The organism is Natronorubrum halalkaliphilum (genome assembly GCF_009834785.1).
Lineage (GTDB): Archaea > Halobacteriota > Halobacteria > Halobacteriales > Natrialbaceae > Natronorubrum > Natronorubrum halalkaliphilum.
Genome location: NZ_WUYX01000004.1, coordinates 1 through 112,751 on the forward strand (window position 1 = coordinate 1; position 112,751 = coordinate 112,751).

At 63.5% G+C, this 112,751-nt stretch carries 111 protein-coding genes and 3 pseudogenes (1 of these 114 running past the window's edge); 48 read left to right on the forward strand and 66 right to left on the reverse strand.

Annotated elements, in window-relative coordinates; genetic code table 11:
- Positions 1-154: 154 nt before the first annotated feature.
- Positions 155-439, reverse strand: a complete 285-nt coding sequence (locus GS429_RS00715) for a DUF357 domain-containing protein (protein WP_160061740.1) — start codon at positions 437-439, stop codon at positions 155-157.
- 159 nt (positions 440-598) lie between these two features.
- On the opposite strand from GS429_RS00715, the gene GS429_RS00720 reads away from it, so the two are divergent.
- Positions 599-1,924 (forward strand): FAD-dependent oxidoreductase, encoded by a 1,326-nt coding sequence (locus GS429_RS00720; protein ID WP_160061742.1) that lies wholly within the window; start codon positions 599-601, stop codon positions 1,922-1,924.
- Between the two features lie 266 nt (positions 1,925-2,190).
- Here GS429_RS00720 and GS429_RS22750 read toward each other — a convergent pair.
- The 7 genes and pseudogenes from GS429_RS22750 to GS429_RS00750 all read right to left on the reverse strand — a co-directional run bounded on the left by GS429_RS22750 (position 2,191) and on the right by GS429_RS00750 (position 13,882).
- A pseudogene (locus GS429_RS22750) lies at positions 2,191-2,909 on the reverse strand (PIN domain-containing protein).
- Complete coding sequence (locus tag GS429_RS00725; RefSeq protein ID WP_160061744.1) at positions 2,857-3,423, reverse strand: DUF7437 domain-containing protein; 567 nt, start codon at positions 3,421-3,423, stop codon at positions 2,857-2,859. The pseudogene GS429_RS22750 and the gene GS429_RS00725 overlap by 53 nt, the downstream one beginning before the upstream one ends.
- A 534-nt stretch (positions 3,424-3,957) precedes the next feature.
- Complete coding sequence (locus GS429_RS00730; protein WP_201293923.1) at positions 3,958-6,255, reverse strand: COG1470 family protein; 2,298 nt, start codon at positions 6,253-6,255, stop codon at positions 3,958-3,960.
- Between the two features lie 786 nt (positions 6,256-7,041).
- A complete protein-coding gene (locus tag GS429_RS00735; RefSeq protein ID WP_160061748.1) occupies positions 7,042-7,833 on the reverse strand; it encodes a VOC family protein in 792 nt (263 codons plus the stop codon).
- A 48-nt stretch (positions 7,834-7,881) separates the two neighbouring features.
- Entirely contained in the window at positions 7,882-9,555 is a 1,674-nt protein-coding gene (locus GS429_RS00740) for a Na+/H+ antiporter NhaC family protein (RefSeq protein WP_160061750.1), read from the reverse strand.
- Between the two features lie 172 nt (positions 9,556-9,727).
- The gene (locus tag GS429_RS00745) at positions 9,728-10,837 is read right to left on the reverse strand and encodes an OBG GTPase family GTP-binding protein (RefSeq protein ID WP_160061752.1); all 1,110 of its coding nucleotides are present in this window, start codon (positions 10,835-10,837) and stop codon (positions 9,728-9,730) included.
- Between the two features lie 162 nt (positions 10,838-10,999).
- Complete coding sequence (locus GS429_RS00750) at positions 11,000-13,882, reverse strand: M14 family zinc carboxypeptidase (protein ID WP_160061754.1); 2,883 nt, start codon at positions 13,880-13,882, stop codon at positions 11,000-11,002.
- Between the two features lie 389 nt (positions 13,883-14,271).
- On the opposite strand from GS429_RS00750, the gene GS429_RS00755 reads away from it, so the two are divergent.
- Positions 14,272-14,475 carry a VNG_1110C family protein gene (locus tag GS429_RS00755; RefSeq protein WP_160061756.1) on the forward strand — a complete coding sequence of 68 codons (204 nt, stop codon included), beginning with the start codon at positions 14,272-14,274 and terminating at the stop codon, positions 14,473-14,475.
- Between the two features lie 67 nt (positions 14,476-14,542).
- Here GS429_RS00755 and GS429_RS00760 read toward each other — a convergent pair whose 3' ends face one another.
- Complete coding sequence (locus GS429_RS00760; RefSeq protein WP_160061758.1) at positions 14,543-15,856, reverse strand: tRNA(Ile)(2)-agmatinylcytidine synthase; 1,314 nt, start codon at positions 15,854-15,856, stop codon at positions 14,543-14,545.
- A gap of 220 nt (positions 15,857-16,076) precedes the next feature.
- Between GS429_RS00760 and GS429_RS00765 the strand changes: the two genes are divergently transcribed.
- Positions 16,077-17,048, forward strand: a complete 972-nt coding sequence (locus tag GS429_RS00765) for a transcriptional regulator (protein WP_160061760.1) — start codon at positions 16,077-16,079, stop codon at positions 17,046-17,048.
- 151 nt (positions 17,049-17,199) lie between these two features.
- On the opposite strand, the gene GS429_RS00770 is transcribed toward GS429_RS00765, so the two are convergent.
- Positions 17,200-17,445, reverse strand: coding sequence for a glutaredoxin family protein (locus GS429_RS00770; RefSeq protein ID WP_160061762.1), 246 nt, complete (start codon positions 17,443-17,445; stop codon positions 17,200-17,202).
- Between the two features lie 108 nt (positions 17,446-17,553).
- Positions 17,554-18,990, reverse strand: coding sequence for an NCS2 family permease (locus tag GS429_RS00775; RefSeq protein WP_160061764.1), 1,437 nt, complete (start codon positions 18,988-18,990; stop codon positions 17,554-17,556).
- Between the two features lie 287 nt (positions 18,991-19,277).
- On the opposite strand from GS429_RS00775, the gene GS429_RS00780 reads away from it, so the two are divergent.
- A complete protein-coding gene (locus tag GS429_RS00780; RefSeq protein WP_328821173.1) occupies positions 19,278-20,597 on the forward strand; it encodes a glycerate kinase type-2 family protein in 1,320 nt (439 codons plus the stop codon).
- A gap of 191 nt (positions 20,598-20,788) precedes the next feature.
- Positions 20,789-21,451 (forward strand): potassium channel family protein, encoded by a 663-nt coding sequence (locus GS429_RS00785; RefSeq protein WP_160061768.1) that lies wholly within the window; start codon positions 20,789-20,791, stop codon positions 21,449-21,451.
- Between the two features lie 270 nt (positions 21,452-21,721).
- On the opposite strand, the gene GS429_RS00790 is transcribed toward GS429_RS00785, so the two are convergent.
- Complete coding sequence (locus tag GS429_RS00790) at positions 21,722-22,792, reverse strand: DNA methyltransferase (protein ID WP_160061770.1); 1,071 nt, start codon at positions 22,790-22,792, stop codon at positions 21,722-21,724.
- A gap of 210 nt (positions 22,793-23,002) precedes the next feature.
- Here GS429_RS00790 and GS429_RS00795 point away from each other — a divergent pair.
- A pseudogene (locus GS429_RS00795) lies at positions 23,003-24,090 on the forward strand (calcium/sodium antiporter).
- A gap of 195 nt (positions 24,091-24,285) precedes the next feature.
- A complete protein-coding gene (locus tag GS429_RS00800) occupies positions 24,286-25,356 on the forward strand; it encodes a glutathione S-transferase family protein (RefSeq protein ID WP_160061772.1) in 1,071 nt (356 codons plus the stop codon).
- A 19-nt stretch (positions 25,357-25,375) separates the two neighbouring features.
- On the opposite strand, the gene GS429_RS00805 is transcribed toward GS429_RS00800, so the two are convergent.
- The 4 genes from GS429_RS00805 to GS429_RS00820 form a co-directional block, all read right to left on the reverse strand.
- A complete protein-coding gene (locus tag GS429_RS00805; RefSeq protein ID WP_160061774.1) occupies positions 25,376-25,597 on the reverse strand; it encodes a DUF7535 family protein in 222 nt (73 codons plus the stop codon).
- A 91-nt stretch (positions 25,598-25,688) separates the two neighbouring features.
- Positions 25,689-26,462: an NAD-dependent epimerase/dehydratase family protein gene (locus tag GS429_RS00810; protein ID WP_160061793.1), complete on the reverse strand. Its 774-nt coding sequence runs from the start codon at positions 26,460-26,462 to the stop codon at positions 25,689-25,691.
- A gap of 366 nt (positions 26,463-26,828) precedes the next feature.
- Complete coding sequence (locus GS429_RS00815; RefSeq protein ID WP_160061795.1) at positions 26,829-27,560, reverse strand: hypothetical protein; 732 nt, start codon at positions 27,558-27,560, stop codon at positions 26,829-26,831.
- A 413-nt stretch (positions 27,561-27,973) separates the two neighbouring features.
- On the reverse strand, positions 27,974-29,206 hold the full coding sequence (locus GS429_RS00820) for an HD domain-containing protein (protein ID WP_160061797.1): 1,233 nt from the start codon (positions 29,204-29,206) through the stop codon (positions 27,974-27,976).
- A 171-nt stretch (positions 29,207-29,377) separates the two neighbouring features.
- On the opposite strand from GS429_RS00820, the gene GS429_RS00825 reads away from it, so the two are divergent.
- Positions 29,378-29,632 carry a hypothetical protein gene (locus GS429_RS00825; protein ID WP_160061799.1) on the forward strand — a complete coding sequence of 85 codons (255 nt, stop codon included), beginning with the start codon at positions 29,378-29,380 and terminating at the stop codon, positions 29,630-29,632.
- Between the two features lie 19 nt (positions 29,633-29,651).
- On the opposite strand, the gene GS429_RS00830 is transcribed toward GS429_RS00825, so the two are convergent.
- Both GS429_RS00830 and GS429_RS00835 read right to left on the reverse strand, forming a co-directional pair.
- Entirely contained in the window at positions 29,652-30,107 is a 456-nt protein-coding gene (locus GS429_RS00830; protein WP_160061801.1) for an SHOCT domain-containing protein, read from the reverse strand.
- A gap of 102 nt (positions 30,108-30,209) precedes the next feature.
- The gene (locus GS429_RS00835; RefSeq protein ID WP_160061803.1) at positions 30,210-31,382 is read right to left on the reverse strand and encodes a Gfo/Idh/MocA family protein; all 1,173 of its coding nucleotides are present in this window, start codon (positions 31,380-31,382) and stop codon (positions 30,210-30,212) included.
- Positions 31,383-31,717: 335 nt separating this feature from the next.
- Here GS429_RS00835 and GS429_RS00840 point away from each other — a divergent pair, with 335 nt between their 5' ends.
- Entirely contained in the window at positions 31,718-32,392 is a 675-nt protein-coding gene (locus tag GS429_RS00840) for a hypothetical protein (RefSeq protein WP_235920697.1), read from the forward strand.
- Here the strand turns inward: GS429_RS00840 and GS429_RS00845 are convergent.
- The 10 genes from GS429_RS00845 to GS429_RS00890 all read right to left on the reverse strand — a co-directional run bounded on the left by GS429_RS00845 (position 32,343) and on the right by GS429_RS00890 (position 40,975).
- The gene (locus GS429_RS00845; protein ID WP_160061805.1) at positions 32,343-33,371 is read right to left on the reverse strand and encodes a DUF7972 family membrane protein; all 1,029 of its coding nucleotides are present in this window, start codon (positions 33,369-33,371) and stop codon (positions 32,343-32,345) included. The two genes, GS429_RS00840 and GS429_RS00845, sit on opposite strands and share 50 nt — an antisense overlap.
- 166 nt (positions 33,372-33,537) lie before the next feature.
- Positions 33,538-34,323: a class I SAM-dependent methyltransferase gene (locus tag GS429_RS00850; RefSeq protein ID WP_160061807.1), complete on the reverse strand. Its 786-nt coding sequence runs from the start codon at positions 34,321-34,323 to the stop codon at positions 33,538-33,540.
- Positions 34,324-34,557: 234 nt separating this feature from the next.
- The gene (locus GS429_RS00855) at positions 34,558-35,634 is read right to left on the reverse strand and encodes a methionine synthase (protein ID WP_160061809.1); all 1,077 of its coding nucleotides are present in this window, start codon (positions 35,632-35,634) and stop codon (positions 34,558-34,560) included.
- Positions 35,631-36,635: a 5-methyltetrahydropteroyltriglutamate--homocysteine methyltransferase gene (locus GS429_RS00860; protein WP_160061811.1), complete on the reverse strand. Its 1,005-nt coding sequence runs from the start codon at positions 36,633-36,635 to the stop codon at positions 35,631-35,633. The genes GS429_RS00855 and GS429_RS00860 overlap by 4 nt, the downstream gene beginning before the upstream one ends.
- A 202-nt stretch (positions 36,636-36,837) precedes the next feature.
- On the reverse strand, positions 36,838-37,416 hold the full coding sequence (locus GS429_RS00865) for a HemK2/MTQ2 family protein methyltransferase (protein ID WP_160061813.1): 579 nt from the start codon (positions 37,414-37,416) through the stop codon (positions 36,838-36,840).
- A gap of 7 nt (positions 37,417-37,423) precedes the next feature.
- Positions 37,424-38,605, reverse strand: a complete 1,182-nt coding sequence (locus GS429_RS00870; RefSeq protein WP_160061815.1) for a mechanosensitive ion channel family protein — start codon at positions 38,603-38,605, stop codon at positions 37,424-37,426.
- Positions 38,606-38,742: 137 nt separating this feature from the next.
- Positions 38,743-39,585 (reverse strand): 16S ribosomal RNA methyltransferase A, encoded by an 843-nt coding sequence (locus GS429_RS00875; RefSeq protein WP_160061817.1) that lies wholly within the window; start codon positions 39,583-39,585, stop codon positions 38,743-38,745.
- An 81-nt stretch (positions 39,586-39,666) separates the two neighbouring features.
- A complete protein-coding gene (locus GS429_RS00880; protein ID WP_160061819.1) occupies positions 39,667-40,257 on the reverse strand; it encodes a DUF655 domain-containing protein in 591 nt (196 codons plus the stop codon).
- Between the two features lie 46 nt (positions 40,258-40,303).
- Entirely contained in the window at positions 40,304-40,660 is a 357-nt protein-coding gene (locus GS429_RS00885; RefSeq protein ID WP_160061821.1) for an RNA polymerase Rpb4 family protein, read from the reverse strand.
- A 6-nt stretch (positions 40,661-40,666) separates the two neighbouring features.
- Positions 40,667-40,975, reverse strand: coding sequence for a 50S ribosomal protein L21e (locus tag GS429_RS00890; RefSeq protein ID WP_160061823.1), 309 nt, complete (start codon positions 40,973-40,975; stop codon positions 40,667-40,669).
- Between the two features lie 262 nt (positions 40,976-41,237).
- Between GS429_RS00890 and GS429_RS00895 the strand changes: the two genes are divergently transcribed.
- The 3 genes from GS429_RS00895 to GS429_RS00905 all read left to right on the forward strand — a co-directional run bounded on the left by GS429_RS00895 (position 41,238) and on the right by GS429_RS00905 (position 43,960).
- Positions 41,238-41,927 (forward strand): helix-turn-helix domain-containing protein, encoded by a 690-nt coding sequence (locus GS429_RS00895; protein WP_160061825.1) that lies wholly within the window; start codon positions 41,238-41,240, stop codon positions 41,925-41,927.
- A gap of 72 nt (positions 41,928-41,999) precedes the next feature.
- Positions 42,000-43,181, forward strand: a complete 1,182-nt coding sequence (locus GS429_RS00900) for a cystathionine gamma-synthase (RefSeq protein ID WP_160061827.1) — start codon at positions 42,000-42,002, stop codon at positions 43,179-43,181.
- Between the two features lie 83 nt (positions 43,182-43,264).
- Positions 43,265-43,960, forward strand: a complete 696-nt coding sequence (locus GS429_RS00905; protein WP_160061829.1) for an MBL fold metallo-hydrolase — start codon at positions 43,265-43,267, stop codon at positions 43,958-43,960.
- Positions 43,961-44,037: 77 nt separating this feature from the next.
- On the opposite strand, the gene GS429_RS00910 is transcribed toward GS429_RS00905, so the two are convergent.
- Positions 44,038-45,213 carry a PQQ-dependent sugar dehydrogenase gene (locus tag GS429_RS00910; RefSeq protein WP_425438169.1) on the reverse strand — a complete coding sequence of 392 codons (1,176 nt, stop codon included), beginning with the start codon at positions 45,211-45,213 and terminating at the stop codon, positions 44,038-44,040.
- 179 nt (positions 45,214-45,392) lie between these two features.
- Positions 45,393-46,520, reverse strand: coding sequence for an RNA ligase (locus GS429_RS00915; RefSeq protein ID WP_160061831.1), 1,128 nt, complete (start codon positions 46,518-46,520; stop codon positions 45,393-45,395).
- 274 nt (positions 46,521-46,794) lie between these two features.
- Here GS429_RS00915 and GS429_RS22445 point away from each other — a divergent pair.
- From GS429_RS22445 to GS429_RS00930, 3 genes and pseudogenes are all read left to right on the forward strand, one after another.
- Positions 46,795-46,890: pseudogene (locus tag GS429_RS22445) on the forward strand (HalOD1 output domain-containing protein); the annotation flags it as partial.
- Positions 46,891-47,164: 274 nt separating this feature from the next.
- Positions 47,165-47,599, forward strand: a complete 435-nt coding sequence (locus tag GS429_RS00925; RefSeq protein ID WP_160061833.1) for a hypothetical protein — start codon at positions 47,165-47,167, stop codon at positions 47,597-47,599.
- Between the two features lie 167 nt (positions 47,600-47,766).
- Complete coding sequence (locus GS429_RS00930; RefSeq protein ID WP_160061835.1) at positions 47,767-48,441, forward strand: RNA ligase partner protein; 675 nt, start codon at positions 47,767-47,769, stop codon at positions 48,439-48,441.
- 15 nt (positions 48,442-48,456) lie between these two features.
- Here GS429_RS00930 and GS429_RS00935 read toward each other — a convergent pair whose 3' ends face one another.
- The 4 genes from GS429_RS00935 to GS429_RS00950 form a co-directional block, all read right to left on the reverse strand.
- Positions 48,457-49,767, reverse strand: a complete 1,311-nt coding sequence (locus GS429_RS00935; RefSeq protein ID WP_328821175.1) for an MFS transporter — start codon at positions 49,765-49,767, stop codon at positions 48,457-48,459.
- A gap of 149 nt (positions 49,768-49,916) precedes the next feature.
- Entirely contained in the window at positions 49,917-50,183 is a 267-nt protein-coding gene (locus GS429_RS00940; RefSeq protein WP_160061837.1) for an elongation factor 1-beta, read from the reverse strand.
- A gap of 12 nt (positions 50,184-50,195) precedes the next feature.
- Positions 50,196-50,375, reverse strand: coding sequence for an HVO_2753 family zinc finger protein (locus GS429_RS00945; protein WP_160061839.1), 180 nt, complete (start codon positions 50,373-50,375; stop codon positions 50,196-50,198).
- Positions 50,376-50,785: 410 nt separating this feature from the next.
- Positions 50,786-52,657, reverse strand: a complete 1,872-nt coding sequence (locus GS429_RS00950) for a cation:proton antiporter (protein WP_160061841.1) — start codon at positions 52,655-52,657, stop codon at positions 50,786-50,788.
- Positions 52,658-52,854: 197 nt separating this feature from the next.
- Between GS429_RS00950 and nreA the strand changes: the two genes are divergently transcribed.
- The 4 genes from nreA (at position 52,855) to GS429_RS00970 (ending at position 55,157) form a co-directional block, all read left to right on the forward strand.
- Positions 52,855-54,156, forward strand: a complete 1,302-nt coding sequence (gene nreA / locus GS429_RS00955; RefSeq protein WP_160061843.1) for a DNA repair protein NreA — start codon at positions 52,855-52,857, stop codon at positions 54,154-54,156.
- 71 nt (positions 54,157-54,227) lie between these two features.
- A complete protein-coding gene (locus GS429_RS00960; RefSeq protein ID WP_160061845.1) occupies positions 54,228-54,548 on the forward strand; it encodes a hypothetical protein in 321 nt (106 codons plus the stop codon).
- 138 nt (positions 54,549-54,686) lie between these two features.
- Positions 54,687-54,887, forward strand: coding sequence for a hypothetical protein (locus GS429_RS00965; protein WP_160061847.1), 201 nt, complete (start codon positions 54,687-54,689; stop codon positions 54,885-54,887).
- 120 nt (positions 54,888-55,007) lie between these two features.
- Complete coding sequence (locus GS429_RS00970) at positions 55,008-55,157, forward strand: hypothetical protein (RefSeq protein WP_201293924.1); 150 nt, start codon at positions 55,008-55,010, stop codon at positions 55,155-55,157.
- A gap of 154 nt (positions 55,158-55,311) precedes the next feature.
- Here the strand turns inward: GS429_RS00970 and GS429_RS00975 are convergent, their stop codons facing one another.
- On the reverse strand, positions 55,312-56,388 hold the full coding sequence (locus GS429_RS00975; RefSeq protein ID WP_160061849.1) for an AI-2E family transporter: 1,077 nt from the start codon (positions 56,386-56,388) through the stop codon (positions 55,312-55,314).
- A gap of 223 nt (positions 56,389-56,611) precedes the next feature.
- Positions 56,612-57,076 carry a DUF302 domain-containing protein gene (locus GS429_RS00980; protein WP_160061851.1) on the reverse strand — a complete coding sequence of 155 codons (465 nt, stop codon included), beginning with the start codon at positions 57,074-57,076 and terminating at the stop codon, positions 56,612-56,614.
- Between the two features lie 196 nt (positions 57,077-57,272).
- Between GS429_RS00980 and GS429_RS00985 the strand changes: the two genes are divergently transcribed.
- From GS429_RS00985 to GS429_RS01000, 4 genes are all read left to right on the forward strand, one after another.
- Positions 57,273-57,545 carry a hypothetical protein gene (locus tag GS429_RS00985; RefSeq protein WP_160061853.1) on the forward strand — a complete coding sequence of 91 codons (273 nt, stop codon included), beginning with the start codon at positions 57,273-57,275 and terminating at the stop codon, positions 57,543-57,545.
- 177 nt (positions 57,546-57,722) lie between these two features.
- Positions 57,723-58,826: a DUF7345 domain-containing protein gene (locus GS429_RS00990; protein ID WP_160061855.1), complete on the forward strand. Its 1,104-nt coding sequence runs from the start codon at positions 57,723-57,725 to the stop codon at positions 58,824-58,826.
- A 164-nt stretch (positions 58,827-58,990) separates the two neighbouring features.
- Positions 58,991-59,803 carry a putative sodium/potassium/calcium exchanger gene (locus GS429_RS00995; RefSeq protein ID WP_160061857.1) on the forward strand — a complete coding sequence of 271 codons (813 nt, stop codon included), beginning with the start codon at positions 58,991-58,993 and terminating at the stop codon, positions 59,801-59,803.
- A 2-nt stretch (positions 59,804-59,805) separates the two neighbouring features.
- A complete protein-coding gene (locus GS429_RS01000; RefSeq protein ID WP_160061859.1) occupies positions 59,806-60,525 on the forward strand; it encodes a DUF4897 domain-containing protein in 720 nt (239 codons plus the stop codon).
- A 71-nt stretch (positions 60,526-60,596) separates the two neighbouring features.
- On the opposite strand, the gene GS429_RS01005 is transcribed toward GS429_RS01000, so the two are convergent.
- From GS429_RS01005 to GS429_RS01025, 5 genes are all read right to left on the reverse strand, one after another.
- Entirely contained in the window at positions 60,597-61,295 is a 699-nt protein-coding gene (locus GS429_RS01005) for a CPBP family glutamic-type intramembrane protease (protein WP_328821176.1), read from the reverse strand.
- A 6-nt stretch (positions 61,296-61,301) separates the two neighbouring features.
- Positions 61,302-61,586: a DUF5789 family protein gene (locus GS429_RS01010; RefSeq protein WP_160061861.1), complete on the reverse strand. Its 285-nt coding sequence runs from the start codon at positions 61,584-61,586 to the stop codon at positions 61,302-61,304.
- Positions 61,587-61,708: 122 nt separating this feature from the next.
- Entirely contained in the window at positions 61,709-62,887 is a 1,179-nt protein-coding gene (locus GS429_RS01015; protein WP_160061863.1) for a pyridoxal phosphate-dependent aminotransferase, read from the reverse strand.
- 73 nt (positions 62,888-62,960) lie between these two features.
- The gene (locus tag GS429_RS01020) at positions 62,961-63,971 is read right to left on the reverse strand and encodes an agmatinase family protein (RefSeq protein WP_160061865.1); all 1,011 of its coding nucleotides are present in this window, start codon (positions 63,969-63,971) and stop codon (positions 62,961-62,963) included.
- Positions 63,964-65,286, reverse strand: a complete 1,323-nt coding sequence (locus GS429_RS01025; protein WP_160061867.1) for an aspartate aminotransferase family protein — start codon at positions 65,284-65,286, stop codon at positions 63,964-63,966. Before GS429_RS01025 ends, GS429_RS01020 begins: the two co-directional genes overlap by 8 nt.
- Before the next feature lie 219 nt (positions 65,287-65,505).
- On the opposite strand from GS429_RS01025, the gene GS429_RS01030 reads away from it, so the two are divergent.
- Complete coding sequence (locus tag GS429_RS01030; protein ID WP_160061869.1) at positions 65,506-66,537, forward strand: DUF128 domain-containing protein; 1,032 nt, start codon at positions 65,506-65,508, stop codon at positions 66,535-66,537.
- Here GS429_RS01030 and GS429_RS01035 read toward each other — a convergent pair.
- The 6 genes from GS429_RS01035 to GS429_RS01060 all read right to left on the reverse strand — a co-directional run bounded on the left by GS429_RS01035 (position 66,534) and on the right by GS429_RS01060 (position 74,051).
- Positions 66,534-67,382: a nitrilase family protein gene (locus GS429_RS01035; protein ID WP_160061871.1), complete on the reverse strand. Its 849-nt coding sequence runs from the start codon at positions 67,380-67,382 to the stop codon at positions 66,534-66,536. The genes GS429_RS01030 and GS429_RS01035 overlap by 4 nt on opposite strands.
- A complete protein-coding gene (locus GS429_RS01040) occupies positions 67,379-69,265 on the reverse strand; it encodes an ABC transporter permease subunit (protein WP_160061873.1) in 1,887 nt (628 codons plus the stop codon). Before GS429_RS01040 ends, GS429_RS01035 begins: the two co-directional genes overlap by 4 nt.
- A complete protein-coding gene (locus GS429_RS01045) occupies positions 69,266-70,360 on the reverse strand; it encodes an ABC transporter ATP-binding protein (protein ID WP_160061875.1) in 1,095 nt (364 codons plus the stop codon).
- Between the two features lie 6 nt (positions 70,361-70,366).
- Entirely contained in the window at positions 70,367-71,482 is a 1,116-nt protein-coding gene (locus tag GS429_RS01050; RefSeq protein ID WP_160061877.1) for an ABC transporter substrate-binding protein, read from the reverse strand.
- Between the two features lie 141 nt (positions 71,483-71,623).
- Positions 71,624-72,640, reverse strand: coding sequence for a DUF128 domain-containing protein (locus tag GS429_RS01055; RefSeq protein ID WP_160061879.1), 1,017 nt, complete (start codon positions 72,638-72,640; stop codon positions 71,624-71,626).
- A gap of 7 nt (positions 72,641-72,647) precedes the next feature.
- Positions 72,648-74,051, reverse strand: coding sequence for an aspartate aminotransferase family protein (locus GS429_RS01060; protein WP_160061881.1), 1,404 nt, complete (start codon positions 74,049-74,051; stop codon positions 72,648-72,650).
- A gap of 369 nt (positions 74,052-74,420) precedes the next feature.
- Between GS429_RS01060 and GS429_RS01065 the strand changes: the two genes are divergently transcribed.
- The 3 genes from GS429_RS01065 (at position 74,421) to GS429_RS01075 (ending at position 78,435) form a co-directional block, all read left to right on the forward strand.
- Positions 74,421-75,533 carry an arginase family protein gene (locus tag GS429_RS01065; RefSeq protein WP_160061883.1) on the forward strand — a complete coding sequence of 371 codons (1,113 nt, stop codon included), beginning with the start codon at positions 74,421-74,423 and terminating at the stop codon, positions 75,531-75,533.
- 87 nt (positions 75,534-75,620) lie between these two features.
- Positions 75,621-77,288: a thiamine pyrophosphate-binding protein gene (locus GS429_RS01070; protein ID WP_160061885.1), complete on the forward strand. Its 1,668-nt coding sequence runs from the start codon at positions 75,621-75,623 to the stop codon at positions 77,286-77,288.
- A gap of 115 nt (positions 77,289-77,403) precedes the next feature.
- Positions 77,404-78,435: a cell division protein CdpA domain-containing protein gene (locus tag GS429_RS01075; RefSeq protein ID WP_160061887.1), complete on the forward strand. Its 1,032-nt coding sequence runs from the start codon at positions 77,404-77,406 to the stop codon at positions 78,433-78,435.
- 90 nt (positions 78,436-78,525) lie between these two features.
- On the opposite strand, the gene GS429_RS01080 is transcribed toward GS429_RS01075, so the two are convergent.
- Entirely contained in the window at positions 78,526-79,011 is a 486-nt protein-coding gene (locus GS429_RS01080) for a metal-dependent hydrolase (protein WP_160061889.1), read from the reverse strand.
- A gap of 147 nt (positions 79,012-79,158) precedes the next feature.
- The gene (locus GS429_RS01085) at positions 79,159-79,677 is read right to left on the reverse strand and encodes a CinA family protein (protein ID WP_160061898.1); all 519 of its coding nucleotides are present in this window, start codon (positions 79,675-79,677) and stop codon (positions 79,159-79,161) included.
- A gap of 152 nt (positions 79,678-79,829) precedes the next feature.
- On the opposite strand from GS429_RS01085, the gene GS429_RS01090 reads away from it, so the two are divergent.
- The 5 genes from GS429_RS01090 to GS429_RS01110 all read left to right on the forward strand — a co-directional run bounded on the left by GS429_RS01090 (position 79,830) and on the right by GS429_RS01110 (position 84,446).
- Positions 79,830-80,930, forward strand: a complete 1,101-nt coding sequence (locus tag GS429_RS01090) for a pyridoxal phosphate-dependent aminotransferase (RefSeq protein ID WP_160061900.1) — start codon at positions 79,830-79,832, stop codon at positions 80,928-80,930.
- Between the two features lie 171 nt (positions 80,931-81,101).
- On the forward strand, positions 81,102-81,692 hold the full coding sequence (locus GS429_RS01095; RefSeq protein WP_160061902.1) for an HD domain-containing protein: 591 nt from the start codon (positions 81,102-81,104) through the stop codon (positions 81,690-81,692).
- Positions 81,693-81,866: 174 nt separating this feature from the next.
- A complete protein-coding gene (locus GS429_RS01100; RefSeq protein ID WP_160061904.1) occupies positions 81,867-83,102 on the forward strand; it encodes an ArsA family ATPase in 1,236 nt (411 codons plus the stop codon).
- Positions 83,103-83,174: 72 nt separating this feature from the next.
- Positions 83,175-83,951, forward strand: coding sequence for a glycerophosphoryl diester phosphodiesterase membrane domain-containing protein (locus GS429_RS01105; protein ID WP_160061906.1), 777 nt, complete (start codon positions 83,175-83,177; stop codon positions 83,949-83,951).
- A 204-nt stretch (positions 83,952-84,155) separates the two neighbouring features.
- Entirely contained in the window at positions 84,156-84,446 is a 291-nt protein-coding gene (locus tag GS429_RS01110; protein ID WP_160061908.1) for a DeoR/GlpR family DNA-binding transcription regulator, read from the forward strand.
- 65 nt (positions 84,447-84,511) lie between these two features.
- Here the strand turns inward: GS429_RS01110 and GS429_RS01115 are convergent, their stop codons facing one another.
- Together GS429_RS01115 and GS429_RS01120 are read right to left on the reverse strand one after the other, a co-directional pair.
- On the reverse strand, positions 84,512-85,072 hold the full coding sequence (locus GS429_RS01115) for a DUF8108 domain-containing protein (protein WP_201293925.1): 561 nt from the start codon (positions 85,070-85,072) through the stop codon (positions 84,512-84,514).
- A gap of 67 nt (positions 85,073-85,139) precedes the next feature.
- A complete protein-coding gene (locus tag GS429_RS01120) occupies positions 85,140-86,120 on the reverse strand; it encodes an SDR family oxidoreductase (protein ID WP_160061910.1) in 981 nt (326 codons plus the stop codon).
- Positions 86,121-86,419: 299 nt separating this feature from the next.
- Between GS429_RS01120 and GS429_RS01125 the strand changes: the two genes are divergently transcribed.
- Positions 86,420-87,322, forward strand: a complete 903-nt coding sequence (locus GS429_RS01125; RefSeq protein ID WP_160061912.1) for a universal stress protein — start codon at positions 86,420-86,422, stop codon at positions 87,320-87,322.
- Positions 87,323-87,433: 111 nt separating this feature from the next.
- Here the strand turns inward: GS429_RS01125 and GS429_RS01130 are convergent, their stop codons facing one another.
- Both GS429_RS01130 and GS429_RS01135 read right to left on the reverse strand, forming a co-directional pair.
- A complete protein-coding gene (locus GS429_RS01130; protein ID WP_160061914.1) occupies positions 87,434-88,231 on the reverse strand; it encodes an endonuclease V in 798 nt (265 codons plus the stop codon).
- 135 nt (positions 88,232-88,366) lie between these two features.
- A complete protein-coding gene (locus GS429_RS01135; protein ID WP_160061916.1) occupies positions 88,367-89,335 on the reverse strand; it encodes a rhomboid family intramembrane serine protease in 969 nt (322 codons plus the stop codon).
- Positions 89,336-89,634: 299 nt separating this feature from the next.
- Between GS429_RS01135 and GS429_RS01140 the strand changes: the two genes are divergently transcribed.
- Genes GS429_RS01140 through GS429_RS01150 form a run of 3 tightly spaced genes read left to right on the forward strand, consistent with a single transcriptional unit; the run spans position 89,635 to position 92,369 of the window.
- Positions 89,635-90,075 carry a DUF5788 family protein gene (locus tag GS429_RS01140; RefSeq protein WP_328821177.1) on the forward strand — a complete coding sequence of 147 codons (441 nt, stop codon included), beginning with the start codon at positions 89,635-89,637 and terminating at the stop codon, positions 90,073-90,075.
- Positions 90,075-91,826 (forward strand): DNA polymerase/3'-5' exonuclease PolX, encoded by a 1,752-nt coding sequence (polX, locus tag GS429_RS01145; RefSeq protein WP_160061920.1) that lies wholly within the window; start codon positions 90,075-90,077, stop codon positions 91,824-91,826. Before GS429_RS01140 ends, polX begins: the two co-directional genes overlap by 1 nt.
- 33 nt (positions 91,827-91,859) lie before the next feature.
- Positions 91,860-92,369: a Mut7-C RNAse domain-containing protein gene (locus GS429_RS01150; RefSeq protein ID WP_160061922.1), complete on the forward strand. Its 510-nt coding sequence runs from the start codon at positions 91,860-91,862 to the stop codon at positions 92,367-92,369.
- A 45-nt stretch (positions 92,370-92,414) separates the two neighbouring features.
- Here GS429_RS01150 and GS429_RS01155 read toward each other — a convergent pair whose 3' ends face one another.
- Positions 92,415-92,621, reverse strand: coding sequence for a dodecin family protein (locus GS429_RS01155; protein WP_160061924.1), 207 nt, complete (start codon positions 92,619-92,621; stop codon positions 92,415-92,417).
- Between the two features lie 140 nt (positions 92,622-92,761).
- Here GS429_RS01155 and GS429_RS21665 point away from each other — a divergent pair, with 140 nt between their 5' ends.
- Entirely contained in the window at positions 92,762-92,917 is a 156-nt protein-coding gene (locus GS429_RS21665; protein ID WP_201293926.1) for a hypothetical protein, read from the forward strand.
- Positions 92,918-92,953: 36 nt separating this feature from the next.
- Here GS429_RS21665 and GS429_RS01160 read toward each other — a convergent pair whose 3' ends face one another.
- The gene (locus GS429_RS01160; protein ID WP_328821178.1) at positions 92,954-93,724 is read right to left on the reverse strand and encodes a PHP domain-containing protein; all 771 of its coding nucleotides are present in this window, start codon (positions 93,722-93,724) and stop codon (positions 92,954-92,956) included.
- A 342-nt stretch (positions 93,725-94,066) separates the two neighbouring features.
- Between GS429_RS01160 and GS429_RS01165 the strand changes: the two genes are divergently transcribed.
- Positions 94,067-94,354: a DUF7565 family protein gene (locus tag GS429_RS01165; RefSeq protein ID WP_160061926.1), complete on the forward strand. Its 288-nt coding sequence runs from the start codon at positions 94,067-94,069 to the stop codon at positions 94,352-94,354.
- Positions 94,355-94,481: 127 nt separating this feature from the next.
- On the opposite strand, the gene GS429_RS01170 is transcribed toward GS429_RS01165, so the two are convergent.
- Positions 94,482-94,952 (reverse strand): NYN domain-containing protein, encoded by a 471-nt coding sequence (locus GS429_RS01170; RefSeq protein WP_160061928.1) that lies wholly within the window; start codon positions 94,950-94,952, stop codon positions 94,482-94,484.
- A gap of 410 nt (positions 94,953-95,362) precedes the next feature.
- Between GS429_RS01170 and GS429_RS01175 the strand changes: the two genes are divergently transcribed.
- The 3 genes from GS429_RS01175 (at position 95,363) to gcvH (ending at position 98,625) form a co-directional block, all read left to right on the forward strand.
- Positions 95,363-97,036, forward strand: a complete 1,674-nt coding sequence (locus tag GS429_RS01175) for a S8 family serine peptidase (RefSeq protein ID WP_160061930.1) — start codon at positions 95,363-95,365, stop codon at positions 97,034-97,036.
- 108 nt (positions 97,037-97,144) lie between these two features.
- Positions 97,145-98,242, forward strand: a complete 1,098-nt coding sequence (gcvT, locus tag GS429_RS01180) for a glycine cleavage system aminomethyltransferase GcvT (protein ID WP_160061932.1) — start codon at positions 97,145-97,147, stop codon at positions 98,240-98,242.
- On the forward strand, positions 98,242-98,625 hold the full coding sequence (gcvH, locus tag GS429_RS01185) for a glycine cleavage system protein GcvH (RefSeq protein ID WP_160061934.1): 384 nt from the start codon (positions 98,242-98,244) through the stop codon (positions 98,623-98,625). Before gcvT ends, gcvH begins: the two co-directional genes overlap by 1 nt.
- A gap of 323 nt (positions 98,626-98,948) precedes the next feature.
- Here gcvH and GS429_RS01190 read toward each other — a convergent pair whose 3' ends face one another.
- From GS429_RS01190 to GS429_RS01200, 3 genes are all read right to left on the reverse strand, one after another.
- A complete protein-coding gene (locus GS429_RS01190) occupies positions 98,949-99,131 on the reverse strand; it encodes a hypothetical protein (protein WP_201293930.1) in 183 nt (60 codons plus the stop codon).
- A 17-nt stretch (positions 99,132-99,148) separates the two neighbouring features.
- Positions 99,149-99,859: a helix-turn-helix domain-containing protein gene (locus GS429_RS01195; protein ID WP_160061936.1), complete on the reverse strand. Its 711-nt coding sequence runs from the start codon at positions 99,857-99,859 to the stop codon at positions 99,149-99,151.
- 208 nt (positions 99,860-100,067) lie between these two features.
- Entirely contained in the window at positions 100,068-100,268 is a 201-nt protein-coding gene (locus GS429_RS01200) for a DUF7835 family putative zinc beta-ribbon protein (protein WP_160061938.1), read from the reverse strand.
- Positions 100,269-100,642: 374 nt separating this feature from the next.
- Between GS429_RS01200 and GS429_RS01205 the strand changes: the two genes are divergently transcribed.
- Positions 100,643-100,993: a winged helix-turn-helix domain-containing protein gene (locus GS429_RS01205; protein WP_160061940.1), complete on the forward strand. Its 351-nt coding sequence runs from the start codon at positions 100,643-100,645 to the stop codon at positions 100,991-100,993.
- A 76-nt stretch (positions 100,994-101,069) separates the two neighbouring features.
- Entirely contained in the window at positions 101,070-101,342 is a 273-nt protein-coding gene (locus GS429_RS01210; protein WP_160061942.1) for a DUF7521 family protein, read from the forward strand.
- A gap of 6 nt (positions 101,343-101,348) precedes the next feature.
- Here GS429_RS01210 and GS429_RS01215 read toward each other — a convergent pair whose 3' ends face one another.
- On the reverse strand, positions 101,349-102,095 hold the full coding sequence (locus tag GS429_RS01215; protein WP_160061944.1) for a competence/damage-inducible protein A: 747 nt from the start codon (positions 102,093-102,095) through the stop codon (positions 101,349-101,351).
- Between the two features lie 168 nt (positions 102,096-102,263).
- A complete protein-coding gene (locus GS429_RS01220) occupies positions 102,264-103,316 on the reverse strand; it encodes a hypothetical protein (protein ID WP_160061946.1) in 1,053 nt (350 codons plus the stop codon).
- Positions 103,317-103,914: 598 nt separating this feature from the next.
- On the opposite strand from GS429_RS01220, the gene GS429_RS01225 reads away from it, so the two are divergent.
- From GS429_RS01225 to GS429_RS01240, 4 genes are all read left to right on the forward strand, one after another.
- Positions 103,915-104,145, forward strand: coding sequence for an AbrB/MazE/SpoVT family DNA-binding domain-containing protein (locus GS429_RS01225; protein ID WP_160061948.1), 231 nt, complete (start codon positions 103,915-103,917; stop codon positions 104,143-104,145).
- Positions 104,146-104,520, forward strand: a complete 375-nt coding sequence (locus GS429_RS01230) for a type II toxin-antitoxin system VapC family toxin (RefSeq protein WP_160061950.1) — start codon at positions 104,146-104,148, stop codon at positions 104,518-104,520.
- A 43-nt stretch (positions 104,521-104,563) separates the two neighbouring features.
- Entirely contained in the window at positions 104,564-106,075 is a 1,512-nt protein-coding gene (locus tag GS429_RS01235) for a replication factor C large subunit (protein ID WP_160061952.1), read from the forward strand.
- 161 nt (positions 106,076-106,236) lie between these two features.
- Entirely contained in the window at positions 106,237-106,440 is a 204-nt protein-coding gene (locus GS429_RS01240; RefSeq protein ID WP_160061954.1) for a hypothetical protein, read from the forward strand.
- A gap of 30 nt (positions 106,441-106,470) precedes the next feature.
- Here the strand turns inward: GS429_RS01240 and bioD are convergent, their stop codons facing one another.
- From bioD to GS429_RS01265, 5 genes are all read right to left on the reverse strand, one after another.
- The gene (bioD, locus tag GS429_RS01245) at positions 106,471-107,154 is read right to left on the reverse strand and encodes a dethiobiotin synthase (protein WP_160061956.1); all 684 of its coding nucleotides are present in this window, start codon (positions 107,152-107,154) and stop codon (positions 106,471-106,473) included.
- Positions 107,155-107,165: 11 nt separating this feature from the next.
- Positions 107,166-108,374 carry an aminotransferase class I/II-fold pyridoxal phosphate-dependent enzyme gene (locus tag GS429_RS01250; protein ID WP_160061958.1) on the reverse strand — a complete coding sequence of 403 codons (1,209 nt, stop codon included), beginning with the start codon at positions 108,372-108,374 and terminating at the stop codon, positions 107,166-107,168.
- Between the two features lie 95 nt (positions 108,375-108,469).
- A complete protein-coding gene (gene bioU, locus GS429_RS01255) occupies positions 108,470-109,528 on the reverse strand; it encodes a (S)-8-amino-7-oxononanoate synthase BioU (RefSeq protein WP_160061960.1) in 1,059 nt (352 codons plus the stop codon).
- A gap of 51 nt (positions 109,529-109,579) precedes the next feature.
- Positions 109,580-110,683: a biotin synthase BioB gene (gene bioB, locus GS429_RS01260; protein WP_328821179.1), complete on the reverse strand. Its 1,104-nt coding sequence runs from the start codon at positions 110,681-110,683 to the stop codon at positions 109,580-109,582.
- A 77-nt stretch (positions 110,684-110,760) separates the two neighbouring features.
- Entirely contained in the window at positions 110,761-111,738 is a 978-nt protein-coding gene (locus GS429_RS01265) for a hypothetical protein (RefSeq protein WP_160061962.1), read from the reverse strand.
- Positions 111,739-112,157: 419 nt separating this feature from the next.
- On the opposite strand from GS429_RS01265, the gene GS429_RS01270 reads away from it, so the two are divergent.
- On the forward strand, positions 112,158-112,751 hold the 5' portion of the coding sequence (locus GS429_RS01270; RefSeq protein ID WP_160061964.1) for a prolipoprotein diacylglyceryl transferase. It continues 366 nt past the right edge of the window; 594 of the gene's 960 nt are visible here — the first part of the coding sequence; it begins with the start codon at positions 112,158-112,160; the stop codon falls past the right edge of the window.

Here is a 112,751-nt window from a genome sequence, read left to right on the forward strand (position 1 = left end):
CTTCGCCGAGTCGTCAGCAGCAATGAGATGATCTCACGGGCTCACGCTGTGCCGGCTGTCGAGACCTCGGGGTAAACACATACCTGTAACGATATACCGGTGGGGCCGCGAGTCGTCCTGCGATCCCACCCGAAACGAATTACAGCAGACAGTATCAGACCGTAAAAAGGTGGCCGTCAGTAGGCACGTCGAACAGGCCGACACGCGCCCCTGCATCGAGCCACGCGTGGCCGTAGGAAAACGATGCCAGCGCATTGACGAGGTCGCCTTCCTCCCGAAAGTGGGTTCCGTCCTCGAGATACGAGGACGCCATCTCGTAACACTCATCGGCCGCCTCGGCCATTGGCGTTCCCTCCGGCGGTGCGACCGACGCTTCCTCCAGTGCCTCCGCGAGCAACTCCCCGTACCGATCCGTCTTCTCCTCGAGATCCGCAGCCATACTCGATTCTCGAGCGTCCCCACCGTAAGTGCGTCGTCGTCGAGTTCGTCGACGCAGCGCGATCCACTGACGGGTAACAGTGCCACCGAACGTCACAGGAACGGTCAGTTCGTTGCTGAGAACGCAAGCGGTTTAGGCACTCTGTCCCAATTCGGTGCCATGAGCGAACAGCCTCGAGTCGAGATTTATACCAAAGAGGACTGCCCCTACTGTGAAAAAGCCAAGGACCTCTTCGATGCGAAAGGCATCGAGTACGAGACGTACAACGTCACTGGTGACGACGAGCTATTCGAGGAGATGGTCGAACGCGCAAACGGACGCAAAACCGCTCCCGAAGTGTTCATCGACGACGAACTGATCGGCGGCTGGGACGACACCAGCGCGCTCGACGAGACCGGCGAACTGGACGAGAAACTCGGCATCGAGCGCGAGGGCGAGGACGGCGAAGTGCTCGAACACCGCAAACTCATCATCGCCGGCACCGGCATCGCCGGGCTGACGGCAGCGATCTACGCCGGCCGCGGGGACAACGAACCGCTGGTCATCGAGGGCGACGAGCCCGGCGGCCAGCTCACTCTGACGACCGACGTCGCAAACTACCCCGGCTTCCCCGAGGGAATCGGCGGCCCCGAACTCGTGAACAACATGAAAGAGCAGGCCCGACAGTTCGGCGCCGAGCTGAAAAACGGCATCATCGAGACCGTCGAGGCCTCGAGTCGGCCGTTCCGCGTCGAGATGACCAACGGCGACGTTTACACCGCAGATGCCGTCATCGCGGCCTCGGGCGCGAGCGCGCGAACACTCGGTATCCCCGGCGAGGACGAACTCATGGGCTACGGCCTCTCGACGTGTGCCACCTGTGACGGCGCGTTCTTCCGCGGCGAGGACATGCTCGTCGTCGGCGGCGGCGACGCCGCCATGGAGGAGGCCACCTTCCTCACCAAGTTCGCTGACACCGTCTACATCGCCCACCGCCGCGAGGAGTTCCGCGCCGAACAGTACTGGGTCAACCGCGTCCACGAAAAGGTCGAGGAGGGCGAGATCGAGATCATGAAAAACACCGAGGTAACCGAACTCCACGGCTCCCAGGAGGAGGGCGTCGACTACGTCACCCTCGTCGAGAACGATAAGGGCCATCCGACGGATCGGCTGGACGACCCCGAAACCAACGAGTTCGAGTTCGACGTCGGGGCCGTCTTCTTCGCCATCGGCCACACCCCGAACACCGAGTACCTCGAGGGCACCGGCGTCGAGATGGACGACGAGGGCTACCTCCGAACGCAGGGTGGCGACGGCGGTGGCCAGACCGAAACCGACGTCCCCGGCATCTTCGGCGCCGGCGACGTCGTCGACTACCACTACCAGCAGGCCGTCACCGCCGCCGGGATGGGGAGCAAGGCCGCACTGGACGCCGACGAGTATCTCGAGGACCTCGAGCGCACCGAGTCGACGAGCGACGGCGAGGTCGTGGCTGCGGACGACTGAGGGCTGCGGCGGTTGCGACGCGGGCGTTGATTTTGCTGGAGTTCGTGTTTCGGTGGTTGCGATAGTAAATTCGAGTTTGTTCGAAACACCGAGTGAACCGCCTCGAGGTCCCGTGGTTCGAGAAACGCCGTCTTTACGCAAACGCGAAGCGTTCGCGGATAGCGGGATCCGATGATTTGCTCATACGGACCGTTGTCGTTCGTTACCGGTGATCGCTGCTCCCGTCGAAACGATCACCGGTAAAACGCTACAACAATCCGTATCAGTCACGCCAATCGAAAACCTCCATACGATCCCGAGACACCCGGTCTGCTCCGCCTGTAAACTGTCTCAACGCCTCGTGTGAGACCGGCTGCAATACCCCAAAGGGAGCCTGACATCGGTCGTTCGTGTGTCTTAGCGATCGAGCCGTCAATCAGATCTTGCAAAAATACCCGACCTTCGATCACCAACGTCTGGTCCTCGACACCGACTACGGAGAGCACATCGCTAATAGCTCGTTTGGCGACCGTATCGCTTACGAAGACGGTGATATGTTGGTTGCGGCTTTCGACATACTGGTAGGCTAACCCGGCAAGAACGGTATCAGTTTTCTCGATTTCGTCCTCAGTAACGTCATCTGCAGAAAGGTGAAGCATCCGAGTCCGAGTTTTGTCAACGACTTTCGAGACGCGAGGGACGGAAAAGTCGATCCGTCCTGGTTCGATCCATCCAGCATCCTTGCCGCCTGCAGACGATCGCGTTGATATCCGTATGCTTCCGGACTCTCTCCGAGTTCTTCAGCTACGTGCTGGGGTACTGTAACCATGATGTTTCGTCGACGGACGAAGCGCTCAAAGGCCCGGTACTTTTCGTTCGACGGTCCTCCCATTGCGAATAGCACGCTACTGTCGATGATCGCGGCGCTATCCCTCGGATTCGTTCCGCAGACATTACTTCGGTCGCTCCACATACGGATCGTACGCCGTCGCTTCCGCAACGACATCCTGCAAGGTAGTGATAACTGTCATCCCCTCGATCCGGTGTACATCGAGTTTGTTCGCCGCAGTTCGCTGAGTCAGTTCGCCGTTCATCACTCGGAGTGTGTAGTGAAGGGCAGCGGCCAGTTTTGCAACTCCCTGTCGTTCGACGAAGACGCGGATATCTTCGTTGTCGAGTTGCCGTCCAATCGCATCGACAAGCGTCGGCGTCGCGGTCACTTCACCATGATCCGTCTCGATTTCGAGGTGAATCGGGGCAACGGTCACTGTCGCAGCCTTGCCATCGTCGTGCCGAGTCAACACGTCCATCTCCTCGAGTTGGCCAACGTACTTGTACGTCGTCGAGTGGGCCATCTCGAGATCGCGTTTGATTGCCTCCATTCCGATTGGACCGTTTTGGAGGATGTAGCTGTAGAGACGGGCAAGCCGGGGCGTATTTAGCAACTCAGCGTAAGTGAGCAGCTCAGTAAACGTCGCTTCGGGGTCGGGAGGGGAAACAATGTAGTCGTCCGTCGACATCACAGTACATGTTCTATGGATAGTGTATTAAGTCTTTTTCGAGAAAAGTGGCTCACTCGAGCCGGCCGTTCACTCCCGCTCGAGTAACCCGGCGTGAACCCGACAGCCACAGGGGTTGGCCTGGTGGTCGGTCGGGCCCGCGACCGTGACGGTCACGATCCGGGTGTTACCTGGGGGGCAGGCTGGGAGTGAGTTGGTCGGGCTCTCGTAGCTGTCGTGGCTGTGGACGACCGCTCGGATACGAGTGCGCCGACCACTAACGCGGACTCTACGAGCGGAGACGACAGCCACGACCTCGAGCCAACGCCCATCTCGAGTGCGTGGCTTCGCTGCTGCTATCGTCGTTGGGTCTCTGAGAAGTAGGCTGCTGTCACTGCGTCTCGAGTTCGTTCCGTTATCGGTGTCCGTGATTCGAGTCGCTACAACGACCACTATCGACTGATCACGACGGCTGTCGCTGTCGGGTGTAGCGTGCGAAAGAAAGGAAAGTTCGTCAAGGGCCGGACGAAGTCCGGTGGTTAGTGGGTAGCTGCGTTAGTTCTGACGTCGCAGGGCCAGCATGGCGGCTGCGAGCAGAGCGACGACAGCGACAGCGACGCCAAAGCCAGGCGTACCGTCATCGTCGGAGTCGTCGTCAGAGTCGTCAGAGTCGTCAGCGTCGTCAGAGTCGTCCGAGTCGTCGTGGTCATCGGAGTCGTCGGTCTTCTCGCCAACGGTCAGCGTACCTTCGTAGGTGTCTTCGGCGTCGTCGGACTCAGCGGTGACGCTGAAGTCGTAGTCGTCGCCTTCGGCGAGATCGGCGCCGGTCGTGAACGTGTGTTCACCAGCGGAGTCGCCGTCGATCTCGAGTTCCTCGGTCCACTCCTCACCGTCGAGCTCGAGGGTGAGGTCAGCGGTGATCGAGGAGTCCTTGTTGTTGGTCACGGTGACATCGAAGTCAGCGTCTGCACCAACGTCGATCTGGGATGGGTAGTCGACGCTAACGTCGAGGTCCTTTTCGCCAACATCTTCGCCAGCCTCGTCGAGGGTGACATCCGTCAGGACAGCGTCATCTGCAGCGCCGTCACCACTGTAAGTTTCCTCAGCGGTGATGTCGAAGAGCGAACCAACCTGTTCGCCCTCGAGGTCGAATTCAGCAGCGAACGTGTAGTCGTCTGCAACGACCGTGTCGGTGTAGTCGACGAAGCCACCTTCACTGCTTGGCGAGTCTGCGTTAGCTTCGAGTTCCGTACCGGGTGCGACGTTCGTCGTACCGGTTGCGGTTGCGTCGGAGTCAGCTGGGAGCGAGTCGATTGCGTCCCAGTCGATGTTACGTTCCTCGAATTCGAGGTCGAGTTCCGCCTCGTATTCCTCGTCCTCAGCAACGTAGTCGTTCTCATCAGTCACCGTGAAGGTAACTGCGTGCGTTGCATCGTCGTAGTTGAACTCGTCAGCACCTTCGTCGATGCTAACTGCAAAGACGAGGTCACCGTCGTACTCGTCAACGTCGTCGCTGACAAGATCAACGGTAAGGTTGTAGTCGCCGCCTTCGTCCGTGCTGTTATAAGTAACGACATCATCATCGATCAGACCAGCCTTCTCCTGGGTAATCTCGACAACGAAGTCATCTTCGTCAAGGTGGTCGATTGCGCCGTCAGCACCGAAGTCCTCGAGGGTCATGAGGAGCTTGTCGCCCTGTGCGATGGTGTCCGCTTCGGTAGCGTACTCATCGAAGTCCTCGAGATCGTCGACGTCTTCGTCAGCTGGTGCAACGGAGGAGACCGTGTCACCGAAGCCATCGTGAGCGTCGACAACAAGTCGGTCTCGGTCGAAGTCGTTGAAGTCGGTCACGTTGACCGAGTTGTCGGTAGTATCCAGACCAGCGTTATCGGATGGGCCGATGTTCAGATCCCAGTTGTGGTTGGGAAGTGGCTGGTCGATGTCCTCATCAGCGCTAAAGGCATCGGTTACCTCAGCATCGTAGTCATCGTGGACACTCCATGCCTCAGCGTCACTGGGTGCGTGCGTGTTGTAGAGAAGAACGACTTCGTCATCCTCGATGTCGCTCACCTGAACAGCGGAGGCGAAGTCGAGGCTCTCTTCGTGAATAACGACAGCGGCACTGTCAACCTGGTCGACACCGATGGTGATCTCTGCGAAGTCACCCTGGTCGACATCTTCGACGTTAACGAACTCGTAGTCCGCGTCGTCGTCAGTCACAGTGACCGACGCGTTGTCGGAAGCCGTCGTGTCAGTCACGTCGAACGTGAATTCGTAGTCGCCAACGTCGCTTTCGGCGAAGTCAGCTTCGATCTGGTCGGAGTCGTTGAGACCCTCAATCAGAACAGCATCATCATCATCGTGGTCGACGCTGTCACTGAAGATCTGGTCGAGGTCACTGTCGCTGAGTGAGTCACCTTCGAGTTCACCAGTCACCAGGACATCAGCGTAATCCTCAGCGTCGTCGCGTGGGATGTCGCTAACGTCTTCGTAGCTGATGGTAGCTGGGGCATCCTGGGAAGCGACACTGGAGTCGAATTCAGTCTCGACTTCGTGTTCGTTCACCCAGAAGGAGCCGGTATCGGTTCCGTTGTTGTCGATGTAGTACCGGCCGTCGTCGAGTTCACTCGTGTCAACAGTAGCGTTTCCGCTGTCGTCGACACGGAGGTTATCGACCGTGTCCCCGCCCTGCATCAGGTCAGAGGGGTCCTCAAGGTTCGTGAATTTAACCGTCTGTCCGATCCATACGTCATCGCCTGACAGACTGTCCGCGTCAAGCGTCTTATCAGCATCACTGTCGGCCGCCGCCGCACCCGCAAACGCTGCGGACATGGCGACAACAGACAGTACCATAAGCGCGGCCAGGGCCACTGCGCGACCCTTTTCGCGGAATGAAGTTTCGTTTGTCATTTATGTTGTCTTGTGTTTCGTGTTTCGTTGGTTTGCGTGCGATTCGGTCGGAGTGCGAGCGAGCGACCAGCGTGTATCGACACGCTGCCTCGCACCGGGTAGGGGTAATACAACGTATAAAGCATCCCGTAATAAGTTTTCTGGATATCCTATTGCTCCATTGACTCGAGTAATCACCCACAAAACCACCAGACGAGAGCCCGATAGCCGGCTCCAGACGCCGATTCTCACGGATTCCTGAATGTCGCTACTAAATGAATATTACTGCCGAATGCCCCCAGTATCGACGATCGTAATCCGGCTTTCCGCGAGGAAAGACGCGACTGGTCGACACCCATCCCGTCTGCCACAAGCCGTCTCCCGGTCGTAATACGACCTTACCGGCCTCGAGACGGCCGATCGATCCGAAGCCGACCGGCTAAGCGCGGGCTCGCTGCGGGCGAGAATCCCACCTCCAATGCGAAGTCCGAAATACTGCCAATACTCTCGAGTCGCCAACTCCTGGGCGGTGTCGCCCTACAGAAACGATACCGAGCCGATCATCAACACGAACTGAACGTAAGGCTGCGATCGAGTTCCCCACCCGATCACAACCCGAAAATGAGCCCGCAGATCACTCACACCAAAACCGCGACGTCCGACCGACTCGTACGGTTTGCGGTGACGGTTTACCGGTGCAACCGCAAGTCGTCCTGCGGTTGCGCCGGAAATGACTTACAGCAGACCGTCTCAGAACGGGAACAGCGAGTCGGCCTCGAGGTCGCGCTCGAGCAGTTCGATCTCGTGGCCGTCCTGATCTTTCGTAAAGGCGTACATGTTGTCGTTGCTCTCGGGGTCGCGATAGTCGGGTGCCTCGCGCTCGAGGAGCTGGTCCCAGTCCTCGGCGAGGTCGTCGACGCGGATACAGAGGTGGCCCCAGGCGTCGCCCATGTCGTAGGATCGGCCGTCGTAGTTGTAGGTGAGTTCGAGCGACATCGCTTCGTCGGCGGCGTCCTCGGGCTCGACGAAGTAGTTCGCGAAGGTGTCGGACTCCCAGCGACCGACCTCTTGGTACTCGAACTTGCGGGTCCAGTAGCCGAGCGCTTCGTCGGCGTCCTCGACGCGGATCATGGTGTGGTCGAGCGACCACGTCGCCCCCTGATCGCGCTGGACGATCTCGATCTCGTGGCCGTCCGGGTCCTTGACGAACGCGTAGCGCCCGCCGCAGGACTCGGGATCGCGGTAGTCCTCGACGCCTTCGTCCATCAGCTGCTGGTAGTGCTCCTCGAGTTCGCCGTCGGGGACGCGAACCGCGACGTGGCCCCAGGCGTCGCCGACCTCGAGGTCGTCGGTCCCTTCGTTGTGGGTGAGCTCGAGCAGGGCACCCTCCTCGTGTACGTCCTCGGGCCCGAGGTAGACGATGGTGAAGTCGTCGCCCTCGAAGCGGTCTTTCTCCTCGTACGCCAGATGCGTCTGGTACCAGTCGAGGGATTCCTCCAGATCGGTGACGCGGATCATCGTGTGGTCGAGCGTTCCGTCCATACACGAATCGTCTGCTGCGGGCGGCAAAAACGTGGCGAAGGCGGCGGTCTACTCGTCTCGCCGGTCGCTCTCGCCGGTCTCCTCGAGCGTCTGGGACGCAATCGGGTGGAGCCCCTTTCGGCCGGCGTCGAGTTCTGACAGCCCGCGGACGAGAACGACGAGCAAGACGACGCCCAGCGGGAGGAACAAGACGGGCGAAACGCCGAGATAGCCGTAGAGCAGGTAACAGACCACGACGACGGCCATGACGGTCGTGGCATAGTAAAACTGCGTGCGCACGTGATCGATCAGATCCGCGCCGGTAAACGTCGACGAGAGCACCGAGGTGTCCGAAATCGGCGAGGTGTGATCGCCGAAGATCGCCCCCGAGAAGACGGCACCGACGACGACGGGCATGAGTTCGAACGATCCCGTCAGCCCGTATGCGATTTCGATGGCCAGCGGCGTCACGATCCCCATCGTCGCCCACGACGACCCCATCGTGAACGCGATGAAGGCCGCGACGAACAGGATGATGACGGGGAAGATTTCGACCGGGACGGTGTCGCCGACAGCACCAGCGACGTAGTCGCCCGTCTCGAGGGCCGACGCGACGTCGCTGATCCCCCACGCGAGGATGAGGATCGTCACGGCCGTCACCATGAGCTTGAACCCGTCGAGGACGGTATCGACGCCGTCACCGGTGTCGAAGAGGTCGTAGACGACGCCGATCGCGATCGCGGCCGCGACCATGGCGAAGGATCCCCAGACCAGCGCGCCGGCAAAGTCGCCCGCGCCGACGATATCGACGAGCACCTGCACCAGCCCCGCATCGTCCGCGGCGGCTCCGATGGTCGTCGCTTCGCCCGCTTCGGCCTGCTCGCCGACCCACGCGTCGTAGCCGGTCCAGAACGCACCCGCCAGCGTGACCGCGATGAGGACGACGACGGGCGCGAAGAACGTTCGCAGCATCGGGCGGTCCTCGATCGGCTCGCCGAGGTCTTTCTCGACTTCCTGGAGTGGCTGGGCGTCCTCGCGGCTGACCTTGCCGGTCGTCCACGCGCGGTGTTCCGCGTCCAACATCTCGCCGTAATCCCGTCGCGTGTAGACGATAATACCGACCATCGCAATCGCCAGCAGCGAGTAGGTGTTGTAGGGAATCGACCAGACGAACGTCTCGAACGCCGAGGGAGACTCGTCTTCGACGCCGAGGTCTTCGTACCCGGCGGCGATCAGCGACAGCTGAAACGCGACCCAACTCGAGAGGCCGATCGTCGCGACGGGGGCAGCCGTCGAGTCGACGATGTAGGACAGCTTCTCGCGGGAGATCCGCAGCTGATCGGAGATTTCGCGCATCGTGCTTCCGACGATGGCCGTGTTGGCGTAGTCGTCGAAGAACATCAGCAGTCCCAGGAGCCACGTTGTCAGTCCGACCTTCCGCTGGGTCTCGAGTCGTCCCATCGCCCAGTTGCGAACGGCGATCGCGCCGCCGAGTCGCCAGATGAGCGCGACGCCCGATCCCAACAGGAGCGTAAACAGGAGGATCTGGACGTGAAAGCCGTCGTCGGCGATGATCGCGCCGACGATCCAGTCGAACGTCTGTGCGATACCGAGACTCTCGGTGTAGATGATCGCACCCGACCAGATGCCGAGAAACAGCGACAGCATCGGTCGCCGAGTGACGATCGCGAGGAGGATCGCGAGCAGCGGCGGAACCAACGACAGTGCACCGAATTCGGACATAGTAGACGAGCCATCGAGCTAGCGAATAACGCTAGTCGATCGGAACGGTACACTCTTCCTGATACGTAATTCTGCGGCGGCTGAACGAACAGGGGGGGGGACAGTCGGTCGAGTCGACTCCGCGTCCGGGCGACGGCAATCGAGGCCGCCGATCCGCGTGGAACGACGGGAGCTACCGACGCAAAATCAGTTTCAGCACGTCCTCGTCCTCGAGAACGTGATCCTTGCCGACCTGCTGTTGGTCGTGGGTCGCGCTGGAGCCCGTGACGCGGGCGAAGCGGAACCGCTCTTCCATCTCGCCGCCGAGTTTCTCGATGGCTTCACCGACGGTGGTTCCCTCCTCGATGACCAGCGGCTCCTCCCAGTCGATGCCGCGACCGGGTTTTTCCATGTAGACGCGGATGAGCCCGAGATTCTCCCAGATGCGATCTTTGAGGACGTCGAGGCCCTTCTCCTGTTCGGCGCTGATGAAGGTGACCTCCTCGGGGTCGAGATTTCGCTCGCGAAGTTGTTCGTCAACCTGCTCCTTGTAGTCGGGTTCGATCAGATCGACCTTGTTCACGCACGTGATCGACGGGATGTACTCGCGGTTTTCCATCAGGCCGTCGATCAGCCGGTCGATGGTGACCGTCTCCTGTAAGTTCAGATCGGCGTTGACGTAGCCCTGATCGCGAAGCACGTCCGAAATCGTCTCCTCGTCTAACTCCTGTTCCGCACTCGAGGTGATCTTGATGCCGTCTTTGATCTTCGGACGGACCGTGACCCGCGGCGGTTCCTGATCGACGCGGATATTGATGTCGTACAGCTCCTCTTGGAGGCGCTCGTACTGGTCGATCTCGAATACCGACAGCATGAAGATGATCAGGTCGGCGTTGCGGACCACCGCGAGCACCTGCTGCCCGTCGCCTTTCCCCGACGCCGCGCCCTCGATGAGCCCGGGGACGTCCAGCAGCTGGATGTTCGCTCCGCGATGGTTGAGCATGCCTGGGTTGACGTCCAGCGTCGTGAACTCGTAGGAGCCGGTCTCGCTCTCGGCGTTGGTCAACGAATTCAGCAGCGACGACTTGCCGACGCTGGGAAACCCGACCAGCGCAACCGTCGCGTCCCCGTGTTTCTCGACGGAGTAGCCGGTGCCGCCGCCCGACGAACTCTGGTTCTCGAGTTTCTCTTTTTTCTCCGCAAGCTTCGACTTCAGCCGGCCAATGTGGGCCTCCGTCGACTTGTTGTAGGGCGTATTCGCAATTTCGTCTTCGATCTCTTCGATCTCCTCCTCGAGCCCCATTTGTCTGTACCCAACCGCCCACGCCGAAAAACACTTTCGAGACGCACGGCAAGTGGGATCCTTCGTCGTGGTTCGCATCGGCTCGCGAGCGGCGGCTCCGAACGGTTGAGGCGAGCGCAGATGAAAAATGGCTTCGGAAGAGAGTGTAAAACGAGGGCGGTACTATCGTATCTCCCCGTAACTTCTGACCAACTCTCCCGCAACGTACCGTCGCTGTTCGAATCCGAGGGCGTTGCAGATCAGGGTGTGGCCCATGAACGACACCGCGTAGTCGCCCATGCCGAACGGATGAAGCTCGGTCTGTTGGGCCGGCGGCAGGACGGAGCCGAGGACGTTGATCTCGCTGTCGCCAGCGGCGAGCCGCCCGGCGCCGACGCCCTCGCCACCGATCGTTCCGGCGACTTCACCGTCAGCCGTCTCGAAGGCGTCCTCGTCGACGACCGTCGCCGGCTGGTCGACGCCGGTCGTGTAGCCGAGCTGTGACCCCTTCCACATCTCCTGTTGCCGGGGACGGATCCCCGCGAGGAAGTCGTGGTCGAAGTCGCGGTCCTCGAGGTTGGCGAACTGAACCTCGATGTCGTCGACGTCCTCGGTGTCGATGTCGGCGGCGTCGCCGACGTCGAGAACCCCGAGGAGGTTGACGCCCCCGTCGGTCAACACCAGGTCGCCGCCGGCCTCGACGAACTCTTCGATGGCCGAGATGTATCGAGAATCGTCGATGCCGTCGTCGTGAGAGACGACCAGCTTATCGTAGTGGCGCTGCCCGGAATTACCTCGGAGCAGTCGCCCGCGGCTGACGTGGTGGACGCTCATTTCGTCCATCGCGCCGTCTTCGACGTACGGCTCGAGGTCGGCGAAGAACTGCATCGGGTTGACCTCGTACTCGGTCTGTTCGTACCCCAGGGTCTCTTCGGGGTCGGGGATCCCTTCGGACTCGAGGAGGGTCAACTGGACGTCGACGTCGGCGTCGGCGTCGGAATCGACCTCGACGCTCCAGTCGCCAGCTTCGGGACGTTGGACGAACCAGTCCTCGAAGTCGGTGCTGCGGACGTCCCGCTCCGCGAGGTCGACCTCGCGGACGACGTTCCCGCCGGGATTGACGAGTCGGGCCGTCCCCTGGCTGGCGCTTTCGAGTCCCTGGAAGTGGACGAACAACGAGTGTCCGGACTCGCTGGCGTGCGCGTGGACGTGCCCCCGACCGGGCTGGACGGTCTCGTGGTGCCGACTGACTTGCGTTCCACCCGCTCCGGGACCGCCCGCGTGGGCCGGCGGGCCGCCCGCGTGGCCCTTACGGGGACCGCGTTCCGGCTCCGGTGTGTGTGGAAGGTCCCCGGACGAGCGCGTCAGCGTCTCGGTGGAGACGTAGGCGGTGTCCTGGCCCTCGGTCGCCACGGTCGCCTCGGTCTCCGCGGCGGTCATTCGGGCGTACTCGCGCATCGACAGGCGGTAGGCCGTCTCGTAGTGACGCGACCAGTAGGGCTTCCACTGTTTGATGGCTGACCCGAAGTGATTCGAGATAATGACCTCGGGAGCGACGGTGACCGCGCCGAGCCCGCCGAACTCTTCGGGCTGGCCGGCCCAACCCAGGAACGCGCCGGTCACCTGGTAGGAGAGCGAATCGTAGATCGTCCCCCAGTCGAGCAGGCCCTCGTAGCTGTCGCCTTCGGGCAGGAACGGGGCTCCGTACTCGGTTTCACCAGCCGCCATGATGTCGGATGCCAGCGGTTCGTTCTCGATCGAACCCCACTCGTCGGCCATCGCCTCGCCGATCTGGATGCTCACCTCGTCCAAGTCGTGGGTCTTGTCGTGGGTGAACGGGGCGTTCGTCTCGAGGTTGAACACCATGTGGTCGGCGGTGTACATCCCGTGGTAGTCACAGAGGAATTCCACGTTGTCGTAGTCGCGGAAGTGCTCGACGATGGCCAGCGAGTCAGGGACCATCTCGTGGTACCCCCGACCCTCGGGATCGCCGGGACGCACGTCAGGCGTATCCTCGGGTTCGGCGGGCCAGAATGACGGGTCCGTCCAGCCCATGGTCGGGTACTGTCGATTCGTGTCGAGACCCGACGCGTTCCCTCGCTGGAAGTTCCAGTCGTGACCCCCGACCCACGGGATCTCGGTCTCGGGCTTCCGTGAGACCCATCCGTCCGGGTTCGTGAACAGGAAGAGGAGGACGACGTCGTCGAGTAGTTCCTCGAAGTCGGAGGCCTCGCCGTAGGCGATGTCCTCGATGATCCGACAGCCGGCCTCAGTGCCGGCTCGCTCGTCGCCGTGGATGTTGAGCGAGTAGACGACCTTCTCCTTCTCGGCGAACGACGCCTCGTCGTCGACGTCGTTCGTGACCTCGGCGACGTAGACGTCGCTCGGGTCGGGGTTCACTTCGGTAAACTGGTTATTCCAGCCGGGAGACTCCCCGATCGAGTAGAAGTCGATCCGGTCGGGTGCGACCGCTTCTTCCAGGTACCTGATGCCCTGGACGGACTCCTCGAACGAGAGCCAGTCGCGAGACTCCTCGACGGGCGGGAAGACGCCGTCGGCGTAGGGGTCCTCCAGGTGCCACCACGGATTGGCCCCCATGGAGTAAGCGGCCTCCTCGATGTCGTCCCCGAACTCCTCGAGGACCGACTCGAGTTCCTCGGCGTCGAGACGGGCGTGGGCCGCCGGCGTCGGCTCGCTTCGAGTCACGGCCGTCGGCGGGGCGGTCTGGTCGTCGACGTCCCAATCGGGTTCAGTGTACTCCGCTTCGAAGTCCGTCGGAACGCCGTCCTCAAATTTGATGACGAGTGGTGTCTCGTACTCATCCGGAGTTGCGTTGACGACGAAGGCGGCCCTCTCCGTCAGCACATCGTGCTCGGCAGTAGCCGATACCGTACTCGGCAGCGCGAGTGCCGCACCGGTTGCCGCCGCAACGCTCAAGAAGGTGCGCCGTCCGACGCTACCGCCGTCGAATGCGCTTTCGTCGAGTTCCGCGGCTTCTTCGTGGGTGTAGCGTTCCTGATCGTCGTCCCGTATCGCTCGGTCGGAATTGTCTTGTTCAGTGCTCATGTTTCACTTGGTAACTCTCCGCACAGTCGGCTATCACAGAGTATTATAATATCATGACTATCTCTTTCAGATTAACGTGTCTGACGCAATACTTATTGGAAATAAATAACTACATCAAAGAATGGAGCCATCGAATATGATGATGTTACAACAAGTTATCCAAAGAGAATGATAATGAATATATCATTTAATAGGTTTCAGTATTGAGTAATTAGCCTGTTGCCGATACTCATCCAACCGTATCACTGGTGAGATATTCACTAAACCTACTTTTTCGGAAAAACGCTCGCTCGAGAACCGTCCCCCGAGCGATGGTACCGCTTGTTACGATTACCATTCGCAACGGTTTTCGACACGCATAAACGACACGCACGTCATCAATCGAAACGATGCCAGACGCGACGCGGCTGCGCGATAGCACGCAGCTCGTGCTTCCGCGAGAGACCCTCGAGGAACTCGAGCCGCCGCTGGACGAGGAGTTTACCCTGACCGTCGTCCCCGAAGGCGAGAAGTACTACCGGATCATCGGTAGCCCCGTCGAGATCAAAGCGGCAAGCGAGTTTCTTGCTCGCCGCGGGATCAGTATCCAGTGAGTTAAACGGCGATGGACACCGGGTTTCGCGACGACTGTGCACTCGGTGTCTCCCATTCGCCCGAGAGCTACCGCTCGGGATGTACTGACGCGTCGAACCCGCCGCGAACCAGCGGCTTTGCGATGTGTCTTCGCGCACACGGGGGCACCTCGTACCAGCCCGCTTCCAGATCGCGCTCGAGATCGCGCGCTACTTTTCCGTCCGCGCTCGTCCCACAGTCCCGACAGCGATACCCCTGATTCCGACCGGCGCTCTCCATCGTTCGCTCGCAGTCGGGACAGGTCGGCGTCACGTATTCGCTCGTGACGAGGTCGCGGACCGCGAACTTCTCGAGTTTGAGCGTTCCGCGAGAGACCTCGCCGCAGGCGGTAATTCGATCTCCGACTCGGAGCGCTCGAACGCGGTCGCGAAAGCGTTTGGTCGGTTCGAAGGCGGCACACTCGAGGCGCGATTCGGGCCGCATTCCGGCTTCGCGGTTGTTCTCGCCCCCGTCGTCACGCTCCGCCTCGAGTTCGACGAATACGTGCCCGCCTCGCCGCGTCTCGGGGTCGCTCGCCACCCGTCCCGAAACGCGATAGGCGTAGCCGTCCGCGATCGACTCGAGGGTACCATCCTGCAGATGGATATCCGTCCCCTGGTTGGTCACGAACAGCCGGCTCGAGGCGACGGGTTCGCTCTCGATCCGCTCCGCCACGCGTCGAACGGCGTCGGGATTGTCGCCGCGGATCCCGTACAGGATCGGGCCGGGGGTGTGGGGCACGCAGACGGTCTCGTCCTCGCCGCGGTCGACCGTATCCCACACGTCCGGATACCCCCAGTCGGCCGCAGCGAAGACGCTCTCGCGGTCGACGTCGCGCGGGGTCCCCCACCGGCTCGAGTCGCGATAGGAGATGTATTCGTAGGTCCACTCGGGGAGTGCACGCCAGCTGCCGACGGCGGCCAGCGCTCCGATCCGCCCGCGGCCGTTACCGGTGTGCCAGGAGCGGTAGCCGTGGCGCTCGAGCAGAGCCGCGGCGTCGTCGATCGCGAGGTGTTCGCGGATCGCTCGCGTGGCGAACGTACGCACGTCGTCGGGCGTTTCGTCGAGGTCGGTCTCGGTCACGACGAGCCCCGGGTGGGTCCGCTCGTCGGCGGTTTCCGCGAGCGACTCGAGGCGGTCGCGGGCGACGGCGAACGCCGTCTCCGGCTCGGCGTCGGTGTGGATCGCGAGCGCGGCGTTCCCCCGGGTCTTGTACTCGACGGCCGGGTTGAGTCGGACGAGGAGCAGTCGTGTGACCGAACTCCCCTCTCGGCGCAGTCGCTCGGCGATCCGCGCGGCGACGTAGGTCGTACACATTCCGCGTTCGCGGGAGTCCGTATCGTCGATCCCGACGACAGTCATCGGCCGCCTTTGGGCCGGCACCGAGTAACCCCTTTCGGACGGTAACCGATCCGTACCACCGGCACGGATCGAAACGGAGAATCACTCGACACGAGCCATATTTCCTACCGGACGGGAAAACCAGTATAAAAGTATACCCCCGGTACAGTAGCGAACCGCGTCACGGCACCCGGATATCCCGGGGAAAACGTCTTATACGAGGAATAGCTTACATCCCCCTATGTCCCGCTCCGCACTGGTCGGCAACGTGACCGCGATGTTAGAGGACGCGGGCTTCGTGGTAAGCGACCGGTGTGCGATCCGGCCGAAGAGTTTCGACATCGCAGCCCGCCGCGGTGAAGACCTGATTCTGGTGAAGATTCTCGGCAACATCGACGCGTTCAACGAGGCAACGGGCCACGAGATGCGTCGTCTGGGGACCTACCTCAACGCGACGCCGCTCGTCATCGGCCTGCGTAGTCGCGACGAGGACCTCAAGCCCGACGTCGTCTACTTCCGACACGGCGTCCCCGTGTTCAGTCCCGATACGGCGTACAACCTGTTCATCGAAGACGTCCCGCCGCTGATTTACGCCGCACCCGGCGGCCTCTACGTCAACATCGACGGCGACCTGCTCGCCGACGAACGCGAGGACAGAGACTGGAGTCTCGGCCAACTGGCCAGCGAACTCGGCGTCTCCCGACGGACCGTCTCGAAGTACGAAGACGGGATGAACGCCTCCGTCGAAATCGCGATGGCGCTTCAGGAACTGTTCGACGCGCCGCTGACGAGCCCAGTCGACGTCCTCGAGGGAGCCGACGAAGTCCACGAGACCGACGCGACGCCCGACGATCCCGAGGCAGATCCGGACGACGAACAGGTCGTCGCCGTCCTCACTCGAGCCGGCTACAACGTCCACCCGACGCTTCGGTCGCCGTTCAAGGCCGTCAGCCGCGACGATGAGGACGACGACGAAGACGTCGTGCTCACCGGCCACTCCGAGTTCACGAAGGCCGCCGAGAAACGCGCCCGAATCATGAGTTCGATCGGCCACGTCACCCACACGCAGTCGGTCTACGTCGTCGACCGCGCGAAACAGGAGTCCGTCGACGGCACGGCACTGGTCGAACGCGACGAACTCGCGGAACTCGGCGACGCCGCAGAACTCCGGAAGGTTATCCGGGAGCGCGCCGAACGCGAAGAAGCGGCCTGAACGAGACGACACCTCGGATTCGAACTCGTCAGTAGCCGCGGTGGACTCGTCGCGCCCAGCCTGCAGTTCTCGATAGTCAACAGCGACTCGAGAGCATCGACTCGAGACGGTCAGAAAGAGGCTCGAACGGGACGACAAAACAAATGCCGATTCAGGCGTACGTTTCCTCGAGATACTCGACGATATCGTCGCTTTCGGACATCCCTTCCACGCCCTGGGACTCGTCGGTGATGACGGGGACGCCGGTCTGTCCGCTTACGTTCTCCACTTCCGTCCGCTCGTCGTGTGACCGGGGAACTTCGATGATGTCGTACTCGAGGTCCAGGTCGTCGAGTTTCGTGCGGACTTTCGCGCAGTACGGACAGCCGGGGAGTTCGTACATCGTGATGTCAGCCATGGGCGAGGATAGTCGACTGAGGCCTAAGAGGCCACCGGTCGGCCCCTCGATTGCCGGAATCGAGAACGCAGCCGGAACCGGCCTCGGAGCGCCGAGGGAGCGGACCGATCAGAACGTGATCTGCCCCGCTTCGACGGCGAAATAGACGACGAAGTAGCCGATAAAGGAAAGCGCGAGTACCCACTGGCCGGGCGTCACGTCGCGGGTTTCGCCGATAGCGGCCTTGATGACCGGATAGCTGATGATCCCTGCAGCCAGCCCGTTCGCGATCGAGGCGGTCAGCGGCATGATCGTGATCGTCAGGCCGGCGGAGATGGCCCAGACGGGGTCCTGCCAGTCGATGTCGGCGACGCCCCGGAGCATGATAATCCCGACGACGACGAGCGCGATGTACGTCGCGTACTGGGGAATCGCTCGCATGAGCGGGACGAAGAACAAGGCGAGCAGGAAAAAGACGCCGACGATGAGGGCGGCAAAGCCGGTTCGGCCGCCCTCCTCGATCCCCGTCGACGACTCGATGTACGTCGTCACCGTCGACGTCCCGATCATCGCACCGAAGGTCGTCCCGACCGCGTCAGCCATCAGCGGGCGCTCGATCTCGGGGAGGTCACCCTCCTCGTCGAGGAAGCCGCCGATCTGCGAGACGCCGATGAGCGTCCCTGCGGTATCGAAGAAGTCCACGAAGAAGAACGTGAAGACGACGAGCGCGAAGACGAGCGGATCGTCGGTCATCATCCCGAGGCCGTCGATGAAGCCCGAAATCAGCGGGGTGATATCGTACTCGACGGAGAGCAGCATGCTGACAAGACCGTCGTTCGTGACCTGTTCGTAGGCCGGTGCCGGCGCTAACGTGCCGGGCGAGACGACGTCGAGAACCGTCAGAAGCCAGCCCGCGATTGCCGTCGTCAGAATGCCGATGATGATCGAGCCACGGATGCCGCGAGCGTAGAGGAAAAAGGTCAATCCGAGTCCCGCGAGCGAGAGCGCCGCGACGGGGCTCTCGAGGACGTTTCCGAGCGTCAGCAGCGTCGCCTCGTAGCCGACGACGACCTGCATCTCCTGGAGTCCCAGAAAGAGGAGGAAGACGCCGATACCGGCCCCGACGGCGAACTTGACGGGTTCGGGAAAGAGTTCGATGACGTACTTGCGGGCCCCGACGGCGGTCAGTGCGATGAAGATGATCCCCTCGACGAAGACGGCGGCGAGCGCGAGTTCCCACGGCACGCCGAGAATGATCACGACGGTAAAGGCGAAGAAAGCGTTGAGTCCCATCCCCGGAGCCAGGCCGAACGGTCGGTTCGCCCAGAACGCCATCACGCCGATCGCCAGGACGGAAGCGAGAATCGTCGCGATCGCGAGCACGTCCCGCGTCTGGGCGTCGGTGTAGCCGTCGATAGTGATGGCTTCGGCCAGAATCGCGGGGTTGACCACGATGATGTAGGCCATCGCCAGGAACGTCGTCACCCCGGCGAGCGTTTCTGTTCGATAGTCGGTCTCGTGTTCGTCGAATCCGAAGTAGTCCGCTATTGTGTCGGAAGCCCCCATATTGGACGTTCGAGCATAACCAGAGTGCTTAGTTAAATGTTCCCGTCCGAGTCCGTCCAGAGGTTAGGCACGTTCGTGTATAACAGTACAGCCCATCGTTTCTATCGACGACGACTACAGTCAATCAAACCGTACCGGACGATGAATCGGCCCCTCGAGTTTTACCCGTATCGCGGAAAACACTCGAGTATGGGATTTGAGCCGGCTGTTCGGGACGACGCTGGACCGTCGAAGCCGACAGCGGACGGGACGTACCGACTCGCGAAGGTAGTTTCGGGTGGTTGTGCGTGATTGCGAACCGAGAACGGGTAGCGACGACCGGCGCACGCGACGTCGCACTCGCTTGCATCGAGGCGGGAATCGAGGCCGGCCAGCCGCGGCGCGTGGTCCGCGAGGCGGTCTCCCTCGACGGGGACACCCTTCACGTCGCCGAAACGACAATCGACCTCTCGAAATACGACGAAGTCGCGGTCCTCGGCGGCGGAAACGCCGCCGCCCACGTCGCCGCGGCGCTCGAGTCCGTCCTCGGCGACCGGATCGACCGCGGCGTCGTCGTCACTGACGATCCCGTCGAAACCGAATGTGTCTCCGTACTCGAGGGCGATCACCCGGTTCCGAGCGAGCGCGGCGTCGAGAGCACCCGAGAACTGCTCGCGGCCGCCGATGCGGCGACCGACCGAACGCTCGTGCTGGCGGCGATTACGGGCGGCGGCAGCGCGCTCATGCCCGCACCCGCGGGCGACGTCTCGCTCGAGGCGCTCCAGCGAACCACGACCGCACTGCTCGAGAGCGGGGCCGACATCCACGAGATCAACGCCGTCCGAAAGCACTGTTCGGCCCTGAAAGGCGGCCGGCTGGCCCGTCGTGCGACCCCGGCGACGGTCGTCTCGCTGGTCCTGAGCGACGTCGTCGGCAACGACCTGAGCGCCATCGCGAGCGGTCCCCTCGCAGCCGACGAGTCGACGTTCGCGGACGCGCTCGCGGTTCTCGAGCGCTACGCGGTCGCCGTTCCCGACGCCGTCCGGACCCACCTCGAGCGCGGTGCAGTCGGCGACCGTCCCGAAACGCCGGGGCCCGACGATCCCGTCTTCGAGAACATCTCGAATCACGTTATCGCGGACGGCACGACGGTGCTCGAGGCGGCTCGGGATGCAGCCGCGAAACGCGGGTACGATCCGCTCGTGCTCTCATCCCGCGTTCGTGGGGAGGCCCGCGAGGCGGCGATGACCCACGTCGCCATCGCGGAAGAGGTGCTGGCCACGGGAACGCCGGTCTCGCCGCCGGCCGTCCTCCTCTCGGGTGGCGAGACGACCGTGACGGTCACCGGCGACGGCACCGGCGGGCCGAACCAGGAGTTCGCGACGAGCGCGGCCCTCGAGTTGGAACGCGGAATCACCGTCGCCGCCGTGGACACGGACGGAATCGACGGCGCGACCGACGCGGCGGGTGCGATCGTCGATGAGGCGGCCGTCGAGGACGAGGCGACGGCCCGCGCGGCGCTCGAGGCGAACGACGTGTACCCGTTCCTCGAGGACCGCGATTCGCTCGTGGTGACCGGTCCGTCGGGAACGAACCTGAACGATCTGCGGATTCTCGTCGTGGAATGAGCGCCAGGTGCGGATCATCGGACGGAGTCACCGTTCGGCGATTGTGTGCTCTTCGACCAACTCGACGGCCGTTCCCGACGTGAGCAGCTCCGAGTTCGGCGAATAGGCCTTCGGTTCGGGCCTCTTCGAAACAACCAGTTGACCGAGACATCGAGCCAACGTATTTCACCTCGGGCGTGCACAGTAGTACCATGAGATTCGTCATCGTGGGTTACGGACGCGTCGGCTCGCGGACAGCGCGTATTCTGACCGAAGAGGGACACGACGCTATCGTCGTCGATACCGACCTCGATCGGATCGAACGGGCCGAGGGCGACGGTTTCGAGACGTTCCAGGGTGACGGGGCCGACGAGGACGTCCTGATGGACGCCGGGATCGACGACGCCGACGCCATCGGCGCGTTCACGCCCGACCTCAACGTCAACTTCGCGGCCTGCATGGTCGGCGATCACCACGGCTGCCGCACGGTCTTGCGAATCGACGAGGACTACCGCGAGGACATCTACGAGAAGTACGCTGCGGACGTCGACGAGATCGTCTACCCCGAACGGCTCGGTGCCGCGGGGGCCAAGACCGCCATGCTCGGCGGCGACTTCAACGTCGTCGCAGATCTCGCCACGAACTTGCAGCTGACCGTCCTCGAGATCAGGGACGGCTCGCCGGCCGTCGGCAAGCGAATGAGCGAACTCGAGTTGCCCGAGGGGGCGCGGATCTACGCGCACGGACGCGAGCGCGAGTCACTGACGATTCCGCTCCCGGGGACGGAACTCGCCGTCGGCGACGAGGTCGCGGTGATTACCGAGACCGATCGGGCGGAAGAGGTCCGGTCGACGCTACTGCCGGCGAGCGCCTGATCGGTCGTCGGAATGGTGTACTGTTTTCGAAATTGCGAGTGCGGCGAGCGGCGAGCGCGGACGGACGCCTCGTGTGGCACACGGATCGTCCGAAAGCGCGAGCGAAGTGAAACGCAAAAACGGAAGGGAGCGGGAGTGAGAGGTGTGCTGGCGCGCGGGTGGGGTGGAGTGGGATGGGGAATGCCTCTGACAGTGCGCGCCGATTGAATCAAAGGTCGTTCGGACAAATAAAACCGCGTCAGACATTCGGCTGACGCGAACACAATCGGGTTACTCGTCGGCCTCGGGGCGAAAGACCAGTACGTTCTGGTGGACCATCGACGGCACGAACGAGAACGGATAGCCGTAGACGTGCAGGTCCTTCGTGGGATCGTACCAGATCAGGTTCGCCGCGAGCGTCACCGGCGCGGTCGATTCGATCGCTCGAGCGAGATCGGCCGAGAGGAACTCGTAGGACTGCTCGCGGTACATATCGCCGATGAAGACGACGAGATGGCCGTCGGGCGCGACCGCGTCGGTGAATCGGCCGAACTTTGCGGCCATGTCGGCCAGCCACTCGGCTTTGGTCTGCGTTTCTGCGTCGGCGTCGTCGCCACCGTCGCTTGCGGACGCCGTATCGCCGGCCGATTCGTCGGCGTCGTCCCCCTCGAACGATCCGAGTTTGCTCTCCCGCGTCGCACGTTCGTTTCGGGTCTGCTCGAGTTCGTCCATGTTCCAGTAGGGAACGTCCGTCAGCAGGAGGTCGACCGAGCCCTCGGGGACGTCCGCGATCAACTCGGCGCAGTCGCCGTGGCGGATGTCCTGTTCGGCAAGCGGTGGATCGCCGCGGGCGCGACGGGCGTCGTTCTCGCGCTCGAGAACGGTCTCGTAGATTTCGATCCAGCGTCGGGTCTGCTCGAACCCGATCGCCTCGCGCAGTCCCGTCCCTTCGTGCTCGCAGAAACTCGCCCCGAGCAGCGTCCCGCCGACGCCGGCGAACGGATCGAGGACGGTGTCGCCGGCCTTGCTGAACCGGCCGATCAGCTCGGCACAGAGCCGCGGCGGCTTCTGTCCGCCGTGTTCGCTGCGCAGGTCGTGTTGAACGTCGGGCGGATAACGCTCCGCGATCACCGATTTCGTGGCGTACTTCCACTCCTTGCCCGTGAGGTCGTTGACCCGGTTTCGCTCGTCGTAGACGCCCCGACCCTCGAGATAGCGCTGGTGGTCGGCCAATTCGTCCGTGTCGATCACCTCGCCGTCCTCGACCGGGAGCGACTCGTCGCGAGCGCGCTCGGCGTCGAATTCACCGTCATCGTCCGTGAACAGCCGACTCTGACGATGCCGGTCCCCGTCGTCTGGCATATACCTCGAGTGGTTCTTGCGGGTTCTTAAAGCCGTGTTTCTCGGCGACGGGTCTCGACAGCGGATAGTGTCCAAACGAACGCGTACGAGGAACGAACGACAAAGCAGGAGAACCGAGCACCGAGAAACGAACAACGAGCGACGGCAACCGCTCCGTCGCCGCTCGAGCCGCCCGGACCCTTTTGTCGATTCCCGGAGACGCACGAACGGATGGCAGTTGTCGGCAACGTCGTACTGATCGGTGGCAGCGTTATCGCCCTCTGGGTCGGGGCTCGGTGGCTCGTAGGCGGTGCCTCGAGACTCGCAGGTGCGGCCGGCGTCTCCCCGCTCGTCGTCGGACTCACCGTCGTCGCCTTCGGGACGTCCGCTCCGGAACTCGCCGTCTCGACGACCGCCGCACTCGGGGGGAGGGAGACGTTTCGGTCGGCAACGTCGTCGGCTCGAACGTCTTCAATCTCGGCGTGATCCTCGGCATCGTCGCCGTTCTGGCACCGTTTCGCGTGACGACGACGCTACTGCATCGTGATGCCCTCGCGATGGCCGGCGCGACGGCGATCGCGGCGGTCGTCCTCGCGAATCAGGTCGTATCGCGGCTCGAGGGTGCGCTGCTCGTCGGACTGTTGCTCGGCTATTTCGCCGCGATCGGGTTGGCGGTCCGCCGCTCGTTGGCCGGCGACGGATCGGGTGATGACGACGGCACTGGCACCGGTTCCGACTCCGTCTCCGATTCAGCCGCCGAAACGAGCCCTGGCCCGACTGTCGAGACCGGTGAGTCGGCATCCGACCTCGATGATGACGCGACACGGACGGTCGATGCACCGGTTGCTGTCGATCCACGCGTCAATTTCGCTCGCGAGAGCGTCCGCCTCCTCGCAGGCCTCGCCCTCGTCGTCGTCGGTGGACGGCTGCTCGTCGACGCGGCGACGGCAGTCGCCCTTTCGCTCGGCGTCTCGCCGTGGCTCGTCGGTGTAACGATCGTCGCCGCCGGGACCTCACTGCCGGAACTCGTCACCGCGGTCGTCGCGGCCCGACGAGGTGACGTCACTATCGCAGCCGGCAACGTCGTCGGCTCGAACGTCTTCAATCTCCTCGGCGTACTCGGACTCGCCGCGGTCGTGTCTCCGCTGGCCGTCGACCCCGCCGTTCTCCCCGGTATCGGCTGGCTGCTCGCACTGACCGTCATCGCGACGGCGCTCATCGCAACCGGGAGACGCGTAACCCGACTCGAGGGGGCCGTCCTCGTCGCGATCGGCGCGGGGTACTGGCTCGCGAGTGCAGTCGGGTATAGTAGCTACTGAAGGTCAATGCACACCTGATCCCACGACGGGAGCGCGGTTCGAAGCCCGAAGGGTGAAAACTGCGGACAGTGCGATCAGTGTGTAACTAGTTTCAGTTGTTGCTATCGGAACCACCACCGTGTGCCGACGCGTCGCTGCCCCGGTAACACGCGTGTCAGCGAGGTCCTTTGTACCCTCCAGCCCGTATATCCGCGTATGAATATGCTTATCGACGGCGAGTGGCACACGGACGCCGGTGAGTACACCGACGACGACGGTTCCTTCGAACGCCAGGAAACGTCGTTTCGGGACCGTGTTCGGGACGACCCCGACGCGGAGTTCCAGCCCGAAGCGGGACGCTACCACCTCTACGTCTCCTACGCCTGTCCGTGGGCGCACCGAACGCTCGTAATTCGCGCGCTCAAGGGTCTCGAAGACGCCATTTCGGTCTCGGTAGTCGACCCCTATCGCGACGAAGACGGCTGGCAGTTTACGCCCGAAAAGGAGGGGTGTACCCGCGACCCGGTCCTCGACGCCGACTATCTCCGGGAGCTGTATGTCGAGGCCGATCCGAACACGACGGGCCGCGTGACGGTGCCGGTCCTCTGGGACACCGAGACCGGGACGATCGTCAACAACGAGTCGAAGGAAATCATGCGGATGCTCGACACCGAGTTCGACGACATCGCCGCCAACGACGTGGACTGCTACCCGGAGGGGTATCAGGACGAGGTCGACCGGATCCTAGACGATATCTACGATCCGATCAACAACGGCGTCTACCGGGCCGGGTTCGCCACGAAGCAAGGTCCCTACGACGAAGCCGTCGAAGACCTCTTCGCGGCGCTCGAACACTGGGACGAGGTGCTGGAAGAGCAGCGCTATCTCGCCGGCGACCGGCTCACGGAAGCCGACATCGCGATGTTCACGACGCTGGTTCGGTTCGACAACGTCTATCATACCCACTTCATGTGCAACGTGCAGTACATCCGCGAGTTCGACAATCTCTGGCCGTATCTACGCGATCTGTACCAGACTGGCACCGCCGACCGACGGGAGGGGACGCCGAACGACCGAGCGGAGAGTGAAACCAGCCGTGACTCCGGCGTCGCCGGAACGGTCAACATGGACCACATCAAGGAGCACTACTATACGACCCATCCCGACGTGAATCCGCATCGGATCATCGCCCAGGGCCCCGACCTCGCGTTCGACGCCCCTCACGACCGCGACGAGTTACCGGGCGGCCCGCCGTCGGCACTGACTGCGACGAGTGCGGACGACTGACGATCGAAAAACGAGTCGCTCAGGATCCGTTTCGCGGTTTCCCCGACTGTTTGCGCCACGATTCGAAGCTGTGCTCGACCTTCTCGCCCGCGAAAAACGCCCGCCAGATGATGTATGCGGGAACGAGTACCGGCAACAACGGGAGGGCCAGAACCACGAGGATGGCCGCCATGATATACCCGAACGCGGACATCTGGAAGTTTGGCCCGTAGCCCGTCGATTCGGCTACCTTTGTGGACATATGTCTCGATACGTACCTGTCGCTATTCGGTCTTACGGTCCCGTGATCGACTGCCCGTGGACGGGGCCGGACGCTTGCGACGCCTGTCCACTCATGAGCCTAACACGTCTTCCGAGTCGTCCTGTGGCCGGTACCCCAATTCGAGCATCGTTTCCGACAACGAGAGGAATCGTTCGGAGTTGTCCGAGATACCGTGGGCCGTCATCGGTGCTGACTCGAGACTCGCCGTCGCTGCGGCCTCGATCACCCGTCGGCAGTCCCCGGGGCTGAGCCACATCGCACGGGCGTAACGCTCGCCCGAAGCGTCGCGATTCGCGACTTCCTGCTCGAGTTCGTCTTCCGAAAGTAACCAGCCGATCCGCAGGTTCACCACGTCCATTCCGTGGCGCTTCGCGTAGTAGTGGCCCATTGCCTCGCCGAAGACCTTGGTGACGCCGTAGTAGGTATCCGGATCCATCCCGTCGTCCGGTCGGACGATATCCGGTTTCCCAATCGTCGACTCCGGTCGGATCGGCGAGACCGCGTTCGACATGTTGACCGCGTGGTTCGAACTCGAGAAGACGACTCGCTCGAGGTTGTTCTCGGCGGCCGCCGCGTAGGCGTTGTAGAGGCCGTCGACGTTCGGTCCCGACACGGCGTCCCACTCGGCCCGCGGATCGGGGTTCGCCGCGAGGTGTATCAGTACGTCCTGTCCCTCCAGAACGTCGACGAACTCGTCTCGGTCGGCGATATCGATCGGCTGCGTGTCCAGGTCTTCGGTCTCGCTGTGGGAAAAGAGCGTGAGATCCGCATCGGCGTCCGAAAACGCTTCGATAGCCTCTCTCCCGACCCGTCCGGATGCGCCGGTGATGGCGATGTTCGTCATACGCGTTGGACACCACAACGCGGGAAATAGGTCGGGCCAGCGCGTTCCGGCTACGGTGACGACCGGACCTGTTTACGAACCGATCACACAGCGTCGCTCGCGGGTCGTCAGCGTTCGCAGTCCACGGTTCTCACCGTTCGAACTCCGAATCGCACAGTCGTCCCGCGATCGGGTGGCCACTCGTTTCAGGTGGCTACGATAGTCGCCGTTTGTTACAACGGCGCCGACGAGACCAGCAAGAAACGTCGCAACCAGCGACAACATCCTGGCTCCGCTAGGCACCGTCCGCGCTGTCCCGGACCTCGCTTCGATTCTCGGACTTCGGTCAGGAGTCCGTGCCCGGGGCCGGGACCGAGCTCGGGACTGTTACACCGACGTCGTCTCGTCGGTGCCGATCACCTCAACGGACGTTTCGGCCGCGTCCGTCGCTCCCTCGACCCTGGCCGGGAACGTCTGGCTGGAAGAGACCGTCGCCGTCTCGAACTCGAGCGTGACGGTTTCGGTGCCGTCGACCGTCGTCGAAGTCTCGTCGACGACCGCCGGATCGTGACCGACGACGAGGTCGACGGCCGCCGTGGCTTCCACCTCGCTCTCGAGTGCAGCCGTTACCTCGAGCGTGTCGCCCGCGTCGACGGGCGCGTTCGTCTCGAGCAGTTGGATGTCGACTCCGCCGTCGCCGTCTCCGTCCTCGCCGTCGGAGCCACCCTCGCCCTCGAACGCGCGGTCGAACGACTGGTACTCATCCCAGAAGGGCTGGGATCCCCCCTCCCCCGCACCCAGATCGATCCCGTGGTAGCGGGCCTGCTCGGGGTCGTCCCAGACCGTAAGCGGCCACGGTTCGTCAACGCCGTCTTCGATCATCGACGCCTCCGTGTGGACGTCGGTCGAAACCGCGTGACTGATTCCCTCGAGGTAGCCGTCGTAGAACTCCCGAAGCATCTCGGCCGCCCGTTCGTGATCGGCGGCGGTCACCTGCGACTGGGTCTGGGACTGCGTCCCCGTCCGGGCACCGGTGGCAGAACTGCCGGCGAGCGAGACGAGCGCCGCGGCCGCAGCACCTTTGAGGACGGTTCGTCGTCGTGAGTCGTTTTCGTCCATACCCCATCTCGCGACGATCGGGACTGAAAAGCTACCAGAACGTTGCACTGCCCGCCGCGCCGTTAATATAGAATTAGCTGAAAATCCGATTCGAAACGAACGGAGGTCGCCAGTCGCTTTCCGGGACGGGATGTCGACGGCTATTCTGACGGCGATAGCTATCGGAAACAATCCAGGATAGTGGCCGTTTCGCTCGGTGTCCCGCGAGGGTTGCTCGACGGTATCGAACGCGGAACGAGTCGTCGATCGAACCGGATGGCCGTCACTACTGTTACTCAATAATCTCTTTCCACTACGTTGAACTCACCGAAACGGGCTCAGTGATTCGTAGGCGACCACGAGCAGCGACGGCTACCGGCGATGGGTCTCGAGCGACCGCAGTCAGCACGGCTATCGATCTCATCCGACCGCAGTCAGTCCACGAACTGATCCAGCGTCGTGTCAAGCCCGTCTCGCACTTCGCTCACCAACGTTCCTTCGATGTCCAGACCGAGGACGTCGACGGCCGTCCGTCCGATGCGATCGCGCAGTTCTGGCGGCGAGTAGACGCCGAGTCGCCACTGGGAGTACTGGGCCGCTCGAAGCGCTTCGACGAGCGGCGACTGCTGACCGAGTCGGCGCACGTCACCGTTGACCATCACGCGCGTGGTCGATTCCGTCATCGACGGCCGTCCCGGCACGTCCAGGATGACGCATTCCGGATCGACATCGGCGTCGGCCGCGATCTCTCGCTCGAACTCGCGGACCGCCTCGTGTTCGGCCTCGATGATCCCGCCGGGAACGTCGTCGATCTCGGCCCACACCGCTCGCTTGTACAGCGCCCGCTGATCCAGACGTCGCGAAAACTCGCTCGTCGCCTCACTCGAGCGCAGAGTGGCGATCAGATCGTGATCGTCCATTCGCTGGAGGGTGTCGGCGTCGACCGACGTCTTCGGCGCGTCGAGCAATCGTTCGGCCGCCCGTCGGAGCATCGCTTTACTGATTCGAGCGACGCTGTGGCTGTATACGGTGGGGTTCATCAACGCTCGGGCGACCAGCAGGCTCTCGGCGGCCTGGACGTTTCCCTCCGCGAGGACGAGTTCGTCGTCGACGAAGGCGAGTTCGCGGACCAGTCGTCCGTGGTCGATCGTCCCGTAGGGAACCCCCGTGTGATGGGCGTCGCGAACGAGGTAGTCCATGCGATCGACGTCGAGTTCGCCCGAGACCAGCTGTCCGAACCGCCCTTTGCCCGCGACCAGATCCGCGACGCGACCCGGATCGAGGTCGTGATCGCGCAACACGTCACCGACGTCGCCATCGACCAGTAGCCCGTGGACGTCGTCGTGGTAGCGCCCCGTCCGCCGATAGGTTAGCGCCTCGAGGTTGTGACTGAACGGACCGTGGCCGACGTCGTGGAGGAGCGCCGCGGCGTGGACGTGTTCGGCCTGTCGGCCGTCGACGCCGAGATCGGCGAGGGCTTCGCAGGCGAGGTGGTAGACGCCGAGACTGTGCTCGAAGCGCGTGTGGTTGGCCGACGGGTAGACCAGCGAGACGGTCCCGAGCTGTCGAATCCGACGGAGCCGCTGTACTGCCGGCGTATCGAGGAGATCGCGCGCAACCCCGTCGATCCGAATGTGGTCGTGAACACTGTCCTTGATCGTTTTCATATCCGCCACTTTGGCGCAATCACACAAAAACCGTCGTAAAAACGGCGTATCTAAGCATCACTGGGCGAGCCGTCGACCGGCAGTCTCATCGGCGAGAGCGAGGACACATAAGCGGCCGTCAATTGACGCGCCGCTGCTTACCCGCGTGGCTGTTGTGCTCTCGGATTGACAATGACCGAACTCGATATCCCGCCCGACGCCGACGAAGAACAGACCGCGAAGCTCGTCCGCGAACACGTCACCGTCGGCGACGTCGTTCAGATCTGGGAGAAAAAGCGGGCCAGCGGTATGGATCCGGAGCTGACGGGCGAGGTGACGGGAATTGAAACAGGATATATCGAACTCGAGGGGCAGTCCCCGGAGGACGGGAGCGTTCGATACGACGAAATCGGGACGGTGATCAGGGTCGAACCGGCCGAGGAGTGATACGGTCTACTGTGTGTCACTATCGCTCCCGCTCGTACTGGCGGCCGGTCCGTTCGTTTCGGTCGGCCGTAGCCGTCTCCGTCGATGCCCCGTCAATAAACACCTCGTCGGGAAGGTCGTCGACCGCCACGAGCCGCTCGAGTCGATGCTCGAACTCGTCGTCGTCGATTTTCCCCTCCGCGTATCGGCGCTTGAGTTCGTCGATGGCGTCCGGCTTCGTTTCGGATTCGGGATCGGATCCGGTCTGCCCCCCGCGTGCCGGCTCCGTCCGTCCCTCGTCGTCGATCAGCAGCGTCGCGATTTCTTCGCCCCAGAACAGGAAGATCGGCGCGAGCAGGAACCAGCCGATGATCGTGATCGCCCCTGCGAGGCCCTCGAACCCGGCGAGTCCGGCGAGACTGATGAGGACGAACGTGACGAGTCCGATCAAGAGCCAGAGATCCTCGGCGACGAATTCCTGCAAGCTGTTCGACATTGTGATCAGATAGTTCGACCGGACGGCATATAGTGGTTCTGACGGATCGTAGCGGTCGTCGTACCGCTCGAGCGGCCCGATTCGGTCCGGCGGCCGACGCCGTCACTCGAGCGAAACCCACTCGCGCTTTGCGTCGCTCTCCTCGATCGCCGCGAGGACGCGCTGTGCCGCGAGTCCGTCCTCGAAACTCGGCTCGAACTCGTCGCCACCGTCGGCAGTTTCGCCGCCTCCCGCTCGAGACGGCTCCGACGCCTCGCTGACGGCCCGCAGGAACTCGTAGTTCTCGTGGACGAAGGTGTGTTCCCACCCGAGGACGTGGCCCGGCGGCCACCAGTTCTCGACGTAGGGATCGTCCTCGTCGGTCACCAGAATCGTCTCGTAGCCGCGGTTCTCCGCGACTCGCATGACCTCGAGTTCGTTCAGGCGCTCGAGGGAAAACCGAAGGCTCCCCTTCGAGCCGTGGATTTCGATCGTGTGGTCGTTTTTGTGCCCCGTCGCGAACCGGGACGCCTCGAGCGTCCCCATCGCGCCGTTTTCGAACTCGAGTTGCGCGGAGTAGGCGTCGTCGACGGTCACGGGCCGCGTTTCGTTTTCCTCGGGAACGGGCCGCTCGTCGACGAACGTCCGCAGGTGTCCGCTGACGCGTTCGATATCGCCGGCGAGTCGCTCACTGCCGACGAGGAACCGAACCAGATCGACCGTGTGCGCACCGAGGTCGCCGAGAACGCCCGACCCCGCCAGCTCCGCATCCAGACGCCAGGACCACGGTGCCTCCGGATCGGCCAGCCAATCTTGTAGATATCGCCCGCGGACGTGATGGATCTCGCCCAGTTCGCCCGCCTCGAGCAGTTCCTTCGCGTACCGAATCGCGGGCACGAACCGGTAGTTGAACGCACAGCCGGCGGGGACGCCGTCTCCCGCGTTCCGTGCCGCCTCGGCCATCTCCTCAGCCTCCTCGAGGGTCGGCGCGAGCGGCTTCTCACAGAAAACCGGCGTGCCGGCCTCGAGGGCGGCGATCGACGGCTCGGCGTGGACGTGGTTCGGCCCGAGATTGTAGAAGACGTCGACGTCGTCGACGACGTCCGCCCAGTCGGTCGCGATGGACTCGAACCCGAGTCGGTCCGCCGCGTCGGTCAACGCATCCTCGTCGCGGCCGACGAGGACGCTGCGCTCGACGTCCGGCGCGTCCGGGAAGAACATCGGCAGCCGCGCCATCGCGTTTGCGTGTGCTTTGCCCATGAACCGATAGCCGAGAACGCCGACCTCGAGTGTCATACCTGCTCATTCACAATGTGTGTAGTTAGTGGTTTTCGTCGCGAGGGCGTTCTCCGGGGTCGTCGGGTTCGCCCGACCGTCCGTTCTCGCTCGAGCGGTAGATCCCGTCGACGATCCGCTGACGTCAACGCCGCCTCGTCGCGGCCGACGAGCACGTTGCGTTCGACGCCCGGCACAATCCGTTGCGTCGCTGTCCGGCCGCTCCGAGCGCTCCTCGAGGGCCGTCCCCTCTGTGACGACGAGTTGACGATCAGTCGCTCGAGCCGTTCGTACACGTTTAGGAGAGAATATAGTTTCCCGCTCGAGACACGTAGTCGAACCGAGCACGAGAGCCCATGAGCGTTACACTCCAATTGACCGATACCGACAGCATCCACCTAACCGATGAACGTATCGAACGACGGTCGCCGGGCCATATCGAGTTTGCCGTAGCGGGAACGCTATCGCTAACCGAAGCAGTGTTGGCCGCGTTCGAGGGAGCGACGCTGAACCCCGCACAGGCGACGATCGCCATCGACGAGGGGCGGACGGTCGATATCGACCTCACCGACGAGGCGTCACTCCGACTCGAAACGATCGACGTCGGCATCGCGTCCCCCGACCCGGACGACCTCGTTCCGGAGAGCGATCCGATCTCCGCCGTCGCGGACGACGATCCGGCATCGGCCGCACCGTCACCCGACGTGCTCGCGTTTACCGTCGAGGGCGTGATCCGAGGGGTTTCGACGGAGGCGATCGAAGCCGTCGCGGCCGGCGATCCGGAGTTCGCGTCGCTCACGTTTACGGTCGACGACCTCGAACCGACGGGGGATCGAAATCGGACGTGGTCCTCGAACTCGCGCTCTTCGGGTACGGCATCGTCGTTCGCCGGAACGGACGGACGACGATCGGGACGAGCCGAGCGGGTGATCGCGAGGAGTGAGCGCGACCGAGCGGAGGGACGGCTGCTCCCCGGGCCCGTTATTCGTCCCAGTCGATCGCGTCCGTTCGCTCCGCGTGCCGCAGGATGAACGGCCCGAGCGAGCCCGTCCGTTTCGAAATCGTCGCGATCCGAAGCACGTAGGCCGCGAGCAGGAGAAACGGGACGAGCGCGACGGTCGTGCTGGCGCTGACTACCCACACCATGTTGTCTACGCCGAGCATCGTCCCCGGCACCGACGCCGGCTCGAGGTACAGCACCGTCGCCGTCGCGACGACCACGCCCGGCAGCCCGGCATAGACGATCGACCGCGTGAGGTGGACCAACTCCCACTGGAAGTACAGCGATTTGAAGTGCTCGAGCGCCGGCCCGAACAGCGTCAGGACGTCGATAAGCTCGTCGAACGCCTCGCGTTCGTCGTCGTCGAGCGCGTCCTCGTGCTCGTGGCGCAGCCGCCGAACGGCGTAGATCTTCCAGGAGTAGTTGTAGTTCAGCCCCGATCGGAGGACGCCGAACTCGCCGAAGTCGGACGTCTCGAGTTGCGAGTAGATCTCGTCGGAGTTTCGGCAGACGTTCTCGACCAGTCGCTCGGTCCGACGGTGGAGCACGTCGTCGTCGCTGTCGGCGACGGCCGCTTGCAGATCTTCCGCCCGGTCGCTGCTCGTCTTGACGAGCGCCTGCAGGAACTGCGAGGGATCGGGCGGGCCGACCGATCCGAACAGGGCCTCGACGTTGCGTCGGTACTCCATCGCCTCGTTCATCCACTGCTGCTGGTCGCCCAGCCGCCCGAGTTCCTGCGAGAGCACCAGCTGATTGATCGAGACGACCAGCGTTACGCCCGTGAGAATCGCGGCGATCAGGCCCTGAAACGCCGTGTCGACCGGCGTCCCGTGCTCCATCGCCTCGCGAAGCGGCACGGCGACTGCACCGAGCGCGACGAACGCGGCGAACACGACGGCGGACAGCAGTCCAGCGAGGAACCACCGGTTCGCATCGAGCAGGAACCAGTGAGCAACCCGACTCTCGCCGGTTCGTCCCCGGAGCGTATCGGTCGAGAACGGATCGTCCATACGGACCGTTCAGGACGCGGCCGAAAAGCGGTTGAGCCTGAACGCGGTCTCGAGCGATCTTCGGACGAGGTGACGAAAACGGCTCATACGGATTGCTGTAACTATGTACCGCCGATCACCAGGGACGAAGTCGGTGATCAGCGGTAATTGACTCCAGTAACCCGTATCAGAGACGGATCGCGCGAAACCGCAGCCGACGATAGTCCGCCGTCCACGTCTCCTCATCCCGGTCGTACAGGGCCGGCTCGAGTCGGTCCTCGACGGCGTCGATCACCGCCGTTCGTTCGGCTGCCGGCACTGACTCGAAGAGGCTGTCACCGAACATGCCGAGCCAGTTTCGAAGCCCCGCGTCGCCGCCCTCGAGTTCCGTCGGTCGATCGAACAGCCTCGCGAACCGAACTTCGAACCCGTGATCCTCGAGTCGGGTCGCGTACTCGCCGACGCTCGGGAAGTACCACGGCGATTCGGCCTCGTAGCCGCGGGCCTCGAGTTCCGCGACCGTCGCCTCGACGATCCGTTCGACGTTCCCCGTTCCGCCGAGCTCGGCCACGAATCGACCCGTTCCGGAAGAAAGCGCCTCCCGGACTGACGAGAGCACGGCCCCCTGATCCTCGTCGGGGATCCAGTGTAAGGCGGCGTTCGAAAAGACCGCGTCGAAGGGGCCCTCGAACGACATCGTCCGCGCATCGGCGTGAACGAACGTTCGGTCCGGATGCGTCTCCCGTGCCTGCTCGATCATCTCCGGTGCGCTGTCGACGCCGACGACGGTCGCGTCGCTGCTCGCGATTCGGTCCGTGAGATGGCCCGTTCCACAGCCCAGGTCGAGAATCCGTTCGCCCGGTTCGGGATCGAGCACTTCGAGAACGTCGCTTCCGTACTCGTAGACGAACGAGTGGTCCTCGTCGTAGTCGTCGGCGTTCCAGCTGTTCGATCGTGACTCGTCGCGACCCATACAGCGTCCGTTCGGCGGGCAGGGGGGAAAGAAGTAGGGGGTGATTGCTCAAAACGGCGCTATCGAACTGGCTTGGGCGTCCGCCGTTCCGAGTTATCGATGCAAGCGCGTTCGCCGGCGGTTAGACCGGCACTGACGGACGGGGTCCGTCTCATACGGACTGCTGTAACTATGTACCGCCAATCACCAGGGACGGGGTCGGTGATCGGCGGTAATTGACTACAGTAAACCGTATCAGTCGTCGGCCGGCGTCGGCGCACCGCGTTCGACGTCGATGTTGCCCTCGTCGAGGTCGGCCTCGACGTTGCGGGCCGCTTCGACCATGTTCGCCATCTTGCCGTAGGCGACCTCCCGGGGAAGCAGCTTCACGCCGCAGTCCGGCGAGACGACGAGCTGTTCCGGCGGGACGACCTCGAGCCCTTTCTTGATGTTCTCCTCGATCTGTTCGACGGATTCGACCTCGGCGACGTGGGCGTCGGTGACGCCGAGCGCGAGGTCCTTCGAGAACTCGGGGTCCTTGAAGACGTCGAGCTGGTCGTAGTCGCCGTTCGCGAGTTCGAGGTCGAACTCGTCGACGGGGAACTCGAGGATCTCGGGGTAGATACGCGAGTAGTCGCCGTAACAGACGTGCAGACCGATACGGACGTCCTCGTCGATGTCCTCGACGATGTGTTCCAGCGCCTCGCCGACGATGGCGTGGTCGTCGGGCGTCGTCGCGAGCGCGGGCTCGTCGATCTGGATGTAGCGCGCGCCGGCGTCGACGAGCTTCTCGATCTCCTCGTTGACGAGGTCGGCGAGCTCGAGCGTGAGCTCGTCGTCGTCGTCGTAGGCCTCGTTGAACGACCAGTTGGCGAGCGTGTAGGGACCGGTGATCGGGACCTTGACGGGACGGTCGCTCGCGTCGGCGGTGAACTCGTACTCGTCGACGAGCCAGCTCTCGTCGTACTCGACTTCGCTGACGACGGAGGGCTTGTCGAAGTAGTTGTGTCCCCACACCTTGACGGGGCCGTTGAACTCGTAGCCCTCGATCCGGTGGGCGAAGAACTCGACCATCTCGTTGCGCCGCATCTCGCCGTCCACGACGACGTCGAGACCCGCGCGCTCGTGTTCGTTCGTGATGAGCCGCGAGGCGTCGTCTTTGGCCTCCTGATAGTCGTCCTCGTCGAACCCGTGATCGGGGTCCTGATAGAGCTCTTTCGCGCGGTTGAGCCACTTGGGCTTGGGGTAGGAGCCGACGACGGTCGTCAGCAGGAAGTGGTCGTTCGCGTGGTCGTCCGGTCGGAACTGGTCTTTGTTCTCGTTCGTGCTCATGGGGCTGTCACCTCCGCGAGGTCCGCGGCTTCGGCGAGGACCTCGAGTTTCTCGACGTACTTCCCGTAGGGCAGGTAGAACGTCTCCGTATTTGTGGTCAGATAGGTCGTTTCGAACTCGGTTACCTGCAACTGATCCGCGACCCAGTCGACCCGGTCGCGAATCGCTTCGGGGTCCTCGACGAGCGTGTTCTGCCCGTCCGCGAGCCCCAGCGAGATGTCGCCGGTTGCGCCGTACTCCTGAAGGTTGTAGATGTTGTCGTCCTGATTCGCGACGAAGTCGAAGCCGACCGCGTCGATATCGGCGTCGAGCAAGTGGGCGTAGACCTTCTCCTCGAGTGCGCCCCAGTAGGGCTGAACGACGACGTCGGCGTCGATGGCGCTTGCAACCCGATCGATCGCCTCGCTCGCGCGTTCGTCTTCGCCGTCTTCGGGCGGCTCCTCGACGAGGGACGGCTCGAGCAGGAACAGCGTCTCGACGTCGGGGAAGGCGTCGACCTCGCCCGCGAGGAACTCTGCAACTGCGCCGAGGAACTCGGCGTCGTCGCCGTAGTGTTCGTCGGTCGCGAGGTCGGCCAGCGAGTACGGGCCGGGGAGAACGGCCTGCAGATCGTCGCCGTCAGCGAGTTCGGCTGCCGTCTCGAGTTCGCTCGCGACGTCGCCCGAGAACTCGAGGTCGCCGCTGACGACCGGCTCTCGGTAGAAGTTGTTGTTGTCGTAGTAGCGGACGATGCCGCGGGTTTCGACGGCGTCGTGGACGGCCAGCGGGTGGGCGAGCATGTCGTCCCAGCGCAGTTGCCCTTCGACGACGCGGTCGAGTCCGGCCGACTGCTGGACGTCGATCACGTCCTCGCGTGCCTCCTCGTAGGCCGCGGTGATCGCCTCGTCCTCGTCGCCGCTGATGAGGTCGTGTTTCTGGTGGCCCTTCAGATCCGAGAGGTCGTCTTTCGCCCAGTCCGGGAGCGGAAAGAGCCCCGGCGTGGTCGAAACGTACTCAGTCATCGTGACTCCGGCTAGGCTATACCGACGCTTAATATTTTCCATCCAAGTTAATGCTCCACAGTAATTTTGTCCGACTCGACCCGGATCGAGCGCGCCCTCGAGTGGCGACCCGCGACACATCCGCCGACCGAGAAGCGAATCGAGCAACTACTCGAGGTGGTCTCGGCTACGGAGAGAACGGGAATCCACGAACGGCGGGCTCCTATCGAACGAGTTCGAGCACCGTCAGCGTCTCGAAGGGGAACGAGTCGTCGGCGACGGCGACGGCGCTAAATCCTTCGTCGCCCGCCCGTTCGACCACTTCGTCGACGCCTGTGAGACTGCTGACGAGCAGGTAGACGACGCCGTCGGGCGCGAGCACGCGACCGACGCGGGCGAGAAACGGATCGATGACGGCTCGGCCGTCCTCGCCGCCCGAAAGGGCCCGTTCCATCCAGTCGTCCCACTCGTTTTCGGGGTCGGTCGGGAGATACGGCGGATTGAACGCGACCGCGTCGAACGCTTCGTCGGCGAACGGGGAAACCAGATCCGCACGAACCGTCTCGACGCCCTCAGCACGGGCCTGTCGAACGGCGTGCGGGTTCAGATCCGACGCGACGACGCGGGCGGCCGTCTCGTCGGCGATCCGGCCCGCGACGTACCCCGATCCGGTGCCGACCTCGAGAACGAGTCGCTCCTCGGCGTTGCCGAGCCGATCGCAGGCGGCTTCGGCGAGCAGTTGGGAATCCTCCGCTGGCTGGTACACGTCGGCCTGATCGTCGCGCTGATCTCTGAGTGTCATTTCGTAGTTAGTCGTCCTCCGATGGCATCTCGCGTCGCGTCTCGTGGCGTTGGTCTTGGACCTGTTCGCCGGAGCGGCCCTCGCCCATCGACCGAGTCCCGTCGTCGGCGACCTGAAACCCGCCGGTTTCGGCTCGTCCGGACAGTTCCCGCTGGGGATACGGGATCTTGATCCCTTCGTCCTCGAACCTCGCTTTGATCGCGTGAATCGCGGCCGTACGCGCCTTCGAGAACCGCCTGGCGCTCGGGTTGTCGATCCAGAACCGGACGCCGAGAACGACGGCCGAGTCGCCGAATTCCTTGGTGATGACCCGCGGCGAGGGAGCGGTCAGTGACTCGTCGAGGTCGGCGACGACCGTCTTCGCGATGTCGCCGGCCCGTTCGGGATCGGACGCGTAATCGACCCCCACGTCGACCTCGACCCGCAACCGGCCGCGTTTCGACCGATTCGTCACCATACTCGAGGCGATGACGTCGTTGGGGATCATGATGTACTCGCCGTCGAACGACTGGAGTCGCGTGTTGACGATCGAGATGTCGGTGACGATCCCCTCCTCGTCGTCGACTTCGATCCAGTCGCCGATCTCGAACGGCCGATCGAACATCAGGACGAACCCGGAAAGGACCGTCCCGAGGGTTTGCCGGGCGGCCATACCGATGACGATGCCGGCGAACCCGGCCCCGACGAGCAGCCCGCCGAGGTCGTCGATCCAAAGACCGAGGATAACGATGAGCGACAGCGACCAGATGATCACCTGCGAGGTACGGTGGGTGATTTCGCGCTGGTGATCCGTGACGGCCGAGGCCGAGCCGAGCACTTCGTCGAGGACTCGCTTGACGAATCGTGTGACGATGAGCGTCCCGACGACGAAGATGAAGGAGACGGCCGCCTGCACGATGATCTGGTCGCCGAGGCCGAGGGTCTCGGTGTAGATATCGTAGAGTTCGTCCGTCAATCCCCAGACGCCGAGCACCAGAGCAAGCGTCGCCGCGCAGGTACCGATGAGGACCGTCGTCGACACGATATCGCTGTACAACGGTTTGGTTCGCTCGTTGAGCCAGCCCTGTAGTTGCCGATAGGACAGCAAAACGATCAGTAACAGTCCGACCGCCGCGATCGTTACCGCGATCTGGAAATTCGTCCCGAACGCGTCGGACAGCCGATCGAGTGCGGTCAGTAACACGGACATAGATCAGTCCTCGTCTCTCTCGAGCGAATGATCCGCGCAGCTATGAGTATCCGTCGGTCGTGATCGGTACTGGGATCGAGTCCCGTGCGTTCGGACGGGGCGGTCACAACGCGACCCGTAACGCCGATTCTGAGGCCTCACTGTCCGTCGCCAATTTCGCTAACGTCGGCCGCAAGCTGGGCCAGCGCCGCGAACTCGGCGGGCGTCATCGCGCCGGCTCGTTTCCGCAGAATATCCTCGTCGGCCGCTTCGACGACCGAATCGGGTTCCTCGAGCCCCGAGATATGGGCCGTGTTCCGGATCGCGTTGCGGATCGTCTTCCGGCGCTGGGTGAACAGCGCCTTTACGAACCGCAGGAAGAAGTCCTCGTCGTCGACCTCGTAGTCGGGGTCGCGTGGCACTAGCCGAACGACGGCGCTCTGGACCGCCGGCGGCGGCGAGAACGCCTCCTTCGGGATCGATTCGACGAGTTCGGCCTCGGCATAGTGCTGGGTCGACACGGAGAGCCGGCCGTACTCCGAGCTGCCGGGTTCGGCGACCATCCGCTCGGCGAACTCCTGTTGAAACATCAGGACGAGCGGCCGCGTTTCGGGCAGCAGTCGGAACGTGATCTCGCTCGAGACGCCGTAGGGAAGGTTCGAGACGGAGGCCGTAAAGTCGGGGAGGTCGACCTCGAGGGCGTCGCCCTCGATCACGGTCAACCGGCCGGCGTCGATCTCCTCGGCGAACTCCTCGCGCAGGAACGCGGCGAGGTCGCGGTCGCGCTCGACGACGGTGACCTCGTCTGCGATCGCCAGCAGCCGATCCGTCAGTGCACCGGTTCCGCCCCCAATTTCGAGCAGGTGATCGGTGTCGGCGTCTATTTCGTTCAGATAGGTCGGCAGCCGATCCAACACGCGATCGTCGACGAGAAAGTGCTGGTCGCGGTCCGGATCGCCCCGGACGCCCGCCCGGGCGATCAGTCCGTCTGGATCTCTCATTGGCCGGGTTTCGGTGGGCGTCGGTGTAAACGCACCGTCTCGGCTGCGGGAGAAGAGGTCTTGCTCCTGGTACTGTTCCCGTTACTGCTCTTGTTCGTGTCGGCCGACGAACGTCTGATATTTCAGGTCGTCGTCGCGCAACTCCTCGAGAATCCGCTCGACGAGAATTTCATCGGGGTCGTGGAGCCCGGAAACGCGCTCGGACAGTTCCTCGAAGCTCTCGAAGGGCTTGCGTTTACGTTCGTCGAGGATGCCGTTGCGGAGTTTCTTCCCGATACCCGGCAGGAGATTCAGCTGGTGGAGCCGCAGCGTGATCGGTTGGGCGTCGTTGTAGAAGTCGACAAACCGCTGTTCGTCCTCCTCGACGAGGTCGGCGACGACGTACTCGAGTTCCGACTGGGCACCCGAGGAGAGATCCGCGTAGTCGACGCGGTGTGCTTCGGTGACGATCTCGCGTTCGTCGCGGGGTTCGATAACGACCTCGCTGCCGATCGTGAGTCGCTCGTCTTCGTCGAAGGCGACCTGATAGAGCTGAAAATCGCCGGTTTCGAGGACGTAACCTGCCGGTGACTTCTGGTACTGAGGACGACCGTCGTCCGAGAGCCCGTGGGCGAGATAATCCAGTACGACTGCGTGACGAGTGTCCGTCCCGTCGATATCGTCGCTACTCATTGTGTCACGATACGGTGACGGCGTACTTAAAGAGTCGGCCCCGGCCTCAGACGTACTGCGCGATGACGTTGAGGATCTCGTCGAGTTCGTCCCCCGACAGCGAGTACCGTTGCTGTGCGTACACCGATCGGAGTTCGTCCCGGTTGCGCGGGAGGAGGTTAGCGATCTTGTAGGCCGTCGGCTCGTCGACCTTCTCCATGTCTTGGAGGTCGTCGACGAGGTCCTGTGCCTCCGCGGGCTCTAAGACCGCGAATCGGTTCGCGTGTTCGATCGCTCGTGCGAGCTCGTAGCGGAGCTCGCGGTCCTCGTCCATCGCGCGTTCGGCTTCGATGTCGGCGAGCAGCTCCTTCGTTTCCGAGACCGTCAGGAACTCCTCGTCGACGATCTCTTTGAAGATCGTCATCCTGACTCAGATCCGGGACTTCTCCTGGTTCTGGGCGCGCATGTGCGCGGCGGTGACGATCAGCGTCTTCTCCTTCCCGGAGTCGCTGATCTGAACCTTGAACGCATCGCCCTGTTTACCGACGACTTCGCCGGTCTGTCCGTCGAAGCGCGGGTGGAAGCGTCCCTTAGGGACGCTCGGGTCGATCTTCAGGTGGACTTTTTCTCCTTCTTCGTACTCCTGAATCGCTCGCTGTGGTGGCGAGGAGCCGCGATCTCGAGGCTTGTTTGCGAGTTTTCTCCGCGTTCCCTGACGAGGGCCATTAGAGTTCGGCATAGTCGTACGACGCTCTTGATCGGTGACGGTTATAAAACGCACGTCTTGGCGCGCCTCGAATACCGGAGCCAGTCAGGGAACCGGTTGAATGCGGGCTGTTACCCCTCCCCGTTCCGTTCGAACACGAATCGAGAGCCGAGCCGTCGTCCCATTCTCCCGTTTTCAAGCCGCAAATCGTCGGTTCTCGCCGGTTCCCGAAAGGAGGGGTTAACCGGTTCTTTGTCCACGGATAGTTATCAGTCGCCGGCTCGCGTGCAGAAACATGCGCCACTACGACGTTCGACTCTCTCCGGCGGACGGATGGTTTCATCCGTTCGAAAAGCGACTCGAGCGAGCGGAGCGGGTCAGACGCGTCGCGATTCACAGGATCCGTCTCATCGGCGACGAACTGGGGGTGGTGCTGTACGAACTGGCGGGTGACATCGACCGGATCGAGCGACTCGTCGAGGAAGAACTCGGCTCGCTGGGCTACTGGATCGACGAGTTCGACGGCCGGATATTCCTCTGTTCGCTGTTCGTCCCGAACGACACCGTCCGCGAACTCCTCCGCGTGACGCGGGAATTTCGCGTGTTCCTCGACCCGCCGCTGACCTACACCCGGAACGGCGACCTACAGGTGACGTACTTCGCCACCGAACAGTCGTTCCAGCGGGCGGTGGACATCATCCCCGACGATATCGACGTCACCCTCGAGACGAAACAGGCGTTCGACCCCACCGAGAACGTCTTTCTCGCGAAACTCACGACGCGACAGCGCCGGCTGTTCGAGACGGCCATCGATCTCGGCTACTACGGCTCACCGCGGGACGCGACCTACGAGGAGATCGGTCGAGAGGTCGGAATCGCCGGCGGAACGGTCGGTGAACATCTCCGGAAGATCGAGGCGAAACTCGTCGATCACATCGTATCCGCGTCGGTTACGGACCCGATGGAACGCAAACGGATCCAGTGAGGACGGCGTCGGCACAGACGGCCGCGCCGACGGAAAGCAAGAGTAACCCTACTCGAGTGCATTGGCCTCCGCATGGACGATTCAGACAGTCACGACGGCGACGATTTCCGGATCGAAACCCGCTCGATCCACGCCGGACAGGAACCCGACGCGGAGACGGGCGCACTGATGACGCCGATCCACGCCAACTCGACGTACGAACAGGACGCCCCCGGGGAACACCGCGGCTACGAGTACTCCCGGACCGGTAACCCGACCCGAACCGACCTCGAGGCGAACCTCGCGAGCCTCGAGAACGCCGAGTATGGCCGCGCGTTCGCCAGCGGCATGGCCTCGATCAACACCGTGCTCAACCTGCTCGAGGCCGGCGACCACGTCGTCACCGGCAACGACGTCTACGGCGGCACCCACCGCATCTTCACGCAGGTGTACGAGGACTACGACCTCGAGTTCTCCTTCGTCGACATGACCGATCTCGAGGAGATCGAGGCCGCGTTCCGGGAGAACACGGCGCTGCTCTGGCTCGAGACCCCGACGAACCCGCTCATGTCGATCGTCGACATCGAGGGCGCAGCCGAAATCGCCCACGCGCACGACGCGCTGTGTGCGATCGACAACACGTTCGCGACGCCGTACCTCCAGCGGCCGCTGGATCTCGGCGCGGACATCGTCTCTCACTCCCTGACGAAGTATCTGGGCGGCCACTCGGACGTCGTCGTCGGCGCGCTCCTGACCAACGACGAAGAACTGGACGAGCAACTCGGCTTTTACCAGAACTCCGTCGGCGCGACGCCGGGGCCCTTCGACTCGTTCCTCGTCCTTCGGGGAACCAAGACGCTTCCCGTTCGCATGGATCGTCACTGCGAGAACGCCCGCGCGATCGCCGAGTGGCTCGACGACCATCCCGACGTCGACCGTGTCTTCTACCCCGGTCTCGAGTCCCATCCAGGCCACGAGATCGCCGCCGAGCAGATGGACGACTTCGGCGGCATGCTCAGCTTCGAACTCGACGCGAGTCTCGAGGAGGCGAGCGAAGTCGTCTCGAGGACCGAGGTCTTCACCCTCGCTGAGAGCCTCGGCGGCGTCGAGAGCCTGATCGAACAGCCCGCGCCGATGACCCACGCGGCGATCCCCCGCGAGGAGCGCGTCGAGGCCGGCCTCACGGACGGCCTGATCCGCGTCAGCGTCGGCATCGAGCACGTCGACGACCTGATCGGGGATCTCGAGCAGGCGATCGAGTCGGTCCTCGAGTAACGGGCGAGGTGCCGAAATACGGCGGCGAACAAGGCACCACGAACAACGAACGATCTTTCCTGCTGGCGGTAAACGGCTCGTCTATGGGAACTGATCAGTCGAACGAAGAACGCGACGCGGGCGTCCACACGCTGCCGATGACGGTCGAGTTCGCGGGCAGAGAGCTGACGATCACGCCGACGCTCGTCGAGTCCGAGCGCGGACTCGTCCTGATCGACGTCGGCCCGGAGGGTACCGTCGACCCGCTCCGAACGCACCTCCGCTCGCTCGGCTACGCGCTCGAGGACATCTGGCTCGTCGTCCTGACACACCACGACGCCGACCACGCCGGCGGCGTCGCGGCCCTGCTCGAGCACGTTGATGCTGTCGTCGCGACCCACCGGGAGGAAGCGCCGTACGTGACGGGCGATCGCGATCCCCTCAAGGGCGACGGCAATCGGTATCCGCCCGTCGACGTCGATCTGGAACTCACCGGCGGTGTCCGGATTCCGACGCTCGCGGGGCCGATGGACGTCGTCGACACGCCCGGGCACGCGCCTGGACACATCTCGCTGCACTTCCCCGAAGACGGGCTGTTGCTCGCCGGCGATGCACTCGTCGCGGATGGAAACGACCCGCTATCCGGGCCGAAACCCGAGTTCACGCCCGACATGGATCGCGCACTCGAGTCCGTCAGCACACTCGCCGACCTCGAGATCGAGCACGTCGTCTGTTTCCACGGCGGCTACGTCGACCGCAGTAGCGAGCGGCTTCGAGAGATCGCTGCGGACCGAGCGTGATTTCGGGTGTGAGATTCAGGTTGTAGGTTGCAGACCGCAGACTGCAAACTGCAGATGGCAGGTTGCACCCCTCGAGATCAGTCCGGTCGAAGCCTGACAATCGGCGCATCGGCGTCGTCGACGGCGACGTAGAGCGATCCCGTATCGGGGGCGACCGCCACGTCGCGGATCCGCCAGCCGCGGCCCTCGAGCAACTGGTCGGCCTCCTCGACGTCCGTCCCGTCGACGTTGAAGCGACCGAGGTACTCGCCGGCGAGATTCCCGACGAGCAGATCGCCCCGCCAGTCAGCGAATGCGTCGCCGTCGTAGAACGTCATGCCGGCCGGCGGGAACCCGCCGCTGGTGCACTCCCAGTAGTAGACCGGCTCCACCACGTCGTCGCGGTCGAAGGGGTCGTCGCCGACCGGCGTCTCGGTCCCGTACTCGCAGCCGGTGTGGGCGATCGGCCAGCCGTAGTTCCCGCCGCCCTCGACGACGTTGAGTTCGTCGCCGTCCTCTTCGCCGTGCTCGCTCTGCCAGAGGTCGTCCGTCTCGGGGTGGACGGTCATCCCCTGGGCGTTCCGGTGCCCGTAGCTAAAGAGGGAGTCTGCCCCTTCCTCGTCGCCGACGAACGGGTTGTCGTCGGGGATCGAACCGTCCGGCTCGAGACGGAGCGTGGCCCCGAGTTCGTTCGTCGTCTCCTGCGAGACGTGGTCCGGGCCGAACTCCGTGGACTGGCGATCTCCCGTCGTCACGTACACCGCCTCGTCCGGGCCGAAGACAACGCGAGAGCCGAAGTGGCCGTCGGAGTCGACGAACGGGTCGGCGACGTGGAGTTCCTCGAACTCCTCGAGCGACCCGTTCCCCTCGTCGAGTCGGCCCCGTCCCAGGTGGGTAGCCGACTCGCCGTCTTCGTTCGCCGCGGCGTAGGTCAGGTAGACCCACGGCTCTTCGTCGAAGTCGGGATGGAGCGCAACGTCGAGCAGGCCGCCCTGACCCGCCGCGTACACCTCGGGGGTTCCGTCGATCGGTTCGACGGTGCCGTCCGCTCGATCGACGAGGGTTAACTGTCCCTCCCGTTCCGTGACGAGCAACCGGGACTCGTCCGGAACGAACTCGATAGCCCAGGGGTTTGCAAAGCCCTCGGCGACCGTTTCGACCGTCCCGGGGAAGTCGTCGGCGTCCAGCAATCCGGTACAGCCGGCAACGGAGAGCGTCCCCGTTCCTGCGCCGGCTGCCAGGAACGATCGTCGGGTGTGTTTGGGCGTGCAGATGGTACTCACCCGCTCGAATACTACCGGCCGAAGCACTGTTAAGGGCGGGCGCTACGTTGCCGGGCGGATCGATCCGCGGACCGAAGATCGAGATTCGCCGACCTGGACTCCGCGGACCGAGGGTCAGGATTCCACGAACGGTGTTCCCTGTCCATAGTTCGGGCCCCCGGCGACCGCCCTCACTCCTGTACGACGTGGCCCTCGAGGTAGTTTCTGGTCTTGTCGTTGGTCGACTGGGTCCGTTTGCAGAACGTACAGACGCGATCACCGTCCTCGCGGCGGTCGTCCTCGATTTCGATCTGGAGCCCCTGTCCGCGGAGGTGCTCGAGTAGGACGTCGACGGTCTCCGGACCGGCGCGGACGGTGTGGCGCTCGCCGACGGAGTCGCCCGCCTCGACGGTCCGGATCGTCTCGCGCATCGAGAGCAGGATCGCTTCGCCGAGTTCGTGGGCGCGCTCGCGGGCGTCCGCGTCGGACTCGTCCCACTCGACGGACTGGAACGCCTCCCTGAGAAGTCGCCGGAACATGAACGGCTGGCCGTAGTCGAACGGCAGCGAGAACGCGTACGCCAGATCGCCTCGATTCGAGGCCGACGTCGTATACTTCAACTGTGCCGTCCCGTCCGGTGATTTCATCACGACGCCCTCCCGCCCGTCGGCGTCCAGGTCATCGACGAGCGCCCGGATCTCGGCGGCCTCGTCGACCGGGTAACGGCCGAACGAGCGAGTTTGTGGCACGTCGAAGGAGTCGTAGCGCTCGCGGCGCTCATCGACGGCCAGCGGCTCGCCGGACTCGCGGTCGCGCCAGTCGAACGCACGGAACGCGAGGGAGTCCACGCCCGGATAGTCGTGAGCCGTGTAGGGGTTCTCCGGACCGACCATCTCGCCGCAGAGCATCGCCCGCGGATACTCCTCGAACACCGACTCAAGATCGACCAGTCGCTCGAGCATTCGGGTGGTGAACGGACAGACGATGCCGCTGCGCGAGACGGCGAGGATATCGCCGCCGATCCGTGCCACGCGGACGTTGTACCCGTTTACCTTCTCCTCGACGACGATCCGATCGCAGCCGTGGTCGTCGAAGTGCGTCGGGACGCCCGTCGAGAGGACGAGCGTCCGCGGAACCTTCGGGAACCCGCGGACGACCTCGCCGTCGATTAAGACGGTGCCGCGCTCGATACCGCGACGATAGTCCGGCACGTGTCGGTACTCGAGACCCTCGTAGTTTCGGTGCTCGAGCAGCTCCTCGAGGCCCTCGAACGCCGGTTGCCCGATCCCGAGCCGTCTGTGGTACTCGGTATCACTCATCAGTCCGAACGACGACGTGAAACCGGAAGAAACGCGACCCAACTGATAAGGAATCCAACGCGATGAGGACGGCCTACCCGGTATTTCGAACGGATCTGGGAGCCGAGTGAGTACACCCACTCGACGAGGCGAACGATGGAATCGTATTGATTTGTCCAGCACACGGTCGAAAGAACTCGGCGCTATCGTTCACCCAATCTCTCACGTGTTGGACATTGGCGGTGATACGGCGCTAACGATCGGTGTGGAATACGAGATCGACGACCAAGAACCGGTGAGTGTTGCGGTTCTTCTCGCGGTGAGTTCGATAAGAGGGTGTGATCCGAACGCGCTCCCGCCACTATACGAGGCGATCGATCCGGATGCGTTAGAAATCGTTCTCGAGTTTCCACTTGCTTCCACTCGCTTTCGGCTGAACGGGCGGCACCTATCGTCGTTGATCGATCGAAGTCGGATACACCAATCGGCAATAGCGGCCATTCGAGCAGTTGCGTCGCCACAGCGGATCGCCCGAAGCCTGCACGGCGTTCCCGTTCGACCCTTCCCGTCGCCCGTCTCGAGTTCCTCCGAGCAGTCGACCGCCCAGCGCCGCCGAGAACACCGAAGCGGAATTCTCATCGGTGTCCGGTCACAAGTCGATCGTAATGCGACTCGAACTTCGCGTCTGCCAGCACTGTCTCGAGGGCGACGACGGTCACGGCGGCCATCAGAAGTCGGCGCTCCTGCAGGATATGGTCCAGTGTGCAGAACGGATTCAGGAACACAAGGACGTCCTCGACCTCGACGCCGTCCACATCCGGCGGGTTCGAGACGACGAGCAGGGGAAACCGGAAGCGCTGCCCGTCGTCGCGGCGACGATCCAGAACAACCAGATCGTGCTCAACGATACCCAACTCGTCGCGGAAGGAGAGGACGGAAACATGCTGTTGTACGCGAATCCGGACGACATTCTGACGGTACTCGCGGGCAACGTCGACGAGATCAGCAAGGCCGTCCACGAAGACGTCACCGTCGACCTCTCGCCGAAAGGCGCGGAGATCATCTCCGAGGCCGGCCTCGGCGCGGATCGCGAGCAGTAATGCTCCAGTGATACGGCGCTCCGACAGTGTCTCACGCACCGACTCATACGGATTGCTGTAACTATGCACCGCCGATCACCAGGGACGGGGTCGGTGATCGGCGGTAATTGACTACAGTAAACCGTATCACACTCCACTTATTTGCCCGCTCGTACCGAACAGCCGGTATGGCCAGCGAGGCGTTCAAACAACGGTTCGTCCTCGATACGTCCGTCTTTCTCACCGACGAGATCCGCCACGACGGCGAGTCACTCGAGGACGCCCTCGACCGGTTTCTCGAATTAATTGCGAACGCGCGACTCAATCTCGGCATCTCCTGTTACGTCCCGCCGACGATCCACGACGAACTCACGACGATGCTCGAGGCTCGCGACGTCGACGACGACATTTACTCGAAACTGAACACGTGGGTGATCCGCAAACACCCCGATCGGTACGCGGTGTCGATCCCGGCGAACGTCGTCTACAGCTTCGTCGACGAGATGAGTGAACGCGTCGATCGTGGTCTACGCGTCTCCGAGAAGGCCGTCCGAGAGGCCGAACAGCGCGGCGACGAACCGCTCGAGGATCACGACCACAAGACCGAGACCGACGCCGTCATCTCGGATCTCCGCGATAAGTACCGTTCGGCGTTGCGAACCGGCGTCCTCGACTCCCGCGAGGATTTCGACCTGCTGATCCTCGCGCGCGAACTCGAGGCCGGCGTTGTCACCGAGGACAATGGTATTATCGCCTGGACCGAGGACTTCGGTCTGCGATACATTCGCGGACGGGAGTTCCCCGACCTGCTCGAACAGTATCTCACCGCGGTCGATCCCGAGTCGAAGCGGACGATCGACTGATGTGGAGGTCTCCACTCACGAACTCGAGCGCGCCGAACTCGCGGCTGCCGCGCCGTTTCGCTCGCGGACGATCAGCCAGCACGACGCTAAGAAGCCGACGATGACGGTCCCGGTGAGGATGGCGAACGCGATCCGGTAGCCGAACTGGGTGTAGGCGACGGTGCCGCCGACGATTTCGCCCGTCTGGTAGGCGTCGAGTGCCATTCCCATCACCGTCGGGAGGATCGTGCCGCCGATGAATCCCGCCGTGTTGACGGTCGCCGTTGCGACGCCGCTTGCACCCGCGGGATATCGTTCCTTGACCACTGACAGAGAGAGCATCGCGGACCCGAACAGGAAACCACAGGCCAGATAGGAGACGGCGATGACGGCCAGCGGCGGCTGGCCGAAGACGGGAACGGTACCGAGTGCGACGGCGAACAGTCCGATTCCGACCGCCATCGGAACCAGTCGCCGCTCGAGTCTGTCCGAGAACCAGCCGATGGTCATCGGTCCGATCAGGACTCCGACCGACGCGAGGAGGGTAAAGTAGGAGGCCGTCGTCACGTCGAGTTCGTAGACCACGACGATGTACGGAACACCCCACATCCCGACGAGCGTCAGCATCGCCCCGTTGCCCGCGAAGAAGACGATCGACAGCAGCCACTGATCGAGGTCCCGGGCGAGCGTCCGCAGGTGACCGCCCAGCTCCGCGAGCGTGATCTCGGGTTGTTCCGGGACGCCCTCGATCGGCTCGAGGCCGGCGGCGGCCGGCGACTGGCGTGCGAGGACGAAGACGGCGCCGGCGGCGATCATTCCGACCAGACCCAGGCCGATAATCGTCGGCCGCCAGCCGACCCAGTCGACGGTGACCGCCAGCGGCGTCGTCGCGAGGATCGCACCGAGGCCGGCGATGCTGCCGGTTAGCCCGGTCATCGTCGCGAACTCGTCGGCGCGATACCAGTTGGCACAGAAGCGAAGGATCGAGACGAAGATGACGCCGCTGCCGAGGCCGATGAGCGCCCGCGACGCGAACGCGGCGAGGTAGCCGTCGCTGAGCGCGAAGCCGATTGCACCGAGACTCAACACGACGCCCCCGATCGAGCCGACGTAGCGCGGTCCGACCCGGTCGGCGAGGACGCCGGTCGGAATCTGGATGGCGGCGTAGATGAGGAAAAACGACGCGTGAAGCGTTCCCAGCTGTGCCGCCGTCGTCTCGAAATCGGCGGTCAGCCGTTCGGACAGGACGGCCGTCGAGAGTCGGTGGAGATTGACGAGTAGAAAGACGATCGCCAGCGCAGCCCACGCGAGCCACCGCCGTTTGGTGGGATCCGACAGGACGTTCACGCTGGATACGTTTCTCGAGGGGCGTGGTAAGCGTTATGAGACCGGTAAGGGAGGAACGACCGGTCGATCGGCGCTGTAGCGCGACGAATATGCCGTGTCGCTACTCGAGTGGCTACGGACCGAAAAACGGCCGAAAAGGGGTCTCCGTTTCAGATACGGCCGACGTTCTCGACGCCGACGCTTTCGACGCCTTCGACGTCCGAGAAGTTCTCCTCGACGGTTTCCGTGCCGCCCGCGCCGTCCGGGACGATCACGGTCGGGTAGAGGGCGACGAGGCCGAACGCGACTTCCTCACGTTCGACGCCGTTGATCTTCGCGCCCTCGGGGAGGGCGCTCTCGAGACGCTCCTGAAGGGCGTCCAGATCGATTTCGGGGCTGTCCGGCATGACCTTGACTTTGGCAGCTACTTTTCCCATCGTTCGAACACCTTATGGGCCGGTGAACCCGCAGTCGGGGCACTCGTAGAGGTTGCTCTGCTTGCGGCACTTGGCACAGCGGTAAATCTGGGCGCCACAGTCAGGACACTTGAACGCGGCGGCGTTCGTTCCGGCGATGTTGATCCCGCAGGACACGCAGGACCGTCTCTGCTGATCGTCCGTCGTACTCATACCCCTCCCTTCCCGCCCGGCGTTTTTAAACTACTCGATAGCAGAATCCCCTGTGGTTCCGTCACAGCGGTAGTCGGTCACTCGATAGGTGGATCGGGCGTGTGGGGGTTTCGAGGCACAAGGCACGAGGTTCGAGGTGCGACGTGCAGTGTGCGGTGGTCTCCGGCTACCGGGATCGGTTAGCGAAGCCAGCCCAGCGTTTTCTGAGCCAGAAAATCCACTTCCGGATACATTACGTTCCCCCCGAAAGGGAGACGTGAGGTTCGGCGGGCGACGCCCGACCGGACCTCTGCCTCTGACATTCCTGCCGGCCATCGATACGCTCGTCTCGAGGAATTCCCGTCCGAGAGTGCTCGAATTGTCCGTTAGACGCCGAATCGGTCTGTACCCTCTCTCCGCCGTTCGCTGTGTTAATCGTGCGGATGGAACCGCCGAACCGCCGCGGCGACCGCGTCCTCGCGGCCGAGGAACGTCACCTTGTCGCCCGCCTCGAGAACGGTGTCCGCGCTGGGGACGGACGTCTCGCCGTCGCGGGCGATGACGGCGACGATACAGCCGTCGGGGATCTCGGCGTCGAGTTCGGCGATGGTCGAGCCGCCTAGATCCTCGGCGGTGACCGAGATCTCCTGTGCGTCGTGGCCCTCGCCGAGTTTCGTCATCCACTGGGCGAGCGCGGGTCGTTCGATCTGGTTGTCGAGCGACCACGCGGTCGCGCTCGAGACGTCGATCGCGCGGACGTCGAGCGTCTCGAAGGCGTCGACGTTATCCGGTTTGTTCACGCGAGCGACGACCGTTTCGACGTCGTACTTCGTCCGGGCAAGCTGGCAGACCAGCAGGTTCGTATCGTCGTCCGCAGTCGTCGCGACCGTGATCTTGGCGTCCTCGACCCCTGCAGCCCGTAACGTCTCGTCGTCGGTGCCATCGCCCTCGCGGGCGGTAAATCCGTCCTGCCGAAGGCTATCGACGATCTCGGGGTTTTCGTCTATCAGGACGACGTTTTCGCCGCGTTTCTCCAGCCGTGTGGCGAGCGCCCGGCCGACCCGGCCGCCGCCGACGATAATGGTGCGCATTGGAATGACCTCGAAGTACTCCGCGATCTGGCGGGCGAGCCCCGCCTGCAGCACGACCGTGATGAAGATGACGAGAAAGACGGTTCCCGCGAGCGTCTGGGCGGCCTCGAACTGGCCCGCGGCCTCGAGTTCGATGGCGAACAGCGTCGCCACCGACGCCGGGATGATCCCGCGGGGACCGACGAAGGAGAGGAACAGCCGTTCGTCCCGGCTGAACTGGCGATCCGTCGCCGAGAGCGCGACGAGAATCGGTCGCACGAAGAGCGTGACCGCGACGACGACGGCGATGCCGCCGGTGCCGAGCCCGAACAGCGAGTCGAAGTCGATCAGCGCCGCGAGCGAGATGAACACGAACGAGAGCACGATCAGCGTGAGGTCCCGGTTGAACTCGAGGATCTCCTCGCGGTGTGGGAGATCGACGTTCCCCAGGACGAACCCGGCGGTCGCGGCCGCTGCGACCCCGGTCTCGGAGAACACCGACTCGGCGAGGCCGAACGCGACGAGCGCACCGGTGAGCGTCACAAACCGTGCCATCTGCGGCGCGTTGCCCGCGGGCGGCCTGACGTGAACGAGGACGGTGCGAACGACGATCGCGACGACGATGCCGATCCCGACGCCCGCCGCCAGCCGCTGGAGAAACGCCGGCGGGATCAGTTCCGGCGAGTCCGCCACGACGAGGACCTCGAAGATGACGATGGCGAGGACGGCCGCGGTCACGTCATTGAAGATCCCTTCGGCCTCGAGGGCCGTCTCGACGTGTTCGCGGACGGTCAGCACCTCGAGCAGGGGCGTGATCACCGTCGGCCCGGTCGCGATCAGCAACGCGCCGATCAGGAAGGCGATGTCCCAGTCGGTTCCCAGGAAGAACCGGACCGCGATCGCCGTGCCGACGAACGTCAGCGCCGCACCGATCGTCATCAGTCTGAGAACCGTCTGCGGAGCCTGTTCGAGCTTTTCGCGGCGCAGGTGAAAGGCCCCGTCGAAGATGATGATGGCGACGCTGACGCCGACGACCGTCGAGAGCCCGTCGCCGAAGGTTTCGATGGTGACGAACCCGAATCCCTCCGGCCCGACGACCACGCCGATGACAATCAGAAAGAGCACGCTCGGCACCTGGAGTCGCTTTGCGAGCACCTGCGCGCCGATGCCGAGCGCGAAGATGGCGATCACGACTGGCAGGATCTCCACGGGTGTCCGGATCTCACCACGCATCGAACCATAACGTCTCGGGCGAGTACGGCACGTGAGAGTGGCCGCGAGCTACCGGTATTACTGGTGTATCACGCGGCATCGAAGGTACGTGGCAGTGAAGTCGTACGGCGTCACCTCGAGAAAGTGAGAGGCGCGCTCCGGACCGTCGCCGTCCCACAACTCAACATTCAAACCTGATCGGTCCGTACAGCCAGTGAATGCGCCTCGACGACTACATCGAGGACCTCGAGCCGGACGAGGAAGCCGAGCGGCGGCGACTCGCCAAGGAGAAATCCTACGCGATCACGGACCACCTCGAGGAGTTCGAGCAGCGATTCGACGACGCCCTCAGCGGCGACTCCCTTGTGGGCTCGACGGCCCCCTCGATCTTCGTCGGCCGCTCGAACTATCCGGACATCCCCGTCGGTCTGCTCTCGCCGGTCGGCGACGAGGACGCCGCCGATGAGTACGTCACCGACGGCAACTGGTACCAACAGGAGTACGGGATCAGCGACGTGCTCCAGCGACGGACCGGTCTGCTGAACTCCAGCAAGCGCGCGAACGTCGACTCGCCGAGCATCGCGAGCCGGCTGACCCCCTCCGTGCACGACACGTGGGACGGGTTTGTCGGCGTCCAGCGGGAGGTCGCGATCGCCGGCCGACCAGTCGACTTAGAGATCGGGCTCGACGCGAAACCGGATCTCGGGCTCGACGCGGGCACGGACGTCGCGACCCCGCGCGGCCCGCGTGCCACCGCTCGGAACGCAGAACTGCGCGAGAATCCTTACGTCCCGAAGCCGGTCAAGAAGACCTTAGAAGACGACGACTGGCAGGCCCAGGGCGCGATGACCTACCTCTACCGCCGCGGGTTCGACGTTTACGAGATCAACTCGATCCTCTCGGCGGGCGCGCTCGGCGAAACGAAACAGCGCCGACTCGTGCCGACGCGCTGGTCGATCACCGCCGTCGACGACACCGTCGGACAGTTCCTCCGCGGAAGCATCCGGACCGAGCCCAGCATCGACGAGGTACAGGTCTGGGCCAACGAGTACATGGGGAACCGATACTGGATCGTGCTCGCGCCGGGCAACTGGGAGTTCGAACTCGTCGAGATGAAAGCCCCCGGCAGCATCTGGAACCCCAACCCGGGCGACGACGTCTGGCTCCAGAGCGCTAGCGAGGGGTACGAGGGCCGCTCGAGCTACGTTGAGGAGACCGCCGGCGCCTACTACGCGGCGCGGCTGGCCGTCCTCGAGCACCTCGAGTCGATCGGTCGCCAGGCGAAGTGTCTGGTCCTCCGGGAGGTGAGCGACGACTACTGGGCACCGGTCGGCGTCTGGCAAGTTCGCGAGAGCGTTCGGAACGCCTTCGAGGGAGAATTCGGCGAAGCCGAGACGTTCCACGGGGCGGTCTCGGAAGTAGCGACGCAACTCCCCGTCTCTTACGCCCGCCTCCGGCGCAAGTCGGAGCTCGCGGCGGGACTGCAGTCGAACCTCAGCGCCTTCGGTAGCTCCGGATAGCTCGTCACAATCGGCAGCGACCGCCACAGGACCCCATCAAGCGTTTTATGTGTCCGCGTTGATGTCTTCATATGATTCCGTTCGATCCGTTATTCGTACCCGGTGCGCCCGGGGGGCCGGAACTCCTGATCATGCTGTTCATGCTGGTGCTCTTCGTCGTCGTTCCGGTCGTCGTCATCGTGCTCGTCATTCAGCAACTCACCGGCGATGGTGGTGGAAGTGGCGGGAGTGGTGCCGGCGAACGACGTCCGACGCGCGACGCCGGTCGTTCCGCGAGCGATGCTGATCCCGCCCTCGAGCGGCGAGTCGCGACGCTCGAGCGACAGGTGTCGACGCTCGAACAACGCGTCGAACGCCTCGAGTCAGACGACAGCGAACTGAACGGGCGCTGAACGGAGCGCTGTTCGTCAGTTCCGGTGTGACCGCGACCCGTCCTGCGGCCGCGTCGGGGACCCGGTACAGCGTTCGGTATGGCGGAACGGCATTGCAGAAACCCTGGTGTCTAAACCGTCCGAACGCGTATACGGAGTATGTGGCTCGCGCTCGTCAGTCCCGAATTTCTCACCGCGGTAGTGATGATCGTACTACTCATCGGGATGCCGCTGTTCGTTATCGCCGTCACCGCGGTCGTCTCCGCGTACATCCAGTACGACGCCGAGCAACGGCTCGAGGAACTCGAGGAGACCGACGGTAACCGACCTCCCGATCCGATCGAAGAGAGCGATAGATAGCTGTTTTTCATACTGTCGGGCAGAAGTCAATGAGAAGTCGGTCGCGAATTCGCGGCCGTCATCCCCGAGGCGGCCGCAGTAGCGCGACCAATCTTCGAATAGTTCTGTCCGGCAGTATCAATGGCCACCGCGGCGGGCATCCCGACGCCGTCGTACGCACCGTACTACCTGTTCGGCATCCTGTCGCCGGTGGTGCTGTTTGCGGTAGCGCTGACTGGCTTCGGCGTGCCGACGCTGCGCCGGACCGAAACGGGACGGACGGCGGACTAAGGCGAAGCGGAAGGGCCGCTACGGTTCGGTATCGCTTGGTTTCCGCAGGTTTCTGTCCCGCTGTTTTCCGGAACACGGCTCGCTCGAGCCGTTCGTCGACGTCCCACCGCATGGGGAACGGACCGACGACCGAAATTCGTGACGGCCGGTACGATTATTCCGACTCAGCGAGTCGTCCGTCGGGTGCCGTCTCGGATCGCTTCGCGTTCTGGCGCTCCGCAGCGAAGTCCATTCTGCTGAAGACGTTCAATCCGGCCTTGAGCACTGCCAGCAGAACGGGTCCGAGGAACAGCCCCATGATCCCGAGCAGGTAGATGCCGCCGATGACGCCGACGAGGACGACCGCCGGATGGAGTCCCGAACTTCGGTCGACGAAGATCGCCCGCAGGTAGTTATCGACCACCGAGAGGACGGCGACTCCGTACAGCAACAGCGCGACCGCCGAGACCGGGTCGGCCGTGATACCGAGATAGACGACCGCGGGCCCCCAGACCAGCCAGACGCCGATCGCCGGAAGAAAGGAGACGACAATCATGATAACGGTCCAGAACGCCACGTTCGGGACACCGAGCAGGTAAAATCCCAGTCCGCCGAGTAGCCCCTCGACCAGCGCCACGAGGACGTGACTCTGGATCACGGCCCAGGTGACGACCTCGACCTCCTCGAACAGTTCCTCACGAACCTCCTCCTCGAGCGGCAGGATATCGCTGAGCCAGGCGACGAACTGCGGGCCGTCGACCAGCAGGTAGTAGAGGAGAAAGACGAGCACGAGCAGGCCGAAGCTCATCTGAATGCTCGCGTTCAGCAGGCCGATCAGTTCCTGTAAGGCGATCTCGACGGCCCCGGAGAGCGAGCCTTCGATTTCGGTGATGAGTTCGGTTTCGATCTCGTCGAGTACCTCGGCTTCGACCCCGAGATCGAGTGCGGCCGTTCGAAGTCCCTCGACCGCTGCCAGTTCGTCGAAGTCGTCGAGAAAGGAAAAGACGGTCTGCAGAATGACGATCGAGAAGTAGAGAATCGGGACAACTGCGGCGACGATCGCGAAACCGGTAAGCGTCAGCGCCGATAGTCGATTTCCGAGTCGTTCGGTGAGTCGCTCGTGGAGGGGAAAGAGCACGAACGCGAGGAGGGCTGCAGCCATCACATACTGTAACAGCGGCGCGACCAGCAGTGCTGCGATCGCACCGAGAGCGACGAGTAGGAGGGCGAAAAACGCGGTTCGAACGTCCATGTCTCGAGGTGATCCGTTCAGCACGTAAATGTTGACATTTTTGATTGTCACGTAGCGCTGCCGTTTGCAACGGCGCGGCCCGGAGAACGACGGTCGCGACTACCGACGCCGGAAACTGCTGCGAGAAACGCCACGAAGCGGTCGATACCGGTCACACGGCCGTACTGGAGAGCACACAGTTATCCACGTACAGCTTCTGTAACCGGCCTCGAGAGCGATCCGATCAGTCCGTTACTTCGGTCTCGGCCGACTCGAGTCGCTCGAAGGTCTCTTCGGTGAGGTCGCCGGTGGTGTCGATGATCTCGGCCCACTCGTCGTTGTCCGGTGCCGTGCCGAGCAGACGAGCGATCTTCATGATCGAGACGTGGTAGACCCGCTGACGACCCGGCTCTTCCTCCCAGACGATCATGTTACAGGGGAAGAGGCCGCCGATTCGCATCGTTTCGTCGAGCGCCTGATTCGCGATCTCGGGGTTGCAAGCGCCGAGGACGTAGTAGGGGTCGCGATCCGCGTCGACCTTCTCGTTTAACAGCTCCGAGGGCGAGAACTCGACGGGGATGCCGAACCCGACGTCCTCACAGACCTCGCGGACGTGTTCGATCGCCTCCTCGTGGTCCATCTCGAGGACGGCCTGTTTCTCACCGAAATCCTCCGGGTCGATCGCGGCAGGGTCGATTGGGAGACTCATGCGTGAGTCGTTCGTCGTCACGCCCCTTAACCTACCACCTCGTTTCCCGAGGGAGCAACGAATACCGGGGCTGTGCCGGAAGGGGGACAAACGGAAGAAAACGGCAGAAAATGGGCTCAAAACGGATTCAAACCACTGAAAAACGGTGATACGACCGTACCAGTTTAACTCGGTGAGTGTCCACCTTCCTGTCGTAATGAAACGCTTCGCACTCGCTCTCGTCGTCGCGTTCGCCGTCCTCTTCGGAGCGACGGCCGCGGCAGCGGCACAGCCCGGAAACCAGCACGCAGCGGACGGAGACGGGCCACCGGTCGAGTTACCGGAACCGGTTCCGGAATTCGTCACGGAACTCCTCGACACGATTACCGACTTCGTCACGGGCGTGATCGGTGCGCTCGGTGAGGCCGTTCGGACTGTCGTTTCAGACGTCGGTGACGTTGCACCCGGCGTTCCTTCACACGTTCACTGACCTGATCGAAACGGGTTACACGAACGCTAGTGTTGGGGATTTTACTTTTCGTCCACTTCGATATCGCGGCCTTTATTGGACTCAGTCGACGATATTTTCCGATATGCGCTATTTATACATTATATTTGATATGTATGGGTTCGGTTACTTTAAGAACTTCGAGTCAGAGGCCTCAGTATGAATTTCCGGACCGGGCTCCTGATCGTGCTCGTCGTTATCGGGGCCGCTACCGGATTCGGACCGACCGCAGCCGTCGAACCGACACAGGATGACTCGATGACCGCCGTGGGAGCCCCCGAAGAGATCGATGCCGACGAGACGCGACTCGAGGTCTCGCTACAGTCCGACGGGAGCGCAGAATGGACCGTCCAGTACCGGATGCGACTCGATGACAACGAGAGCGTCGACGCCTTCGAATCGCTTCGCGAGGACATCGCCGACGATCCCGACGCGTATACGGCCCAGTTCGTCGACCGAATCGACGCCACCGTCGAAACGGCTCGGGACGCGACCGACCGGGAGATGTCCGCCGACGGGTTCGCCGTCGAAACCAGCCGTCAGACGCTGGGAACCGAGTACGGTTTCGTCACGTATTCGTTCCACTGGCACGGGTTCGCCGCCGCCGACGGTGACGAACTCCACGCGGGAGATGCGATCGAAGGGATCTACCTCGGTGATGATACCCGACTGTCGATTGACTGGCCGGACGACTACGACCTCGTCTCGGTCGAACCGGAGCCGGACGACCGACGCGATAATCTGGTTATTTGGCACGGAAGTCAGACGGAGTTCGTCTCTGACGAGCCCAGCGTGGTCGTCTCGACCGGCGGTATCGGGATCGAAGGGATAGCGATAGGTGCGGGACTCCTCGCCATCGTCGTGGCCGCCGTCGGCGGAGCGTGGTGGTACCGGACGCGATCCGAGACAGGGGCGACCGACGACGGTACCCCATCGAGAGCAGCCGTCGGCCCCGACGACGCGAAAACGGAGGTCGGATCTGGTTCCGGTCCCGCGCCCACAACCGACTCCGGTCCCGATCCGCGAGGCGATCTGCTCAGTAACGAAGAACAGGTCCTTCGTCTACTCGAGGAGTACGACGGACGGATGAAACAGCAGGCGGTCATCGAGGAACTCGAGTGGACCGACGCAAAGACGAGCAAAGTCGTGAGCGGACTCCGCGAGGAAGGGAAACTCGAGTCGTTCCGCCTCGGTCGCGAGAACGTCCTAACGCTTCCGGACGATCATTCCGCGTCTGATCGGGATCCAGTGCGGAACAATTGACAGCGATTCGACCGTCGGTTGACGGTGTCCGATCGACGGGCAAAAACGGGCGAAATCGAAAGACAGCAACGGTTCGAAAATCGCGTTAACTGTCGTCAACGATCGTTGAACCGGAGTAATCATCTCGAGTGTATATCACGTCGAGGAATAGATACCCTGGTGTGATGCAACGACGAACGACAGTCACGCTGATGATTGCACTGATGGTCGCGCTGGCAGCGGTACCGTTCGGTGCAGCGGGGGTACTCGCGAGCGAACACGAACAGGAAACCGAGTCCGACGCCGGCTCGGTTTCGCCGGGCGAACAGCTCTCCGGCGTCATCGGGGTGCAGGAAGCGGAGGTGAACGGTGAGCTCTCGGAGCGAACCTACGGTATCAAAATTGCGAACGCGGAGAGCGACGACGAGCGCGCCGATGTCGTCGACGATCAACTCGCCGACGTCGAGGAACGACTCGCGGAACTCGAGCAGCGACTCGACGAGCTCGAGGACGCCCGAAACGATGGCGAAATCACCGAAGGACAGTATCGTGCCGAAGTTGCGACGGCTGCCGCCGAAAAGGCGACGGTCGAACGCAACGCCGAGGCCGCCCAAACGAACGCGGATGAGCTCGACCCAGAATTGCTCGAGGAGCGAGGGATCGATCTCGAGGCGATCGAAGACCTACGAGACCGGGCGAGCGAACTCGGCGGTGAGGAGGTCGCAGCGATCGCACAGTCGATCGCCGGTAACGCCGTCGGACAGTCGCCTGCCCCCGACCGCGAACCGGGTGCCCCGATAGAGACCGGCGGCCCGGACCGAACTGATGACAGTCCTGAAGACCGAGCCGGCGGTCCCGATTCGGACCGGTCGGACGATGCTGACGAACACGACGACGATTCGACCGCCGACGATGGCGAGCACGACGATTCCGAATCGTCTGAGAACGACACCGACACCGACACCGACACCGAAACCGACGACCACTCCAACGACTAGCGATGCGACGGGCATTCGGAGTTACACTCGTGGTGTCGATGCTCCTCGTCAGCGGGCTGGCGATGCCGGTCGCCGGTTCGAGCGCAGTCACCGACGAGTCGATCAACGGGCCTGCGGTCCACGTCGCCCTCGAGGCCGACGGGGACGCGACCGTGACGCTCGTGTCGGTCTACGATTTGACTGACGAGGACGAGCGGGACGCGTTCGAGACGCTTCGCGAGGACGAGAAGACGCAAGCTGATCTCCTCGAACGGTTCAGCGAGCGCCTCGAAGGGGTCGCAGACGATGTCGACACCGACGCGGACCGCGAGAAGTCAGTAGAGAGCAAATCGGTCGACGTGCGAACGAACGAGGACAGCGGTATCGTTACGTTCTCGGCGTTCTGGGACGAGTTAGCCGCCGTCGAGGGCGAAACGGTCGTCCTCATGGAGCCGTTTGCGAGCGGGTTCGAAAGCGACCGATCGCTGATCGTTACGATTCCAGACGGGACGACGATCGAGTCGGTGACGCCCGAACCGACGATTCACGAGGAATCGGCGGTGAACTGGGACGGCGAAACGGAACTCGACGGCTTCGAACTGACGGCTTCGACCGCAACGAACGACGAGTCGAGTGTCGACGCGAGCGAGACGACAACCGACGGCGTTCCCGGGTTCGGTCCGATCGGAGCGATCGTCGCGCTGGCCACCCTCCTCGTCGCGATCAGCGCCAGTCGCCGGTAACGAGTCGAATCGGATCACGAAATCGCGCACTGTTTTTGCCGCGCGAATGCGGGTTCCGAATTCCGCTCGAGTCACAGCGGTACCGGGAGCCACTCGAGGGACTCCAGAAACGGCATCGGATCGAACAGCGGATCGTGAAGGACGAGCCAGTCGAGTAAGACGAGTCCCGCGCCGTGGGCGATCACCGACGGCAGGATGGAGTTCGACTCGTAGTCGACGGCGCCGAACAGGACGTCGGTCGGTCCCGAGAGCAGGAACTCGATCGGCGGTTTCCCCGCGTGGTGGATCATGTAGACGACGGGGCTGATGAGCACCGCCTTACGGCCGATCTCCTTGACGCCGACACAGAGCAGCCCGCGATAGTAGGTTTCGGCGGCCAGCGCGAGCGTGAACAGTTGGAGCGCGTGCGGGATGAACTCGCCCGGCGCAGCCGAGGTTTCCCACATGGGATAGTACGCGCGAATCGTCGGCAGCGTCGAGCCGACGAGATAGAACGGCAGGACGAACAGCGAGAGCAAGACGGCGTTTCGAACGGCGACTCGGTTGACGTTCCAGCCGATGTGATTGCCGTGTGTGAGTCCGAGCGCGAGCGGGCCGCCGATCAGCAACACGCTGTCGACGACGGTTCGGCGGCTCAACTCGCCGGGAACGAACTGCATCCACAACAGCGTCAAAACGGCGCCGGTCAGCAGCGACTTCTGGAACCAGGAGAGTCGATCGAACTGGTCACGAAGCCAGCGACCGCCGCTTCGGACTCCCTCCGTCGCCACAGGTAGTTACTCGTCGGCCGTTGGAATCGGTCCGGTGCCGATGACCGTTCGAACGTGGGCCTCGAACTCCTGGTGGCGCTGGAAGTACGTCTCGTCGACGTCCTCGAGGACAGTCGACAGCTCCCGCGGGCCGTCAGGGGTTCGGATGACGCTGTCTCCCTCAAGTCGGTCGATCTCGCTCTTTTCTTTGGGCCAGGTCAGCCGCGACGTGACGCGGGCGAGCGGAGCGCCCTCGACGGGAGTCTCTGTTCCGAGCGTCACGGCCGGCTCTTCGTCGTCCTCGTCGCTCATGTTACTGGTCGTTTGCGTGCCCGTCGATTCAAGCTTTCGTTTCGCTCAGTCGAACACTGCCGTCGGCGGTCGCGATTCGAGGAACGCCGTGCTCGAGTGCTGAGTCCCCCTCTCGATCGGGCTCACCACCAGCGGTTCTCGACCAGCCGATCGACGGCCTCCCGGATGGTCGACTCGTTGCGCGAAAACGTAAACCGAATCCAGTCCGCTTCGGCGTCGGGATCGGTGTAGAAACTGCTCCCGGGGACGGCCGCGACGCCCGCCTCCCGTATCAGCCGGTAGCAGAACTCGATATCGCTCTCGTCGGTCGGATAGCGAGTCATGACGTAGTACGCGCCGTCGGGTTCGACCGGATCGAGTCCGGCCTCGCGGAGCCCCTCACAGAGCAGTTCACGACGCACTTCGTAGGACTCGGCAAGTTCCTCGTAGTAGGAGTCGGGCAGCGACAGCGCCTCGACGCCGGCCCGCTGGAACGGCGTCGGCGCGCAGATACTCGTGTAGTCGTGGATCTTCCGCAGTTCCCGCGAGAGGTACTCGGGGGCGAGACAGAAGCCGACGCGCCAGCCGGTGACGCTGAACGTCTTCGACATGCCGGTACAGACGACCGTCCGTTCGGCGAGGTCGCCGACCTCGACCGGGCTCACGTAGTCGTCGGTGTAGACGATGTGCTCGTAGATTTCGTCGGTCAGGACGATCAGGTCGTGTTCGAAGACGAGCTCCTCGATCCGCTCGAGTTCCTCGCGGGTGAACACCTTCCCGGTCGGGTTCATCGGCGTGTTGAGCACGAGGATGCGCGCCCGTTCGGCCGCCTCGGCCAACGCCTCGTAGTCCGGCTCGAGTCCGTCCGTCATGTCGAGCGGAATCGGCGTCGCGCCGGCGAACTGACTCGCCGGGATGTAGCTCTCGTAGACCGGCTCGAAGTAGATGACCTCGTCGTCCGGCCCGGCGAGTGAGAGCATCGTCGACATGATCGCCTCGCTGGTACCGCTGGTGATCGTCACCTCCGTCTCGGGGTCGTACTCGACGCCTTTCCACTCGGCGTACCGTTCTGAAACGGCCTCCCTGAGCTCCGGCAGCCCCCAGGTGATCGTGTACTGGCTGTCGGTGTCGATCGCCGCTTTCGCGGCGCGTTTGATCTCCGGCGGGGTTTCGTCCTCGTCGGGAATCCCCTGCGAGAGGTTGATCGCGCCCTGGCTGATCGCCTCGCGAGTCATCTCCCTGATGACCGACTCGGCGACGCCGTCCGTTCGTCCGGTCCCGACCGTTCCGTCGGGCAGTGGTCTGTTGTTCGGTGGTGTCATCTGACTGTTGCTCCTTTCGTGTCTCGCATCTGTCTCGTACCGGTGCCTGCGATCTCCATCGGTTTGCGACGGATCACTCCGCGAACGCTCGCTCGAGCAGCGTGACCAGCAGGTACGCCGCGAGTCGTTGGGTTCCCTCCGTCGAATCGTAGCGCGGGGCGACCTCCATCAGGTCGGCCGCGCCGACGGCGTCGTGCGCGCCGAGGACTTCCATCGTCTCGAGGGCCTGCTGGGCCGAGAGCCCGCCGGGGATCGGCGTCCCGGTTCCCGGCGCGACGCTCGGATCGACGCCGTCGATGTCGAAGCTGACGTAGACGGCGTCCGTGTCCGCGGCTGCCGCCTCGATCGCGTCCGTGACGACCGAGCCGATCCCGCGCTCGTCGACCTCCCGCATCGTGTAAAGGTTCAGGCCGGTCTCGTCGGCGAACTCGAAGAAGTCGGGCGACTCGTACCCCCTGATCCCGACCTGGCTCACGTTCTCGTAGTCGACGTACGGCGAGTCCGCGATCAGCGCGGTGCTCGAGCCGTGGAAATCGGTTCCGAAGACGGGGCTCTCGGAGACCGTGTCGGTGTGGGCGTCGATCTGGACGAATCCCACGCTGTCGTGGTCCGCACCTTCAGCGAAGCCGCGGACGGACGGGAACGTACAGTAGTGGTCGCCGCCGAGCAGGACGGGAAACGTCTGCGAGGCGACCGCCGCGACGTGGGACGTGATGCTCTCGGCCGTCGTCTCGTGGTCCATCGGGAAGATCGGGACGTCGCCGCAGTCGGCGACGGAGAGGTCGTCGAAGTTGACGGTCTTCCCGGTCTGCATGTTCGTCAGCCCACCCTTGTAGTCCGAGATATACGCCCACCAACCGCTGGCCTCCCGGATCGCCGCCGGGCCGTATCTGCTTCCCGGTCGGTTGGAGACGGCACCGTCGTAGGGCGCGCCGAGGACCGCCGCGTCGACGTCCCCGACGTCGTCAACCTCCCGCTCTTCGCCCTTCAGAAACCGATTGAAGCCGGCGTAGGCGAGTTCGACGTCAGCGCCCGTCGTCGACTCGCGAAACGCCGCCGCGCGCTCCCGCTGTCGATTACGCATCCGCTACCTCCGCCTCGAGGGCCTCCTCGAGCGCGTCGACGCCGGTTTCCAGTTGCTCGCGGTCGATTGAGAGCGGCGGCTGGAACCGCATGACGTTGCCGTAGTAGCCGCCGACGCCGATGACGACGCCCGCCTCGCGAAGGCGGTCGGCGACGGCCGTTGCGAGTTTTTTGTCGGGTGCCGGCGCGACGCCCATCGGCCCCGTATCGTCGGGATCGACGAGTTCGATCCCCTGCATCAGTCCGAGCCCTCGCGCGTCGCCGACGACGTCGAACGACGACTCGAGGTCGGCCAGTCGCGAGGACAGCCACTCGCCCTGTTCGCGGGCGTTGTCGACGAGTCCGCCCTGGAGTTCGTCGATCGTGGCCAGCGCTGCGGCGCAGGCGACGGGGTTGCCGCCGAACGTCGAGAGGTGGTCGCCGGATTCAAAGCTGTCCGCGACGTCGGCCGGCGCGGTGAACGCGCCGAGTGGCATCCCGTTCGCGATCCCTTTCGCCTGCGCCATGATGTCCGGTTCGACGTCGAAGTGCTCGGTGGCGAACAGCTCGCCCGTCCGGCCGTACCCCGACTGGACCTCGTCGAGAATCAGGAGTCCGCCGTGGTCGTGGACGATCTCGCTGACTCGCTCGAGCCAGCCCTCCGGCGGGACGATAATGCCACCTTCTCCCATGATCGGTTCGACGACGACCGCGGCGATGTCGTCCGACGTGTGGGTGCCGATGATATGCTCGAGTTCGTCCGCGCAGTCGTTCGAACACGACCCGTCACACGTTCGACACCGGTAGGCGTACGGCGCCGGGGTGTGCGAGACGTCGTTGATCGTCGGCGCCATGTCCTTCTTGTACGCCTTGTTGCCCGTCAGCGCGAGACTGCCGAGCGTTCGGCCGTGGAAGGCCATCTCGAGCGCGATAACTTCCGTGTTGCCGGTGTGTTTGCGGGCGAGTTTGACCGCGCCCTCGACCGCTTCTGTCCCGGAGTTACAGAAGAACGTCTTCTGAAGGTCCCCCGGCGTGATCTCGGCGAGGCGTTCGGCGAGTTCGCCGACGGGCGCGTTCGGGTGTACGTACGAGCAGCCGTGGACGAACTCCTCGAGTTGGTCCTGGGCTGCTTCGACGACCGCCGAGTTATTGTGACCGGCGTTCGTGACCGAAATCCCTGAGAAAAGATCGAGATAGGTGTTTCCGTCGAAGTCCTCTAGCGTACAGTCCGAGGCCCGTTCGACGGGAACGTTGAGGCTCTTCCAGATCGGCATCACGTACTCGTCGTACTGCGACGTCACTGTCCGATTGTCCGTATCCGCCGTGTCGAATGTCATTGTTTCACAACCCGGCAATCAGTTGCCATCCTATCGGTTGTTGGACGGGGCATAAAAGGTTACCTTCCGACGCCGATTCCCGTCGGCCTCGACGGCCGTACGCACCGAACCGACGGTGATAGCGCGGTTCGGACGCGGCGATAGAACCGACAGCGTTCCCGTTCAGGGCGGTAATCGAAAGCAAACATTAGTGTAGCTCCTCGCCCACTCTCAGCCTGAATGGCCCCGGATCTCGACAGGCGAACGTACGATATTCTCCGACTCGTCGACCGGCACGGTCCGATCGGAAGCATTCAGCTCGTCGAACTGATGCAGCGACACGGCTACGACATCAAAGACCGGACGATCAGGCTGGCCCTCTCGGAACTCGACGACCTGGGACTGACCGAAAAGGTCCCCGGACGCGGCCGCCGTCTCACGGAAAGCGGTCGCCGGGAGCTCGGTCAAGGCGACGTCAACGGTCGACTCGAGCAGATACGGGCGCGTATTGCCACCCTCACCAGCCGCGTTACGTACGATCCGAACGAGGACGCCGGCGTCCTCATCGCCTCCGGCGTCTACCTCGCGGAGGAGGACGTCGACGATGCGCTGTCTCTCGTCTCGCGACTCGACTCGTTGCCGTTCGGTCCGCTCCCGGTTGATTTCGCAGAAAGCGCCGAGACCGAACCGGGAGACTACCGGTTGCTCGCACCCTCGAGTATCACCCTCGACGGCGTCTTGCTGGCCCACGGTATCAACGCCAAACTCACGACCGCGGGCGTGCTCCAGTACGAGCCGACGCCGAGCGAGGAAACGAGCGCGCCAGCCGATTTCGGCGGCGAGATCGTCCGCTACGTCGACATAATCAACGGCAAGGGATCGTCGATCGACGTCATTACGCTCCTGATCGAAGCCGGCCGAAGCGACGTCTCGAGCATCCTCGAAGAGGGCGAGAGCGGCCTCCTCATCGGCGACGACCGCGAGTTTCCGATCCACCGACTCGAGGAGGCGCGCGACCTCGCCATCGCGACCAGAGCGTCCCTCGGGGGTGTCATCACCGTCCAGCGGCCGCGAGAACAGGATCAGATCTCGAGCGGCGACGCCGCGTGGGCGTTCGGCTCGATAACCAACGTCGGCATGGGAGAACTGTTGCTTACGGCACTCAGCGAGTACGGACTGGCAGAATCGTGGGAGACGCTGTACGGAACGGTGCCGCGACACGATTTCGAACCCGTCCAGCGGCTCGCACGGGCTCCGGCGCTGAGCGACTAATCGAGAGCGCGGTCGAGGCCGTACACGTCGGGACGGCGATCCTCGAGCGCGTCGTCGTATGTCGTCAGCGCCTTTTCTCGGGACCGCGAGAGGTCACACGTCGCCTCGAGGACGTGGCTCCCGTCGGTCGGTGCCGGGCCCGCGACCGGGGCGCCGTTCGCGTCGAGAATAACGCTCTGTCCTTCGAACGCGACGCCGCGTTCGGTCCCTGCACGGTCCGCACAGGCGATAGCCACCTTGTTCGCGTTGGCGTGAGCCACCGCCTGATGGACGCCCATCGTCCAGCCGCCGGGCCGGTTCTCCCGTCCGCCGCTGGGATCCGGCACCCAGTTCGTCGGGACGGCGATCAGATCGGCACCGCGTCGCGCCTGTGCGATCGTGGCTTCGGGAAACCACTGATCGTTGCAGATCTGGACGCCGAGTCGGCCGAAGGGCGTCTCGAAGACGGGCAGTTCGGATCCGGCCTCGAACCATCGTTTCTCCTCGTTCCAGCGGTGGACCTTCCGATAGACGCCCTCGACGCCGCTTGGTGAGACGACGAGCGCGCTGTTGTAGTAGCTCCCGTTCGCTACTTCCGGAACGCCGCCGACGATCCAGGTGTCGGTTTCGGCGGCGACCTCGGTCCAGGCTCGAGCCGTCTCGCCGTCTCGTGGTTCCGCCATCGACTCGACTTCGGCCACCGATTCGAAGACGTACCCCGACGTGGCGAGTTCCGGAAGGACGAGGAGGTCGGCGTCCGCATGATTCTGCGCGATTTCGACGGTTCGCTCGCGGTTCCGTTCGACGGCCCCGAATTCGGGAACCGTCTGGGCAGCGACGATTCGGGCGTCGCCGGCCGCCGTCATTCCCAGATACCTCCGGACATGCGGTCGATCGCGGTCATCACGACGACCGTGAGACCGATGAAGACCACGCTCGCGGCCGCGATGGTCGGCGGATACGAGTACCGGAGCTGATTGAAGATCTGGATCGGAATCGTGTCGACGAGGAACAGCGACAGCAGCCACGCGATGATGTACTCGTTCAACGAGAGGATGAACGCGAACAGCGCACCGGAGATCACGTTCGCGCGCAACAGCGGATAGGTGATCGTCCGGATCGTCCGGATCGGCGACGCGCCGAGGTTCATCGCGGCCTCTTCGTACGTCCGATCGATCTCACTGAGCCCCTGCGTGATCAGGATGAACGGGAACGGGGCGTAGAAGATCCCGTGAGCGACGATGATGCTCGTCCGAGAACCGGCAAAGCCCATCTCGAGGAAGAACACGAGGAAGGCGACGCCGATGATCACGGGCGGCACCAGAATCGGCAGGACGCCGAGCGTCCCGAAGATGGCGGCTCCGCGGTAGTCGAATCGGTCCAGTGCGAACGCGAGCACGCCGCCGATCGTGGTACTGAGGAGCGCCGCCGCCGCCGCGATGCCGAGGCTGTTGAGCAGCGCCCCGATCCAGGACGGATCGGTGAAGAACTCGGCGTACCACTGCATCGAGAACCCGCCGGGCGGGAACGTCAGGAACTGTTCGGGCGTGAACGAGACGGCGATAATGATGCCAAGCGGCGCGGCGATGAACACCATTACGGCCACGACATACAGCCTGAACGTCACCCAGATAACGGCTTCCCGCGTCTTCGAATCGACCGTCGTCACCAGCGAGTTCCCGGCCTGTGCGATCCGTCCCAGCGCTCGAGTGAGTCCGATACTCGAGGCCGCGTTACCGATCGCACTCCAGAGCCGGCCCGCGAGTCCGGCTCCGATTCCCGAGGACCCGCCGTCCGCGACGGAGTCGTCGTCATCGTCGTCGGTCGCGATCGCTTCGCTGCCGCCCAGACTCGCGGTCGTGACGTTCGTAAAGCGGATCATCACCCAGAGGAACACCAGCACGACGACGATCAGCCCGATACTCATCGCGGCGCCGAACGGGTAGTTGCTCTCGCTCATGATCTGCTGTTCGATCAGGACGGGCAGCGTCCGCTCCGCCGAACTCCCAAGAAGTCGCGGGAGCACGTACGAGCCGAGCGCCAGAATGAACACGAGCGCGGTGCCGCTCATGATCCCGTTTTTCGACAGCGGGAGCGTCACCCGTCGGAACGTCCTCGCCGGTCCGGCCCCGAGGTTCTTCGAGGCCTCGAGCAGCTCACCGTCGATGGTGCGAATGCTGCTGTAGAGGGTGAGGATCATGAAGGGGACGAAAACGTAGACCATGCCGACGACCAGCCCCCAGTAGCCCGGATAGAACGACTGGGGCTCGGAGAGGATGCCGGTCGCGACGCCGACGGAACTCAAGACGCCGCCCGAGGCCAGTATGACCTGCCACGCGTAGGCCCTGATGACGTAGGTGACCCACAGCGAGGAGATGATCGTCAGCAACAGCAGGCTTCGGAGCCACGGCCGGTTCATCCGTGCGAGGTAGTACGCCATGGGGTACCCCAGCAGGAGCGAGACGACCGCGGTCACGAGCGCGAGTTCGATCGTCAGCCACAGCTGGCCGAGATAGAGACTGCTCGTGAGAAACCGGGTGTAGTTCTCGAGGGTAAAGCCCATCTCGTACTGCCCGCCGGGAATGTTCACCCAGAAGCTGAACACGACCAGCATGCCGAGCGGGACGAGAAAGATCGCGACGAGCCAGGCCAACGGGTAGGACAGGATGTACCACTTCGCGTTCGCTTTCAGGCCCGCTCGTCCGGTCTCCGGCGCGCCGTCGTCGCTCGTGGATGTTTCAGTCGCCATCTATGCCTCCACAATTCGACACTCTTCGGCGTCGACGGCGACGGTCACTCGGTCGCCGGGCGACCGTTTGTCCATGCCGCTCCGGCGAACGACGACGAGTTCCCGACCGTCGGGGGTCTCGACTCGCAGTTCGACGCTGCTGCCGAGGTGGCGTTTGAACGTAATTTCGCCCTCGAAGACGTTGACGTCGGCCGTCGCCGTGGACGTCCCGCCGTCGGCGCTCGCGCTGTCGAACCGGAACCGTTCCGGTCGGACGATGACCGAAACGTCGGCTCCGGGTTCGACGCCGGGCCGGCTCTTCGATCGGAGTGTCAGCCCCTCGCAGTCGACGGTCGCGTACCCGTCGTCGACCGCCGTCACCGTGCCGTCGAAGATGTTCGCCGTACCGAGGAAATCCGCGACGAACCGGCTGTCCGGATCGTTGTACACTTCCTCGGGCGGTCCGACCTGTTCGAACTTTCCGTCGTTCATCACGGCGAGGCGATCGGACATCGTCAGCGCCTCCTCCTGATTGTGCGTGACGAAAACCGTCGTGATGCCGATCTCCTGTTGAATGCGGCGCAACTCGACTTGCATCTGTTCGCGGAGCTTCTTGTCGAGACTCGCCAGCGGTTCGTCGAGCAACAGCGCCTTCGGGCGGGGGGCCAGCGCGCGGGCGAGCGCGATCCGCTGTTGCTGGCCGCCGGAGAGCTGATCCGGCGTCCGATCGGCGACGCCCGGGAGTTCGACGAGCTCGAGCATCTCCTCGACGCGCGCGTCGATCTCTTCGTCCGTGTACTCCCCCGCGGCCTCCATCCCGTAGGCGATGTTCTCGTAGATGGTCATGTGGGGGAACAGCGCGAAGTCCTGGAACACCATCCCGGTATCGCGCTCGTACGGCGGCGCGTCCGTGACCTCGTCCTCGTCGATCCGCACCGCGCCGTCCGTCGGCATTTCGAAGCCGGCGATCGTTCGCAACGTGGTCGTCTTGCCACAGCCCGAGGGACCGACGAGCGTCACGAACTCGCCGCTTTCGATGTCGATGTCGACTCCCTTGACGGCGAGAACGCCGCCCGGATACTGCTTCGTAACGCCTTCGAGTGAAATTCCGCTCATCTGTACTTAACCGATGATGAACTCTTCCCAGCGTTCGCTGACCCAGTCTTCCTCTTCGACGTAGAGGTTGTAGCTGGGGACGATCGCCTCGTCCGGCCCCGGCCCCGCGATCTCGGCGTAGAAGTCCTCGTCGATCTCGGAGTACTCGCGTTCGATCGTCGGACTCGTATAGAGGTTTTCGGCCACGCGATCCTGCACCTCGGGCCGGCTCGCGTAGTCGATGAACTGACGGGCCTCCTCCTTGAGGTCCGAGGTCTCGAGGGTCACCCAGAGCCCCGAGTCGAGGATGGAACCCTCCTCGACGAAGTTCGACTGAACCGGCGCGCCGTCGTCCTGCATGACGCGGGTGATGTCACTGTAGAGCATCCCCGCCGGCACCTCGCCGTCGCGGAGTCGCTGCTGGAACTCGGCCTCGTTCTCGTACCAGAAGTTGGCCTGGTCCGTGACGCCTTCGAGTTCTTCGAACACCTCGAGCACACCGTCGCGGTCCTCGAGGATCTCCTGGCCGTCGAAGCGAACCTCTGCCGTGACATCGAGGAGGAACGAGTTCGACGCGTAGCCGAGCAGGCCGAGCGTATCCTCGTACTCGTCGTCCCAGAGGGCCTCCCAGCTGTCGACCGGCTCTTCGATGACATCCGTGTTCTGGACGAGGTTGATGTACCACGACAGGGCTCCGATGCTCGAGATGCCGCCCTCGGCCTCCCCGACGAGGTCGTCGCTGATGTACTCGAGGTTCTCGAAGTCGTCCTCGTCCCAGATGTGCCACAGGTCGGAGTTGAGCCCCTGCATGACACCGGTCTGGGCCATGATGGCGACGTCGACGGGCGCTTCGCCCGCCCCGACGGCGTTCTCGTACTGCGTGAGCGCCTCTTCGGAGGTCGGTTGCGCTTCCGACTCGACGTCGATGTCGAGCTCCTCGCTGAACGGCTCGAACAGTTCGTCGTCCATGACGTCCTGAAACACGCCGCCGTAGACGGCGACGGTCAGCGTGTCGTCGCCGTCCCCCAGCACGTCCTCGACCGTCCCCGTACAGCCCGCGAGGCCGGCGAGCGCGACAGCGCTACCACCGGCCGCAGTCGTTCGTAGAAATTCCCGCCGTCCGTGAGTGTGTGGTCCTGGCATACTATTGCCACCGTACCACTCTATCCCCGTTTCCGATATATAAAGGTTCTCACAGTCGTTCGTCTCCGGTTTTGTTTGTAATGGTCTCCTCGCTAACTGACTGATTTCACACTGGAGTTCGCAGTAATTTCTGCGAAGTGTCTATTTTTTCTTGACAACCGACGAAAAATCGGAACGTGGCTGTACCCTCTCGAGGGTCTCCCACTCGAGTGCGATCCCCGACTCGACGCAGTGGGAGATAACGCACTCGGCGGCTCCGGCGAAGGTGAGCGACGCGAACGCCCAGCCCGGCGTCCCCCACGGGAACGGTCCCGGTTCTCGCGGGCGGCGGAGATCGAGGACGCCACCCAGGGTATCGCGAGTCGAGACCGCGAGCTCTCGAGCGGTGTCGTAGTGGGCCAGTGGAAACTCCCGATTATCCGCGACCAGAAGCCCGGTCTCTCCGGCGAGCGCGCTCGAAACGTCGGTCTGTCTGGCCTCGATCAGCAGCGATACCAGATCGACCGTCGCCCGTTCGTCGCCGATGACGTCGGTGAACCGGCGGATCGCCCCGCCGTGGACCGCCGGTTCGGGATCGTCGTAAGGGACGGTGTCCGGATCGGGATGGTACTCCACGACGCCGATGGTGTCGGGATGGCTCTCGATCCCGTGGGACAGTAACACGCCGTCGATCGTCACGCTCGAGGGGACCGCGACCTCGAGACAGTCGGTGCCGTTCCGTTCGACGGGTTCGATCGACGCGACGATCGGTCCGAGCGGCGAGTCGTCGATCGCTTTCAGGCCCGCCTCGAGTGTCGCTCTGTCCTCCGTCGCGACGAGGACGGTTCCGACGACGACGTCGCCGGCGTCGGTCGCCGGATCGTAGGTCACCTGACTCGTCAGATCCGCCAGCCGCTCTCTGACCTGTTCGACCCGACCGCTGACGCCCCCTCGCTCGAGTTCCGCGCGGCCGTCCGCCGTGAGTCGTCGGCCCTTGCCGCCGACCTTCTCGGTCAGGCCAGATTCGTCGAGGTCGGCGAGCGTGAGCCGAACCGTCCGCTCGGTGATCGAGTAGCCACGCTCTCGAAGGTGTTCCGTAAGGTGGACGCTACCGATCGGTTCGTGTTCGGCCAGCAGCCGGAGGATGTCGTACGTCCGCCGGTCGGGATCGCTCGTCATCGTTCGACTACTGCTGGGCGGCGGTTAAGTGGGTGGCGAGATCCGCGAACGCGTCGACGTGGGCGTCGATCTCCTCGGCGGTGTGCTGGACGCTTACCGTCCACTGCTGGGACGCGTCGTGGGGATGGGGAATAACGCCCCTGTTTACCATCCCGAACCAGTAGGCCTCGTGGAACTCTTCGTCGACGTGGCCCCAGTCGCGGAACGTCCGAATCGGCTCGTCCGTGAAGTGGACCATTCCCTGAGAGCCGACGCTCTTTACCGTGGCCTCGAGTCCGGTGTCCGCGATGACGTCGCGGTAGCCGTCCGCGAGGCGATCGGCGAGGGTCGTGACGTGGTCGTAGGCGTCCTCGGTGAGGATCTCTCGCAACGTCACGCCGACGGCCCGCAACGCGAGCGGGTTCCCGTTGTACGTGCCGTAGTGGGCCGCGCCGGTCGCGACGCCCTCGTTCAGGTCGGCCGCGATGCAGTCCATGATCTCGCGGCGACCGCCGAACGCGCCGACGGGGTAGCCGCCGCCGATCGCTTTCGCCAGCGCGACGAGATCAGGTTGGACGCCGTAGTACTCCGCTCCGCCGCCGGGAGCCAGTTTGACGCCGGTCTTTACCTCGTCGAAGATCAGGACGACGTTGTACTCGTCGGCGAGTTCCCGCAGTCGCTCGAGGAACCCGTCTTCGGGTTCGACCAGCCCGAGATTGAGACAGGCCGGTTCGACGAGCACGGCGGCGACCTCGGCTCCGTGATCACGAAGCAACCGCTCGACGCTCTCGGCGTCGTTGTACTGCGCCAGGAGGATGTCCTCTGGCACTGAGTCCGGGACACCGCGGGACTCCCTGACCGGACGCGGATCGCGTTCGGGACCCGCCTGCTCGAGCGGCGGCATCTTGCTCACCAGCGCCGGATCGTGCGCGCCGTGATAGGCGCCTTCCATTCGAATGATCTTTTCGCGGCCGGTGTACGCCCGCGCGAGACGCGTCGCGTGCATGATCGACTCGGTGCCGCTGTTGGTGAATCGAACCTGCTCGATGGCGTCCCAGCGGTCGATCAACGGCCGGGCCGCAAACTCGATGAGATCGGTCGGTCGCGTGTAGAGCGTTCCGCGCTCGATCTGGTCGACGGCGGCTTCTTCCAGGGTCGGATGGGTGTGTCCGACGAGTTGGGTCCCGTTGTTCAACGCGAAGTCGAGGTACTCGTTGCCGTCCACGTCGTAGATCGAGCCCCCCTCCGCTCGCGCCGCGTGGACCGGGTAGGGGTCGTAGGCTCGGAACGTACTGCAGACGCCGGCCGGCACGAGTTCTCGGAGGTCCTCGGCCATCGCCGCCGACTCCGGCGTTCGTTCCTCGTAGCGCTCGCACTCGGCCGCTAGCAGTTCCTCGGTCGACGCGTCGCGAATCGGATTCGTATCTGACATTGCATCACCCGGAAGTGAACTTCCGGTTCTGATCTAGCGTTGTCGAGGATTGGTAAATAACTATTCCTCGGATACGCCACAAAAATGCGTGTAAGTAGGTGAATACGGTGTTCGTCCCGGTTCGATCGGATCGCGTTCGGAATCCGTCGCGTCTCGAGGATTTAGTCGAGCGGTATTTTGCGGAAGTTCTATTCCGGTATCGTCGTCCCGTGATCAGTAATTCGAGGCGCTCTGCTCAGTCGGTTCGAATCCCGGGTCGAAAAACGCGTCTCGACCACGGAAACGCTCCGCGGCGCGGAGACCGGGCCGAAGATCGGCGGCGGTTTCGTGACCGGTACAGCTAAGGTGGTTATTCGGTCTGTTCTTCCCATGGCATCCGCGACCGCGTTCTGGGACGAGAGCTTCCTCGAGCACGTCCCGCCCGCCGGCGAGGGCGAAGCCGAGTGGACGGGGCGTCTCGCAGTCGAGCAGCCGCATCCGGACCGACCGGAGCGGCTCCGAAACGTTCGTTCGATCGTTCGTCACGAACTGGCCGACCGCGTCCGGTGGACACAGGCTCCGGAGATAACCGACGAAGAACTTCATCGCGTGCACGATCCGGACTACGTGCGGGAGTTTCGAGCGTTCTGTGACTCCGGCGGCGGCCGAATTACCGGCGGAACCGGGGCGAACGAAGCCTCGTACCGCGCCGCCCGCCACGCCGCCGGCGGGGCCGCCGCTGCGGCGACTCACGCGCTCGAGCACGGACTCGAGGATGTTCCCTACGCGGCCGTTCGACCGAGCGGCCACCACGCCCAACCCGCACAGGCCGACGGCTTCTGTTTCTTCAACAACGCCGCCGTCGCGGCCGAGCGAGCGCTTGCGGACGACCGCGTCGAGCGCGTCTGTATCCTCGACTGGGACGTCCACCACGGAAACGGGACCCAGGAGGTCTTTTACGGCCGGGACGACGTGCTGACGATCAGCCTCCACAACGACCACTGGTCGTGGAACCCCGACGCGCACCCGCAGACGGGCGACGTGGACGAACGCGGCACGGGGCCCGGGGAAGGGTACAACCTGAACGTGCCCCTCCCGCCGGGAACGGGCGACGACGGCTACGCCGAAGCGTTCGACCGACTCGTCGAGCCCGTTATCGAGCAGTACGCTCCCGATCTGCTCGTCGTCAGCGCGGGCGGTGACGCCGGAACCGTCGATCCGCTCGGCCGGAACGTCGTCACGAAATCGGGGTTCGAATCGCTCGGCGCTCGCGCCCGCGACATCGCGGCGACCTCGGCGTCCGGACGTCTCGTCCTGCTCCAGGAGGGGGGCTACCACCCGAGCCACCTTGCCTACGCGATGCTCGGGACGCTCGAGGGCGTCCTGGGTATCGACTCCGAAATCGACGACCCGTTCGCGTGGCTCGACGAAGATTTCGAGTCGGCGGCCGACCGGATCGCCGAGATACGCGAGTACTACGCCGACTGGTGGACGCTCGAGTAACGCACGACGGACACACGGCGCCGTCGCGCGGAGTTGTCAATCGGACGGAGTTGTGACTATAAGTGATCTCCACCGCCTGGTGCCAGTATGAGTTATACCGGCGCGGATCTCTTCGTCGAGGCGCTCGAATCGTACGGTGTTACGCACTTGTTCGGCAATCCCGGGACAACCGAACTGCCGCTCATGCAGGCGCTCGTCGACGGCGATCTCGAGTACGTTCTTGGCCTCCACGAAGACGTCGCCGTCGGGGCCGCTGCAGGGTACGCGATGCGGCGGCGGTACCACGGTCACGCCGACGACGTGTTGCCACTCGGCGTCGCGAACCTCCACCTCGCGGGCGGTCTCGCTCACGGGCTCGGGAACCTGTACAACGCGGATATCTCGGGGGCCCCGCTGCTCCTCACCGCGGGCACGCACAGCCTCGATTATCAACACAAGGAGCCGATCCTCGGCGGCGACCTCGTGACGATGGCCGACCAGTTCACGAAGTGGAGCGCCGAGGTGAAAGACATCGAGGCCCTCCCGGACATGGTCCGTCGCGCCGTTCGAACTGCGCTGACGCCGCCGACGGGTCCCGTGTTCCTCGCCCTGCCCGTGGACGTCCAACTGGCCGAAACGGGGCTGTCGCCCGAGCGACTCGGCCGGATCCCGACCGCGGGACGGGGCGACGCTCGAGCCGTCGACGACGCGGTGGCGGCCGTGGCCGACGCCGACGAACCGGTCGTCGTGCTCGGAGACGAAGTCGCTCGCAGCGGGGCCGATGCCGTCGACGCGGCGGTTCGCTTCGCGGAGGCCGCCGGCGCGCGCGTCCACGGCGAGGTCCTCTCCTACGAGGTGAACCTGCCGACGGCACACGAGCAGTGGCAGGGCGTCCTCTCGACGAAAACGCCCGGAACCGCGAGCGCGATGGATACGGACACCCTCATTTTCGTCGGGTGTTCGACGAACACGACGGTCACCCGGCCGACGACGCAGTTGGTCCCCGACGACGCGACGTGCGTCCACGTGACGAACGACGCGTGGGAACTCGGCAAGCACGCGCCCGCCGACGTCGCCGTGCTCGGCGATCCGGGACAGGTCCTCGCCGAGCTCGCGGATCGCGTTTCCGACGCCGTCGACGAGACCGAGCGCGAGCGCCGGCTCGCCGCGGTCGGCGAGTGGAACGATGCCCGCGAAGGGGACTCGAGCGAAACGGTCGATGGAACGCTCACCAAAACGGGGCTCGCGCGGGCACTTCACCGGGCCGCCCCCGACGCGCTCGTCGTCAGCGAATCCGTTACGGCGGCCCCGGCGCTCCTTGAGGAGTTCCCCTTCGAGCCGACCCAATTGCTCGGGACAAAAGGCGGCGGTCTCGGCTACGGACTCCCGGCGAGCGTCGGCGCGGCCGTCGCGGAGCGCGAGGCCGGCGGCGAGCGCTCGGTCCTCGGCTACGTCGGCGACGGCTCCTACCTCTACTACCCCCAGACGCTCTACACGGCCGCCCGCTACGACCTCGATCTCACGGTCGTCGTCCCGGACAACCGCAACTATCGCATCCTCAAGGAGAACACGGCCGCGCTACTGGGCGGTGACGCCAAGGACTACGAGTACGTCGGGTTCGACTTCGATCCGTCGGTAGACCTCGCGGCAAGCGCCGAAGCCAACGGTGCGACGGGTCTCCGCGTCGAGTCGGCCGACGCGATAGACGAAACCCTGGAAGCCGCACTCGAGCAAGCGGGGCCGGTGGTCGTGGACGTTCCCGTGACCGATCGGTGAGATCGGTGTCTCGCAGCCGACCGACGCAGTCTCTCGTTCGACACCGGAATGTTATCTCTACGAATTGAAACGTGTCTGACGTACCGTTTTGTGGTGGGAGAGTAAATTGACCCGCATGACAAGTCTGACGGAGGTCTACGATGGGGGCGCACAGGGGGTGGCGAGTCCCCGGCGACTGTACGCCGGGACGGCGCTCGTCCTGCTCGGCGCGGTCCTGGCCGTCGTGGCCGTGCTCATGGCGACGACCGACCTCTTCAGCGGGTATGCGGCCGCGATTTCTCCCGGAATGAGCGACCACTACGCCGCCGTCCGAATCGCCGGTGTTCTCGCCGGTCTCGGCGTGCCGACCGCCCTCGTGGGCGTCTTCCTCGTCCTGCCGGCCGGCCGCCGCGTCCACGCCGCTGCCGCGATCAGCGTGAGCCTGTGTCTGCTCGGCGTCGTCCTCTTCTGGGACGCCTACCCCCGCCACTGGCGGGGCTACAACGACGATCTGACGCTACGGGTCTCCGCAGTCTACCTGCTCGGGCTCTTTACGGCCGTCTGGAGCCTGTTCACCGCCGTCGTCAACTTCAAGACGCGCAACAACCCCGGCGGCACCCTCGAGATGAACGTGACCCGGCACAACCAGACCGTCGTCGAGGTCACCGAATCGAACGACTCGAGCGGCTTCGGCGGCATCGGGTTCTTCGGCGGCACGCCGGACGGCGACGTCGAAACGCAGACGAATACGGCCGACGCCGACGAAACCGACGACACGACGCTCTCGTTCGACGAGGCCCCGAGTACGAGTCGGTCGCAGTCGACTCGCGGAACGGCGGGTTCGTCGACCACTGGAACCGGGGCCGGGAGCGGAACCGGCAACGGCCGCGCTCGAGCGAAAGCCGCCGGCGCCGCGACCAGCGACGGCGGAACGGCCGCCTCGGACATCACATCGCCGCTCGATGCCGGCGACGGCCACGATGCGGAAATCGTCGACTCGCCGTCCGCACAGTCCCAGCCCGAAGAACCCACGGATCGCTACTGTGGAAACTGCAAGCACTTCGAGTACGTCCGATCCTCGGAGGGGATGGTGCCCTACTGCGCCCGACACGAGACGGCGATGGACGATATGGACGCCTGCGAGGAGTGGACGCCCAACCGGCGATAACGCGGGTTGAGCCGCTTCTCGGTCGATTACGTTGCCGTCTATTGTTCGCCGTTCGAAGATCGGACCCCGAAAACGAGACCAGAACCGAACTCAGAGGCCGATCGCCTGCCGCCCCATCTCGAAGCCCCACTGGGGTACTTCGTAGATGACTAACGCGACGAGGAGTAACTCGACGACGGTGACAAACACCATCATGAGGTCCGCTCGCTTGCTACTGACCGCGACGCCGATCGGCAGCCCGAACTCCTTCTTCCAGAGCGGGTAAAACAGCGCGATGCCGCGCTTGCTGCCCGCGACGTCGAGGACGTAGTGGGTCAACACGCCGATCCAGACGTACTCGAGGTTGCCGAACACGTACGGAAAGGCGAGAAAGCCGATCAGGATCGGCAGGTTGTGCAACGTCTTCCGATGTTTCCCGAACGCGGTGTCGACGTCCGGAAACAGCGCCCCCAGGGTCACCGGCACGCCGATCATGATAATCGTTCGAAACGTCTCGAGGTCGCCCGCCGGCTCGAGCAGGTAGCCCAGCCCGAGGCTCAAGAGCACGGCGTTGAGAACGTGTCCCTTCTTGTTCATCTATCTGCTATCGACGGCCGACATCCGAATACCTTTCTCTCGGTGACTGTCCGGTATTCGTGACTGTGAGCGAATAGGGCGTTCCACAACGATTGCAGAAGCCAATCCCGCCGGTTCCGACTTCTCACTGACTACTGTCCAAAAGTATTACCGCTCGGTCTCGCCGATCGCCGCGAGGAGATCCTCGAGGGCCCGCTCGACCGTCTTCGCCCGAACGGCCGCGCGGTCGCCGTCGAACACGTACCGCGAGACGGATGCGAACGACGACTCGCTGCCCCACGGACCGGCGTAGGCGACGCCGATGTAGACGGTTCCGACCGGGTTCGCCTCTGTGCCGCCGGTGGGGCCGGCGACGCCCGTCGTCGAGACCCCCCAGGTGACGTCCGCGACGTCCCGAACCCCGCGAGCCATCTCCCGGGCGACAGGTTCCGAGACGGCACCGTGTTCGTCGAGCGCCTCCCGGCTCACTCCGAGGTGGCGACGTTTGGCGTTGTAGGCGTAGGTCGTCAGTCCCGAATCGAAGTGATCGCTCGCGCCCGGGATGGACGTAATCGCGGCACCGATCAGTCCGCCGGTACAGGATTCGGCGACGGCGACGGTCTCCTCGCGGTCCCGGAGCGCGTCACCGATCTCCATCGGAAGTTCGCGATCGATGTCGTCGTTCATCGTACTCGACTCGAGGGGATAGCGAGACGTCAAAGCACGGGTTGCACGCGACCGGCAGAGCGGACGGCCGGAGAACCGAACGGAAACAACGCGGTGAACGCACGCACAGTACAACGGAAAGAACGACGGTGGAGGCACGCCCAGTCACACGCATGGAATACGAGACGCCGCTGTTCTTTCACGTCATGGAGTACGCCAAACGGGCGGACCGCGACGTCGTCGACATGGTCAGCGGGACTCCCGACTGGGAGCCGCCCGAGTCGCTTCGCGACGCCGTTCGCGAGTACGCCGACCTCGAGTCCGACCAGTTCCAGTACCCGCCGAGCGAAGGGCTGCTCGAGTTGCGCGAGGAGATCGCCGCCCGTCGCGGGGTCGACGCCGAGCAGGTCGTGATTACGAACGGCGCGGGCGAGGCGAACTACCTCGCGATGGCGCGCGCACTCGAGCGTGACCGGGGGAGCGAGGTCATTCTGACGGATCCGGTCTACCCCTACTATCCGGGGAAGACGACGATTCTCGGCGGCACCCAACGATTCGTCGCGACGGACGAGGACGGACAGCTCGATCCGGCGGCCGTCCGCGCGGCCGCGAGCGAGGAGACCGCAGTGATCGTGGTCAACACGCCGAACAACCCGACGGGCGCGGTCTACCCCGAGGAAACGATCGAAGCGCTCGTCGACATCGCGGAGGAGTACGACGCGATTCTCGTCAGCGACGAGGTGTACGACCACTACGACCTCTCGGGGGAGTTCGCCAGCGCGCTCCAGTTCGAGTCGGACCACCGGATCGTCACCAACGCTTTTTCGAAATCGATGGCGATTACGGGGTACAGAGTCGGCTACGCGATTTTCCCGCCGACGCTCGTCGAAAACGCCAAGAGCCGACACATGCTGGTCAACGTCGCGACGACCCGCCCCGGTCAGTACGCGGTGTTGCACGCCCTGAAAGAAACGGGACCCGACTACTTCGAGGCGAACCGCCAACTACTGCGCGAGCGCGTCGAGACGTTCACCGACGCCCTCGACGCGGCGGACGCGGAGTACACCACTCCCCAGGGCTCGTTCTACGTGATGGCCCGCTTCGACGGCTATCCTGGGACCCTCGAGAACGTCGAGCGGTTGATCGACGAGGCCGGCGTCGCCGGTATGCCCGGCGAGGCCTTCGGCGACTCGCGAACGGACTGGATCCGGTTCGCGCTCGTGACGCCGCGCGCCGAGACGGCCGCCGAGCGGTTGGCGGCGTACTTCGACTGAGACCGACTGCTGTGACGATGTCCCGGCACAACCACAGACGGCCGTGGTTGTGCGGGTACGACGTACGGTAGACCGGATGAGTCTGCGAGCGTGAGCAAACCGGCAACCGCTCGTCCTTGAACCCTCTCGCCGACGCCATTTATGTACAGATAGCAGAATAGTTCACTCGAAATGACCGAACCGCTCTCCAGCGAGGAAGTGTGCCGCCGCCTGCCGACAGTGGCTCTGATCGACGACGACCGAACCCGTGCGTTCACGATCAACCTATCGTCGAAGGCACCCGAATACTTCTGGAACGTCCCGGCGAGCACCTCGGGGTACCACCATCCGGCGTGTCAAAACGAACGCGGTCTCTGGGCACACACGCTGATGCTGTCGACGATCATCGAGCGTCTCGGACCGTCCTACGTCGAACAGGGACTGCTCGAAGCGGCGGATATCGACCTCGCCCACGCCGCCGCGATCCTCCACGACCAACGGAAGATGGGGGATCCGTCGGCCCCCGCCGCAAAATCAACGTCCGACCACGACGTTCGAATGGCCGCCGTCGTCTCCGAGTCGCCGCTTTCGGACCGCATCGAACGGGCCGTCGCGAGCCACAACGGACCCTGGTACGACGGACCGAACCCGGATTCCCAACTGGACACGCTCGTCCATACGGCGGACATGATCGCGTCGACGCCGTCGATAACGCCCGGCGTTCAGGGACCGATTCCGGAAGAGTTAGACGAGTTGCCGCTGCGGGAAGTCGATCTCCGATAGCGCACGCGGCCGTCGACCGATACGCCGGTTTCGACGGTCTCGCGTCCGCTCGGTCGCGCTTCGAGCGTGAATTCGGACCGTCGGCGACCGACCGAGAAACGGGACCAGCACCGACAGCACCACCGGCTGATCGGGACCGACGAATACTCGTGACAGGACGGGGAACAGACTGGCATGAGTGGAATCGACGTCGAGCCGGTCGACGAAGAGGCCGAGGACGCGACGGCGGACGACGACGGCGCACACACCATCGAAGTGACGCCGACCGACTCCGTCGCGGACGAACAGGAGACTATCGACGTGGAGCCGTCGGACGAGCCGATCGACGGCCCCGACTACGTGCTCTACGGCGGGAAAGGTGGCGTCGGGAAGACGACGATGGCCGCCGCGACCGCCCTCGACAGCGCCCGCGGCGGGACCAGCACGCTCGTCGTCTCGACGGATCCGGCACATTCGCTCTCGGACACCTTCGAGATCGACGTCCCCGCGGAACCGGGGCGCATTCGCGACGATATCCCCCTCTACGCGGCCGAGATCGACCCCGAAGCGGCCATGGAACGCGGCCAAACCGCCTTCCCCGGCGGTGGTGATGGCGACGGATCGGGTTTCGGTTCCGGTTCCGACGGTGATCCGGGGGGCCTCTTCGGCGACGGGAGCCAGAGCGGCGGGACGGGCCAACCGGGCGGCATGGGAGACCTCGGCGGGCTCGGCGAACTTCTCGGCGGCGAGTCGCCGATGGACGCGCTCTTCGGCGGCGGCATGCCCGGCGCGGACGAAGCGGCCGCGATGCAACTCCTGCTCGAGTACATGGACGACCCCCGATTCGAGCGGGTTGTCATCGATACCGCACCGACGGGGCACACCCTCCGGCTGCTCAAACTGCCCGAGTTGATGGACTCGATGATGGGGAAAATCATCCAGTTCCGCCAGCGAATCGGCGGCATGCTCGAGGGCATGAAAGGGATGTTCGGCGGTCAGGAACCGCCCGAGGGGGACGCCGATCTCGAGGATCTGGACGAACTTCGCGAGCGAATCGAACGCCTTCGGGCGGCGCTACAGGACTCCGCGAAAACGGATTTCCGGATCGTCATGGTCCCCGAAGAGATGAGCGTCTTCGAGTCGAAGCGCCTGCGCCAGCAGCTTCAGGAGTTCCAGATTCCCGTCGGAACCGTCGTCGTCAACCGCGTGATGGAGCCGCTCTCCGACGTCACCGACGACGTGGAAGGCGAGTTCCTCCAGCCGAATCTCGACGACTGCGAGTTCTGCCAGCGGCGATGGGACGTCCAACAGGATGCGCTCCTCGAGGCGCAGGATCTCTTCCGCGGGACCGAGGTTCGTCGCGTTCCGTTGTTCGCCGAAGAGGTCCGAGGCGAGGGGATGCTCGAGGTCGTGGCGGCCTGTCTGCGGTAATCGTTCGAAGCACCCCCACGACTCCGGTAACGCAATCACTATTTTTATCTATATGACGTGATATGTGGTTGTATGAACGCGTCCGTTCAGCGAAAAGACTCGATCGGAACGATCGGCGACGCAATCGAGTGGCTCCGGCGAAATCCGATTCTGATAGGCCTCTTTTTCTTCTATGGTATCCTCGAACTGTTTGGAGAACTACTGGGCACTCTCGGCGCGGTTATCGGGTTGTTCAGTTTTCTCGTCTTGATTTACGTCGACGGAGTCGCCCACGTCATCGGACAACAGGAAGCGACCGGACACGGCGGCGATCTCGGCCAGGCGTCGACCGTCGTCCTCGGGCAGTTCGTTTCGCTGATCGGCATTTTCATTGTTTACGGACTAGTCGTCTTCGTCGGGCTTCTCTTTTTCATTATCCCCGGGGTTTACCTTGCAATTCGACTCTCGCTCGCGTTTCCGGCGTGTGTTATCGACGAAGAGGGCGCCTTCGAGAGCCTCAGCACGAGTTGGTCCGTCGCGAAGGGGAACCTGATAAAACTGTTCGGTATTACCGTCCTCTCACTCCTCATCGTCGGCGGCGTGGCCGTCGTCACGGTTCTGTTCACCGGCCTCGATGGCGGGTTCTACCTTACGTTCCTCGCCGTTTCAGCCGTACTGACCGCAGTTGTTAGTCCCGTCGTGCAGTTGGCCTACGCTCGCGTCTACCTCGAGAACCGTCCTCGGTCGGGATCATCGTCCGCCGCGGACGACCGCGGCGAAGCGTCGACGTGGGGAGGGACGGACGACGACTCCCAAACAGGGTCCGGCGACGAGTGGGGAACCGATACCCGGGACGACGACCGCTGGTAACTGGTCCCACGGGTACAGTTGCGGACGGGTGAGGCGGATTCGTATACCGGCCCGTCGTAGTACCGACCCCGACGGAAACGGCGTTTTCAACGGAATACTCGCTATCCACGCTAGTTCGATTTCCATCGGTAATCGCGTTCCAACGGGTTGGGAACCGAAGCCGCGGTTGATACCCTTGTTCGACAATTGCTCTCATGAGACGGAATGGCAGATCCTATCCCATCAGAACGGCAGCGGGCGCGTGCGATCCTCGAGACGCTCGCCCACAGGAGTCCGGCGACGACCGCCGAACTGGCGACCGCCCTCGAGACACACCCGGTGACCGTCGAGCGGACCTGTCGTGCTCTCCAAGAAGACGGCCGTATCCGCCAGTGTGCAGGAGGAGTGTATACGCTCGCCAAAACCGACGCGGCCAGTGATGAAGAGTGGTACGCGGCACGCGATCCCGGCGGTGCGATCGGCGACCGGAACGCGACGTCGAACCCCGCTGACTGATCGCCGGGTGCCCCGTCAGGGTGGTGTACTCACGCGGAAATCTGCCTTCGCTACATCCGTCCTCCCTACTCCCGCTCGAGGGATGGCTCCCGACGATTCGGTGTGGACGACCGAGCGCGATCCGGCCCGGTATCGTCGTCGGGAGCCGACGGCGTCCCGCCCGACAGTTCGTCCGTCGCACAGTCGAGACAGTAGTGGTTGTAGCCTTCCGACCGCGTATAGACGGGCACGCCGGCGAGTACGTACTCCTCGCGGTAGCGCCGAACCAGCCCCTTCCCAATCGACGACCGACAGGAGACACACCGCTCGTCGCAGTCCTCCTTCGGGCGGACGACGCGCCGGTCGACGGAACGGAGGCGACCGAATTGCGACGGTTCGTGGCGGCGGTTCAATCGGCGTCGAAACCGCGGATTGACGAACACGCCGAGGACGACGAGAACGAACGCGACGGTCAGCCAGAGCATCGCCAGCAGCGCCGTTCCCGCCGTGAGATCGCTCTGTGGGAGTTGCAAAAGGACGGTGAGCGCGGCCAGAACGCCGACGCCGATCGACAACCATCCGACGATTCCGTAGAGGAGTTCGGAAACGGCGTCCGCGAGTTTGACGACTCCACTCCTGTCAGCCATCGTACGTTCGTTAGACGTCTTCACGGTGAACGATATGTCTTTTGATACTCCCGGTACCGGATCGAACTCACACCAGCTTTCGGAGGAGTCCGTACCCCGCGTCGCGCAGTTTGTCCGGGAGGAACCGAGCGTACACGCCGTACGTGGCGAGCGGACCGATCGGGTACCGGGCCGGCGGTTCGGAAACCGTGCTCGCCTCGAGAATCGCCCGAGCGACGTCTCGAGGTTCGGAGGCGAAGGGGCCGCCGCTGCCGCCGCCGATCAATTGCATCTCGTCGTACAGCTCGTACAGCGTTTCGTAGGCCGGCGTGCGCTCGGATTCGGGGAGTTCCTCGTCGACGCGCTCGGTGAAGCTCGTCTCGACCGGACCGGGCTCGATCACGACGACGTCGATGCCGAACTCCTCGACCTCCGCACGAAGCGAGTCGCTCATCGCCTCGAGGGCGTGTTTCGAGCCCGAATACGCGCCCGATCCCGGGAACGAAATTCGTCCGGCGACGCTCGAGACGTTGATAATTCGGCCGGCACCCTGGGCGCGCATGTGCGGTAAGGCGGCGCGGGCGAGCCGGTGGGGACCGTAGACGTTGACGTCGAACTGTCGGTGAAGATCGACCGTCGAAACGTCTTCTATGGGACCCATCTGGGCGTAGCCGGCGTTGTTGACGAGACAGTCGATCGCGCCGCCGATGTCGACGACCCGTTCGACGACTCGCGCGACCTGGTCGGGATCGGTCACGTCGAGTTCGAGGGTGGTACAGCCCGCCTCTTCAAGAGCCGCGATGTCGTCCGTGTTGCGGGCCGTCGCGAACACCTGCCAGTTTTCCGTGAGGAACGCCTGCGCGGTCGCCTGACCGATTCCCGAGGAGCAGCCAGTGATCAGGACCGACTTCTTGCGGGTGTATCGGTCGTCATCGCGCTCGGCGTCGGTGGTTCGGTCGCGTTCGCTCGTGGTTGTGGTTGTCTCGGTCGATTCGGTGTCGCGGTCGTCGTCGACGACGGTGCCGTCCGGCCCGTCATCGGATTCCTCGACGTCCTCAGCGGTGGCCATACGTGACCAGTTCGAGAGACGATACCTAAGTATCGACGGTTTGTCGCGCTGACCGTAAATTCAGTTCGGACGGAATTCGAATCGTCGCCGCGAGTCCGGATCGTCGACGCCAGTACGGCGCGGCGGATGGAACGAGGCGACGTGACTGCAATTGTCGTCTTTTCGATCGAACGGCCGCGAGACGGGTGCTATCGGTGGTTGCGTTGCTACGACGCTATTCGTTGCCTACCAGTACTAGATACTGACTTTCTCGAAAGAGAACCGAGAACTATTCACTCCCTTGGTACTAACTATCACACATGTCCGGATCGACGGAGGAGCGGCCGATACTGGTCGCGGTTGCCAACCCCGACCACGCGATGCAGTTAGTTCGAACGGCCGGCGACCTCGCTCGAGCGAGCGACGGTGTCGTCCAGATCGTCTCAGTGGTCGTCAAATCGCACGAGTCTCCGTTTTCGGTGTACTCGGACGAGACGATTATCGAACGGTACGCGGGAAACAGCCGGGAAATACTCGACGGCGCACTCGCCGTCGCGCCCGACGATGTCACGGTCGAGGATTCGCTCGTGGTCAGTCGATCGGTCACCGACGGCATACTCACGGCGGTCGAGCAGACCAACGCGAGAGCGCTCGTCATCGGATGGGAGCAACGAAAGCGGCGCTCGAACGCCGTTCTCGGGACGACGATCGACCAGCTTATCGAACGCGCACCGTGTGACCTCTACGTCGAGCGCATCGGTCACGAGGCGAACGGCGTCGATTCGGTTCTGGTCCCCGTTGCAGGGGGGCCACACGTCCGTCCGGCGATCGGCGTGGCGAAAGCGATCGCCGTCCGAAACGATGCAACGGTCCAGCTCTGCTCGATCGTCGGCGACGAAACGGATTCGACGGGTGCACGCACGTCGATCGAACGTGCACAATCGATCCTCGAGGACGCACCGGGGCCGCCCGTTCGATCGGAGACGGTGATCAGGAGCGGTAACGACGTCACCGAGGAACTGGTCGAGATCGCAGCCGAACACGATGTCGTCGTGTTCGGAGCGACGCGGCAGGGCGCGATTCACCGCCGGCTCGTGGGATCGATCCCGCGGACGGTGACGCGTCGAACCGATCAGACGGTGATCCTCGCTCGGGACGGCGAGGCCGTCGGCGGTCCGATCCTGCGGCAAATTCGGCAACTGTGGCCCACGTCACGAGGATAGTCGTGTTTTCGCCGCCGCCGCAGAAACAGGAGGTACAGTAGTCACCGAAACGAGTTACACGTCGATCGCGAAGCTCCGTGCGATCGGGTGTGCGGTGACTTTCAGTTACGACTAGGGAGCGTCACCGATCTCGCGTTTGGCCTCGTCGGCGTAGCTATCGGCCAACCGAACGGGTTCCGGCAGTTTGTACGACGAGGCGAGGGCGAGCGCGACATCGGCGGCCGTTTCCGGGCCGACGCGGTGGCCGGGGCTTACGTACAGCGGATTGATGGAGCGATCCGGCGAGTCGTACTGGCGCGTCTGGACGGCGTATCCGATCAGGGTGCCGTCGGGGGCGTCGACCCTCGAGTTCGATTCGACGGCGACTCGAGTGCCCGTCGGCAGGTTCGCCGTGTCCTCGCACGGATCGCCACAGAGCAGGCTCTTCGCGATACCGATACTGGGCACGTCCCGGACGACGCCAATGTGCGTCGCGATGCCGGCCTGTCGGAAGTGAATCCGGCCGCTGCCGTCGAAGAGCAGGAGATCGGGTTCGACCGAGAGGTCCTCAAGCGCCGCGAGGATCGGTCGTCCCTCGCGGAACGACAGGAGCCCGGGGATGTAGGGGATCTCGAGGGGCCTGATCGCGTGGACGCGCTCGATGACCTCGCCGCCCCGCATAGCGACGACGGCGCTCAGGGCGCGATCCTGGTCTCCGTCGGCGTCGCTGAGAAACGACTGGTCGATGCCGGCGACGACCGGCGGATCCTCGGGGCTCGAGGCCGAGGCGAGCGGGTCGCCGAGCGTCGCGGGATCGAACTCGAAGTCGTCCTCGAAGACGGCGGCGGCGGCGATTTCGCGCTGCAGGGATTCCATCTCCTCGCGCGAGAGGTCGGCGTCCGGTGCGAGGTCGGGACGGGGTGGACTCATCGATGGGGAAGCGTTGGTGACCCGGTAAAATCAGTTACGGGGGTGCGGAGTTGCGCCGCGACGACGAGCCCACGCGGTTCACATGGGCTACGACGCGTGCGGTATGGAGTGACCGAAGACCGAAGCGACCCAAACTCAGAAGCGACGACGACCGCCGGGGCCACCGGGACCGCCCGGCCCGCCCGGACCGCCGGGCCCCATCTGAAGCTGGTTCGGAGCCCGGATGTTCTTCGTCCGTTTGAGATACTCGCCGTAGGCGAGCCCGACGAGCAGGCCGACGAGGTGTGCGCCGTGAGCGATCCCGCCGCCACCCGGGGCACCGATCACGATCAGGAGGGCGCTGATCGCCGCTGTCCCGATCGCGATGTACTTGATCGGCATCTCGATGACGAAGAAGAGGTACACCCGGAGGTCGGGGTTCAAGACCGTCACGACGCCAAGGATCGCCAGCGCGGCACCGCTGGCGCCGAGCACGCTCGAGCCGACTAGCGGACTACCGAACAGTGCGACGGCCGCGAGCTGTCCAAGGCCTGCCAGCACGCCGCTGACGATGAACAGGATCGCAAAGTCCCGAGATCCGGTATAGCGCTCTACCAGCGGCCCGAAAAAGAAGATCACGATGCTGTTGAAGACGATATGGAAGATAGAGCCTCCGGGAACGAAGAACGGCGAGTGCGCGAAGATCGACGTGACCCAGGTCCAGACGTGTCCCGGGTTCTCGGAGGAGAGGGTAAACAGGTAGTTGTGGAGGCCCATCCCGCCGACCGAGTAGGCGATTAACTGGGCCCCCATCGTGAGCCACATCAGCGCGAGGAATGTGTAGGTCATGTTCCCGCGGAAGTACGCTAACGGCCCTCCCGTCCCCGTATCGACGGGGAGTTTGTCGGTCAGACTCGAGGCTCTGGAGGACTGCCCGCTCCCGTCGCTGCTCCCGACGGTGTCGTCGAAGCCGCTGTCGAAAACGCCGCCCGGGTCGTTCCAGTCCTGCAGCCCGGTGCAACTGTGGTTTTCCGGGAGGCGATGCTCGGAACAGTAGGTCCCCCCGCAGTGCCGACAGTTGTAGGGCATGCTTTCGTCTTTCCCACACACGTCGCACTTGGCCATTGCGCGGTGGTATGCGTGGCACCGCTAAGGGATTTGGGGTTCGTTCCGGACGGTGAATAGCGGTCTCCGGCGGCGCGATACCGTCCGTATATGGGGTCGTTTCCACGAACCCATACGTTCGTCCGTGACTGGTAATCCCGTCTTACACAATTTCTCGAGCGATGGTACTACCGCCGTCCCGACTCCGAATTGGCAGCTCTCCAAATCGACACGGACCCGCCGAGTACGCCGGTTCGTCTCGACGGAGAGCCCACGAGCCGAACTGTACATTTTTGCCCTCCCGACCCGGATATCCTGACGTGCAAGAGTACGAGCGCAAGCAGCTGCTCGAGCGGGTCGAGCGCGAGGGCGCGACCGTCGGCGCGGACATCCCGGAGACGATCACCGTCCAGGGCGAGGAGATCGACCTCCGGATGTTCGTCTTCGAGATCAAGCGCCGCGAGACGGTTCCGCCGGGCGAGCGCGACCGCGTCGAGCGAGCGAAGAAGAACCTGCGACGCGAGCGAAACGACCGAATCGAGCGCATCGAGGAGGACGAGATTTCACGCGAGAAAGGCGAGGAACTCGCCGGGAGCATTATCGGGATCGATCGGGCGTTAAACGCCTTAGAGAGTCTCGGCCCGACGGACCTCGAGCGCGAACAGCAGGCCCAGCAGGCCGCCGATCGAAAACGCTGGATGTCGTTCCTGCAGAAGGCGCTCGGCCGAGACGACGACGGCCCCACGCGGAGGGGTCGCTGATGGCGACCAACGCCGAAATCGCCGGCCGATTCGAGGAGTTCGCCGACCTGCTCGAGGCCGACGACGTCGAATACAAACCCCGCGCGTACCGGCGTGCGGCCGAGAACATTCGCGCCCATCCCGTCCCGATCGGCGACCGGGTCGCCGACGGCGACGAGGCGATCCTCGACGAGATCGACGGCGTCGGCGACGCCATCTCCTCGAAGATCGTCGAGTACGTCGAAACCGGTTCGATCGAGGAACTCGAGGAGCTCCGCGCGGCGTTGCCGATCGACATCGCGGATATCACGCGCATCGAGGGGGTCGGCCCCAAGACGGCCGGGAAACTCTACCGAGAGCTCGGCGTACAGACGTTAGACGACCTCGAGGAAGCCGCCGAGGCAAACGAGATTCAGGCGATCAAGGGCTTCGGCCCGAAGACCGAGGCGAACATCCGAGACGGGATCGAATTCGCTCGGGAGGTCGGTCAGCGCCAGCTACTCGGGGAAGCGCGGCCGCTCGCGGACGACGTCCTCGAGTTCCTCGGGAACGTCGACGCGGTCGAACGATGTGAGGTCGCCGGTTCGATTCGGCGCTGGCGCGAGACCATCGGCGACGTGGACGCCCTCGTCGGAACCGACGACAACGAGGCCGTCATCGAGGCGTTCGTCGGCTGGGACTCGGTCGACGACGTAATCGAGTCCGGTCCGGAGAAGGCGAGCGTCCGCGTCGGCGAGATTCGAGTCGACCTGCGGGTCGTCGTCCCCGAGGAATTCGGCTCCGCGCTGCAATACTTTACGGGAAGCAAGGACCACAACGTCCGCCTGCGAAACTACGCGATCGATCGCGGCATGAAGCTAAACGAGTACGGCGCGTTCGACGTATCCGCGGTCGACGACCACGAGGCCGATCAGCGCGTCGGCGACCGCGTGGCCGGCGAGACCGAAGCGGGGATGTACGAAGCCCTCGACCTCCCGTGGATTCCGCCGGAACTCCGCGAGGATCGCGGCGAAATCGCTGCCGCCGAAAACGGCGAGCTTCCGGATCTAATTACTCGCGAGGACGTCCGCGGTGATCTCCACAGTCACACCGAGTGGTCCGACGGCAACACCTCCATCGAGGCGATGGTCGAGGCCGCCGAATCGAAGGGGTACGACTACTACGGCGTCGCCGATCACGCCGAAGGTCCCGGTGTCGTCGGCGGAATGGGGCTGTCGAACACCGAAATTCTAGAGCAGGTCGAACAGATCCGCGAGGTCGACGCCGCGAGCGAGATCACGGTCTTCGCGGGTATCGAGGCCAACATCGACGCCGACGGCGAGATCGGCCTCTCCGAGGACGTCATCCACGCGCTGGACGTGGTCGTCGCCTCGACACACAGCGCGCTCGATCAGGACGCCGAAACGGCGACCGACCGGCTCGTCCGCGCGATCGAGAACCCCGCGATCGACGTGCTGGGCCACCCCAGCGGCCGACTGCTCAACGAACGCTCCGGGCTGGATTTCGACGCCACCGCCCTCGGAGCGGCGGCCGCCGAACACGGCACGGCCCTCGAGGTCAACTCCAACCCGCGCCGACTCGATCTCTGGGGGAGCGCCGTCCAGGCCGCCGTCGAGGAGGGCGCTCCGATCTCGATCAACACCGACGCCCACCAGCCGTCGACGCTCGAGTACATGCGCTGGGGAGTCCACACGGCTCGGCGCGGCTGGGCCGAGCCGGGGGACGTGATCAACACCTGGGAACTCGAGGAGCTGCGGGAGTTCCTGCACTGACTAGCGACCGACACCGACTTCGATTTCCCACCCATGCGATTGCTCCTCGACGTCATGTGCGGCGGGCTGGTCGCCTACCTGCGGATGTGTGACTACGATACCGTCTACGCCGGGGATCGGGGAATCGAGGCCGACGACGCGCTTCTCGAGGCCGCACGGGAGGAAGATCGAACGCTGCTCACGCGAGACGTCGACCTCGCGAACCGAGCGGACGACGCGAACGCGATCCTCCTCGAGTCCCGGGAGGTGGAGACCCAACTGGCGGAACTCGCGGGTACGGGGCTGGATCTGACGCTCGCGGCCGAGCCGTCGTTTTGCGGACGGTGTAACGGATCGCTCGAGTCGGTCGGTCGGGCGGCGGCGACGCCGGAGTACGCGCCCGACCCCGCGGAAGTCGACGTTTGGCACTGTCGAGCGTGTGGCCAGCACTTCTGGCGAGGGAGTCACTGGGAACGGGTCGAGGCGACGCTCTCGAGAATCGACGGAGACGACGGCAACAGCGACGGAGACCCAGTCGGCGGAGCGCCGACCGAGGACCCGTAGCCGTACCGAATGAGTTCGATGCGTACGCTGCGGTCGTAATCTGAGCTATCTGTTCAGCACGAACGCAACGTCGAGGGTCGTTCGATACTCCTCGATCGTGCCGCTATCGACTTCCGCCGTCTGTGACTCGACCTCGATACCGGTGATGTTTTCGAGCGTTTCGTCCGCGTCCTCGAGCGCGTTCTGTGCGGCGTCTTCCCACGATTCGCTCGAGTTACCCGTCAACTGGATTACTTTGACTGTTTCTCCCATGATCCAGTGAATAGAGACCACAGAGAGAGGTAGTCGTTGGGCGTGAGAATGCCGTCATCAGCTCTCGGAGCGCAATATCTCACGCATCCGACGGAAGTGACCAAACTGTTTCGTTCCTCGGCGACCAACAACGGTATGCGATGTCGAACGATACCGAACGGCTCGATCGAGCAGGACGGCAGGCGGCGTACATCACCAACGAGTGGAGCAACGATCCCGCGATCATGCAGACCCAGGCGTTGTGTTATATCGGGTACCAACTCGAGCGGATCGCCGACGCGCTCGAGGAGGAGTAACCGAGGCGGAGAAACGTCGGCTCCGAAGCCGCGCGATCAGTACACGGAAACGTCGTCGAACCGACCGTCGTAGGCGATGTGACTCGGATGCGTCGGCTCGGTCCCGGAGAGGAAGAGCCGGTCGACTTTCTTCCACGTGTTCTCGTAACAGAGATGGGCGAGTTCGGCCGCCGTCGTCTGCCAGCGTCGACGGCCGTCGTGGTGAACGATCCGTCGAGGGACTCCGTCCTCGAGTGTGGTTACGAGGTCGGACTCGGAGTTGATCGCCGTCTCGAACGTCGTACAGGCGATGCCGACCGAACTCGGGAGGTGGGCGTACGACGAGGTAAACGCCGGGTACGAAAGCAGCTCGGCGAGTTCCCGTGCGCGACGATTGTGCGACGGGAGGTGTTTCGGGTTGAAAATCTCGACCGCGTCGATGACGTCACCGTACCGACGCAAGTCCGCTTCGGTGACGCTTACCGTCGCGAACTCAGGGTGGGGCGCGAGCACGGCCGCCCCCTGCCGTTCGAACTCCGCCATCGCCGCCTCGAGCGGGATGAAATCCGGAACCGGCTCCTCGAGGCCGATCGCCAGCACGTGTTTTCGATCCCGCCACGAGCCGGTGAACACCTCTCGTGCGGGTACGACCAGCAACTCCTCGTTCGAGTGGGCCGCCGCTCGCCGCCGGATCTCGGGGAGTCGAGTGAAGTGGGGTGCGTAGACGATCGCGTCGAGACCCGCGGCGACGGCTCGATCGACGACCGCATCGCTGAGCACCTTCACGTGGCAGTCGACTCGAGTCTCCTCCGCTGTGCCGTCGGTCACGACAGCGTCTTTCGGGACACCCGAGTTATGAATTCTGATTTGGCGTCTTCGGTGTGGTACCGCGTGTGATTACCATCGGTGTCGGCGTCGGTATCCGCCTCTATGTGATCGGTGGCGTCGATGCGACGGTAGTGGCCCCTCGAGGTGGGCAGAAACGAAATCGCGAGATCTCGATCGACGACGCGGTGATCGCGGTTGGCTCTCGATAGAGTGTCAAGAGAGGTCGAAAAGTCACCTCGGGGACGCTGAAACCGTTACCGTAGGCCGACGGTCGGGTTCGAACGAGTCAACTCGCTGCGAAAGGATCATTAGGCACGCCACTCGAAACATCATTGAGAGTGAATGGCCTGGGAATGCGGAATCGACGGCTGCGGTGCGGTGTTCGAGGACGTCGAGTCGACCGTCGTCCATCAGGCGACGGAACACGAGCGACGCGAGTGTAAAGTCTGTGGCACCGTCGTCCCGGACGGCTACCTCGCGATTCGACACACCTTCACCGAGCACAGCCGCGCCGAGTACGTCCGTGCCTACGGTGCGAGTTCCGAGGACGTCCGCAATCGGGAGGAACTTCTAGAGGAGATCGAGTCGGTCGCGGACATGGAAACGATCGCGACGAAACTCAAACGGTAGCGACGATAGCTCCCCGCCACGCTGGAGTGGATCCGGTGCGTAGCGAGTCTCTTCGATTTTGACCGGCCGCCGGTCTACACGAGTCTCTTTGATGTGACGGTACCGGCCGCCGTCGCGTCGCCACGGCTCACGTTCCGAGCGTGATCGCCTCGTCGGCCGCGTTCTGCAGCGCGTCCGAGCGACCGTATGAACCCGGTGCGATAGCGAACGTTTCGATGCCGACGGTTCCGGCGTGCTCGAGGACGGGTTTGAAATCCGTATCTCTGGAGGCGATCGCTAGCCGGTCGATGGTGCCGTCGGCGGAGAGGGCGGTCGCATCGACCGCGAGTTTCACGTCGACGTCACCGCTGGTGATGACGACCTCGAAGCCGCGGGCTTCGGCGGCCTGAATGAGTCCCGGTGTGGCGTGTTCGTCGAGATAGAGACGGATAACGCCGACGTACCCGAGGTCGCGCGCGACGTTTCGCAGGTCGTCCAGATCGACGTCGAACTCGTCGCGAAGGACGTTCGGCCCGTCGACCAACAGCCCCACCGTCGGTCCAGTATCGGGTGCGGGTTCTACGAAACGAGCGAGACGGGCACGAACGCGGTCGAACATGTACTGTCGTTTCCGCGGCCGTGAAATAGATGTGACGGAACGACGCCGTCACCGCGACGAGCGAGGCGAACCGCGATCGAGGAACGGGAGCCATTACAGTAACTCATACCCGAGTTACCCTCGATCTCGTACCGTCTGCCGATAGGACCGTTCCCAAAGCTCTGTTTCGGTTGGATAGGGGCAGATTCAGCCCCGACCACCTGCATAAACTATTGGAAATAATCACAGGAAAGAAACACCAACTCTGTTTATTCTATCGTGAGAACTACCCTCAAAAACTGAGTTGATAACCCATACCACAACACAGCAGTCACTCGAACTGAAATTCATTATCTCGTGTTAGTTTTCTATTGACTTTCACGAAGTTTGGGAAGAATTTAATAGCAGATCGGAATTGTTCCGGGTGGGATATGGTTGGAGATAATAACCCAGACGTTGATCGCAGATCGATCCTGAAAGCAGCCGGCGCGTTCGGTGCACTGTTCGGCATCAGTGGCGTCGCGTCCGCAACACCCGGCCGCGAACCGGGTCCGAGAAAGAACGAAATAATTGTCGGCGTCGGCGCCTCCGTCTCGAGCGCCGAAGCGACGGTCGAATCAAATATTCCGAGCAACGCACGAATCGTCCACACGAACGATACGCTCGGCTACGCTGCAGTAAAGTTCCCGGAAGACGCCGCTGCACAGGCGACGGAGAACTTCAAACAGAACGTCCTTCAGGCCGACGACATCGAGTACGCCGAGGACAACGTCACCTTCGAAGCGCTCGAGATGGAGCCACTCGAGTCGGGCGACGGTGGCGCGGTAACCGAAAACGACGCGAGCACGTCCTACACCCCGAACGATCCGCATCTCGGCAGCCAGTACGCACCACAGCAGGTCAACTGCGAGGGTGCCTGGGAGGAGACGCTCGGCGATTCGGACGTCACGATTTCGATCGTCGATCAGGGGATCCAGTACGATCACCCGAACCTCGCGGCAAACATGGACGACAGTGTCTCGAACTACGGCTACGATTTCGTCGACAGTAACGACGATCCGTACCCGGTCAGCGCGGGCGAGAACCACGGCACGCACGTCGGGGGGATCGCAGCGGGCGGGACCGACAACGGAGAGGGCCACGCGGGCATCTCGAACTGTTCGATGCTGTCGGCGCGAGCACTCGGCGACGGCGGCGGCGGGTCGCTCTCGGACATCGCCGACGCGATTCAGTGGTCGGCCGACCAGGGCGCAGACATCATCAACATGTCCCTCGGCGGCGGCGGATACACGGAACTGATGGCAGACGCCTGTTCGTACGCCGACTCGCAGGGTTCGCTGCTCGTCGCGGCGGCCGGCAACGACTACGGCGGCAGCGTCTCGTATCCGGCCGCCTACGACACCGTCGTGGCCGTCTCATCGCTCGACGAAGGCGAGACGCTGTCGGCCTTCTCGAACGTCGGTCCGGAGATCGAACTGGCCGCACCCGGCGGAGACGTTCTCTCGACGGTCAACTGGGACGAGTACGACTCGCTGTCCGGAACCTCGATGGCCTCGCCGGTCGTCGCCGGGGTCGCCGGCCTCGCGCTGTCCGCGTGGCCGTCCCTTTCGAACGACGAGCTGCGGTCACACCTCCACGAGACTGCGGTCGACATCGGTCTCTCCTCGAACGAGCAGGGACACGGCCGAGTCGACGCCAACAATGTGGTCACCATCGAACCGGGCAACGGTTCCGATCCAGATCCCGATCCCGATCCCGAACCCGGCGACTGCGGCGACGAGGTCAACACCGCGAGCGCAGAGGGCGAACTCAGCGGTGGCTGGTGGGGCAACCCGAGCGACACCTACAGCTACGAACTCGAGACCGCAAACCCCTGTAACGCTACCGTCACTCTCGACGGTCCTTCCGACGCGACGTTCGACCTCTATCTAACCCTGGACGGACGAACGCCGACGACGTCGGACTACGACGAACGGTCCTACAGCTGGGGTGCCGACGAAGAGATCGAAGTCGATCTTTCCGGCGACGAGACGCTCGGAATCCTCGTCGACCGATACGACGGCAGCGGCTCCTACACCCTCACTGTCGAGGAACTCGGCAAGTAACGCCGACTCCCGCTGACGGCCTCTCGAGTGTCCTATTTTTAAGCGAACACACCATCGCGGGGCAGGCCGACGAAAAGACATTACTATTTCGGGCGTGTCCACCCGAATATGCCGCTTCAGACGCCGCCGTTACGTGGGGTTCACGACGAGCGCGGAGCGAAGTTCACGGAGTTTGGCGGCTGGGACATGCCAGTAGAGTTCGATTCGATCCAGACGGAACACGCGGCCGTCCGTGGAGACGCCGGAATTTTCGACGTCTCTCATATGGGCCAAATTCACGTCACCGGGTCGGACGCGACGAAACTCATGCAACGGCTGACCTCGAACGACGTCACCCGACTCGAGGTCGGCGATTCCCAGTACGCCGCGATCACCGACGAAGAAGGACACATCATCGACGACACCGTCGTCTATCGGCAACCGAATCAGGCCGGAGACCCGACGTATCTCTTCGTGCCCAACGCCGGGACCGACGAGGCGACACACGAACGGTGGATCAGCTACCGCAACGAGTGGGAGCTCGAGGCCACCGTTGACAACCGGACCGACGAGTACGCGATGTTCGCGGTTCAGGGACCCGACGCGGTCGAACTCGTCGATGATGCAGCCGACGAAGCCGTCGACGAACTGGGTCGGTTCGAAGCCCAGTACGCGACTCTCGACGACGTGACCTGCTGGATCGCCCGCACGGGATACACCGGTGAGGACGGCTTCGAACTGATCGTCCCCTGGTCGGAAGCCGAATCCATCTGGTCGACGTTCGATTGCCAGCCGTGTGGACTGGGCGCTCGAGACACGTTGCGAATCGAGGCCGGGCTCTTGCTCGCCGGTCAGGATTTCGACCTCGAGTCCAACCCCCGTACCCCCTACGAGGCCGGCATCGGGTTCACCGTCAAACTGGACACCGAGTTCCTCGGTCGCGACGCGCTCGAGGACGTTCACGAGGCGGGCATCGAGGAGAAACTCGTTGGCTTCCAGTTGATCGACCGCGGTGTTCCACGTCACGGCTACGACATCACGAACACCGAGAGCCGGGTCATCGGCACCGTCACCAGCGGAACGATGAGCCCGTCGCTCGAGAAACCGATCGGTCTCGGCTACGTACCGGCCGAGTATGCGGAGCCGGGGACGACCTTGCAGGTCGTGGTCCGCGGGCAGTCCAAAAAGGCAAGAGTTGAAACCACCCCGTTCATCGACACAGTATAATGAGCTTCGACATTCCCGACGACAGACGGTATCTTGAATCGCACGAGTGGGCACTTGAAGACGACGGCACCGTTCGGGTCGGCATTTCCGACTTCGCACAGGACGAACTTGGCGACGTCGTCTTCGTCGAACTCCCCGACACGGGCGACGAACTCTCCCGGGACGAAGAGTTCGGCGTCATCGAGTCGATCAAAGCCGTCTCGGATCTCTACGCTCCCGTCAGCGGCGAGGTAACGGCAGTCAACGAGAGCTTGTTCGACACGCCGGAACTGGTCAACGAGGATCCGTTCGGCGAGGGGTGGATGCTCGAACTCGAGGCCGACGATACGGCCGAACTCGACGAGTTGCTGAGCGCGGACGAGTACGAGGACCAGATCGCCTGATCCGGCTTTCGGCTGCGCCGAGAGTCGTTTTATACTGACAGAATGGGCCCGGCGGAGCACGTATCGCCCGATTCGAATCGGAACGCGCCCGCTCGAGTCGGCGCGATCGCGTTTTCGTCGATTTCAGCGCAGAGTTGCCCGTTTCAGGCGTGAACCGAACGGCTGCGTTGATCAAATAGCTGTCGTGCGATCAGGTGTACACTGAGACTGTCTGCTGTAAGTCATTTCCGGCGGGATCGCAAGACGGCTCGCGGTCCCACCGGGAAATCGTTACAGCAAACCGTATAAGTTCCAGTGACCACCATCGGTACCGCCTACCCGCGTTACGCCGATGAATCGGATCGATTCACCGCGACGAGTACACCGCCCGAGAGAAGGACCATCGCAACACCCCAGAGAACCCACGCTATCGGATCGGCGACGCGAACCGTCAGCGCGAGTGTAACGAGGAATGTCGCCGTCACCGCGACCGTTAGCCGCTCCGTCCAGTCGAGTTGCTCGAGCACCGGTATCTCTCCGTGAATTACTCGAGGCCCGCGAGAGACTCGAGCATCTCGTCTAGATCTGCGTTGGTCACGGCGAGCGCGTAGCCGTCGATCCGAGCCAGGTCGCCGGCGTGGTCCCACAGTTCGTCTTCGTCGATGCCGTGGAGGATCACGGCGTTCGGGGTCGGGTTGACGACCCGCAGGGCTACCAGCGGCGACTCGCCGCGGGTGACGCCTGTAAACACCAGGACGCGATTCGTGCTCTGGCCGTACAGCCGGAAGAACTCCTCGCTCGAGAGTCGCGTAATCGCTTTGATACTGTCGATGACCGTATGACCGCTGATGTGGTTGGTGTTACCGCCAGCGATCTCGGTCGCGTCGAGTTCGTCGTACAGCCGTGCGATCGGGATCGACGTCGCGTACTCTCGCAGGTCGTAGACGACGTCGCTCTCGAAGCCGGCCGAAAGCACCCGACCGTACTGTCGGATCCGGTCGCCGCCCCGCCGTTCGTCGATCTCGAGGAGTCCATAGACGAGTCGGCTGACGACGGCGATACCGGGACTCTCCCGGCGGCCGCTCTCGTAATCGGAGATGACCGACGAGGAGACGCTCAGTTCCGATGCGAGATCCGTCTGCGAGATGTCGAAGTCCGTTCGCCACTTGCGTAACGTGGCGCCGGGATCATCGCTCAGCGTGATCTCTCCGGCAATCTTTTCTGCGAGTTCCTGTTTCGGCCCACGTCCGCCCATATACGTCGGTCGCTCGGTCGCCTCAAGTAGCTACTGAAGACGCTTCGTTAGGGCGGCCGTCGCCCAGCGTATCAAACGATAGTAGCCACTGGAAGTCAGTACGCGACTAGTTCTGGGTGGTACTGTAACGGTTCAGTTCCAGGAAAACGGCCGGAGTGTTCGGCCCGTAACCGCTGTCAGCCGGCCGATAGCGCCTCTGGGTGCTCAGCTACGCGTTGTTCATCCGCGTGCTGTCGCGGTTACCACAGCGGATACACTCTCGAACCCGATACGGTTCCCGCGAGTACTGGGCGTTGTCCCCGCTTCCACCTTCGGTTATAAGTTGGATAGAAACTTCGTGGAGCGTCTCCATTTCACAGACATCACACGGTTCAGTCATCCCGTTAGATACGCCATTTGTCGTTGCCATATCTGACTCTCACACCAATATGTTATATATCCGTGACAGTAGCTTCGTCCGGCGAGAAGAGGTATAAATAGGTCTTCTCACGAATTGATAACACCCACTGATCGAGGAGTATGGACCTTGTTCGATGGAATACGATGACTGAGGATGACGCTCTCAGCGGTTTTCCGCTGTGGCACTTTCAACCACATGTGCTGAAATTATCATATTAGTAAACAGGCTGATTGGGTAGTAACTCCGTCTCTGTAATTGGGGCTTGGATTCTTGGTTGTGGCCTGTGTCCGAAAACACGGCCGTATCTTGACGAACATATCGGAAATAAACACGTTCTATCGACTGGGAAAGGCTTTTGCTATTACTCTCTAAAGCAGGGATATATGAATGAGGAGTCCTCCATTGAACAAATACTTGATACTATTGGGGACAAACACGCACGAACCGTTCTCGCTTCGATCAGCCGTGAACCCAGTTCGGCGAAAGAGTTGGAAGAACGGCTTGATCTCTCCCAACCGACGATTTATCGACGGCTCGAACTTCTTCAGGAGCACGACCTCATCAAGGATCGAACCCTCGTTGCGGACGACGGAAACCACTATAAAGAGTATACGTGTAATTTCAACAGCACGGTTATCTCGCTCGACGACGACGAGTACGACATTCGTATTTTCCGTGAAGAGAACCTCCCGGACCGGTTTTCGTCGCTCTGGGACGAACTCGGTGCAAAATGAGTCCCGTACTCGCGCCCGGCAGCCTCCAACTCCGTCGAACGAGCACCACGCTGCGCTCGTGGACCGGTGAGTGGCGATGACCGAAATCGCTGACGCGGTTCTCATGTTGTCCCAGATGATCGTTTTCGCCCTCTCGCTGGGTCTGACGGTCATTAGCTTTCAATCGTACGCAAAGCAGAACTCGAAACGGTTGGAGTCCGCGTTTATCGGATTCGCCTTTCTCAGTATGGGCGTCGGGCTCACGACGATCACCGCCCAACTCTCGACTCCGTCGACGTGGTTTTACGTCGTCGAAACGATCCCCTTCATCGTCGGGTTCGGGATGCTCTACCTCTCGCTCTATCGGTGAGTGTCGTCATTCCGACGCGGGCGAATCGGCCGTCTCGACGCGCTTTCGGAGCCAGGCTACCGCGTCCTCGACCGCTGTCTCGTCCGTTCCTCGGACCCGGATCCGGCCCGGTCGCTCCTCGCTGCGCGGGTAACTGCCGACGGCGACGTCGAACGCCTCGGTGACGCCCTCGAGTACGTCGTGGAGCGAGCCTTCAGGAGCCGGCGTGAAAACTGTCCGCGCGATGGCATCACCCTGGAATTCGTCGGCAACGTGCTCGAACATGGCCTGCATTTCGTTCGGAATGCCGGCGAAAACGTAGACGTTCTCGGCGATACAGCCGGGAGCCCACCCTGCATCGGTGACGATCGGCGTCGCGCCTTCGGGAATCGCCGCCGCGGCGTCGAGGTCCAGATCCAGATCGTACTCGTCGATCAGTTCCGGGTTCTCGTCGCGGAAGGCCGCCGCCTTCTCGAGGAGTTCGTCCCTGATCGTTTCGTGGACGACGAGATCGCGTCCCAGCCCGTCTGCAACGCCTTCGACGGTGACGTCGTCGGGCGTACCACCGATCCCGCCAGTTACGATGACGGCCTCGAACTCGTCGGCCCAGCGGGACACGTAGTCCGCGATGAGGGCCCGATCGTCGGGGATCGTCAAGATCCGTTCGACCGTGCTCCCGCGGTCGGTGATCGCCTCGGCGAGCCAGGACGCGTTTGTGTTGGTCGTCGACCCTGCGAGAATCTCGTCGCCGACGGTGACGATCGCGACGTTCATACGGGCCGTTTGGGATCCCGATAGTTAGCGCCGTCGGCAGCGAACGCTGCTCGCTGACACCGTCCTGGAACTGTGTTACCGTCGGTTCCGAGGCGTGAGACGGAACCGCATCGACGTTACCCGTCGGTTCAATTACCCATCGCCGGTTCATCGGCCGTCTCATCTTCCCTATCCGCCGGTATCGTCCGCCCATTCCGATTCGATCTCCTCGAGACACTCCTCCGCGTGTGGGTTCCCGTGGGTGATGCCAGCGACCATGTAGTCGTCGGGATCGGTCGTGAGGCCGCCGATGACCGTTCCGTACTCGCCGTAATCGCCGACGGTGACGACGATTTCGTCTCCGTTTTCGGCGACCCCCTGCCCGTCGCCGATCTCGAAGACGATCGTCCCCGAAAACGGCGCGTCGACGTCGTCGCCGACGGTGACGCCGTCTTCCATGAGCGTGTTTCCGAACCCGGCCCGATCGTAGAATCCCGTACTCGCGTAAGCGACGTCACCGTCTTCGAAGCTGCCGCTGACCGTCGCTCGCGTACAGGACTCGAAAGTTACACTCTCATCGCCCGAATCGTCGTCGGCTCCGTCGCCGGCCTCGACGACTACCGTCTCGACGGCCTCGTCGGTACCGGTGTCGACGCGGACGGGAAACTCCTCGACGTCACCGGCGGGCTCACCCGCCTGGAACCCGAGCGTCACAGTGCTCGATTCGCCCGACTCAAGCGTCAGCGTCTGGCTATCTTCGATCGTGGGATCGTGACCGACAACGAGATCGATATCTGCCGTCCCGGACTCGTACCCGACGTTCTCGACTCTGGCGACAACCTCGAGTCGTTCACCGCCGCCGACCGGCGATGTCGTCCGCATCGCAGTCACCTCGAAGGAGGTGGAGACGGATTCATCGGCGTCATCGCTGGTCTCGTCGGATTCGGTGTTCTCGTCGTCGCCGGTGCCGTCAGCGTCATCAGTCGTCGATTCGGTAGTGTCCTCATCGTCTCCTTCGTCCCTCGTCCCGTTCCCGCCTTCGTCATCGTCCCCGTTTGCCGTTCCGTCCCCGTCTTCGTCATCGTCCCCGTTTGCCGTTCCGTCCCCGTCTTCGTCATCGTCCTCGAGTTCCGTTGTTCCGTTCCCCTCGCTCGAGCCGTCGTCCGCGTTCAGACAGCCAGCGACCCCGACCCCGATACCGATCCCGGTTCCCGTGGTTGCGATGAACGTTCGTCGTTCCATACCGTACTCATTCCCGTCACCACATATCAATTGGTATGAAAATTGTCACGTCTGATTAGAGTCATCGGATCTTATCAAACCAGTTCTGACTGCTGTACGACAACTAGTAAGAGGGAGTCTCTTGCTGGACGTACGCGTATTTGTGAGCCTACACTACAGCTTAGTTACAAGAGTCGGAGTGTTCATTCGGACGAGTATTTCGCTGTATCCGACGGAGTAGGAATCGGCTCGACGGCGACTACGTCGACGACCGCGGATCCACACCGTTCGACGGGCTTCACCTCGTCGAATCGAACGGCGATACCATCGTCTCGAGTGACGATACGTATGCTGACGTCACGTCCCGCCCGGACCTGAAGACGGTCGTCGCCAAGTGACGCTCCGCAACCACTAAACGCGACTCACCCCACCCAACCAGCAATGAGTGATTGGACTGAGCAGTCGAGAAAATACGATGTAAATTCGGTGTACTGAGAACGTCGAATATGCGTCGTCGGTCGATCGTGAATACAGAGACAAACTCCGACAAGTGAACACAGAATGGGACAATCCTATATATTGGGGAATGTTTTTATCTTTGCCCACCGTACACCGAGGTATGGCAGACGTAGCGCTTGACGACCGCGGTCGTCTCACGCTCCCGAAGGAGGTCAGAGAGCGATACGGGGACCGATATCACGTCGTTCAGCTTCCCGACGGGATCAAACTGGTTCCGGTCGCCGACGACCCGCTCGAGGCACTCAGGGACGAGTTCGCGGATGTCGAGAAGTCGGCTGACGAACTTCGTGAAAAAGCACGTGAAGCAGCGCTCGACGAGGCCGGACGATAGATGTATGCGGAAACCGATTTTCTGCTCGCACTAATTACGGACGACGACTGGCTCGGCGAGGCCGCCGAGTTTGTGTACCGGGAACACCGTGACGAGTTGTGGACGTCACAGTTCACGCTCATCGAACTCCTGATGGTCGCCTACCGGGAGGAACGTGATACCGAACGCGTCGTTTCGAACGCCGCCAACCTCGTCGAGGTACGCGGTGATGTGGAGATGGTCGTCACGGCGGCGACGTACGTGGAAGACCACGGATTCACACCGTTCGACGCGCTTCACCTCGTCGAATCGAACGGCGATACCATCGTCTCGAGTGACGATACGTATGCAGACGTCACGTCTCGTCTGGACCTGAAGACGGTCGACACCGAGTGACGCTCCGCAACCACTAAACGCGACTCACCCCAACCAACCAGCAATGAGCGACTGGACCGAGAAGTACCGTCCGACGACGCTGTCGGAGGTACGCGGGAACAACAAGGCCCGGGACAACCTCGAGGAGTGGGCGAAGACCTGGGACGACCACCGGAAGTCGGTGATCGTCCACGGGAGTCCGGGCATCGGGAAGACCTCCGCGGCCCACGCGCTGGCCAACGACATGGGCTGGCCCGTGATGGAACTCAACGCCAGCGACAGCCGCGGAGCCGACGTCATCGAGAAAATTGCCGGCGAGGCCGCAAAGAGCGGGACCCTCACCGCGGGTGGGGCCGGCCGTCGTCTCGTGATCCTAGACGAAGCGGACAACTTCCACGGCAACGCCGACTACGGCGGCTCGAGGGAGGTCACCCGCGTCGTCAAGGACGCGAATCAGCCGATCGTGCTCGTGGCAAATGAGTTCTACGACATGAGCCAATCCCTTCGGAACTCCTGTGAGACGATCGAGTTTCGGGACGTTTCGAAGCGTTCGATCGTCCCCGTGCTCCGGGACATCTGCCGGCGCGAGGAGATCGAATTCGAAGCGGACGCCTTGGAGAAAATCGCAGAGAATACGAGCGGCGACCTCCGGTCGGCGGTCAACGACCTCCAGGCGGTCGCCGAAGAGGCGCAACGCCTGACCGTCGACGACGTGATCACGAGCCAGCGCGACACCACCGAAGGAATCTTCGATTTCCTCGACGCGCTCATTAAGGAAGAAGACGCCGAAGGGGCGCTGCGGGCGTCCTACGACGTCGACGAGAACCCCGACGAGATGCTCAATTGGATCGAGGACAACGTACCCAAAGACTACGAAGGTGCAGAGTTGGCGGACGCCTACGGCTTCCTCTCGAACGCGGACCGCTGGCTCGGCCGCGTTCGCGCCACGCAGAACTACTCCTACTGGCGGTACGCGACGGACAACATGACCGCCGGGGTTGCCGCCTCTCGGCGCGGCAACAAGGGCGGCTGGACCCGCTACGGCCCGCCGAGTTACTGGTCGAAACTCGGACGCACCAAGGGGACTCGAAACACCCGCGACGCCATCGCCGAGCGCATCGCCGAACGCGAGGGGACGAGCGTCGCGACCGCGCGCCGCGAAATCCTCCCCTACCTCTCGGCGATGACCCACCACTGCAAAAACCGCGACCTCACGGTCCGCATGGCCGGCGTTTACGAACTCAACGAGAAGGAGGTCTCGTTCGTCACCGGCAGCGGAAAAGACACCAACAAGGTCCAGTCGATCGTCGAGGACGCCGAAGAACTGCGCGCCGAGGAGACCGTCGCACACTCCGGAGGCGCGTTCTTCGACGCGGAGGGCTCGAGCGACGATGCCGATGGTGGTACCGATGACGAGGCGTCAACGAGTGCTGGCGCAGGCAAAGATTCGAGCGACGAACCGGCCGACGACGCGAACGATCAGGAGACGCTTACCGCGTCGACCGGGTCCAAGGACCCGGAAACCGAGGCCACCGAATCCGACGATGACCAGGCCGGCCTGAGCGACTTCATGTAGCGTCGATCCTCGAGATCCCGTATCTCTCGCTCCAGTGTCGCCACGTCACCGACTCTCTCTTCCTATTCGAGACCGTCAGTCGATACTGACTTCCATAGACATAGTACGACCGACACTATTACAATGATGAACGATGACAGTAGACAGCGGTGAATGGTGACATGACTAACGGACAGTACTGTCCACTCTGTGCCGAGACGTACGACGACCGAACGGATCTCCGCGTTCATCTCGAGGTCGAACACCGGAAATCCGAACTCGTCGCCGAACTCGTCGACCGACGCGGCGACGACCGAGTCGGGAGCGCGGCTGGCGACGATCCGATGACCGCCGACGAAGAGCGGCCGGCGCCGTCGGCCGACTGAGTTCACCGCGACAACTGCTTCCTGGCCGCGCTAGTCGCCAAGAGTTGCGAGTCGGTCCAGAAACGCCGGCGAGAACGCATCCGTAACGCCGGCGGCCAGTTCTTCCGGCGTCTCTCCCGGAAGCGGCGGGACCGTCTCGACGGTGTAGCCCGTCATCCGCTCGAGCTCTTCAGGGTTGGTCCGCTCGGCCACCGTCGCGCCCGCGTACTCGTTGCAGACGATGCCGGCGACGTCGATTCCGCGCCGCTCGAGTGCCGAAACCGAGAGCGCGGTGTGGTTGAGCGTGCCGAGTCCGGAACGGGTGACGACGAGAGCCGTCGCCTCGAGGTCGGCCACGAGGTCGATGACCTCGCGGTCGCCGGCCAAGGGAACGCGAAGGCCGCCGATCCCTTCGACGATGGGGTACTCGGTCTCTGCGATCGCGTCCGCACAGAGAGCCCGGATCGAGTCGTAGGAAAGGTCCTCGCCAACTTCCTCGGCGGCGACTCGCGGTGCGAGAGCGGGTTCGAAATAGCGGGGACAGATCGCGGCGGCGGAATCTCCGCAGGCGTCCGCGACGAAACCCGCGTCGTCATCCGGCGGATACCCCGTCTGGGCGGGCTTGATCGCCCGCGCATTAACTCCCTGATCGCGGAGCCAACGGCTGATTCCCGCGGTCACGACGGTCTTTCCGACGCCGGTTCCAGTGCCGACGATCGCGATTGGTTCGGTCATCGTTGGATCGGTCAGAGAAGATCGGCGTCCTCGCCGGCTGCCCGAAACGCCTCGAGGCAGGCGACGATATCGTCCTGTTCATGCGTCGCTATCGGGGTAACTCGAAGTCGACTGGCACCCTCGGGAACCGTCGGCGGCCGAATCGCCGGCGTGACGATATCCCGCTCCCGCATACCGTCGGCGAGGGCGAGCGCGTCTTCCCGGTCACCGACGAGGACGGGGAGGATCTGGGAATCGCCGAGCACCTCGAATCCCATCGCCTCGAGCCCGTCCCGGAGATGGGTGGCGTTTTCCCAGAGCCGTTCGCGAACGTCGCTGTGGCGGGCGATGTGGAGCGCCTCGCTCGCGGCCGCGGCGGCCGGCGGCGCGAGGCCGGTCGAGAAGACGAACGCGCGGGCGTCGTTGACCAGACACTCGATTAACTCGGCACTGCCGGCGACGTACCCGCCCTGGCTCGCCAGCGCCTTCGAGAGCGTTCCCATCTGGACGTCGACGCGATCCGCGAGGCCTTCCGCCTGCACAACGCCGCCGCCGTTCGCGTAGAGGCCGGTGGCGTGGGCCTCGTCGACCATGGTCCACGCGCCGAACGCCTCGGCCGCGTCGCAGATGGCCGACAGCGGCGCGACGGTGCCGTCCATGCTGAACACGGAGTCGGTGACGATCAGCCAGGATTCGTCGCTCGCGTCGGCGGACTCGGCTCGCCGTTCCAGCTTCGACCGCAGGTCCGCCGCGTCACAGTGGTCGTAGACTATCGTCTCACAGCCCGCGAGTCGGCAGCCGTCGATGATGCTCGCGTGGTTGTACTCGTCGGAGAAGATCACGTCCGGCTCGAGCGCCGTGATCGTCCCGACGTTCGCAGCGTAGCCCGACGAAAAGGCGAGCGCGCGCTCGGTGCCTTTCGTCTCGGCGAGCAGTCGTTCCAGGTCCTGGTGGACCATCGTATCGCCGGTGACGAGCCGACTCGCACCGGCACCCGTGCCGACGGTCGCGGCGGCCTGTCGGGCCGCGTCCTGAACGCGCTGATCGTCGGTCAGGCCAAGATAGTTGTTCGAGGCGAACACCAGCGCTTCGGCCGAGTCGAGAACCGGGAGGTCACCGCCGGCGGGCTCCGCAAAGTAGCCCCGCTCGGCGACCCGATCGACGGGCGACAGGGATCGTTTCAGCGTCGCTTCCTCGAGCGCGTCGAGGCGGCCCTCGAGGTCGAACCCACGGTCTTCCATTCGGGTGAACGGTGACAGCGCCGTGGTTTCACTCTCACGGTTCTGTTCGGCGCGTGTCGAATCGCCACGCCGCGTTCCGATCGATCGCACTCGAGTCAGAATCCCGGCATCAGTTCGGCCGGGCCGAAGACCCCGTATTCGCCCGCGCGGTTCCGTCGAACGCCGGTCTGCAGGTAGCCGAGCGCCGGGCCGTTGACGTTGGCTTCCATACTCGTCGCGTCACCCAGCTGGAACGTGTTCGTCGCCGTCTCGCCGTCGAAGGTTCGCCCGGTCACGGAGACGGTCGTGGTCGTGGGCTTCTCGTTGCTCTCGACGTCGAGGACTCCGCCGACGGTGACGTCCTCGGCGTCACAGACGCCGGCGCGCTCGAGGAGCACGTCGTCGGCGTGTTCCATGTCCTCGAACTCGATGACGCCGTCGTGGTCGTCGATGATCGACTCAATTTCGTCGTCGGAGAGTTCCCGGGCCGTTTCGATGTCGTACTCCGGAAGGTGGGCGATGTCCTCGCGAACGGTGCCGCGGTTGTCCTCGTAGCCCGATTTGAGGCCGACCCCCCACCAGATGTCGACGTCCGTGACCTCGACGAACGTCTGCGCGGCGAGCGCCGCGGCTCCGGTCAGCAGACCGGGCGTCGCGCCGGCGCCGCAGATGAACGTGATCCCGGCGTTCTCGAACGCCTCGCTGCGGTCGTCGAGCATGTCGATTACGCGCGATCGTTTGAGGACGTCGATCATGACGCCGGAGTAGCCGCCCTCGAGGAAGCGATCGGCGGTCCGCGGGATGAAGTCGTGCTCGTAGTTCGGAAGCGCCAGCAGGACGGCGTCGATGCCGTCGCCGTAGTCGATAACGTCTTGAATCGGGTCCTCGCTGGGTCGGCCCTGAGCCGACGCGACGATGCCCGCGCCCTCGCCGTGTTGTTTGACGCCGCTCTCGCCGTCGACGCTCGTTGCACCACCGTCGGTCGCAACCTCGTTGTCGATATTGCCTTCGGTGGCTGCGAGGAGTTCGTCGACATCGAGGCCGTCGAAATCGATCGCGGTGCCGCGGCGGTCACACGCTGCGACCGGAGTCAGGTTTTCCTTGTGCTGGCTCACTTCGAGTGCTCGTCTGCCGATACCGCCCGTTCCGAGTATTGCAAACGTGATTTCGTCCATGATTGGTGATCGTCGGTTTCGTGCTCGTGATCGTGATCGTGATCGTCGCCGTCAGTCGTCGCTCGGTTCCGTACCGGTACTCGCCGTCGTCTCGGCCGACGTCTCTCCACCCTCGCGACGGGCCTTGACCGCCTCGGGGTCGAACTCGTTTGCGTCCATATTCGGCTCGAGGCCCGCGCGTTCGATGATCTCGATATCGTCGCCGGGGGACTGGCCCTCCGTCGTGAGGTAGTCGCCGGTCAACAGGCCGTCGGCACCCGCCTCGAGCGGCAGATGCTGCTCGTCGGGATCGAGGTTGACCTCGCGCCCGCCGGTGAGCCGAACCCTCGACTCGGGGTGGAGTAGTTTGTACACCGCGACCGTCTTGACGATTTTTTCGGTCGTAATGTCGGCGCCCTGCTCGGCCATCGGCGTTCCCGCAACCGGGTTGAGGACGTTCACCGGGAGCGAGGAGATGCCGATGTCCTGTAACGCAATAGCGGCGTCGACGCGGTCCGTCGGCGTCTCTCCCATGCCGAGAATAACGCCGGCACAGAGATCCATCCCGGCTTCCTTGGCCGTCTCGAGGGTCCTGACTCGGTCCTCGAAACTGTGCGTGTTGACGACCTCGGGGAAGTACTGCGGCGAGGTCTCGATGTTGTGATTGTAGTGGTTGATCCCCTCGTCGGCGAGGATCGCGGCCTCTTCTTCGGTGAGAATACCGAGCGAGGCGTCGACCTCGAGTTCGCACTCTTCGCGGACCAGCCGAATGGCTTCGAGAACCTCCGCCCACTCTTCGGGTCGGTTCGCCTTCGAAACGCCCTTCTCGGCGACGACGATGCCGAAGCGCTGGGCACCGTCGCGTTCGGCGCGTTTCGCGGCCTCGAGGATCTTCTCGGGGCCGAGAAAGCCGTAGGTGTCGATACCGGTGTCGAAGTGGACCGACTGCGCACAGAACCCGCAGTCTTCGGCGCAGTTGCCCGCCTTGGCGTTGACGATCGAGCACGCGTCGACCGTGCCGTCGCCGAAGTGATCACGCACGGCTGCGCCGGCCTCGGCGAGCGCCTCGACCGGCTGGGCCAGCAACGCGATCCCGTCGGTTCGATCGAGTCGCTCGCCGGCGAACACGCGCTCGAGTGCGTCGTCGACCGTCTCGTTGTTCGTCTCGTAAACCACGATTCGAATGTCGGTTAACGAGATGATAATAATTGTGGATGCTCACGTCTTTTGTGCCGTCCGCGATTTTCGGCTCGTCAGTGGTCCTTCGGCTCGAGTTCGCTCGTCGTGATCTCGTAGGTCACACCGTCGTATTCGTACCGTCCGTCCTCGCGACTGCCGAAGATCGGATAGCTCGCGTCGTGTTCCTCGAGGCGCACCCGATCGGCGTCGTACTCCCGAGCCAGGGCCAGAACGTCCCGTAACTGGTCGTTCCGCAATACGGTCTCAGTGAGCAGGGGTTCGACGCTCTCCTCGCCTTCCCGTTTCTCGCCAGCCCCGCGCTCGTCGACGATTCGCTCGAGTTCGTAGGCGCCGAGACGAGAATAGTCGCCGTCGGGATCGCCCCTCGACGATCGGGCGACGAGGACCTCGTCTTCCCACGCCGTCTCGGCCACGTCGTCGGTCGGCGTCAGTTCGAGTTCGTCGGCCTCGAGTTCGAACCGGGCGCAGAAGCCGATTTTTTCGTCGGGTCCGTCGAACCAGCCGTCCGTCCCGAAGGCGTACTCGCCGCCGCCGAGGCCCGGAATCGGATCGCGTGCCGTGGACGGGCCCGTGCCACCGATCGCAGTTCCGTCCTCAATGCCAGCGTTGTCGACCGATAGCTCCCACTCGTAACTCCTGCGGGGTCGGAGCGTGTGCAACGGCTGTGGAATCTCTCGGGGGGCGATGAAGTACCACTCGCCGTCGACGCGTTTGTGCAGGACCCAGTTGTACTGGTTGTAGGAGAACTCGCTGAACGACTCGTTTCGCAGCGTGAACGCGATCCGTTCGCCCTCGTCGATCGAGTCAGTCGACGGCTCGAGATAGATGTCGATGTCGTCGGGATCGATCTCCCGGTACGCAACGAGCCGGTCGACATCGGAGTCGGGACAGTCGTTTGAGTGATCGTCTGCAGCAGGCAGTGAGTCGGTCGGATCGTCGAACCGCCCCAAGCAGCCGGCGATAGCAGTGCTCCCGGCGGCAACGGTGGTTCCGACGAGGGTGAGGAGGGAGCGACGTGTCAGCTGGACCATACTCCCTCTCCGGCACGAACTGCGAAGAATTTTGTCTCTTCTCGAAGAGCAACGCGATCGCGAGTTTGGCAAGTCTGGCGGTTCCGGTGTGGAGAGAGTCGACGCCACGGCGTCGAAACCTCCGGGCGAGAACGCGTCGAGACGCCGTGGTAGCCCAGTCCGCCGGAGGCATATATCACGAGGGAGTCGGCCATGCGGACGGAACCAGGAGACGGTATCCGGTACGATTCTAACACGGTTCGTGGGCTGATTTCCGTAACCATCATGAAATCCCAAGTATGCGCTACAATTGTTCACCGAAGTCTATTCATAGACCGGGTTTGGCCGTCACACTAATACGTCATCAGTCCGCCTCGTCGCAGGTGAAAAAATTCCAAAAGTTAAAGTCATGCGATTATGTATTATCAGGGAAGGAGTTCATGACAGATAGTACGACAAATACGAACGCGGGTGATGGGGCGCTCGATGTCGGGGCAACGACCGACGATCTATTCGGGGAGTTCGACGACGAATCATTCGACCGGGAATCCGTCGACGGTGGGGCGGCGGACGACGGTAACACCTCGGCCGAGTCGACGAGTGCGTCGGCAGCGACTGGCGGCGTCGAAGATCAGACCGCCGCTGCCGTCTTCGGACAGCTTCAGAACACCGTTTCCGACACCGACGACGTCGACGATGTCCTCGAGAACGAGAGTCCCGAGGACATTATCGCAAGTGCGGACGAACCGGACCCGGAACCGGAGTCGGATCCGGTCGACGACCTGCTCGTCGACGAAGCCGCCCTCGAGGATCTGTTGCTGACGGGCCGGACTAAAGAACAGGAGTTCCTCTGGATCGATGCGGAGGGAGACGACGGTGCTTCGGAGCCGTCCGAGACCGACGCTTCGTCGGATCCTGCGAGCGTTTTTACTGACTCGGATGCCGACGCCGGCGAGGACGAAACCGAACCGAGGAGCGAATCCGCGGCGGGCTCGGCGCACGTCCCCTTCCAGGAGGGCAGCGAGGAGGCGGCC

Coding starts and splice junctions, on each gene's coding strand:
- GS429_RS01090 (WP_160061900.1), top strand. CDS start 79,830: ATGGAATACGAGACGCCGCTGTTCTTTCACGTCATGGAGTACGCCAAA.
- GS429_RS00985 (WP_160061853.1), top strand. CDS start 57,273: ATGAAACGCTTCGCACTCGCTCTCGTCGTCGCGTTCGCCGTCCTCTTC.
- GS429_RS00895 (WP_160061825.1), top strand. CDS start 41,238: ATGCGCCACTACGACGTTCGACTCTCTCCGGCGGACGGATGGTTTCAT.
- GS429_RS00835 (WP_160061803.1), bottom strand. CDS start 31,382: ATGACACTCGAGGTCGGCGTTCTCGGCTATCGGTTCATGGGCAAAGCA.
- GS429_RS00850 (WP_160061807.1), bottom strand. CDS start 34,323: ATGGGTCGCGACGAGTCACGATCGAACAGCTGGAACGCCGACGACTAC.
- GS429_RS00875 (WP_160061817.1), bottom strand. CDS start 39,585: ATGAGAGATCCAGACGGACTGATCGCCCGGGCGGGCGTCCGGGGCGAT.
- GS429_RS00785 (WP_160061768.1), top strand. CDS start 20,789: ATGAGATTCGTCATCGTGGGTTACGGACGCGTCGGCTCGCGGACAGCG.
- GS429_RS01175 (WP_160061930.1), top strand. CDS start 95,363: ATGGTTGGAGATAATAACCCAGACGTTGATCGCAGATCGATCCTGAAA.
- GS429_RS01230 (WP_160061950.1), top strand. CDS start 104,146: ATGTATGCGGAAACCGATTTTCTGCTCGCACTAATTACGGACGACGAC.
- GS429_RS00940 (WP_160061837.1), bottom strand. CDS start 50,183: ATGGGAAAAGTAGCTGCCAAAGTCAAGGTCATGCCGGACAGCCCCGAA.
- GS429_RS00740 (WP_160061750.1), bottom strand. CDS start 9,555: ATGTCCGAATTCGGTGCACTGTCGTTGGTTCCGCCGCTGCTCGCGATC.
- GS429_RS00735 (WP_160061748.1), bottom strand. CDS start 7,833: ATGGACGGAACGCTCGACCACACGATGATCCGCGTCACCGATCTGGAG.
- GS429_RS01015 (WP_160061863.1), bottom strand. CDS start 62,887: ATGACACCACCGAACAACAGACCACTGCCCGACGGAACGGTCGGGACC.
- GS429_RS01100 (WP_160061904.1), top strand. CDS start 81,867: ATGAGTGGAATCGACGTCGAGCCGGTCGACGAAGAGGCCGAGGACGCG.
- GS429_RS00915 (WP_160061831.1), bottom strand. CDS start 46,520: ATGAGTGATACCGAGTACCACAGACGGCTCGGGATCGGGCAACCGGCG.
- GS429_RS00745 (WP_160061752.1), bottom strand. CDS start 10,837: ATGGGGCTCGAGGAGGAGATCGAAGAGATCGAAGACGAAATTGCGAAT.
- GS429_RS01085 (WP_160061898.1), bottom strand. CDS start 79,677: ATGAACGACGACATCGATCGCGAACTTCCGATGGAGATCGGTGACGCG.
- GS429_RS00765 (WP_160061760.1), top strand. CDS start 16,077: ATGTCCCGCTCCGCACTGGTCGGCAACGTGACCGCGATGTTAGAGGAC.
- GS429_RS00925 (WP_160061833.1), top strand. CDS start 47,165: ATGCGACTCGAACTTCGCGTCTGCCAGCACTGTCTCGAGGGCGACGAC.
- GS429_RS00755 (WP_160061756.1), top strand. CDS start 14,272: ATGCCAGACGCGACGCGGCTGCGCGATAGCACGCAGCTCGTGCTTCCG.
- GS429_RS01045 (WP_160061875.1), bottom strand. CDS start 70,360: ATGAGCGGAATTTCACTCGAAGGCGTTACGAAGCAGTATCCGGGCGGC.
- GS429_RS01150 (WP_160061922.1), top strand. CDS start 91,860: ATGCGATTGCTCCTCGACGTCATGTGCGGCGGGCTGGTCGCCTACCTG.
- gcvT (WP_160061932.1), top strand. CDS start 97,145: ATGCCGCTTCAGACGCCGCCGTTACGTGGGGTTCACGACGAGCGCGGA.
- GS429_RS01055 (WP_160061879.1), bottom strand. CDS start 72,640: ATGACGAGCGATCCCGACCGGCGGACGTACGACATCCTCCGGCTGCTG.
- GS429_RS01035 (WP_160061871.1), bottom strand. CDS start 67,382: ATGACGGCGGCCGGCGACGCCCGAATCGTCGCTGCCCAGACGGTTCCC.
- GS429_RS00965 (WP_160061847.1), top strand. CDS start 54,687: ATGTGGCTCGCGCTCGTCAGTCCCGAATTTCTCACCGCGGTAGTGATG.
- GS429_RS00820 (WP_160061797.1), bottom strand. CDS start 29,206: ATGAAAACGATCAAGGACAGTGTTCACGACCACATTCGGATCGACGGG.
- GS429_RS00815 (WP_160061795.1), bottom strand. CDS start 27,560: ATGGACGAAAACGACTCACGACGACGAACCGTCCTCAAAGGTGCTGCG.
- GS429_RS00970 (WP_201293924.1), top strand. CDS start 55,008: ATGGCCACCGCGGCGGGCATCCCGACGCCGTCGTACGCACCGTACTAC.
- bioD (WP_160061956.1), bottom strand. CDS start 107,154: ATGACCGAACCAATCGCGATCGTCGGCACTGGAACCGGCGTCGGAAAG.
- GS429_RS01020 (WP_160061865.1), bottom strand. CDS start 63,971: ATGCGTAATCGACAGCGGGAGCGCGCGGCGGCGTTTCGCGAGTCGACG.
- GS429_RS01110 (WP_160061908.1), top strand. CDS start 84,156: ATGGCAGATCCTATCCCATCAGAACGGCAGCGGGCGCGTGCGATCCTC.
- GS429_RS00825 (WP_160061799.1), top strand. CDS start 29,378: ATGACCGAACTCGATATCCCGCCCGACGCCGACGAAGAACAGACCGCG.
- GS429_RS00995 (WP_160061857.1), top strand. CDS start 58,991: ATGCAACGACGAACGACAGTCACGCTGATGATTGCACTGATGGTCGCG.
- GS429_RS01115 (WP_201293925.1), bottom strand. CDS start 85,072: ATGGCTGACAGGAGTGGAGTCGTCAAACTCGCGGACGCCGTTTCCGAA.
- GS429_RS01000 (WP_160061859.1), top strand. CDS start 59,806: ATGCGACGGGCATTCGGAGTTACACTCGTGGTGTCGATGCTCCTCGTC.
- GS429_RS01165 (WP_160061926.1), top strand. CDS start 94,067: ATGGCCTGGGAATGCGGAATCGACGGCTGCGGTGCGGTGTTCGAGGAC.
- GS429_RS00790 (WP_160061770.1), bottom strand. CDS start 22,792: ATGCCAGACGACGGGGACCGGCATCGTCAGAGTCGGCTGTTCACGGAC.
- GS429_RS01205 (WP_160061940.1), top strand. CDS start 100,643: ATGAATGAGGAGTCCTCCATTGAACAAATACTTGATACTATTGGGGAC.
- GS429_RS01025 (WP_160061867.1), bottom strand. CDS start 65,286: ATGACATTCGACACGGCGGATACGGACAATCGGACAGTGACGTCGCAG.
- GS429_RS01095 (WP_160061902.1), top strand. CDS start 81,102: ATGACCGAACCGCTCTCCAGCGAGGAAGTGTGCCGCCGCCTGCCGACA.
- GS429_RS01030 (WP_160061869.1), top strand. CDS start 65,506: ATGGCCCCGGATCTCGACAGGCGAACGTACGATATTCTCCGACTCGTC.
- GS429_RS01265 (WP_160061962.1), bottom strand. CDS start 111,738: ATGGTCCAGCTGACACGTCGCTCCCTCCTCACCCTCGTCGGAACCACC.
- GS429_RS00840 (WP_235920697.1), top strand. CDS start 31,718: ATGAGCGTTACACTCCAATTGACCGATACCGACAGCATCCACCTAACC.
- bioU (WP_160061960.1), bottom strand. CDS start 109,528: ATGGACGAAATCACGTTTGCAATACTCGGAACGGGCGGTATCGGCAGA.
- GS429_RS01130 (WP_160061914.1), bottom strand. CDS start 88,231: ATGAGTCCACCCCGTCCCGACCTCGCACCGGACGCCGACCTCTCGCGC.
- gcvH (WP_160061934.1), top strand. CDS start 98,242: ATGAGCTTCGACATTCCCGACGACAGACGGTATCTTGAATCGCACGAG.
- GS429_RS00905 (WP_160061829.1), top strand. CDS start 43,265: ATGGGAACTGATCAGTCGAACGAAGAACGCGACGCGGGCGTCCACACG.
- GS429_RS01135 (WP_160061916.1), bottom strand. CDS start 89,335: ATGGCCAAGTGCGACGTGTGTGGGAAAGACGAAAGCATGCCCTACAAC.
- GS429_RS00715 (WP_160061740.1), bottom strand. CDS start 439: ATGGCTGCGGATCTCGAGGAGAAGACGGATCGGTACGGGGAGTTGCTC.
- GS429_RS01215 (WP_160061944.1), bottom strand. CDS start 102,095: ATGAACGTCGCGATCGTCACCGTCGGCGACGAGATTCTCGCAGGGTCG.
- GS429_RS01075 (WP_160061887.1), top strand. CDS start 77,404: ATGACAAGTCTGACGGAGGTCTACGATGGGGGCGCACAGGGGGTGGCG.
- GS429_RS01010 (WP_160061861.1), bottom strand. CDS start 61,586: ATGAGCGACGAGGACGACGAAGAGCCGGCCGTGACGCTCGGAACAGAG.
- GS429_RS00860 (WP_160061811.1), bottom strand. CDS start 36,635: ATGACTGAGTACGTTTCGACCACGCCGGGGCTCTTTCCGCTCCCGGAC.
- GS429_RS00980 (WP_160061851.1), bottom strand. CDS start 57,076: ATGAGTCTCCCAATCGACCCTGCCGCGATCGACCCGGAGGATTTCGGT.
- polX (WP_160061920.1), top strand. CDS start 90,075: ATGGCGACCAACGCCGAAATCGCCGGCCGATTCGAGGAGTTCGCCGAC.
- GS429_RS01105 (WP_160061906.1), top strand. CDS start 83,175: ATGAACGCGTCCGTTCAGCGAAAAGACTCGATCGGAACGATCGGCGAC.
- GS429_RS00945 (WP_160061839.1), bottom strand. CDS start 50,375: ATGAGTACGACGGACGATCAGCAGAGACGGTCCTGCGTGTCCTGCGGG.
- GS429_RS00805 (WP_160061774.1), bottom strand. CDS start 25,597: ATGTCCACAAAGGTAGCCGAATCGACGGGCTACGGGCCAAACTTCCAG.
- GS429_RS01195 (WP_160061936.1), bottom strand. CDS start 99,859: ATGGGCGGACGTGGGCCGAAACAGGAACTCGCAGAAAAGATTGCCGGA.
- GS429_RS00880 (WP_160061819.1), bottom strand. CDS start 40,257: ATGAGTAGCGACGATATCGACGGGACGGACACTCGTCACGCAGTCGTA.
- GS429_RS00810 (WP_160061793.1), bottom strand. CDS start 26,462: ATGACGAACATCGCCATCACCGGCGCATCCGGACGGGTCGGGAGAGAG.
- GS429_RS00855 (WP_160061809.1), bottom strand. CDS start 35,634: ATGAGCACGAACGAGAACAAAGACCAGTTCCGACCGGACGACCACGCG.
- GS429_RS01170 (WP_160061928.1), bottom strand. CDS start 94,952: ATGTTCGACCGCGTTCGTGCCCGTCTCGCTCGTTTCGTAGAACCCGCA.
- GS429_RS01065 (WP_160061883.1), top strand. CDS start 74,421: ATGGCATCCGCGACCGCGTTCTGGGACGAGAGCTTCCTCGAGCACGTC.
- GS429_RS00775 (WP_160061764.1), bottom strand. CDS start 18,990: ATGGGGGCTTCCGACACAATAGCGGACTACTTCGGATTCGACGAACAC.
- GS429_RS00845 (WP_160061805.1), bottom strand. CDS start 33,371: ATGGACGATCCGTTCTCGACCGATACGCTCCGGGGACGAACCGGCGAG.
- GS429_RS00930 (WP_160061835.1), top strand. CDS start 47,767: ATGGCCAGCGAGGCGTTCAAACAACGGTTCGTCCTCGATACGTCCGTC.
- GS429_RS00885 (WP_160061821.1), bottom strand. CDS start 40,660: ATGACGATCTTCAAAGAGATCGTCGACGAGGAGTTCCTGACGGTCTCG.
- GS429_RS01225 (WP_160061948.1), top strand. CDS start 103,915: ATGGCAGACGTAGCGCTTGACGACCGCGGTCGTCTCACGCTCCCGAAG.
- GS429_RS00720 (WP_160061742.1), top strand. CDS start 599: ATGAGCGAACAGCCTCGAGTCGAGATTTATACCAAAGAGGACTGCCCC.
- GS429_RS00830 (WP_160061801.1), bottom strand. CDS start 30,107: ATGTCGAACAGCTTGCAGGAATTCGTCGCCGAGGATCTCTGGCTCTTG.
- GS429_RS00960 (WP_160061845.1), top strand. CDS start 54,228: ATGATTCCGTTCGATCCGTTATTCGTACCCGGTGCGCCCGGGGGGCCG.
- GS429_RS01050 (WP_160061877.1), bottom strand. CDS start 71,482: ATGCCAGGACCACACACTCACGGACGGCGGGAATTTCTACGAACGACT.
- GS429_RS00870 (WP_160061815.1), bottom strand. CDS start 38,605: ATGTCCGTGTTACTGACCGCACTCGATCGGCTGTCCGACGCGTTCGGG.
- GS429_RS21665 (WP_201293926.1), top strand. CDS start 92,762: ATGTCGAACGATACCGAACGGCTCGATCGAGCAGGACGGCAGGCGGCG.
- GS429_RS01060 (WP_160061881.1), bottom strand. CDS start 74,051: ATGTCAGATACGAATCCGATTCGCGACGCGTCGACCGAGGAACTGCTA.
- GS429_RS00725 (WP_160061744.1), bottom strand. CDS start 3,423: ATGTCGACGGACGACTACATTGTTTCCCCTCCCGACCCCGAAGCGACG.
- GS429_RS01235 (WP_160061952.1), top strand. CDS start 104,564: ATGAGCGACTGGACCGAGAAGTACCGTCCGACGACGCTGTCGGAGGTA.
- GS429_RS00900 (WP_160061827.1), top strand. CDS start 42,000: ATGGACGATTCAGACAGTCACGACGGCGACGATTTCCGGATCGAAACC.
- GS429_RS00890 (WP_160061823.1), bottom strand. CDS start 40,975: ATGCCGAACTCTAATGGCCCTCGTCAGGGAACGCGGAGAAAACTCGCA.
- GS429_RS00730 (WP_201293923.1), bottom strand. CDS start 6,255: ATGGTACTGTCTGTTGTCGCCATGTCCGCAGCGTTTGCGGGTGCGGCG.
- GS429_RS00800 (WP_160061772.1), top strand. CDS start 24,286: ATGAATATGCTTATCGACGGCGAGTGGCACACGGACGCCGGTGAGTAC.
- GS429_RS01040 (WP_160061873.1), bottom strand. CDS start 69,265: ATGGCGACTGAAACATCCACGAGCGACGACGGCGCGCCGGAGACCGGA.
- GS429_RS00865 (WP_160061813.1), bottom strand. CDS start 37,416: ATGACACTCAGAGATCAGCGCGACGATCAGGCCGACGTGTACCAGCCA.
- GS429_RS00760 (WP_160061758.1), bottom strand. CDS start 15,856: ATGACTGTCGTCGGGATCGACGATACGGACTCCCGCGAACGCGGAATG.
- GS429_RS01155 (WP_160061924.1), bottom strand. CDS start 92,621: ATGGGAGAAACAGTCAAAGTAATCCAGTTGACGGGTAACTCGAGCGAA.
- GS429_RS01250 (WP_160061958.1), bottom strand. CDS start 108,374: ATGGAAGACCGTGGGTTCGACCTCGAGGGCCGCCTCGACGCGCTCGAG.
- GS429_RS01125 (WP_160061912.1), top strand. CDS start 86,420: ATGTCCGGATCGACGGAGGAGCGGCCGATACTGGTCGCGGTTGCCAAC.
- GS429_RS01220 (WP_160061946.1), bottom strand. CDS start 103,316: ATGGAACGACGAACGTTCATCGCAACCACGGGAACCGGGATCGGTATC.
- GS429_RS01080 (WP_160061889.1), bottom strand. CDS start 79,011: ATGAACAAGAAGGGACACGTTCTCAACGCCGTGCTCTTGAGCCTCGGG.
- GS429_RS01070 (WP_160061885.1), top strand. CDS start 75,621: ATGAGTTATACCGGCGCGGATCTCTTCGTCGAGGCGCTCGAATCGTAC.
- GS429_RS01200 (WP_160061938.1), bottom strand. CDS start 100,268: ATGGCAACGACAAATGGCGTATCTAACGGGATGACTGAACCGTGTGAT.
- GS429_RS00770 (WP_160061762.1), bottom strand. CDS start 17,445: ATGGCTGACATCACGATGTACGAACTCCCCGGCTGTCCGTACTGCGCG.
- GS429_RS01210 (WP_160061942.1), top strand. CDS start 101,070: ATGACCGAAATCGCTGACGCGGTTCTCATGTTGTCCCAGATGATCGTT.
- nreA (WP_160061843.1), top strand. CDS start 52,855: ATGCGCCTCGACGACTACATCGAGGACCTCGAGCCGGACGAGGAAGCC.
- GS429_RS00750 (WP_160061754.1), bottom strand. CDS start 13,882: ATGAGCACTGAACAAGACAATTCCGACCGAGCGATACGGGACGACGAT.
- GS429_RS01120 (WP_160061910.1), bottom strand. CDS start 86,120: ATGGCCACCGCTGAGGACGTCGAGGAATCCGATGACGGGCCGGACGGC.
- GS429_RS00990 (WP_160061855.1), top strand. CDS start 57,723: ATGAATTTCCGGACCGGGCTCCTGATCGTGCTCGTCGTTATCGGGGCC.
- GS429_RS00950 (WP_160061841.1), bottom strand. CDS start 52,657: ATGCGTGGTGAGATCCGGACACCCGTGGAGATCCTGCCAGTCGTGATC.
- GS429_RS00975 (WP_160061849.1), bottom strand. CDS start 56,388: ATGGACGTTCGAACCGCGTTTTTCGCCCTCCTACTCGTCGCTCTCGGT.
- GS429_RS01240 (WP_160061954.1), top strand. CDS start 106,237: ATGACTAACGGACAGTACTGTCCACTCTGTGCCGAGACGTACGACGAC.